Genomic DNA, 110,337 nt, shown 5'->3' on the forward strand with positions numbered 1-110,337 from the left:
CATTCAGCCAATGGCTGGTTGAGTCCAAATGCTTTTATGCAAAAGCATCTACTACTTTTAGAGGGTACAACTGTCTAATTTTCTGGCTAGGATCAAACCTTGTTAGAGCGTGTGCATCAAAAGATTAGAAATGCAGGATACGAAGTTTATCATTCTTGGATAAATGCAAAATAATTTACGCTCATTAGAATTATTGGAATAATTAGTTAATGTACCCCATCAAATCCCCCAAAAAACTCATTGAAACCTCATTGCCATTAGATGCTATTAACGAAGCTGCTGCGCGAGAAAAATCTATTCGTCATGGTCATCCCTCTACTTTGCATTTATGGTGGGCGCGTCGTCCATTAGCGGCAGCCCGTGCGGTGATTTTTGCACAAATGGTCAATGACCCTGGTTATGAGCGGCATTTGGGCAGAGGTGTTAATAAAGATAAAGCACACCTAGAGCGTGAGCGTTTATTTGAGATTCTTCGTAAACTGGTGCAGTGGGAAAACACCAATAACGAAGACGTGTTAGAGCAAGCGCGTGAAGAAATTCGTAAAAGTTGGCGCGAAACCTGTGCTTTAAACAAAGGACATCCTCAAGCAGCAGAGTTGTTTAATCCCGATAAGTTGCCTGCCTTTCATGACCCGTTTGCGGGTGGGGGAGCCTTACCACTCGAAGCACAACGCTTAGGGCTAGAAAGTTACGCCAGCGATTTAAACCCTGTTGCAGTGCTCATTAACAAGGCGATGATTGAGATTCCGCCTAAGTTTGCAGGCCGACCACCGATAGGGCCAGAAATAGCTGTTGACAAAGGCACTAAAAAACAGGCAACTCGTGATGCTTTTGAGGAGTGGAGTGGGGCTAAGGGTTTGGCGGAGGATGTGCGACGTTATGGCGCGTGGATGCGTGAAGAGGCATTTAAGCGTATTGGTCATTTGTATCCGCAAGTCGATTTGCCTAAGGAGCACGGCGGTGGTAAGGCGACCGTGATTGCGTGGTTGTGGGCGCGTACGGTTAAAAGTCCTAACCCTGCGTTTAGTCATGTGGATGTGCCGTTGGTGTCAACCTTTGTGTTGTCGAGTAAAGCGGGTAAAGAGGTGTATGTTGAGCCTATCATAGAAGGTGATAGTTATCGCTTTGAAGTACGAACAGGTAAACCATCACCATCAGCGGCGGCAGGTACTACAGCAGGTAAGCGAGCAGCATTCATTTGTTTATTATCTAAATCACCAATTGACTATAACTATATTAGAGCAGAAGGAAAGGCTGGAAGGATGGGGCAGAAGTTATTAGTAATTGTGGCAGAAGGTGCAAAAGGGCGAGTTTATTTGCCTCCTTGTGAGCCTCATGCTTCTATTTTAGAGCAGGTTCAGCCTGATTGGATTCCCAATTTAAATTTACCTAATAATCCAAGAGATTTTAAAACGCCAAATTATGGCATGAATAAATTTGGCGACCTTTTTACCACTCGTCAATTAGTGGCGTTAACAACTTTTTCAGATTTGGTGCAAGAAGCACGGCTTAAAGCAATTGTGGATGCCAAGAGAGCAGGCATGACCGATGATAAGATAGGAGTTGATGAGGCTGGGTTAGGTGCGACTGCATATGGGGACGCGTTGGCGGTTTACTTAAATATGGCTGTAAGTAAGTTATCAGATAGTAGCAACACTATTGTTACATGGAAGCCCTCTATGGTTCAGGCTATTCACATGTTTACCAAACAGGCTATTCCCATGACTTGGGACTTCGTTGAGCCTAATATTTTTGGGAATGCAATGGGTGATTACTTTGTGACTCTTTCAAATATGATGCGTGTGTTAAAAAACGAAATATCTGTTAGAGTTGGTGCTACTGTTTTACAACAGGATGCTGCAACTCAGAAAATAAGTATTAATAAAGTTGTTTCTACCGACCCACCTTACTATGACAATATCGGTTACGCAGACCTTTCCGACTTTTTTTATGTATGGTTAAGGCGAGCATTACGTCCTGTTTATCCCAATTTGTTTGCGACGATGGCTGTACCCAAAGATGAAGAGCTAGTAGCCACGCCCTATCGTCATGGTAGCAAAGAAAAAGCCGAAAAATTCTTTTTAGACGGCATGACCGAAGCCATGCACCGTTTGGCCGAGCAAGCACATCCTGCTTTTCCAACCACCATTTATTATGCCTTTAAGCAGTCAGATACCACCGATATTGGTACAGGTAACACAGGTTGGGAAACCTTTTTAGAAGCCGTGATTAAAGCAGGGTTTAGCATTAGTGGCACTTGGCCAATGCGTACCGAACTGGCCAACCGCATGATTGGCTCAGGCACAAATGCCTTAGCCTCAAGTATTGTCTTGGTGTGCCGTAAACGTGCCGCTGATGCGCCCACCATTAGTCGCCGTGACTTTTTACGCGAACTCAAAGAAGAACTTGCCGAAGCCGTTGACGTGATGATTGGTGGAGCCGAGGGCATATCCCCCGTTGCTCCTGTGGACTTAGCACAAGCCGTGATTGGGCCTGGCATGGCCATTTTTTCTAAATATACCGCTGTATTAGAGGCTGACGGCAAAGCCATGACCGTGCATAGCGCACTCATGCTTATTAACCGAATGCTCACCGAAGGCGGCGACACCTTTGATGCCGATACCCAATTTTGTTTAGGCTGGTTTGACGAACAAGGCTGGAGTGCTGGCGATTTTGGCAAAGCCGACGTATTAGCACGCGCCAAAGGCACGAGCGTTAAAGGCGTACATGAAGCAGGCGTAGTCGAATCAGGCTCAGGCAAAGTACGCTTATTACGCCCCAGTGAATACCCAAGCGACTGGACACCTGCCAACGATAATCGAGTGCCTATATGGGAAGCCTGTCATCACCTAATTCGTGTATTGTCACAAACAGGTGAAACCAGTGCAGGCGTATTATTAGCCCATTGTCACGAAAAAGTAGAACCGATTCGTCAATTAGCCTATCGCTTATATACCCTTTGCGAACGCAAAAAATGGGCAGATGATGCACGCGCCTATAACGAGTTAATTATTTCGTGGCCTGCCATTGTCGCCGCTTCGCATGAAAGCGAGACTGGCTATTCTGGTTTGCAAGCAGGTTTAGATTTGTAAGAGGAAATTATGCTCAAACGCGTAACCATTAAAAACTTTACCGTTTTTGCCGAAGCAAATTTAGAGTTTGCTGCGGGTATTAATGTGGTGGTAGGCGAAAATGGCACAGGTAAATCGCATCTGTTAAAAGCAATCTATGCAGTTATTGCCGCAGGATGTGAGCCTAAAAGTGCCACAATAACACAGCCTACACAAAGCTACTTACAAAAAGCCTATGCCGATAAATTAGTGAAAGTATTACGACCCGATAATTTGGGTAGATTGGCACGACGCAAGCAAGGCCGAGAACGCTGCGAAATAAATCTAATGTTTGGCCAAACTCAAGACAATACTGCACTTAGTTTATCAACAGCCAGCAAGTCAGAAGTAGTCATAGAAACACTACCTCAGCAATGGCAAAACAAATCGCCTGTATTTTTGCCCACCAAAGAGCTATTAACACTGTGTCCGTGGTTTATTGGTTTGTATGATAACTACCACCTTAAATTTGAAGAAACATGGCGTGATACCTGTTCTTTATTACTTGCCCCACAACTAAAAGGCGCGCGTGAAAAACAAGTTGCAGCCATGCTAAAGCCTTTGGAACAAGCAATGGGCGGCAAGGTGATTGTGGATGAGCAGGGTAATTTTTACTTGCAGGTCAAGGGAGAGGGTAAGCTAGAAATGCCCTTAGTGGCGGAAGGCTTGCGTAAATTTGCCATGCTCGCCCATTTAATTAGTACAGGCACGTTGTTAGAGCAAGGTTATTTGTTTTGGGACGAACCCGAAACAACACTTAATCCAAAACTAATTAAAGTATTAGCGGGCGTGATATTAGAGTTAGCTAACAATGGCATTCAAGTATTTGTTGCTACCCATAGCTTATTTTTGTTGCGCGAATTAGAGATTTTAGCAGCCTCAAAAGACTACGCCAATGTTGATAAGCGGTTTTTTGGTTTGCAACAAACGGATGATGGTGTATTCGTTGAGCAAGGGACAACATTGGAAGATATTGGTGATATTACGGCATTGGAAGAAAGCCTACAGCAATCAGACCGATATTTGGCAATGAGTTGGCACTAAAACGACAAGGAGTCAACTCATGATAATAGATGTCGATGGACTTAAATTTAACTTTGCGACAAATTGGCAAGCGAGCAAATATGACGAATGGAGCTATTACCGTAATCAATTCGTTAAGCAATTTGCTGGCATTAAAGCTGTTGATTTATTGGCAATTTCACCTAAAAAAATTACGTTTCTAATAGAAGTGAAAGACTATACACATCCTAATACCGAAAAGCCGTCTGATTTGCCGCAAGCAGTTGCTGATAAAGTGCTGAATACTTTAGCGGCTCTATTGCCATGTAGTTTGTTGGCTAATGATGCCACTGAGAAAGCATTTGCCAAGCAAGTATTACTCAGTAACCAGTTACATGTTGTCTTGCACATGGAGCAACCACGAGCACATAAGCCAGTGGTTGATGCAGCCGATGTTTTGCAAAAGCTTAAAAAATTACTAAGGGCTGTTGATGCCCATCCTAAGGTTGTTTCAATACAAAACAACTCAATATTACCTTGGAATGTGAGTAAGTAATGAGTCTAAAACCTTGGCGTGAAATAGCTCGCCCCCACAAAGATGTTCTTGAAGGCACTTTTAAACAATCAGAGTTTGCTGCCGACATTACCCAAGTTGCCAACGGTACAGCCACCCCTGAATATCAAGATGCCGAAAAGTTTTTTAATCGAACCTTTATTACCGAAGGGATGCGCTTATTGCTGATTTCGGTGGCACAACGTTTGGCAGGACAAGGTGGCGACCCTGTTATTCAACTACAAACGGCATTTGGTGGGGGTAAAACCCACACCATGCTTGCCGTTTTTCATCTAGCCACTCGCAAAGTGAGTACCGACAAACTATTGGGTGTTGGCCCATTGTTAGATAAAGCAGGTATTTTTGAACTACCACAAGCTCAGGTTGCGGTAATTGACGGTATAAAACTATCGCCAAGTCAGCCACGTAAATATGGCACAGTCCAAGTAAATACCTTATGGGGAGAATTAGCTTGGCAACTGTTAGGGGAAGAAGGCTATGCCATGGTTGCTGCCAGCGATATTGATGGCACTTCACCAGGAAAAGAAGTTTTAACAAAACTGATAGCCAAAGCAGCACCTTGCGTGATTCTTATTGATGAGCTGTTAGCCTATGTACGTCAATTAGAATTAGGACAGAACTACAAAGGCGGAACCTTTGATAGTAATATCACCTTTATTCAAGCACTGACCGAAGCATTAAAAGCAGTCCCGAATGCTATTTTATTGGCCTCTCTACCACAATCAGAGCTAGAGGTTGGCGGTACTATGGGACAACGGGCATTAAACTCTTTAGAAAAGTATTTTGCGCGTGTAGAAACGGTTTGGAAACCAGTTGCCACAGAAGAAGCCTTTGAAATTGTGCGTCGGCGTTTATTTGAATATCCTGGTGATCGGGCAGAGGTAGAAGGCATTAGCCGCCAGTTTTCAGACTTTTATCGAAAACATGCCGATAAGTTTCCTGTAGAAACACAATCAAATGAATACTTTGAACGCATGTGTCATTCTTATCCCATCCATCCAGAGGTCTTTGATCGATTATATGAAGATTGGTCAACATTAGATAAATTTCAACGTACGCGTGGTGTTTTGCAGTATATGGCCATCATCATTCACCGTTTATGGAATTCGGAAAATCGGGATGCCTTAATTATGCCAGGCTCCATTCCTTTAGAAGATGGCAATGTACGAGATAAGAGTATTCATTACCTTTCAAATGGATGGGAACCTATTATTGAAAAAGAAGTGGATGGGCCACGTTCGATTCCATACGACCTAGAAAGCCACAATACGCTTTTTGGTAGTGTTCTAGCAGCACGTCGCACAACAAGAACCCTATTTTTAGGAAGTGCGCCATCAAACAGCAGTCAAATAGTCCGTGGTATTGATGTTGAGCATATTTTGTTAGGAACTATACAGCCATTTCAAGCGATTGGTATATTTGAAGATGTATTAAAAAGATTACGTGATCGTATGCATTACTTATATGCAGATAAGGAGCGTTTTTGGTTAGATACAAAACCAAATTTACGTCGTGAAATGGAAAGCCGTAAAAATAATATTAACGAACGTGATGAATTAATTCCTTTTTTAAAAGAGAAAGTCAAAGGTATATTTGGTTCAAATCATCATTTTGCGGGTATCCATATTTTTACGCCATCCATAGATGTACCTGATGATTATGGTACTGGGCCTCGCTTAGTCGTGCTACCTTTGAATGCAAGCTATAGTCGTACTGAAGCTAATCAAGCATTTGTAGCAGCAATGGATATTTTGCGTCATCGAGGTGAGCAGCCACGACAAAAACAAAACAGGCTGATTTTCTTTGCCGCTGATTTTGACGTAGTGAGTCGATTAAAAGACCAAGGGCGAATTTATTTGGCATGGAAATCTATTGCTGATGACATTACTAGTGGTACCTTAAATCAGGATTTGGCACACCTTAATCAAGCAAAGCGTAATCGAGATGGAGCCGAGCAAACGCTAAAACAATTAGTCAGAGAAGCCTATAAGTGGTTGATTGCGCCTAGTGAGTCTTTTTCAAATGGCAAACCCATATTGAATTGGGAAGTGGTGGCTATTTCAACCACAGCACCTAACGTAATTCAAGAGATAGAAAGTCGTTTAAAAGAAGAAGAGTGGCTTATTTTTGAGTGGTCTCCAATTCATTTACGCAATATTCTCAAACAGTGGTATTTGAAAAATGATATTGACGAAGTGAGCGCACTAAAAGTATGGCAAGACAGTTGTCATTATTTGTATTTACCACGTTTAGTCAATGATCAGGTATTCAGAAATGCCATCAATCATGGTGTAGCCTCTCAAGATTACTTTGCATTTGCATCAGGAAAAGATGGTGATCGTTATTTAGGTTTAAGTTTTGGTCATAATGCTATTTCATCTATAGATACATCCTCGCTGTTAATTGACCGCGAAGCAGCATTATCATATTTAGAGCGCATCAGACCTGTTGCAAAACCTGTAGAGCAGTCTGATGATATAGTGTCGTCTAAACCTGTTGTAACTGAGGGTACGATAACCAAGCCAACTGCGTCAGATAATAATCTTGAGGTTACTAAAAAAACTATTCCTGCTAAAAAACAATTCTATGCTTCAATTTCTGTAGATCCAGTTAAAGCCAAAATGGATTTTGCAATGATCATGGATGAAGTGGTGCAGCAATTTACCTCTAGACTAGGCGTTGATGTGACTATTTCTATTGAGATTCAAGCCAAAAGCTCTATTGGTTTTGATGACGGGTTACAACGTTCAATTAAAGAAAACTGCAAGGTATTGAAATTTAGCTCAGCTGAATTTGAGGAAGATTAAAACGACAGATAGGGTAGCACGTACACGTTATTTGCTCACAATAACGTGTACGCTTAACCTATGACTCATAGTACATTGATTTAAAAAACTTACGAAATTTTAGCAAATCTACCAATGTCTAATTGCTTATACCAGTTTTCATATAGTCGGCAAAACCTAAAACAAATGGCTTTTATGAGGGCTACACGATTTTCATGGTATTGATCACTTGCCAAATAATTGCCTGCGCAATCATCAGCCACAGAATGTTGCCAATGTTGCCAATCGTCTGAATCATCAATAAAACTTGCTGTCCGTAAATTGGCTGCGTTTTGAAAACCGTAGTTATGAAGGTTTTCCTCAATCTCTATGTCATCGCCTAGTTTATCTATAGGGGTGCAATGTTGATCTGCACGATTCAAATCTAAAGGCCAACAGCGTAGATTACCTATGGATTGATGCCATTCTCGTATTAATCCAGGAATGTTATGTCTGCCCGCAATAAAATAGGCAGCATGAATATGATCATAATCCCATGGCCTATTAATATCTTCCATTTGACCAGGCTGTGTTGGGTCAAAGTCAGGAAACCATCTAACTAGGTAGTCACGCTGAGCATAATCTACGATTTTCTTCATATACCAAAGTCTATCTAAAAACAGCCGCCATGCATGACGGCGAAGTTCAGCAGCATCAGCCCTTATTTCACTATTTCCAATCTCTACTTCACGTTCTGTAGGGTCTAAAGGAAGTCCAGAAAGCCACTCACGCATATGTATTGGTAGCTTGTTAAAGCCATCAATGCCAGGCTCGTATGGTGAAAGTCGTTGTGTATAGTTTTCCCAAGTTTTGCAACTGCTAAAGCAATCGCTATTTATGTTATTGATTCCTGGGTAGCCATTTGAGCCACTAGTAATTCTATTTTCAATGAGTTTTTTAAGGTTATCAGGAGTCACCAAAGGTAACATTATTAAGCCGCTCTTTTCGTCCGCAGGTAGTAAGCATTGAAAGCGTTCACTATTAAAAAACTCAGGTAATTGGTTGGGGGGAAGTGTCATTAAAATAGGCCATAATCGTTTTATACAGCGGCCAATGTCTTGAGAAAACCAACTCATGGAAACTAAAAAACCTAAAGTTCGCTTACGTTGTTTGATGGTTAGTTTGTTAAGTGAAGATCCATTAATCTGTAGTCTGAATAGCCAAGTCATTAGCAGAAGTAATAGTTCATTTCCAGCTGACCCAGACGCAAAATCTGCTGCAAGAGCAGGAGGTAGTCTGTAATCTGTATTTGTTGGTTTTACACAATTCATCATTACTAGTTCACTTGCATCTTTCCAAAGAGAGCTAAGATCGCCAGCTACAAATGCTTTCATAGATTCAATGTGATTAGCTTGATGCATGATTCGTCTGAATCTAGCTATATCGGGTAAGACGGGAGGAAGGTTTTGAAACTCGCGATCATCGCTACTTTTGCAGAGATCGTTTTTGATTAAATTCATGCGTGTGATCAGCAATGCCAACCGAGCAGGACTAACCCATTGTTTATTATTAGGCTGTAATTTGCCAATTGCTTGAGGAGCATCACGCCAAGCAGACTTAAGTAAAGAGTACATTAGCTCTTCACCTTCTAGCCTTGTTCCACTTGAGTTTATACGTACAAATAGTGTTTCAATGGGATCAATATGCTCATCATGAGATTCAGGATTATCATGTGATGGCAAAAGCTGCACTGTTATGCCTTTTTCCTCTGGCGAACAAATATTTTTCAAAATGTTAATTATGAAATCAAGTCGAGATTTTAGTTTTGTATTTTTGGCATCGAATATAGATTCTAACTTATCTCGAAGTGGTTCATTATTGGCTAATATTGCAGTGTTTTTTGACCAAAAAGGGAGTTGATTTAACTCCTGACGTAAATTTTTAATAATATCTCCGCCAACTTTGATGGCATTAATCAGAAAAGCTAGAGGTATTGGAGCTTCAGCATCCCAAGGCCAAACATGTGAAAGGGGAATATCGGAGGTTTTTAAACTCTTTAATTCAGGAGATGCAGTCTTATATGCATTTAAAGCACAAGTCATCGATGCATAACTCAAACGCTCTTCTGGAGTTTTAAACTTGTAACCCCATGGATGAGAACGTGTTATTACACGAAAGATAAAATCTCGATCATCGTTTTCAGGTGGTGTTGCTAAGTCAAGCCAAATAGCAGGACCATTGATACGATTTTCTGCAAATGAAGGCTTCCAAATATCATAAAAGCCTAAGGCAATCGCAGTAGCTCGTTGTTGTCCGTCTAATAAATGGAACTCTGGATCCTCGCACGTGCCAAGCTTCATATCGGCTTTGCCATAACGTTCTTCATTATATTTGGAGAGTAAAAATGCTCCAATTGGAAATCCACGCATCAAAGAGTCCCAAAGTTTTTCTGTCTGCGCAGGTTTCCATACTGCACCACGTTGTAATGCGGGAAGTACAGCTCTTACCTTAGTGGTTAAATCATCAACTTGCCAAGCTGCAACATCTTCCAGTGTCAGCATAAAGTTTTTAGTATGGTTTGTTGTCATTTGATAATTCACTTTTTATTGAATCTTAAGTTATAGGTAAAATAAAAATAGTCATGTTCACACTAAAAAATAAGCGTGTTTCTTTAAGGTGTTTATACCTTAAAGAAACACGATTTAATACTCCTCTGGCAACAACACCGTTGTCACCAACCTATCAGCTTCCGTAATAATCCACACTTTACCTGTTTCCAAAGGGTAAACCGACATAATACGATAACCTCGCTCAATCGCTTCTTGATTGCTTAACGCATCTTCGGCAGGCACATTGCCCCAATCGCCTGATTGATGACGAGCCAGTAAGCTAAAGCAAGAGATGTGATGTTTGGCTAACAGGTCAAGGGCATTGGGAGTGGCTACCGTTTGACCGAGTGAAAATAAAGGATTACTGCAAAGTAACATGATAATTCTCCGCGCGGATTAAGGTTAATTAGGGGAAGTGCTTTGCGCTTGTAAACGTTGACCGAGCTTTTTCTTTAAAACGCCATTGGCTGTTTTCGCGTTGATGTTGCTGGGATTGGTTGAATGGTTTGTGGTTGAATCATCGTCATCAGAATTGGGATAAAACTCCTCTAACAATTCAGGAATTTCCTCCTCACTAAATTCAAAGGTGGCATTGTTAAAGCCTGCTTGTGCAGCATGGTCTAAGGCTTGCTGCTGAAAGCCCATCTCTAGTCGTTGTTGATTTAGCGTTTTGGCTTGTTGCAAGGCTTCGGCTAAGGTTGAGTTATCTCTTAAGGTTAAATCGACGTAATAGATGGCTGAGCGATGGCTTTGGGTCGTGCTTTTACCTCTGAGTTTTAACTGCAAAGGTAAACAGGCTAATAAATCGCCTGACACCGCTTGGTAATAGGCGAGTCGTGCGGCTAAAGTGCGAATGCTGTTAAAGCCTGTGGTTCTAAAGATAAACGTGCCAATATCCTCCTCATCATTGACAATCACATGTAATCGACCATAAGGTTTACAGTGACCTGTTCGAGCGAGTTCACAGGCATCGGGGCTAGGGCAGGGTAAGTGTTGAATGCCTTGTGGGGTATATCGCCGACAAGAATCACCATTCCCGACACAGAGCGGTCTGCCTGTTTGTCTATCGAATAAAGTGTATTCCGCTCTCAAGTTTAACTCAGGTGAATTAAATAACATGCGTACAGGGATGGTGCGTAATTTGCCGTTATTAGTTGCATTCTCTTGGCGGAGTTGTTCATCTAAGGGATGTAATAACCAACCGTCACGGTTTTGTACTTGCGTGGTTAAAGTGAATTGGTCATCTTTTTCGGGTAGGCGTTTACCGTTCTTTTCCACAATGCGGCCAATACTAATTCGACCGATAATTGGTGGAGTGATGGCTAAACCTTTAATCATGTTGTTTCTCCAAAATAATAAAAAGCAAATAAAAAGCCCTTGCTGTGAGGCAAGGGCTTTATGCTGTCTGAGGGTAAAATTGAGTGAATGGCTAATCGCTGGCTGTGGAATTTGCCATAGGCTGTTCAGACACTAAAAAACGGCGACTCCCGACTTTAGTTTGCTGATACTGTTGGCACAGTTGTGGATGGTCTTTTGTCAATGCAGCGGTATCTAGGTAAGTGGAATCTTTGGCCTTTTTCCATGAAATAGAACCTTGCGAGAACGTGGCATACGTTGCTTCCCCCAAATTCTGTTGCAGCAGTTGTTTATAAAATTCCTCCTGTTTTTGATAAAAAGCCAGTTGTTGGCGTGTGTTGAGTAAGGAGTCAAACAAGCTTGAGACATGGGCATTGTTGCTAAAGTCAACTCTTTGGCCATCGTCTTGTGGGAATAAGCAGCGTAAGGCAAACCCTGCGGATTCAGAGCCATCAGCACAAGGCGGCATCTGACGTTCCACATATAGCCAAAATAGCCGTTCAAGCTCAATCAATTTGGCAATTAACTCCTCATCACGTTCAATGCGATAAATCTTTAATTGTTGCCCACAAATCAATACACAGACATCGGCGGCTTGTAAACCTGTCACCGCTAATTGATGTTGCACCTGACATTGCACATACTCAGGTACACCATCTTTCCACAGTTTTGCGCCATATTCGCCTGCGGTTTTACATTCCAGTAGTTGCACCTCATCACTACCAACGACCCGATAATCAATATTGGCCAACATCCATGATTTATCGCTATCCGCATGTTGCAGAATGGCATTGACCTTACGCACTTTGCGGCCTGTGACTTTGGTGTAGTGCTGCGCGACAATGGGTTCCAAAACCTGACCCCAATACATTTTGGAGTCTATATCGGGTATGACTGATTGATTATCATCACAGGTATCTTCACTAAACCGACCAGTTTTAATCATCCATAATTCCAACTGCGATTGATACGGATTTAAACCAACAGCCGCGGCTGCATCACTACCGCCAATGCCTTGATGGCGAATGGCTAACCACTCCGCACGACTTAGACCTTTGGTGTTGATTAAACGAATGGCATTTGCGCTGTGGGTGTGTGGGTTAGCTTTAGTGACTGTATTGGACGGAGTGGTAGTCGATACGTGATTCAGAACGGTTGTTAATGACAGTGAATTGGCATTGCCTGAATTCACCAGATGATTGTTACCAAGACTGGCAGGGGGTGATTGTTCTTGATGCAGATATTCCATAAAAACCTCGACATAAAAAAAGCACAGCCTGTATCACAGACTGTGCTTGCGTGAATAAAAGACATAATGTTGCTGATTCAGTTGATAACAGAGAAATGTTTGATGGAGTCAAAAAGCGTGGTTTAGCTAAACATCGCAAAGTTGTTAAATCAATGCGACTGGCACACGTTGTTTACCTTCTGAAAAGAGAGTCGCTTGTGGATTGGCTGAACTGAGTAATGACCACCACCACGGTAAAGCATGAGGATTACTGAGTGGTAAATGTTGGTCGGCATAACCATGATTATCACTGAGATGAATTTCTAAACAGTAAGGACTGCTGAGTAATTCATGCACCAAACTCCATTCCACACGATTAGTTTGTACTGCTAAAATATTCAAATGCGACAAATCTAAGGCGTAATGTACCTTTGATTCGAGCAGTTGCTGATATTCCGCCCATGTACTGATTAACCAATGCTGCTTACCATTTGGGGTAGGGTAGTGACCTTCAATGCCCACAGGTATGCCAAACAATTCCTCAATCGCTTGAGTAAACTGTAAAACCTCAGCCACCGAATACTGGCCACGTTTGCCTGCATGTGCGGTATAAACAGGCGCATTGAGCAAGTGCGATAAATATGCCATCTGTTTAAACCATGCTTGCTCCTGCGGCCAATCAGCTATATCAACGATTTTATGCTGTGCTTCGATATGGACATTGGCATGACAGCGAAACTCAATGTGAGGCAATTCTTCCTTTAATTGCAACGCCAATTCAGGGGTAAATTGCCCTAGATTCTGCGGACAAATTTGTAAGCGTTTGGTGGATAACTGACCGAGTAATGGCTCTCGTGGCGGATAGTCTAAAGCGAGTTGAATTGCTTGCTGATGAGTTAATCGACCATAGGCACCAAGGGACAGGTGAATATCTTGTGTGGATGGCACACACAAGGAGTCAGCCTTATAAATCGTATTCATAATTGCTGCACTCCGTATAATACTCGGTATGTTCTAAACGAAAGCTACCCTCAGTGACGTGAATGGTAACTTTGCCCGAACCGCCATCATTGTTTTCCCAACCGCCATGATGGGCATCGACCCACGTTAAGGCAAAATCGCGTAAAGCGGCATCAATAGAAATGGATTGCTCCTGTAGAAAATAACGGTATTCACCGTCCTGATATTCGCCTGCTAAACAGTGATATGACATTTGCTGTGTTTTTAAGAGGTTTTCAATATCACCTTGTCCTAGCTCAACAGGGAAAATCTCTAATTCAGAAACATCACCTGAATCCCCACCGCCTTCATAATGAATCACTAATTCTGTGATATTTAATGCGGCAAGTGCGGTTAATAGCGGTTGACGATTGGCACGTACCGCTTCAAACGATTTAGGACTATAGCCCATCATGATAAAACTCCTCATTAACGATAGTTAATAAAAAACGGCATAAAAAAAGCACGATGACCAATACAGTCACCGTGCTTTAACAGACATAAAATAAGGCAGTTGAGTAAAATAAAACTGGCTCACAACTCACAAATAAGTTAAGCCGACACTAAACGCAACGCCTCATCCAATGCCCGTTGTTTGATGGTTGCCCCTTGACCAAACCACGCAGAATCTAAACGGTGGTCAACACTGCGCGCTTTACGTTGATGGTCAACAAACTCAGTTACTGAATTTAATAACCCAAAGGCTGTGCCTTTCGCAGACGACAACTCCGACCCTAAGCCTTGACCCTCAAACAAGCTTTTTGCTTTGGCCATTGTACGTTCAAAAGACTGCATACTGGCTTGACCTTTCATTGCCGCATCACCAAAGACTTTGGCATAAAATTTATCGACTTCGGTACTTTTGACTTTACGTTCACTTAAGGTCTTTAAGCGGTACATAAAGTCATCCCATGCCGCCACAGAAACGCCTAATTGCTTCTTCACCGCTTGGGCATCAAAGGTGGTATTGTGTGGCACTTTCACCGCTTGACCTTGGCCATTTAAGGCCACGGCCAACGTGTTATTACATACTACACGGATACTGGTAAATTGTGCGGTTGTGGCTAAGGTTCCATCACAAGCCGTCGCCAATAGTAAATAACCATTAGTGACATCGTTACCGCGTAAAGCCATGGATTGACCTGTTTTCGCCAATGCCCAAATTTTACGACCGCCTTTTAAAACACCAGCGGTTTCTAACTCAAAGCCAGAGACTTCGGTTAAATCGCGATAAAACTCTAAAATCTGACTAGGTTGCACCACTTGATAACGTTGACTGACCACTGACAGGGGAGCATGGGTATCTGAACGATACAACACCTTATTATCGGCAAAGGTGCGGATAGAGGATGTTTGTTCATCACCTGTCATAAAACGTACAGGGGCTTCTAAGATAGACCAATCCATGCCTGCCTGTTTTGCCCAAACGTCTAAGGGCTGATGTTCTTCTAAGTGATTACCCAAACCATGCCAAGGGGTAGCACCGACATAAGCCATGCTTTCAACTAAATGTGCCATGATAAATTCTCCAAAAATAAAAGATAAAAAGAGCGATTAACAGTGAACGTGAATAAAGTGATTGTCAGTGATAAAATTAGATGCAAATGAGACGCATTAACAAATATAGCTAACAATCTGTGAAATGACAGAAAGAAACCTGATAAATTGAATCAGTTAAAAACTAAACACGTAGAAACGACATCAACAAAACAACTAGACATATTGAGGTCAAGGTGAGAGTAGTAGTAAAAATTACTCAGGTTGAATAAACCTTAATCCTCAATGACGCTGCGTAGGATGACTAAACTGATACCCACAACGTAAGCACTTGTAGTTATCTAAAATGTTATCATCAACAAATTCACCGAGTTTAGAACCTGCTGTACCACCTGCAATGCCCCCCATAAAACCGCCTAATAAAGCACCTGCCAAACCGCCAACCACGGAACCCACAGGGCCAGCAACTGCGCCTAATGACGCACCGACTCTTGCGCCACTTAAAGAAGCAGATGCACCACTAGCTGCGCCTGCGACAGTCCCGACAGCACTGCCAGTCTTTTTACCTTGATTTAGGGTATCGACTTGATACGATAAACAATATGGGCAACGAATAGTCATGATAATGAGTCCTGTAAAAGCATAAAGCCCCATACCACGGATGCGGTATGGGGCTTTAATTAAGGTATAGATAAGCTGAGTTTGTTTTACTCAGTGAGATAATATAGGTTTGAAATTTTTTGGGATGAGATATATTAAATTATCAATTTTTGAGTTTAATGAGCTTGAACACACCTATACAACTTAGTTTTTTTAATGACAAGTTGAGTGTTTTTTATATACAAATTAAGTTAACTTATTGATTTTATTGGCTTGAGCTGATCTTATGAATGAACAACTTATATTGATTACGACCATTTCTCTGAAATATAGTTTATTATAGTTGATACTTAGGCTACTTATATAGAAAGTACTTAAATTCTATTAGTGATAGCAATCTTAGAGAAAAAGTGTAGAGTGTAAAGCTAATGTGAAAACACGGCGAGATTCGTGATTGGGATAGGTGTCAGACTTTTTAACAAGTCATATTTGAACACTACTTAAAAAAGATCTAAGAGACTCAGTTTCTAAACACAATCACTAAATGAATGCTTTACTCGAATTTAATAGGTATTGAAGCGTATCTTTGCGACAATTTTAGATATACTGTCTATATTCATAGTTCGTAACTTATTATTTTAGTTGATGATATTTTTGTATTTAGTAACTGAATGTATCATCTAAAAAGTAACATCATGAGGCCATAAAAAATAATAATAAATATTTATTGGGGGCAACTATGGGGGCAATAGTTAAATTTTAATCGTATAAAAATATATGATATACAATTACTTACTTTGGTAATGTGAGTCCCTCCTGGGCACCATATTTACTTTAAAAGAAGTCTTAAAAGCCTCAATAATCAAGACATTGGCGATTTTTTTTGTCCGATATAGTCCGACATTGACTATTGTAATCTAATCATCATTGGGGGTAATAAAGTTGTCCCCATGACTCTAACAAATATTGAAATTAACAAAGTTAACCTAAGTTCGTGATAAGAAAACTAAGGAACGTACTTTTGAAAAGGGTTAGGGTTTAGATGGTCATACACAAAGCTACTCCAAAACCAAACCTACACGCATGGACAATCAGAGTTTTATTGTCTTGTTGATAATCTTTGTCGTGTTTTTGAATCTCTGTAAGAACAGCCCAAGTATACTAGATAGTTTTGGGCTGCATTAAATCCTGATGTGTCAATAACAGTCGTAGGTCAAATTCCAGTTGATGGTAGTTTGGCTCCATGTGTTGACACAACTGATAAAAGGCCTTGTTGTGTTGTTGTTCGCGCAGGTGTGCTAATTCATGGACAACAATCATTTTTAGAAATTCGGGAGGGACTTGCTTAAACAAAGAAGCAATACGTATCTCTTTTTTAGCCTTTAATTTTTGACCTTGTACACGCGATACAGCCGTATGTAGTCCTAAAGCATGATGAACGACATCTAATTTACTGTCATAACTGACTTTATCGATAACGGGCGCATTTTTAAGATATTCTTGTTTGATGGTAGTGACATACTGATACAGCAACTTATCCGTTTGCACCGAGTGTTCCGTGATAGGATAACGTGAGCTTAAATATTCGCCTAGACGCCCTTGATTGATTAAAACATGTACTTGCTCTTGTAATACTAACGAATAACCAGCTAGAAACTTGAGAGGGGTAATGGTCATTATGGTCTCCACTGACTATGAACAAGCGGTTAAAAGGGCTTTTTTAGGCTATAACGTTTTTTATTGTTTGCGCTGATAGTCGTTTATCAATAAAGATGTCTCATCTTATAACGTATATATTTTAGCATTGTGAAGACTATGAGGGATGGGCTGGCACCCTTGTGCTGTTTTTATCGTCAGTTATAACAAAAATCCCCTCAAGAGAGGGGATTTAATAGAGCAGAACGTGATTTAGGCTGCGACAATAATACGTAAAGCGTCGCTAATAATATGAATATCTTGCAGATAGTTTAGCCCTTGACTGAGCTGTTGCGACAGTAACTCAATTTCTTCATCCCGAATACTGGGGTTAATCTTTTGCAGTGCTTTTAAGCGCTCAATTTCAACACCAAGTTTCTGAGTTAACTGGCTTTGGGCTTGAGTTTTTAAGTCGGGAATATGTGCTTTTGCGGTTTTATCGGCTTGTTGATACAGGCTAGCAATCATATCTGCTTGCATTTTAACCACTTGACGGGCGGTTGCCTTATCCAATGGCACAACTTGCCGATTTAAGATTTCATGATTCACCCGCGTGCTTAAATCACGCCCTTCACCGTCTAACAGCACACGGACAGTTAATTGTGGCAAGGTAGCCGTCAGGTCTAAGTGTTTGGGCGCAACTAACTCCACTCTAAACCATGCTTCCATCAATAAGGTACCTGCCTTGATACCTTTGTTACGAATTAAGGCTAAATTCGCGTTGCCAAAGGATTGACGCGTCATCAGGTCTAAAATACCTAACGACATTGGGTGCTCCCATGTCACAAATTGAATATCTTCTCGGCTCAGGGCTAAGTTACGGTCAAAACAGACGGTCATCCCATCTGCATCTAAACTGGGAAACGAGTCAACAGCCATGTGTTCGCCAGTCCGAATAATATGGCTACCATCGCCTTGTTCTTCGTGTTCAACACCAAATGCCGACCACGCGCGCTCCATAAAATCACCCAAAATTAAGTCATCGTCTTGGTCTGCAACAGCCGTAATCAATTCGATGGCTTTATCCATACGGCAGGAATTTAATTCTAACAAGTAGTCGCGGCCTTGTTGCAGTTCTGCTTCCAAGTTACTACGGTCTTGCTTGGCTTCGGCAACTAACGCATTAAACAATTCGTGGTGTTGATTGGCAGATTGTAAGCAATCTTTGAGGCTTTGTTGATGGTATTGGTGTACCGTTTGGGCGGTTGGCGAAATATGGCTAATGGCATTCAAGGCATCATGGTGCCAAACAAATAAACGCTCTTGAGCAGTACCTACCATATAAGGCACATGAATTTTAATGGTTTCAGTTTGACCAATACGGTCTAAACGACCAATGCGTTGTTCTAAAACATCGGGATTAGCGGGTAGGTCAAAAATCACTAAATGGTGAGCAAATTGAAAATTGCGGCCCTCAGAGCCAATTTCAGAACACAATAAAATTTGTGCGCCATAATCAGGCTCGGCAAAATAGGCAGCAGCACGGTCACGTTCGATAAGCGTCATTTCTTCGTGGAATAAGGCGGTACGTATGCCTTCATTTAAGCGTAAACGCAGTTCTAAGGCCATCGCGACAGGTGCAGTACGGCAAATTAATAAGACTTTTTGTTGTTTGAGTTTTTTTAGTAACTGAATCAGCCACGGTACCCGTGGGTCGGTTTGCAGCCACTCGTCATCATCGGCTTGAATTTCTGGCCATAATTGTTGTCTCACAGGGCCAGACATCGGCCAATCCGCAGGCGCAGTAAGGGGGACAGGCAAACATTCGCGGCTAGGAAAGCCTTTGATAGCTTCACGTGTATTACGAAATAACACACGGCCTGTGCCATGACGGTCAAGCAACTCCACAATTGCCTTATCACGGCCTTCGGTGCTGTCTAAGTCGAGATTATTGCCTAAGTAATTGGTTAAGGCTTGGCGTGTATCATCATCAAGTTGACCACGCACTAATTGGCGTGCTGCTTGCGCAATGGGCTGATAACTTTCTTCTTCATCTAAAAAGTGGTCTAGGCTACTAAAGCGTTTAGGGTCGAGTAATTTTAGTCGCGCAAAATGACTGGCAACACCTAATTGTTCGGGGGTAGCCGTCAACAACAAGACGCCTGCTGTTTGTTGGGCGATTTCTTCAACTAATTGATAGGCTTCACTGGGTTTTTCTTCGTCCCATGCTAAATGATGGGCTTCATCTACAACCAGTAAATCCCATGTGGCTTCTAGTGCAGCTTGTTTGAGGTCGGGATGGTCAATCAATAAATCGATACTGGCTAAGACACATTGTTCGGTTAAGAAGGGATTTTGACTTTCGTCACCTTCTTTAATAGCAGCCGTACGCGTTAAGTCAAACAAGGCAAAGTTGATATTAAAACGACGACGCATTTCAACCAACCACTGATACTGCAAGCTATCAGGCACTAAGACTAAAATACGTTGAGCACGACCTGTTAATAGTTGTTGATGAATAATCAAGCCTGCTTCAATGGTTTTACCCAATCCCACTTCGTCGGCTAATAAGACACGCGGTGCCATGCGTTGACCAACTTCGTGAGCAATGTAAAATTGATGTGGAATCAACCCCACACGAGGCCCAACTAAACCTGCAACGGGACTTTGAGCTAATTTTTCACGCGCCCGTAAGGCCGTGACACGTAATTCATACCATTCATTATTGTCGAGTTGGCAAGCCAATAAACGTTCACAGGGACGCGCTAATTGAATGTCGGGTGAGAGTCGGGTTTCTGCAAAGATGGTTGTTTGGCCATCCTCGTCTTGGACTTCGTATTTGAGGACAAATTGGCGCTCTTGCACGCCCGTCACCAACCAAGACTTATGCTGAGTATCTTTAACCGTGTCACCCACATTAAAACGGATACGCGATAAGGGCGCATTTTGGCGTGCATAAACGCGTGTTTCTTCACTTTTGGGGAATAGGATGGTTAAGGTACGGGCATTCACTTCTACAATCATGCCTAAACCAAGTTCAGTTTCTGCGTCTGATAACCAGCGTTGACCAATAGCAGGGGTAGCAATACTCATAACAACTCTTGTAAATGGGCAATTAAAAAGGAGCAGGCCAAGTAAAACGGCAGTTTTCTTGGCGGACGGGATGATAAAATTCTAGACTTTCGGCGTGTAAACACAAACGCGGACTCAATTTTTGTGCAGCCTCTGAGGCATATAGTGTATCACCTAAGATAGGGTGTCCCAGTAATTGCATGTGTACGCGTAATTGATGTGAGCGTCCTGTCACAGGCTTGAGCAGTACGCGTGTCGACTTGGGTTGACGAGCTAACACTTGCCACTGGGTGAGGGCAGATTGACCTATCTCATAATCCACAATATGTCGTGGTGGATGTAAGGGGTCATAACGTAAGGGAGCATCTATCTCGCCGCTTTGTTCGGCCACATGACCAAAAACAAGCGCGATATACTGTTTATGAACCCGACGTTGCTCAAATTGTTTATTGAGTTGTTGCTGTGCAGATAAATGACGCGCAAAGACCAATAAGCCTGAGGTATCTTGGTCTAGGCGATGAATGACACGTATCTCAGGATAATCCACTGCCAAACGTGCCAGTAAACAATCTTGTTTATCTGCACCTTTACCTTGTACGGTTAACAAACCTGCGGGTTTGCCAACAATGAGTAAATCATCATCACAAAACAGAATAGGACAGTCTGGAGCCACGCGCATTTTATTCTTTAGTTGAAAGTAGGCAGTAATTGTAATAATTCAGGCCACGAATACAAGCAGATTTTGCCGCCATAACAAGGATACACGTAATTTTAGGTTAAAAAAGCCAAAGACAAGGATTATCATACGCCTCCTGCTTCTAAAAGGTCGACTAAGGTGCTTCAACTTACAGAGGAACAGCAAGCGATTGTTCAACATCAGCACGGTGCAGCCGTTGTCTATGCGGTGGCTGGTGCAGGTAAATCCACCACGATGGCGCATCGGGTAGCAGCGTTGGTGAATAAGCACGGGGTTCTAGCGCAGCGTATTTTAGTTTGTTCGTTTAGCCGCGAAACAGTGAGTGACATTCGTCGCAAAATAGAAGGTCTTGGGGTACAAGGTGCACAGTGTTTAACCTTTAACGCATTGGGACGCCGTATTATTCAGCAGACGGTACAACTGGGGTATTGGCTCAGTTTTGATGAGCAAGCGATTGAGCAACGTAGCCACCAACTTGCGATGCGTGCTTTAGTGGAATTATCGCGTCGACATGGCAAAAATTTTGCTAATTTGGACATTAATCAAGACGATTTATTAACCTTTATTTCGATATGTAAAGGCAATTTACGTTATGCCAATCTATTACAAGCGCAGCTACCGCCACCCATCCTGAGCCAAGTAGAACAAGCGCATCATCAAAATCCGCATTATTTACAAGCCTATCAAGTCTATGAACAGTTACGTCAGCAGCAGCATTGTTTAACCTTTGATGACCAATTGTTATTGGCATGGGAGGCTTTAGTACGTTTTGACGAGGTACGTGTTTGGGCAAAACAACAATTTGATTATGTCTTAATTGATGAATTTCAGGACGTTAATAAAGTACAAGTAGAAATTGCTGATATTTTGACGGAAGACCATCGTAACTATATGGCGATTGGTGATGATGACCAATGTATTTATGAATGGCGAGGTGCTAATGTCCGTTATATTTTAGATTTTAAGCGTCGTTATCAAGCACAAGAGTACATTATTTCAGATAACTTTCGCTGCTATGCTCAGACAACCTTATTGGCAGGGCAGGTCATCCAACAAAATAAACAGCGTTACCCTAAAAATTTAGTCGCACAAAAAGGGTTTGGCGGGCAGCTTGTCCTAAAAGGTTTTGAGCAAGAATATGCGCTTGCCAATTATATTGTTAATGAATACAAACAGTTATTAGCACAAGGCCTATCACCACAAGAAGTGGTTATCTTAGTGCGTTCTTATGCTCAAACGGCGGTGATTGAGGCCAAACTGATTCAAGAAGGTTTACCCTATCACGTGGTGGGTAGTGCTCGATTTTATGAGCGACCAGAAGTAAAAACGCTACTCAGTTATTTGGGATTGGCTCGTCAAGAGCGCGATTTGAGTCAGCACATAGGCAGTGTCAGCTCGCAATATATCCGTCGTTGTTTAGACACGCTAAAAGCCCCTAATCGCTATTTAAGTCAAGAATGGTTAAATCAATTTGCTAATTATCTAACTCAACAATCGCAATCCGCACTGGCAGTACTCGCCAATCAACAGGTTGCTGCCCCCAACGAAGCTGCACATAAACGCTTACAACAATGGGTAGCGGTCATGCGCTATCTGCAACAGTCGTTGCACAAACCCATCGCAGAAGTGTTGCAAACCTTAATTAGTGAGCTTGGTTATTTAGAGTATCTGAAAAAAGCCGCAGGTATGGTGGAATTGGGGGAAGAGCGTTGCCAGAACGTACGTGCATTAGTCAATTATGCACAAAAACAAGGGACGGTTGTGGAGTTTTTGGCACACTTAGCACAACTTTATAAAGACACTCAACATACCGATGACAGTCAACCGCGTTTACAGATGATGTCTATTCATCGTGCCAAGGGTTTAGAATGGCCAACGGTTTTTGTCCCCTGTTGTGCTGATGAACAACTGCCCATCAATCAAGATAATCTCGAAGAAGAGCGGCGTTTATTATATGTCGCCATGACCCGCAGTCAGAAAAATTTGCATCTACTGTATAGCCCGACGAAAAAAATGAGTCTTTTTTTACGTGAAATACAGGCAGAGCAAGTCTTACAAAATGCCAGCAAGCTGCAACAATCCTTACAGCGTATAGAATCAGCTTTAGAGCCTGACGATGCCATTAATTTGGCTTTAGGCCTAAAAATGTATCCCTTAAAACGCTATTTAGTCCATTGGTGGCAGCCATATCCTGCACTTAAACGTGCCTATCAACAACAAGCTACCCGCGCATTAGCGCGACAAAGTACAGCGATTGCCGAATTATCTGTACTTAAGCAGCAACAGCAATCGCATGAACAACATCACGCCCAACAAGCCGAGCAGCAGCGTTTATTACATAGTTTAAGTCGTCGCTTACAATTATTTAGAACACGGCCAGTCACTGTGATTTTAGATACATCTGCACCTGAACAAGGCTTCGGTCAACAGCGCTTTAGGTTTCAGACCACGACTGAGCAACAGATAGCCGTCTATTTAGCAACGCAGCGAGTAGGCATTGTTGATATTAACGCTTCACGTTTTCCGCTTAATGAAATCCATGAGTGGTCTTGGGTAGCAGGGCACGTGAGTGTAGGGTTTAGATTTTCTTATTTGAGACGTCAATTAAACCTAACCTTAGAACTCGCTGTGAATGCACAGCAACTGGCGCAAAAAGCTCATCCTAAACCGACATTATCGGCCATGAATCACTATTTTGCTTCGCCTGAATTTAATGCAGATATACAGCAACTTATCGCGGTCTTGTCCGTAGAGTAATACTTTTTTCTATGTGGTGGTATGACGCAATCTTGTCTGGCTTCTGTGGGGTGTTTGTATCAAATCGTCGCTTTCATATTTTAATGCACAAGCATTTATCCTCGTTTAACTTTACGCCTTTTTTATAGCGAAATCAGATTGACGACGCATATCATTCGTTCATCAATAAAAAGGGCTCATTTGTCAATAAATGCTGGCTCATTTTCTAGATAATGCTAAACAAATAATTGATTTAACTCAGATAATCCTAGCGTGAATCATTATGGAATTAGCAATTAGATGCCCGTATACCCCAGCAGAATGGCAACAATATTACTATTTGCGTTGGTTAATTTTACGCGCACCGTTAGGGCAAAGTTTAGGCACAGAACAGGACGAACTGGAAGATAGCGCATGGCATTTAGCGGCATTTTATGGAGAAGAAGTGATTGCGATTGGTCGTTTGCAAGCGAATTCAGAAGCAATAGGGCAAATTCGTTATATGGCTGTGAAAGAAAAGTATCAACGGCAGGGTATAGGACATCGTTTATTAACGGCATTAGAGCAAATAGCTCGACAACAAGGCATGTCACAGATGGTGTTAAATGCGCGTGAAACAGCCGTTCCTTTTTATGTGACGGCCAACTATAGCCTACTAGGAGAAGGCCCTCTGTTATTTGGCCAAATTAAACATACGATAATGTCTAAACTATTAGGTTAATTTTATGTCTGTGCATCATTTTTTGAACTTATATGAGCCAGCACCGTGGTTTGTTTGTGCAAGTACCTCAAATCCCAAATATCATTTTTCGTCACTGGGTGGTTTGTATATTGTTTTGACCTTTTTTGGCAATGACCAACATCCGACGAGCCAACAAGTAAATCACGCATTTCTTGCCAATAAATGGCTGTTTGATGATATGAATGCGTGCTGGTTTGGTATCAGTACGCAGCCACAGAGTGAAGAAAGGTTACTCGAACAGCTTCCAGGGGTGCGCTATTTTTTTGACCAAGACCAAAGCGTCAGTAGATTGTACCGTGTCATTTCTAGAGAAGGGTTGTATTGCCCTTGTACATACATTATCGATAAACAATTACGAATAGTCGCTATCATCCCTTTTATTGCAGATGGCATGCAGCATGTGCATCAGGTGATGGCTAAGTTAAATCACCTCAGTCAGCAAGCGTTGCTTGTCCCTGCGCCTGTTTTGATTATACCGAATGTTTTTGAAGACAGTTTTTGTCAGCAGCTTATAGCCTATTATCATAAAAAAGGTGGAGAAGTATCAGGTATCACGCGCGAAGAAAATGGCATGACTGTCGGTCGTTATGACAATAATTTTAAGATACGTAAGGATACGGTCATAGAAGAAGAAAATGTCAAAAAAGCCATTAATATTCGGATAAACAGACGTTTAGTGCCAGAAATTGAGAAAGCCTTTCGTTTTAAGGCAACACGTATCGAGCGTTATTTAGTCGCTTGTTATGATGCCAATGACGGTGGGTTTTTTAGACCGCATCGTGATGATACTACCAAAGGGACAGCACACCGTTGTTTCGCCGTGACCATCAATTTGAATGCGGAGGATTATGAAGGCGGTGATTTGCGTTTTCCCGAGTTTGGACAGCAAACTTATCGTGCGCCCACAGGTGGGGCAGTGGTGTTTTCGTGTTCGTTATTACATGAAGCGACTAGAGTGACTAAGGGGCAGCGTTATGCGGTACTGCCTTTTTTATATAATGAAGAAGCAGCAAAAATACGAGAAGAAAACGCAGCGTTTATTGAGTCATAAAAAGGAGTGTTTAACACTCCTTTAGCCAGTGCTGACTTAGACTGTTTGCCGACGTTTAGGCAATATATCGTTGAGTTTATGATGCATTTTAAGGATTGCTTCTTCGGTCGTGCTCCAGTCGATACAACCATCTGTCACGGATTTACCATACTCTAACTGACTTAAGTCAGCAGGAATATCTTGGCGGCCAAATTTGAGATGACTTTCAATCATCAAACCAACAATCGATTGATTGCCTTCTAAAATTTGATTGCTGACGTTATCCATGACTAACGGTTGTAAAGCAGGGTCTTTATTGGAATTGGCATGACTACAGTCAATCATAATATTGCTGGGGACTTTAGCTTTGCTTAATTCTTTTTCGGCTAGTGTGACAGAAACAGAGTCGTAATTGGGTTTGCCATCGCCACCGCGTAACACTACATGTCCGTAGGCATTACCGTTGGTGTTGATGATAGCCACTTGACCCGCACCATTGATACCTAAAAAGCTGTGTGGGTTACGTACGCTTAATAATGCATTAATGGCGACTTTTAAGCCACCGTCTGTGCCATTTTTGAAGCCAACAGGCGAAGATAAACCACTGGACATTTCGCGGTGTGTTTGTGACTCCGTGGTGCGTGCGCCAATGGCTGACCAAGCAATCAGGTCGTGCATATATTGAGGCGACATCGGGTCGAGGGCTTCGGTGGCGCAAGCTAAACCCATTTCATTCAGGTCTAATAATAAACGACGACCAATATGTAATCCTTTTTGAATATCAAAAGAATCATTCATATCAGGGTCGTTAATTAAGCCTTTCCAGCCTACTGTCGTGCGTGGTTTTTCAAAATAAACACGCATCACCAAATATAAGGAATCTTTGACTTGTTCGGCTAATACTTTAAGGCGTTGAGCATACTCTTTGGCCGCATTGACATCGTGAATAGAACACGGGCCAACAACTAAAAATAAACGATGGTCTTTGCCATCTAAAATATTACGAATAGTTTGACGGCCTTCAATCACGGAAGCGCGTGCAGTGTCAGAAAGAGGCATTTCTGCTTTTAATGCCGCAGGTGTAATTAAAACTTCTGTCGAGCGGACATTTACATCTTCAATTTGCATATCTATAGTCATCATGTTTATCAATTAGAATGCTGGAAAGCTACCGATTGTAGCAAATGTTTTGGCAATGGTATCTATTAAAGCCTATAACAGCCGTTTGTATCTAGAAGATTTTGCCTTGTTTTATGTGTGTGTTCTGAACATATACACCGCAAAGTAGGCTACTAGTCGATGAATAGCCGTTTTTTTTATGACGGAGTCAGTAGGTGCCATACACATATTGATGTTAATATTAACGTTAATGCACGTTTTTGTATTGAATGAAAGCGTCTAAAAAAACGAATTAGCACAAAATTGTAACAAAAAATGATTTTTATTCGTAGTGCCTTCTGTTACAACTAGTGATGTCCGAACGTTTAACTTGGAGAAAATATATGCGTTCAATTATTGTTGCCGCCTTAACAGGTAGTTTAGTGCTATCGGGTTGTACAACTAACCCGTATACAGGGGATAAACAGGCAAGTAAAGCAGCATGGGGCGCAGCCATTGGTGCGATTTCTGGGGCAGCTATTGGTGCCGCAACAGGCGATAACAAAAAAGACCGTCGTGAGCGTGCCTTAAAAGGTGCTGCGATTGGTGGTGTTGTGGGTGGCGGTGTTGGTGCTTATATGGACGTGCAAGAAAAGAAATTGCGCGAAAGATTACAGGGCAGTGGTGTGGGCGTGCAGAAAAATGCAGACGGCTCCATTAATTTAATTATGCCTGGTAATATTACTTTCCCAACAGCACAAAGCAGTATCAAACCTGACTTCTACGAAACCTTAAACAGTGTTGCTCTTGTACTAAAAGAGTATAACAAAACCTCCATTACGGTAGCAGGCTTTACCGATAATGTAGGCAAAGATGACTACAACTTAAAGCTCTCTCAAGACCGTGCTAACGCCGTTGCCGGTTATTTGGCAAGTCAAGGGGTCGCGGGTAGTCGTATCAATGCGGTAGGTTTGGGTAAAGCACAACCTGTTGCTGACAACAGCACAGAGAATGGCCGTGCTCAAAACCGTCGCGTGGAAATTAAAATCAATCCACCTGAATCGGTATAATGATGTAAAAAGGCGAGTCAATCTCGCCTTTTTTTATGGAGTAATCAACGCGTATAAAAAACATTTCTGTAACAATCAGTTCTCTAAAGTTAGACTCGTTTGATTATGTTATAATGCGACGGCTTTAATTGCATCCTAAGTATGTGTGCGTATGGCGATATTTAGCGCCTAAAAGCCCAAAATAGTTTTAGAGACTATCATTAAAGCGTTAATAATTTACCAGCATTTAGATTAAGACAATGTGATATATCATGGCAAATTCTTTACAAAAGCAATTATTGCAAGCAGGGTTGGCTGATGCAAAACGCGCCAAAAAACTGAATCAGCAAAAGCTGGAGGCGGGTAAACAGGAGCAGGTCGCTTTACAAGAGTCCGTAAAAGCAGCGCAGTTAGCAAAAGTAGAACGTGATAAAGAGCTAAACCGCGTAAAGCAAGAAGAATTACAACGCAAAGCGATTACGGCACAAATTAAACAATTGATTGATGTCAATAAAGTAAGTCGTCAAGACGGTGAAACCAGTTATCAATTTACCGACAATAAGAAAATCAAAAAGATATTTGTCACCGATGTGCAGTTTAAGCAAATTGTCAGTGGGGTTTTAGCCGTTGTACGTTTTGCAGATAGCTATGAATTAATTCCCAGTATTGTTGCAGAAAAAATTCGTCAGCGCGATGCTGAGAGTATTGTGGTACTCAATCAGAAAGCAGACAGTGCGTTGAATGATGATGACCCGTATGCGGATTATCAAATTCCAGATGATTTAATGTGGTAATGTAAATGATACACATAGGACAACGCAATCGATTAACCATTATCGACCAAACACGTAGTGAATATTTCTTAGACGGAGGGAGCCGTTATGGCGATATTCCTATCAATAAATCGAGTGTGTTGTCGGCAAAAGTCGGCCAAGAAGTCGAGGTCTTTCTTTATATTGATGATGATGGCTATCTTGCCGCAACCACCACAGAACCGTTTGTAGAAGTTGGTCAGGCCGCTTACTTAAAGGTACTTGCCGTTGAGCCAGAAGGTGCTTGGTTAGATTGGGGATTAGAAGCGCCATTATTTTTGCCACGTAAAGAGCAACAATATCGTCTAGAGACCAATCGTCATTGTTTGATTTATGTTTTATATGATGAAAAGCAGGGGCTCATAGCCTCCACATACTTAAATGATTTTATTAAAGATTTCACCGAAGAGTTTACGCAAGGACAGGAAGTGAGCATTTTAGTCGCACAAGAGACGGAGTTGGGTTATAAAGTGATTGTCAATCATCGTTTTTGGGGTATTTTATATCAAAATGAAATCTTCAAACCCATCAGTAAAGGTGAGACACTCACCGCCTATGTTAAACGCTTACGTACCGACCATCGCTTAGATGTTTCTTTAACACCATTAGGCTTTGCTAAGGTCAACAATATTGTTGATGATATTTTGGCGAAGCTGGCTGCGAATAAAGGCTTTTTGGCGTTATCCGATAAAAGCTCTCCTGAACTCATTTACGATACCTTGGGTGTCAGTAAAAAAGTGTATAAGCAAGCCATTGGTACGTTATTTAAGCAACGACGGATTATTATTGAGGATAATGGTATTCGTTTAGCAGCGAAATAGTATCTATTTCTTTTCGGCTATCATGATATTTTGTATGGCTTGTTGACGCTGCTGGATTTTCGCTAAAACGGGGTAGTTAGTTTTTGCCATCTCGGCAGCCTGTGCTAAATCGACTAAGGCACGTTTGCCATCACCCTGTAAAAATGTATATTCAGCACGCGCACGTAAGACACCTAGGGCGTCTTTTTGCTGTTGATAACACTCCATTAAGCTGCGCCAAATTAACGGGTCTTCACGGCGTTCTTGGCTCAGTGCCTCTAATAAATCAATGGCTAGCGCAGTCTTTTGTGTGCGTTGGGCAGCTTTGGCAGCATAAAAACGTAACACCATACTGCCGTTATTGACTAATAACGCTTGTTGCAAAAATTGCCATGCTAACTCAGGTTTTTGTGCCGCCAAATAGATATCGGCTTGAGTAATTAAATAATGTACTTGATTTGGAGATTCTTTTAGTAAAGGGCGTAAATTTTGCTCGGCTAAGTCTGTTTGCTGGCTATGTAAATAGGCTAATACTAAACGATAACGAATCAGTGAGTCTTGTGGTTGTTGTGTGAGCTTTTCCTGAAGATTATGGATGTCTTGGCTATCGGTACCCATCTGTGCAAATAAACGTGTTCTAAACAGTTGATAATCTAGACTATCGATTTGTCCTTGTTGTGTGTAACTGCGTGCACGTAAACTACTGTCGGCAATCCGTTCTTGAGTGAGTGGGTGTGTTAATAGGAATGCAGGCATAAAGCCCACTTGCCGCGTCTGCTTTTCCATTTTGCTAAAAAAGTCACTCATCGCACGCGCAGAAAATCCAGCCGAGACTAAGGTTTGCATGCCTATACGGTCAGCCTCGCGCTCATGGATTCGGCTGTAACTTAACTGCTGTTGTGCTAAGGCGGCTTGGGTAGAGACACCTAAAGCAACACCCGCTTCGCTGTCAACGCTAGAAAGGGCAATACTCGCCAGTAGTGCTGCCAGATAGATGAGGGCTTGGTCACTGGCACCTTCGACAGAGCGTACATAATGATGTTGGCTAATATGTGCTAATTCATGTGCTAAGACGGAGGCGAGTTCTGCCTCATGGTCAGCATATACAATCAAACCATCATTGACGCCAATAATCCCACCTGCAACCGCAAAGGCATTAATTTTATGGTCAGGAATTAATACAACTTGTAGATTGGGTTGATTGACGCCCGCAGCAAAGGCCAAACGATAACACAGATTTTCTAAATAGCTGGTCAATAACATATCTTCGCGTAATACGGTGGAGCTGCGTAATTGACGTAAAAATTGTCGGCCTAAGGCAAACTCGGTAGCGTTATTCACACTAAACGTAGCTAAGTCGGGCAGGTTGTCAACGTTATGTGTGTGTTCTGCGCCATAACTGGGGGTATGTATCATCCCTAATAGCAACGTTAAGCTCGCATATTGTCGCCACATAAACATCTTACCGTGTTAGAGAGGGAATGCTGTAGAGAGTGAATAATAAGCCATTGGAAACTAAGCCTATTTTAATCATCCAATATCGCGTATCTGTCCTAAACAAAAAGGAATTGGGTCAGCTATTGTTGTCAGCTTCAAATCAATATACCAGTGATATTTTGTGTATTGCTGTTACAATAGCGCTATATTGATACGTGTAATAGCAGTCTGTGAATGAGGACTATTCTATCTGTGACAGATAGGGCTATAGTCACTTTAGATAGAGATTTCGTCATGTTACTTGATGCACGCGGTTTGCGCTGTCCTATGCCACTCTTAAAACTCAAACAAGCACTACATCAAATGGCCGTCAATGAGGTATTAACGGTGATGACCAGTGACCCAGTGTCTGAGCGAGATTTTGTTGTCTTTCTAAAACAAAGCCCGCACCAGTTATTAAAACAAGCACACGTAGAGCAAGACTTTGTTTTTGAAATTAAAAAAGGAGCGTGAGTTAGGTTGCTTGGCGGACGTGATTTAAGACATCTTGTGCGTGACCTGAAACTTTTACCTTGCGCCACTCTTTGATGAGCTTAGCTGAGCGGTCAAATAAGAAGGTGCTGCGCTCAATGCCTAAAACCTGCTTGCCATACATGTTTTTGAGTTTAATGACGTCAAAATGTTGGCAAAGCTGCTCATCACTATCACTTAATAATGCAAAAGGTAAACATTCATTCGCCTTAAATTTTTCGTGTGAGGCTAAACTATCGCGCGATACGCCAAAAATCGTACAGCCTAATTGTACAAAGTCTGGCATTAAATCACGAAAGTCTTGCGCTTCCGTGGTACAACCAGGGGTAGCGTCTTTAGGATAAAAATAAATGACTATGAACTGACCAATCAAGTGGTTTAGCTGAATGGTGGTTTGACCCGTTGCTGCTATGGTGAGATTAGGCAAACTATCTCCGAGTTGTATAGACATCTTTATTTCCTTAAGTAGAGGAGTTAGTTACTTTTGTAAGGTTCTAAGATAGCATCTAGGTTTCGGTCGTCACAAAACATTAAAAAGTTTTCGCGTAAGCTGGCCAAGTGCGTGCGCGCTGGAATATTGACTGTCATGTTTAAGGCAAACATCGGTGAGCCTGTATGTGGTGCAGCATATGTACTGGTTTCTAACGATTCAATATTGATTTGTTGACTGGCAAAAAAATTAGCAATCTCGTGAACAATACCTGGATTGTCTAAGGCAATCACATCGACTTTATACGGTACTGACTCACGCTGTGGTTGGCGTTGTTCGGTACGTTTGGTAATAATTGCTAAGTTGAGCCTACGCTCGAGTTGACTCACTTGCGCTTCAAACTTAGCAATCGCATCCCATGTGCCCGACAACATCATGATGATGGAAAACTCTTGTCCCATCACCACCATGCGGCTGTCGGCAATATTGCATTTCGCTTCAGTTGCAGTACGAGCAATATCATCGACAATACCTGTTTGATCTGCACCTAATGCAGCGAGGACTAAGTGATTATCCATAAGCGTCTCACAATAAATAAAATAGTAAAAATAGACTGAGGCATTTCACCTGCATGAGCGCTAGTTGTAAAGGGCTAAAGCGTTATTCCTGCTCCAAATACGTCACCAATACAAGTTATCTATGCAAGCCCTAAAATGTTTTATGTGTTTACTCTATATTTGTCCATAGAACAATAGGGGCTGTTGACCTTTTGATTATGCTCGCGTAAGAAACGGTTTTTTAGAATATGGCAGCTAAAGTCGTGTAGTTTGGTTATTGCCAACAAAATAGCCTCAGAAAATCGCTTTTTCCGTTTGGATATGTCCCAACAGACGCTAGTCAGTGTATGGCTTTTATGGTGTTATTGGTAATGCGTAGGATCAGGGCATTGGGCGCTTGCAAAGCCTTCCTTACGTAAACGGCAACTGTCACATTTACCACAAGCGCGGCCTTCGGTATCCGCCTGATAGCAGGAAACCGTCAAGCTATAATCGACACCTAACTGAATCCCAGTTTGAATGATATCGGCTTTCGACAAGTGTAATAGCGGTGTCTCAATGCGCAGGCTTTGACCTTCAACCCCTGATTTGGTTGCTAAATCAGCTAAGTGCTGAAAAGCGGCAATATATTCGGGGCGGCAATCGGGATAGCCCGAGTAATCGACAGCGTTGACACCAATGACAATATGTTGTGCGCCTATGACTTCGGCAAAGCCTAAGGCATAAGCTAAAAAGATGGTATTTCTAGCAGGAACATAAGTGACAGGAATCCCTTCACTGGCTTGTTCGGGTACCGCAATAGATAAGTCGGTGAGTGCAGAGCCGCCAATGCCTGCCAAGTCAATGCTAATAATACGATGCTCACAAACCCCTAAAGCCTGAGCAATACGTTGTGCCGCCAAGAGCTCACTATTATGACGTTGACCATAGGCAAAACTGAGGGCATAACAATCATAATGTTGATTGGCAATCGCTAAGCAGGTGGCGGAATCTAAACCACCTGATAATAAAACAACAGCGCGGGGTTTGGTGGATAAATTCATAGTATCAATGGCCTGGTTCATTATTCCATAAATATTTATGTAGCTGCACTTGCAAACGGACGGGCAGTTTATCTTGAATAATCCACTGAGCAAGCTCGGTTGGATTTTGCTGACCGTGACTTGGCGACAGTAAAATATCACTCACGCGGTGTTTGAGTTGGTATTCGTCGATTTTGAAGCGCGCCCAATCGTAATCACGACGGCTACAAATGACAAATTTGATTTGGTCGTGAGGGCTTAAGTGCGGCAAATTCTCATAAAGATTTCGATGTGATTCCCCTGAGTCGGGGGTTTTGAGGTCTACGACTTTACTGACACGAATATCCACCTCACGAACATCTAAGGCGCCACTGGTTTCTAAAGATACCGAATAACCTAAGTCACAGAGAGCCGTGAGTAATAAGAGGCAATTGGGCTGTGCCAAGGGCTCTCCACCTGTCACGCATACATAATGTGCACCATAGTCGGCTACTTGCTGCAAAATTTGCCCGATACTGAATTTTTCGCCGCCTGTAAAAGAATAGGTCGTATCACAGTAAGCACAGCGCAGTGGACAGCCCGTCAAGCGAATAAAAACAGTGGGTAAACCGACAGTACGCGCTTCACCCTGTAAGGAAAAAAATATTTCAGTAATACGAAGTTCTTGACCTAAAACATCAGATGCCACTATGTACCGCTCACGTCATCAGGAGATAGAGAGTAGGGGCTAAAGAGGAGCTTTAGCCCGCATTAAAGGGCAACTATGATAACAGATTATGGCGTCGTCTTGGGCTTTTCTGTGTTTTTCGTTTTATCCTCTTTTACAGAAGGCTTCGTTTTGTCTGCTGTTTTAGTGTTATCGACGATTTTTGCTTTGGCTTTGTCTACAGGAATAGGTACATTTTGTGCGGCTAAGTAACTTTTAGCGGCTTTTGCTTCTTCAGAGTTTGGAAAGTCTTTAACAATTTTGAGCATATATTTGATGGCTTCTTGGGTTTTACCATCGACATCGGCAAAACTGCCGAGCTTTAGCAATGCGGATGCAGCTTTGGGTGCATCTGGGTATTGTTCACTGACAATTTTGAAGCTCTTTTTGGCGTTGGCAACATCGGCAGGGCTAGCAGCTAAATAAAATTCACCTAGCCAATAATAGGCGCTGGCAATATAAGTGCTTTGTGGATAGTTTTTAATAAAATTACGCATTGGTGTAATGGCTTTATTAGGCCCGCCTGTTTTGAAAGTTTGATAGGCCGCAAAATAGGCTTTTTTCTCGTCATCTGGATTAGGCGTTGTACTATCGGCTGTTGGGGGTGTGGTGGTGATAGGCGTTGCATTAGTGATGGCTGCCGTATTGGCCATAATAGTGGTTGACGGCTGTGTTGCGGTAATCAGGGTACTGCCATCAGCATTCACGGGTCTATTTTTAAGCTCTGTAATACGTTGGTCTAAGTCTAAATAACGATTACGTGCATCTTGTTTCATCCGCTCAATGACATTTGCCTGCACTTCAAGTTGACCGCGTAAATCCCGTACTTCCTGTTGCAACTGTTGGACTTGCTGATAAAGCTGCCATTGCATCGACGGCGTACTATCTAAGGGTTGGGCTTGAATAGGTTTGGTGGCTGGAATACTTTGTGTTTGTACAGGAGCTGCACTGAGGGGTTTTTCCTCAACAATAATATCGGCAGCCTGCGCAATCGACAGGGCACTTAATGTGGTAGCAAGAACAAAAAAACGCGACATACAATTCAACCTAAAAACCTGCAATAACAATTACCGAAACATTATCTTTACTTCGGCGGGCATTTGCTAACTCTAACATATCTAAGGCAATTCCATCTAAGTCATGTGTCCGACCAAGTAGTGCCGCCATTTCATGCTCTGTTAACATATCGTATAAACCATCACTACAAAGTAAAAAACGGTCACCTTTGTTTATTTTTAAGTAATCATAATCAATCATCACTTGTGGCTCTAAACCTAAAGCCCGTGTCAATATATTACGAGACACTTTTTCTTGCGCTTCTTCGCGGCTGTAAAAGCCTTGATCAATGAATTCTTGTAATAAGGAGTGGTCATGTGTCAGTGCCGTCATTTGGCCTTCACGCAAGACATATAAGCGAGAGTCACCAACGTGAGCGTGGTGTAAATACCCATTTTCAACTAACACCCCGACAAAGGTCGTACCCATGCCACGACAACGAAGCGATTGTCTGGCCTTTTCGCGAATCACAGAATGCGCTGCTTGTAAGGCTGTTTCAAGGCGTTCATGGGGAGAGACGCCGCGTGTTGTTTGTTTAAGAATGGCACTGACGGTATCGACAGCCGTACGGCTAGCAACTTCGCCTGCACTATGGCCGCCCATACCATCGGCTAAAAGTGCAGCACCAAATGTGGGTAAACACAAAATACAATCTTCATTGCTTGTACGTGTTTTACCTGCATCAGTGCAGCCTGTCATCATTAATGTGGTTGTATTCAAAGTCTGTATAGCTCCCTGTTATGGTCACTGAGCTTGCATGCTCATTTGAACTAACACTGAGGTGCGTCATTATTATCTAGCAATCGCCTTAACTTTGTGCGTATATAAACTTAGAACAATTTATAAGTTATATCATTAAGCCCTTATTTTAACAGTAAAATGGGCATGCAAATTGGCTTAGCTGTCTGTTTTGATGTTATTACAATATGCGTCACGTTAGCGTCAAGCAGCGCATGCTCAAATCAACGGCATGCGCTGCTTGGATTAGCCTGTTTTTTGACCGCAGGATTCAATACAGTTTTTAATTGCACGCGCAAATTCACGTCCTGTTTGGTATCGCTCAGAGACATTTTTTGCCAAGGCTTTATCAATAACACTGGCAATACAAGGTAACTGTGCTTCGAGTTCGGGACGTTTGCTAAACAACGGTGGGTGAGGCTCATTGGTGATTTTGAACATCAATGCCGCCATCGACTCTGCCTTAAATGGGGGTGTGCCTGCGAGCATTTGATAAAACATAACACCTAAACTGTATAAATCAGAACGACCATCGACTTTATGACCCGCTAATTGCTCAGGCGACATATAGGTGGGAGTACCTAATACTGTCCCTGTTTTGGTTTTGCTAGAGTCGGTGATGCGTGCAATACCAAAGTCCGTGATTTTGATATCACTATTTTCAGGATTGAACATAATATTGGCAGGTTTAATATCGCGATGGACAATATTAAACTCATGGGCGTAGTCTAAGGCTAAGGCCGCTTTATGGATAATATTGATGACTTTAGGCACAGGTAATAGCGCATCGGCTTTGGTGTAGCGCGCTAAATCATGGCCTTTTAAGAACTCCATAGCAATGTAGGCCAAGTCATGCTCTTCACCTGCATCATAAATGGTGACAATATTGGGATGGTTGAGGCGACCTGCGGTTTCGGCTTCACGAAAGAAACGTTCTTTGACTTCTTCGAGCTCATCAGCTTCAAACTCTTCTTTAAGTGCCATGGTTTTAATAGCAACCACGCGGTTAATTTTGGGGTCTTTACCCAAATAAACGACACCCATCGCACCTTTACCTAATTCTTTTTCAACTTGATAACGACCCAGCATCGGCTTTTCGTCACTGTGAGGGTCGAGAATCATGGTTGAATTGCTGGCACTGCTACTACTACCACCCAAAATAACGGTTTCTTCGAGTTTTTTAGCGCGAGCCAGTTTTTCTTTAAGGTCACGAAATTCGGGTGCAAAGTCAGCCATGTACTGATAAACCGAAATGGCCTTATTAAATTGTCGTTTACGTTCATAATCCAGCGCAAGGTTATACATGACATCGAGAATAGATTCATCACGCGGACATTGACGAAACTTCTCAAAAGCCATATCTAATTGACCTTGTTGCTGTAATGCTAAACCGAGCATACGATTGGATTCGGCAGATTTTTCGTCTGAGCGGACTTTGGCTTTTTCGGTCACTAAATAACGTTTAGTGGTCAACAAAATATGGCCAACGACAACTAGTGCGGCAGGTAACATCAAGGGTACCCAAATCCCAGAATTAGTCATTAACACAAAATGCGCACTTAACAAGGCAATGACAAAGGTGGTGGATGCCCAAACAGCATGTTTGGCGCTCAGTCTAGGTAATAACAACATCAAATACAGAGCGGCCACCAAAAATAGCCCCCAACGTAAGAGTGGACTCCATTCGGGGACTAAGAAAAAGTTTTGGTTTAGAATGCTGGCTACATTATGTGCCAAGATAAGCACAGGCTCCATGGCAGGAGAAATGGGCGTCACTTGTGGTGAGCCTAAACCATAGGCTGTAGGGCCGATAATGACGATTTTGTCTTTGTATTTACTGACAGGAATTTTGCCACTAACGACATCATAAAAAGAATCAATCGCAAAGGGGCTTAACTCATCAACATCCCCGTAGTAGAAAGTGCGCATTTGCGAAAATTCATCGGTTTTGATGTCTAATTTACCCAGTTTTAAGCTGTCACCTAAATTAAGTTGAATATCTTCGGGCTTCAAGTTGAGACTTTTGGCAGCCAGCATGAGGGATAGCGAAGGGTAGTATGCGCCATCATAACTAATCAACAACGGCTCAGTTCTAATGCCGCCGTCGTTGTCTGGATTAATAGTTAAATGCCCAATAAAGGCGGCTTGTTCACCTAATTGTGCAACGGGCGGAACAGCTTGATTGGTTTCTGGAGGCGTCATACCTAGGCTAGACGCGTCTTTATCGTCTTGAATATTAGTGATTTGATTACGAGTCACATAAGCAGGGAGTTCGCCATCAGGGTGACCTTGCATTGCTCCCAAGACAAATTGCATCGGTAAAACGACATTTTTGGCATTAGCAAAACTATCGGCGAGTTGTTGGTCGGTATTGAGTGCTGATTCTGCCTCGGCTAATTTCATGCCAAGCTCACCAATCGCGGCATTATCGGCCATTGGTGCCAATTGTTGCGCATAAAACTCATTCAGCTCACGCAACGACTTCAGACCAGGGTCAACTTGTGGCTCTGACAAAAAGATGGGTAAACCAATCGCTTTCGCACCGCCTTGATTGAGGCCATTCACCATTTCGGCTAAGTAACTGCGTGGCCACGGCCAACGACCAATATTACTGATGCTTTCGTCATCAATAGCAATCACGGCAATTTTATCGCCTGCCTCGTGATGGCTAGAGCGTACCCCCATGTCGTAGGCATTACGTTCTAGATTTTCAATTAAGGGTGAAGCGGCAATCACTGCCATAAAACTTGTAATGACAAGGCCAATAAACCAGTCACTTTTCCACGATAGAGTTACCTTTGGCATAGCGAATCCTGCTGCTTGGTAAAAGTCTGGCTAAATCAATTAGCCGTTTTTGAGGCTTAACCATCAAGAAAACGTGTGTTACGACCTTGATGTTAGGTTTTGCACAATCATGTTCGTTATTATTTGTATCAGAGAGTGATTGTATACACAATCATGGCTAAAAGGTAGCATCAACACAGGCAAGAAAAAGGCCTCAGATGAGGCCTTCACGATGTTTATAGCTTAGATAGCCTAAGTTTTGAACAATGATGTTATTTAGGTGCATTGGCGGTATAACTGATTTCGACGCGACGGTTTTCTGCCCAAGCTGCTTCATCATGACCATCATTAATCGGTTTTTCTTTACCGTAGCTGACGGTATCGAGTTGGCTGGCTCGTGCGCCATTACTGCTTAAGAAGGCCTGTACGGCGTTTGCCCGACGCTCACCCAGTGCCATATTATATTCACGTGTCCCACGTTCATCGGCATGACCTGCTAATAAGACTTTGGCATTGGGTGTTTGTTTAAGGTATTGGGCATGCGCTTGTAAGGTACGCATATCCTCTTGGCTCAGGTCTACGCTGTCATAATCAAAATGTACGAGACGAATCGTCAGTAAATCGGCCATGCTGACTTCGTTGGCGGTACTGTCATCTGTGCCGCTACTGTTTGTGCCATCATTTGCATTGGCGTCGTTATTAGCACTGTTATTACCGCCTAAACCATTGGCATTTAAGCGGTCTTGCTCGCTAATGCTATTGGTACTGGCAGTAGCATTGGCATTATTACTATCCGTATTACTCGCGGACGTGGTTTCAGTGGTTGGTGTGGTTGTCGTGTTTTTGCCTTTGAGTGAGGCGCAACCTGTCATCCCTAAACCTAAAACTAAAGCAAGGGCTAAAGAAATTTTAGTCGTTGACATCATAAAATCCTCATAAGAAATAGACATAGAGTTGCCACGAGTTTAAGGTGACCATGTTGGCTCACGAACTTGCCCTTCATTGGCAGGAAGCTGTAACTTAAAACGACCATCTAACGACATAATACCCAGTATCCCTTTGTTCCCTTGCCGCGTTGCGTAAACAATCATTTGGCTATTGGGCGCAAAGCTGGGCGATTCATCTAGCGGTGTGTCAGTTAAAGTCGTTAGACCACCTGTTTGTAAATCTTGAATCGCTATTTGATAGTTTTGTCCACTGCGACGATGCACCATTGCAATATACTTTCCATTAGGACTAACACTGCCACGCGCATTAAAAGCGCCATCAAAAGTCAGTCGTTTTACGGTTTGTGTGGCCAAATCTAAGCGATAGAGCTGTGGGCTACCACCGCGGTCTGAGGTAAAGAGTAACGCACGACCGTCAGGAAACCAACGTGCTTCGGTATCAATGGCGTAATGGTTCGTAACCCGTGTTAGCTTTTTGTTGGCAATTTCCAAAATATAAATCTCAGGATTACCTTCGTGTGACAAAGTCATCGCTAATTTTGTTCCATCAGGCGACCAAGCGGGTGCACCGTTTAAGCCCTTAAAGCTAGCAATTAATTGCCGTTGTGGGCTATTAATATCCTGTAAATAAATAGCGGGTTTGCCACTTTCAAAGGAAACATAAGCAATTTGTTTGCCATTGGGAGACCAATGAGGCGATAAAATAGGCTCGCTAGTTTCTAAGATGTTAATAGGTTGGCGACCATCGGCATCGGCGACCTCTAAGCGATAAAAGAGACTGTTATTTTTTTTGTATTGTAAAACATACGCAATACGGCTACTAAAAGACCCATCAATCCCTGTGAGTTGCTTAAAAATACGGTCACTAATAAAGTGAGCAGCTTCACGCCAACGGGTAGGCGGAATGGTCATACTTTCGCCCAATAGACGTTTTTGTTGTAGGCTGCTGCTTAGTTCGTATTGAATAGTGAGTTGGTTATTGGCATCAGGTGTGACTTTGCCTACCACCACGTAATCTAGATTGAGCGCTTGCCACAAGCCAAATTGGATTTCGTTGCTCGTGCTCGGGCGTTCGGGAAAGTTTTTACTGGGGTTAAACAAACCACTGCGTGCTAAGTCTGCACTGATAATACTGTCTAAGCTCTCGGTGGCGGTATCATTACTGAAGGGCACAATAGCAATAGGCGTACTATTGGTACTGGATTTGACAATATCAATGGTTAAATCGGCATGGGCGACAGAGAGGATATGTAGACTCAGCACGACACCGATTATCAAACGGAGATAAGACAGCATATGACTAATCCTTGCTGCTAAAATTAAACGTTAAACTTCGGAACTCATTAAATAGCGCACTTTCTGTAGGAACAGGTAGTGGCGCAGCCTTTTTAATGGCAACTTCTATACTCGCATCAAACGCGTCATTACCACTACGTTTAATAAAAACAATACTACGGACGTCACCATCTGGTAACAAGACGATGCGCACCTGTGCACTGAGTTCATTACTTTTAGGTGGAATCAGCCATTCATTTTTAATGGCTTCATAAATACGTTGTTTATATTTTTTGATTAACTCGTTTTGCTCTCGTTGTTTATCTGCTTGCGCTTTGGCTTGAGCTAAACGCTCGGCTTCTTGTTGCGCTGCTAGCGCGGCTTGCTTACGCAGTCGTGCTTGTTTCTCGGCTGCTATTTTTCCTTCTAAATCAGCCATTTCTTGGTCTAAACTGTTATTTTTGAGCGCGTCTTGCAGTTTTTTACGAGCAGCAGCTTCTTTTTCTGCTTTTTCTTTGGCTAATTTATCCGCTTTAGCTTGAGCGTCTTTTTCAGCTTTTTCTTTGGCGATTTTATCCGCTTTAGCTTGAGCTTCTTTTTCAGCTTTTTCTTTGGCGATTTTATCCGCTTTAGCTTGAGCGTCTTTTTCAGCTTTTTCTTTGGCTAATTTATCCGCTTTGGCTTGAGCGTCTTTTTCTGCTTTTTCTTTGGCTAATTTATCCGCTTTGGCTTGAGCGTCTTTTTCAGCTTTTTCTTTGGCTAATTTATCCGCTTTAGCTTGAGCGTCTTTTTCAGCTTTTTCTTTGGCGATTTTATCCGCTTTAGCTTGAGCTTCTTTTTCAGCTTTTTCTTTGGCGATTTTATCCGCTTTAGCTTGAGCGTCTTTTTCAGCTTTTTCTTTGGCGATTTTATCTGCTTTGGCTTGAGCGTCTTTTTCAGCTTTTTCTTTGGCTAATTTATCTGCTTTAGCTTGAGCTTCTTTTTCAGCTTTTTCTTTGGCTAATTTATCCGCTTTGGCTTGAGCTTCTTTTTCAGCTTTTTCTTTGGCGATTTTATCCGCTTTAGCTTGGGCGTCTTTTTCAGCTTTTTCTTTGGCTAATTTATCTGCTTTAGCTTGAGCGTCTTGAATAGCCGAAGTAGAAACACGGGTTGGTGTAGTGATAGGCTCTTCGAGCGTTTCAGGGGTGGGTTCTGATTCCGAAGCCACAGGTACTTCTGCTGCCAACGCAGAGGCAGGAACTAAGGTTGTTTGTATAGCAGGTGAGGGTGCAGGTAATTCGGGGACAAAATGTTCAGAAAAGCCAACGAGTAACAAGAGAAGGCCACCGTGCAATACGAGAGATTGCACGACGGGGTTTTTCAAATAATCTAAGCATGCGGGTTTAGGCATCATGAAGGCTTAGGGCGTTGTTGGAGGTTCAGTTAAAAGGCCAACACGTAAAATATGGGCTTCTTGGAGTGCGGACATTAATTTGACAACGTCACCATAAGGTACGTTTTTGTCGCCATTGATTAGCACCTGACGCTGAGGCTGGGCTTGTTGGCTAGTCATTAAACGTTCACTTAATGCGGTTAGCGGGAGACGAATAGGGTCGGCGCTGCCTTCTTTTAACCAATAGCTACCATCCGCCTTGATACTGACGATGAACGGCTCTGCACTATCGACAGACAAGGTTTCTGCCGCAACTTCAGGTAGCTCTACTTTAAGACCTTGTGTCAGCATCGGTGCTGTAATCATAAAAATGACAAGCAGAACTAACATGACGTCTATATAAGGCACAACATTCATTTCCGCGAGTAAATGGCGGCGTTGGCGCTGAAAAGGGCTAGTATCCATTAGTGATGACTTTCACGGTGTAATATGCCGCTAAACTCATCGGCAAACATGGCATAACGATTATTCAGTTGCTCGCTATTCGCCATAAAATGGTTATAGGCTAATACCGCAGGAATAGCGGCAAATAGACCAATGGCTGTGGCAATTAAGGCTTCAGCAATGCCTGGAGCTACCGTAGCGAGGGTGGCTTGTTGCACTTTAGCTAACCCTAAAAAAGAGGTCATAATTCCCCACACAGTCCCAAATAAGCCAACATAAGGAGCACTCGATGCGATGCTGGCCAATGCAGGGAGTTTGGCTTCTAAGCGTTCTTGTTCTTGCATTAAGGTTACACGCATCGCACGTGTAACCCCTTGCATTACAGCATCGGCTGTCAGACCTTTTTGTCGTAAACGCATGAATTCTTTGAACCCTGCATAAAAGAGAGCTTCTGCACCTTGCCGCTCACTTTTTTGACCACTTTGTTGGTACAACATATTCAAATCTGCACCAGACCAAAAGAGTTCCTCAAAGTCCTTGAGTTGTTTATTTGCACTACGATGTACCGTACGGTATTTGGCAATTAAGCTCCAAGAATAAATAGAAGCGCCAACCAGCGACAACATGACCAATTTGACAGGGATGCTGGCATGGCTGATGAGACCAAGAATAGATAAATCACTCATAATCGGTTAATAACTGCAAAAGGCGCACGGGTAAGGCGCAGGGTTTGAGTTGATGCCTATCCACACAGGCTATCTCAATTACGGCCTCAGCGAGTAGTAGATTATCACGACAAAGTTGTTGCTTAAATGTCAATGAGGCTTTGCCTTGTTTGACAATCTCTGCACTCACCACCAGATTATCGTCCATTTTAGCAGGTTGTCGATAACGAATATCTGCTTTTCGTACCACAAAGACATAGTCTTCGGTATGAAGGTAATGGCCAAAACCGATGGCACGTAAAAATTCTGTGCGTGCACGTTCCATGAATTTGAGATAGTTGACGTAGTACACAATCCCAGCCGCATCTGTGTCTTCGATGTAAATACGAATGGGCCATTCAAAACGCTTCATACCGTTTGTCCTGTAAGCGTTTTTAAGGATTCAGGCATAGTCAGACCAAAACGTAAATACGCATGAGGGGTTGCAATTCGTCCACGCGCGGTACGCATGACCATACCTTGTTGAATCAAGTAGGGTTCGACGACATCTTCTAGCGTCCCTGAGTCTTCGGCAATGGCAGCAGCTAAGGCTTCGACACCTGCGGGGCCCCCGTTAAATTTTTCCATTAAGGCTAACAAATAACGACGGTCTAAGTTATCAAAACCGTGTTGGTCAACATCGAGCATATTTAAGGCAGCATTCGCGACGCTGCCTGTAATGACGCCATTCCCCTTGACTTCGGCATAATCGCGGACACGACGTAATAAACGGTTGGCGATACGCGGTGTCCCCCGAGCGCGGCGTGCAATTTCGAGCGCGCCTTCATCTTCCATAGGGACATTTAATAAACGCGCCGAGCGACTGACAATATAACTGAGGTCGGCGACATTATAAAATTCTAATCGTTGCACAATGCCAAAACGGTCGCGCAAAGGGGAGGTTAGTAAGCCAGCTCGTGTTGTTGCCGCAACTAAGGTAAAGGGAGGTAGGTCTAATTTAATCGAACGCGCACCAGGCCCTTCACCAATGACAATATCTAACTGATAGTCTTCCATTGCGGGGTATAAAATTTCTTCGATAACAGGTGATAAACGATGAATTTCGTCAATAAATAAAACATCACCTGCTTCTAGATTGGTTAGTAGCGCGGCTAAGTCACCCGCTTTTTCCAGTACAGGCCCGCTGGTAGACTTTAATTCACCTTCCATTTCGCGGGCAATAATATTAGCAAGTGTCGTCTTGCCTAAACCAGGAGGACCAAAAATTAAGGTGTGGTCTAATGCCTCCCCGCGAGTTTTAGCCGCATGAATAAAAATTTCCATTTGTTCACGGACTTTGGGCTGACCAATATAGTCGTCTAAACTGGTGGGACGTATGGCACGGTCAATCACTTCATCTTGACGTTGTGCGTGTGGGGTAATAATGCCGCGATCGTGAGCCATAAACTGAGAATCATATAAGCGAGAGATGATGCTAATGGTAGCATAGGTTTTTATGCTAAATAATTGATAAAAAGTTATTTGATGGTCAGATACGAGAAAGACGACAATTTAGGTCGTAGAATTGGTGGTGCTTGTGATAAAAGAATGGCGCGCCCGGCGGGATTCGAACCCACGACCCCTGCCTTCGGAGGGCAGTACTCTATCCAGCTGAGCTACGGGCGCTTGCAGGGCGGCAATCATAGTATTGTTTATGATGAAAGTCTAGTTTTAACAGGACTTTAGGTATTTTATCACTTGCTAAGTTTGGTTTTTTCTTATGCTTCGTGAGACAATAGTGTATTGATTTTTGGCTTATTGAAAAAAGGTTCACTATGTCTGCATTTGTTTTAGACGGTAAACAGCTTGCCAGCTTAATTGAAGCGGATTTAAGCAAACGGGTTGCTGCTCTTAAAGAGAAAACTCAACAAACACCTATTTTGGCTACCATTTTAGTGGGCGATGACCCCGCATCAGCGACCTATGTCAAAATGAAGGGCAATGCGTGTCGTCGTATTGGTATGGAGTCTATTTCTGTGACTTTGCCTGCACATACGACCACGCAAGAATTACTCGCACAAATAGAGAGTCTCAATCATAATCCAAATGTACATGGTATTTTGTTGCAGCATCCTGTCCCTCATCAGATTGATGAACGGGCATGCTTTGATGCCATTAGTTTAGCTAAGGACGTAGACGGCGTCACCTGTTTGGGATTTGGTCGCATGAGTATGGGGGAGTTTGCTTATGGCTCGGCGACTCCTCAAGGTATTATGACCTTATTACAACATTATCAAATACCCCTTGAAGGCAAACATGCGGTCGTTGTTGGTCGTAGTGCTATTTTAGGGAAACCGATGGCAATGATGTTATTAGCCGCTAACGCCACCGTCACCATCTGTCACTCACGCACACAACAGTTATCAGAATTGATTAAACAAGCAGATATTGTGGTGGGAGCAGTGGGTAAACCGCAATTTATTAAAAGTGAATGGATTAAAGAAGGCGCAGTGGTTGTCGATGCAGGTTATCATCCAGGTGGAGTGGGTGATATCGAGTTAGCAGGCGTCGTTAATAAGGCGAATGCTTATACGCCTGTGCCTGGCGGTGTAGGGCCAATGACTATTGCAACGCTGATGACTCAAACCGTCATGGCAGCCGAAAAACAAGCAGATTGAGATATTGTGTGCCAAGTATGTCTCTTGGCACACAACCACGTGAGGATTAGCTCCAGAAGTAGCCTTTGTAATCTTTAATGATTTTATCGGCGATATAATGCGCGAGTGCGGCAACGGTTAACATAGGATGTTGTACCGCGATACTGGGTAATAAGCTCGCATCGCTGACAAACAAACCGCTTACCTCATAACTTTGTCCATAGGGGTCAATAACGGCTTTCTTACGGTCAGCACCCATACGGCAGCTCCCCTGCGCATTGACAGATACCAGACGCATGGCAAATAAGCCCAATGCACCATAGTCAATACTGTCTACAATTTGGTCAAGTTCTTCGAGGGATGTCGCTTGAATACGCTGATAAGTCGGTAAGTAGACACGTTCTGCACCTGCTGCAAAAAAGATGCGACCAGCCCGTTTTAGGCCGTCTTTGAACAAGGCAAATTCGGGTTTAGTCATATTCCATTCAATACGTTTCGAGCCGCCTCGAATAGGCCCACTCCAATGTACATAACCGTGACCTGTATCGGGTAATAGGATATTAAGTGCAGAAAAATACTTAAATTCTTGCATAAAACGAATATGGTCAACCCCCATAGAGAGTTCATTTTGTGCCATTAACTGTACGGGTGCAGCTAAGCCGGATTCCATGAGCATTTTGCCGTCTTCTTCACCTAAAAACTCATCAATGTGCATGCCTGCAAAGGCACCACGCCAACCATAAACAGGCACAGGGAACTTACCTAACACAACACTGGTAGGATGTAGAGATAAATTACGGCCTAATTGGTCATTTTTATTGGGGAGTTTGCTGCGTTGTAACAAGAGTGGGGTATGAATCGCCCCAGCAGCAGAGACAACAATTTGCGCATTAACTTTAATATTGGCAACTGTTGCTTGGTTATCAGGGTCAATCATACGACCTGATACGCCGACAGCACGGCCATTTTGGATGAGAATTTGCTCAACATAGGTATCGGCATAGATTTTGACACCTGCTGCTACTGCCCATGCCAAATACGTGACTTGCATCGAGGTTTTACGGTCAGAAGGGCAGCCAGCCAAACAGTGACCCGTCAATGCACATTGTTTGACGTTACGTGATTGAGGACGCCATGACCAACCTAAGGCTTCACACCCCCTGATAATTGCGTTAGCACAGTCATTAATTTCATGCGGTTCGTTGAGATGGACGTGCAAACGACGTTCAACTTTTTCATAATAGGGGGCAATTTTATTGGGGGCGAGGCCTTCAACACCGTGATCTTTAGCCCATGATTCCAGCACATAATCAGGTGCGCGTACGGCAATGGTTGCACTAATCACAGAAGAACCACCGACACAATTACCTTGCATCACGATAGTGTCGCCAATAGTATTGGTTTGTGCGCCCACATCTTGATATAAATTTTCTAAAGCCCACGCCATGTCTTCAGTAAATTTATTACTCGGTACATAACGGCCAGCCTCTAAAATAATGACACTTTTGCCTGCTGCCGCTAGCTCATGGGCAATAATCGCGCCACCCGTTCCCGACCCAACGACCACGACGTCCGCATTTAATACAATATCTTGGCTAGTACGAATATCGCTTGCCTGAGTGACAGGTAAACCTTCTTTAGGGAGTTCTCTATAAATCATTTGTTATTGTTTCCTGAGCTGGCAGACCAAGATTAAAGAATCATTTTTTTATCGTCATCGTCGCGCGGTAAAGGCATATTGCCTAAACGACGAATCCCCCATTTAGCGGTTACAGGGCCATCATATTCTAAGGCTTGCCATGTTCTAGGGTCGCGCCAATAGGCCACTCCTAAGAGCGTCTTGAGAGTCACCACTAAGCCGCCTTGAACAGCAAGGCCATTTTGCCATGAGCGAAGTTGATTTAAGGCTTGTTCGTTAGAGAGACTAGAAAAACGTTTGAGTTTATACAGGGTGCTAAACTCAAGGGCTTTACAACCAAGGGATAATAAAAAGCGGGTATCTGCATTCAAACGGCCGACCATATTGTCTAAGTTTTCTAAGACAGGCACTTCCGTAGTTGACGGTAAATCACTAAAGCGTTCTGTGGGTAAAAATACCACCCGTAGCTTGTCAAACAAGCGATATTCAGGCTCACTGAGGTGACGAATATAGGTGGGCACCCCCGAATCAGCGGCTAATGCACGTGCAGGAAATGTAACAGCCGTCGCGGCGCTCGTGCCTAATAATAAACCTGCTTTTAGAAAACGTCGACGCGAAAGGCTTGCCAATTGTTGTTCTAGTTGGACAAGCGCAGGGTCTTGATGTGACATAGTCGTCCCCGACAAAATGCTGCTTTTTCAGCGATATTATGTAATCATGATAACTGCGCATGATAATTTATACAGTGTCTATGTCGGTCTGGGCGAAGGCAAAAAAGCCAATCAGCCAACGTCAACAATAGGACACATTATTTAATAGACGAGCAATCAGCGCAGGGCATCTTAGTCTAGCCTAAACTGACTAAGGATTTAAGTCTGTATCTAGCTGTTTCTCAGCTTTGTCTTATGTTTGGTCATTATTTGCCTGAATGTTAATCGCAAACGGGGCTAAATCGCCACTATTTATTGTAATTTGTGGAAAAGGCATGCTGATATGATGGTCATCAAACGCCTGTTTAATACTTTCTTGTAGCATATCTTTAATATCTAAAAAATTTTCTTTGCGAGTCCACACATGAAAAATCAGGTTAATGGCAGATTCTGCAAAGTTTTGTACCACAACTTGCGGTTTAGGCTCATCTAAAACCAAGGGGTTTTTGTCCGCTAGTGCCAATAAAATACGTCTGACTTTACTGATATCTTCTTTATACGCAATGTTAATGGTAATCGGCACACGGCGAATAGCAAAGCGTGTTAAGTTGAGCACTTCCGATTTAATCAGTTGCTCATTCGGAATGCGTACATAGATGTTATCAGCCGTTCTCAGTTTGATAGATAACAAGTCGATTGACAGCACATCGCCAATGGTTTTGCCGACCTGAATGGTATCGCCAACGACAAATGAACCTTCGCCAATTAAAAATAAGCCACTGATTAAATTCGAGGCAGATGTTTGTGAGGCAAAACCAATAGCGACAGTAAAAACGCCAGCCGCACCCAGTAAGACACTGAGTTTGAAGCCCATTTCGTGCAGTGCAGACATGGCAAATAATAACAATAAAAAATAAAATAATGCCCGTCGCCAAACCAGTAATTGATGTGCGGTGAGGCGTTGACTCATCGTTTTGACAAAGGCTGTCGTCACTAAATGCGAGACAAGATACCCCAGCACGAGAAGAATCCCGCCAATTATAAAGCCTTCCGTTTTGTCACTGACGGGTAAGTTGATGAGACGGTCTAAGAAACTATCAGTGGTGGCCATAATCCTTACTCAAAAAAATGTTCAAACAAGCTACTTAAGTTTTCGATGTTTTCTTGACGTGCAGGATTTAAGAGTTTGACAATTCCTGCATGATTGTGGAGACGCGGGTCGATACGCACTTTGGCGGTGCGTGTGGAGTTGGATTGTTCAACGGCTAAAGTAGGTGTCCATAAGCGACCATCTAAAGCACTATAAATAGGTAAAAGTGGGGCAGGAATGTTAATCCGTTCAATGGGCATGGTTTGGCTACTGTGATTCATAATATGTACAGGCGTCACGGCTCTGAACGCACGAATGGGTAACTGATTTAAGTCGATACGACCAAACACTTTGGTGGCATAACAAATTTCTCCACGAATAGGACTCGCACCAAACCATGTATCTGTAGGCCTGACCACGGGAATATCGAGTAGTTGTTGGTTGGCCGTACTCAACACCAACCAGACAGGCGTACTGACAAATAAGGTTGTTGCTTGATTGGCAGGGATTAACAAAGGACTAATCGGTTTAACGACAACAGAACGGTCAGCCATACGCGGGCTGAGTTTGAGTTCGGATTCTGTTTGATTAAATAAAAAGCGTTGTAGTTGGGCTTGACTGGGCAATATATTGGCTTGTGCTTGTAAGTGCCAAGATTGTTCATCTTCGTGTTGATGAGATTGCCGATGACTTTCGATATGCCATTCTTGCGCTGTGCGACGGACTTGTAGTTCAAAACCAGCCAATTGCCAATAACGGACTTGTTCTGTAGTAAACGAATATGTTCCCCACCAGATATGTTCAGACATAACATCTCACTTGCGCAAATAGTTTCATAAGTCGACAAACACTTCATATCATTAAACAGCGCATTATTCCGTTTTGTACAGTCGTCAGCAACACAGAGGTACAGAATCATTAGCGACTTTGTTCTCAGCTTGGGCGAATGTGTCATAAAAAATAAGCAAATAGGTATAAGGCCCGTTAAGATATGACGAAAAAGCACAAAAATGCCACGTAGCTGCATTGAGTGACTGCTAGGCATCCAGTAGACTGTTTGTTGTCATCTTTATGACACGGTGTTCTGTCATTATAAATCAATTATTCTGCGTACAATGCAGGTATACCTAGACACCGTTTATGCTAGCAATCGACGCCTAAGGGCGTATAGATACAGCGCTTCATGGCATATCATTCATAATACGAGAAATTTATTATGTCCCGTCAGGGTCAATTATCTTATAGTTTTGCAAAACGTCATGGTGTGTTGTTGGTGACTCAAGCCGACCATCAACAGGCTTTACTGCTGCGTGATGATGTTAAGTTAAGTACTTTGATGGAAGTTCGACGCAGTTTAGGGACGCTATTGGCCTATGAAACCCTATCCATAGCGGACTTTAATCAACGCTTAGCGGGGGCATATCAAGGTGATGGTGGGGAGTCTCAACAAGCAGTAGACGGTCTAGAAGACCATCCTGACTTAGAAAGTCTAGCTGAGTCTGTTCCTGAAACTGAAGACTTGATGGAACAAGAAGATGATGCCCCGATTATCCGTTTAATCAATGCTTTATTAAGTGAAGCGATTCGTCTGAGTGCTTCGGATATACATATAGAAGCCTTTGAAAAGCGTCTCTCTGTACGTATGCGTGTTGACGGCGTATTACGCGAAATTGTACAGCCGCGCCGTGAGCTTGCGCCTTTGTTAGTATCACGTATCAAAGTCATGGCAAAACTGGATATTGCCGAAAAACGTGTTCCTCAAGACGGTCGTATTTCATTACGTTTGGCAGGCCGTGAAGTCGATGTGCGTGTATCGACCTTGCCTTCTAATCATGGCGAACGGGTGGTCATGCGTTTGTTAGATAAACAAGCAGGGCGTTTAGATATTGGCCATTTGGGGTTACAAGCAATCGACCATAAACGCTTGCGGGAATTGATTTATAAGCCGCATGGCATCATTTTGGTGACAGGGCCAACAGGTTCGGGTAAAACAACGACCTTATATGCCGCACTAACCGAATTAAACGACGCCTCCCGTAATATTTTAACGGTAGAAGACCCGATTGAGTATCAGCTCGAAGGGATTGGGCAGACACAAGTAAACACTAAAGTAGACATGACTTTTGCTCGCGGTTTACGTGCTATGTTACGTCAAGACCCTGATGTTGTGATGGTGGGGGAAATTCGTGATATGGAAACCGCAGAAATTGCGGTACAAGCCTCCTTAACAGGCCATTTAGTATTATCTACCTTACACACTAACACAGCTGTTGGCGCAGTGACTCGATTACAAGATATGGGTATTGAGCCATTTTTATTGGCGTCCTCTTTGTTAGGTGTCATTGCGCAACGTCTCGTGCGGGTGTTATGTGTGCATTGTCGACAAGCCGTCACCGCAGATGAAGAAGAGTGCCAGCTTTTAGGGGTAACAGCCACCCAGCCGCCGACCATTTATCGTCCGCATGGCTGTGAAAAGTGCAATTTTAGTGGGTATCGTGGCCGTTTAGGTATTTATGAGTTGGTCATTATTGATGATGAAATGCGTCGTCTCATTCATAGTCATCCGGGTGAGCATGAATTAGAAGCCCATGCACGCACTATGAGCACGAGTATCCGAGCCGATGGTGTTCGTAAGGTGTTAGCAGGAATTACCACGTTAGAAGAAGTCGTCAGAGCAACACGCGAAGGTTAACTATGCCTGCATTTGATTATATTGCCGTAGACGCACAAGGTAAAAAACAAAAAGGCGTACTTGAAGCCGATAGCTCACGCCAAGTGCGTCAGCAGTTGCGTGAGAAAGGATGGCTGGCCACATCGGTTGAACCTGCTTCTAATGAGCAAAGTAAACAAGACAAAACTCCCTTTTGGCAGCAAAAAAAGGGCTTAACAGCCTATGAGTTAGCCTTAGTGACACGCCAACTCGCTACCTTGATTCAGGCAGGTATTCCCTTAGAGGAAACCTTAAAAGCGGTTGCTAAACAAAGTGAAAAACCTGCCGTCCAAAGCCTATTATTGGCGGTTAGAGGTAAGGTGTTAGAAGGTTATCCTTTAGCACAAAGTTTGGCAGCTTTTCCTAAAGCCTTTCCTGACTTATATCGAGCCACCGTTGCCGCAGGTGAAAAATCGGGTCATTTAGATTTAGTCTTACAACAATTAGCGGACTACACCGAAAATCGTTTTACCACGCAAAAACAAATTCAAGGCGCAATGATTTATCCCATCATCTTAACGACTTTAGCCTTGGCAATCGTCGTGGGGTTATTGACCTTTGTTGTTCCTGATATTGTCAAAGTATTTAGTAATTCGCATCAGCAATTACCCTTATTAACCCGAGCTTTAATTGCAACCAGTGATTTTGTCAAAACTATTGGTCCTTATTTATTGGTTTTACTGGTTTTTTTAGCATGGATGGCAAGTAAAACACTCAAAACAGATAAAGGTCGTTATGCCTTAGATGGCTTTGTACTGCGTGTGCCTTTAGTTAGACGGATTGTCAAAGGAGCCAATGCCGCTCGTTTTGCTAGTACACTCAGCATATTGAGTCGTAGTGGGGTACCGTTAGTAGAGGGTTTATATATTGCGGCAGCCGTCGCCAATAATTGGTATATTCGAGATGCGATTTTAGATACGGCCTTAAAAGTCACCGAAGGTGGCAGTATGAGCCATACCTTAGAAAAAAGTCGTTATTTCCCCCCGATGATGATTCAAATGTTGCGAAGTGGTGAAGCAGGTGGCGAGCTGGACGAAATGTTAGCCCGCGCTGCACAAATGCAAGATAGAGAGTTGTCGGCATTGATTACGACGATGGTTGGGTTGTTTGAACCCTTGATGTTATTAGTCATGGCAGGTGTTGTGTTAATTATTGTATTAGCGATTATGTTACCTATCGTCAGTATGAATAATTTAGTCCATTAATGAATAGTCAGAAATTTAACCTATAGGAGCTGTTGATATTTTTGTGTCTTTCTTAACCACAATCTAAACGTCAACAGAGCTTAGTGGTCTAACACCAAAAGTTTGAGGTTGTTATGCAAGCAAGTATGAAAGGTTTTACCTTAATTGAAGTCATGGTTGTTGTCGTGATTTTAGGGATTTTGGCGGCCGTGATTGTGCCCAGTGTGGTGGGTAAAGATGAACAAGCACGCCGTACTTTAGCTCAGACTAGTTTATCGAATGTCGCGAATGCTTTAGAGATGTATCGTTTGGATAACCATAAATACCCTACAACACAAGAAGGTCTAGAGGCTTTAGTCAATAAACCCGCTTCTGCCAAAAGTTTTCCACCAGGAGGGTACTTAAAAAGTATTCCTAACGACCCGTGGGATAACCCTATTCAATATGTTGCGCCTGGTAGCGCTGGTAAAGCCTATGATTTGTACTCGTTTGGCTCTGATGGTCAAGAAGGTGGTGAAGAAGATAATGCGGATATTTATTACAAATAAAGCGCAACCTATTAAATGATAATAGATATGACGACATCGCGTGGCTTTACCTTGATAGAAGTACTGTTAGTCGTGCTACTCATTGGTATTGTCAGTGGTATTGTTTTATTGGCTGCCACGCCTAATGACTCTTCGCGGTTGGTTGCTAATGAAACAGAACGGCTTGCCGATATACTGGCACTGGCCATTGATGAGTCAATCAGCGATAACGAACAGATTGGCGTATTAATAGAAGAAACGGGCTATCGTTTTTTAAGTTTTGACGAAAAGACGCGTCAATGGCTACCCTCAACGAATAGCTTATTAGTCGATTATGAATTGCCCAGTAGTCTTAGCATTCATATCAATAAGCAAGATAACACGAAAAAAATGAGCCTTGCTAAAGACAGTAAAAAAGACGTATTGCAACCGCAAATTTTATTATTATCGAGTGGTGAGACCTCGGCTGTTGAGTTGGAACTCAGTGCGGAAGATGGCTCTAAACAAAGCCTTATACTGAATGAGTTAGGCTTTATTCAATTAAGTACCGACTCCAATGAACAGCAAACGCAATAAGGGCTTCACCTTACTTGAAGTATTGGTAGCGTTGGCCGTGTTTTCGGTGGCAGCGATTGCCTTGATGCGGGTTAGCGAATCGCAATTACGTTTAAGTCAGCGTTTGGAAGAAAAAACCTTTGCCCATTGGGTTGCGTTAAATATGGTCAGTGAAATGCAGGCCAATCAAGATTGGCCGAATTTGGGGGAGCAAACCGGTAAAGTCAGTATGGCTGGCCGCGATTGGAAAATTGTCATCAAAACTCAAAGTACCCCTGTCGCACGTGTGCGACGTATAGATGTCAGTGTGGGTATCGCGCCTAAAGATTTTACCGAAGCCTTAGTCCCTATCACGGTGTTAACTGGTTTTATCGAGCAGCCTAATGTCCAAGTGATGGGGTCAGAGCCATGAAGCCGCACCGTGGTTTTACGCTGTTAGAATTATTGGTCGCGATAGCCATATTTGCCATTTTGGGTATAGGTAGTTATCGTTTATTAGCCAGTACCATTCAAACCCGTGATGTAGCCAAAGTCCATGATACGGCTTTACAAGACTTACAGCGTGCGATGACGGTACTGAACCGTGACATTTCCCAAGCGGTGGCTAGACCTGTGCGTAATGAGTTTGGTGATAATGTGGCAGCACTTGTGTTGCAAAATAATAGTTTAGAACTGACACGTATGGGCTATCCTAATCCCTTAGAACAAACTCGCAGTGAATTACAACGTGTACAGTATGGGTTAAATGCAAAAGGTGAGTTGATGCGTGCTACATGGCGACATATAGACCGTGACCGTAGCGAAAAGCCAGTCCCAATTGTGATTCTAAAAAATGTAGAGTCCATTCAATTTAGAGCCTATGCGGCAACAGGTGGACTCGGTGCAGAATGGCCGCCTTTAAGCCAAACTAATAGCCAAGATAATCTCACTGTCATGCCTAGGGGTGTAGAATTGGTATTAAAGGTCAAGCCTTGGGGAGAAATTCGACGTTTTTTTCGTGTGCCTTTGGCTATTGAGGAAAAAAATGCGAATCCCTCTTAAACAACGAGGTGTTGCCTTACTTACGGTATTATTAGTGGTGGCGATGGCAACGATTTTGGCTGTGGCAATGGTAAAAAGTCAGCAGAGTTTTTTAAGGCGTTCAAGTAGTGTGTTTAGTCAAGACCAAGCCTACCTATATACCTTGGGTGCAGAATCATTTGCCAAATCGATTATTCAAGAAGACAAAGATAACGACCAAAATAAAACCAATCCACAAGATGCATTGAACGAAAATTGGGCAAAACGCGTGCCGCCTTTTCCTGTGGAAGGGGGCTATGTATTGGCGCAAATAGACGATTTACAAGCAAAATTTAACCTCAACAACTTGTGGCAAGAAGGGCAACTCAACACGGCTGCGCTAACGATGTATATGCGTTTATTAGCCTCTTTAGACATCTCTCCGGCATTGGCTTCCCCACTCGTAGATTGGTTAGACCCTGATAATTTACCTTATGATGGCGATGGTGCCGAGGAAGATTGGTATTTACGCCTTAAGCCTGCTTACCGTACGGCAAATCATGCTCTGGTGAGTACCTCAGAGTTATTATTGTTGCGGGGTTATACGCCAGAAATTGTTGCCAAACTGCAACCGCATATTACCGCATTGCCCACGTTTACCACGATAAATATCAATACTGCTTCGGCAGAGGTCTTGGTTGCAAGTGCTGATAATTTAACATTAAATATGGCAAAAGAATTGGTGAATACCCGTCCTAAAGAAGGCTTTGGGTCGGTCGAGTTGTTTTTGGCAAATCCTATATTTAGCAATATCAGCGCCGATGAAAAACAAAATATGACTAAAATGTTGGGCGTGCGTACACAATATTTTCGTGTTCTTGCCGAAGCTGAAATAGACTTAAAGCGTCGCGTCCTCAGTGTGACCATTGCGCGTGATGATAGCTCAACCATTCGTACAATTAGCCGTGATTGGAGTCAGCAATGGCAAACAGTCACTCAACAAAAATCTCATATTAAAGACACGCCCTAATGGACAATCTATTTATTCGTATTCCAACCTTAGGTGGCTTGTGGCAGGGCTGGTCTCGCCATGAGCAGACTCTCAAGGCATTGAGCGAAGCAGACTTAGAAGCGCTTATGAGCGCAGGTTTAGCTAATGTCGCGGTGACGGTACTCGTCCCGACATCATTGTGTCTATTCTCTGTTGTCCATATCACGCGCCAACAACTCAAGCAATTACAACCCTCAGATATGGCTTTATTGCTCGAAGACCAGACTTTAAGCCCTGTTGAGCAACTGCACTGTGTTTGTCGTCCATTGAACGATGAACAAGCCGTGATTGTGGGTATTCAACAGCAAACATTGCAAAGTTTGTTGGAGCCATTTACGGCAAGTCAATGCCAACTTGTTGCCGCAATTCCTGATATTTTTATGGTACCAAGCCAAGAACATAGTTGGTCGCTGCTGGTCGATAATTCCGACTGTTGGTTGCGTATCAATCCACATTTGGGCTTGCGGTTGGAGGCAACGGCAGCAATTGTGTTATTAAATAGTGCTTGGCAGGAGTATCCGACGCAGCGTGTGAGTGTATACGGTGATGTCCCAAGTGATGTACAAGCGTGGTTAAGTGCGAAACAAGACTTGACTATTGATGTAGTACCTGCGGTCAACTGGACACAAGAATTTCAACAATTGAATGCGAAACATGCATTTAATTTGCTGACAGGTAAATTTACAGTAAAAACGGCTTCCTCTTTATCGGGTTATTGGCGTTATGCGGCTATTTTTGTAGGGATTGCCTTTGCAACACAATTAGCATACGACAGTGCCCGTTTATGGCATTTCAAAAAAGTGGCACAGCAGACCAAAACACAAAGTATTCAGCTTTATCAAAGTCTTTTTCCGCAAGAACAGCGTATTGTCAATTTGAAACGCCAAATTGAAAGTCATTTGGCAGAGCGTCAACAAATGGGACAAGGTTTTATGCCGATTGCAACACGAGTTGGCGAAGTCTTAAATACGCAACAATGGCAAACACAACGTATAGATTTTGATAGTAACGGTTTATTACTGGAAGTGGATGCCGCGAACTTGACCGAGTTAGATAAATTGCGCCAGCAGTTAAATGCACAAGGCTTAGTGGCGGAAACCTTAAGTGCCAATAGTCAAGGTACAGGCATTCGGGGTCGTTTACGTATTAGTGAGAGTAGTTAATATGCCTGCGATATTAGAAGATTACTTGGCCAAGTTAAGCCCCCGTGACCGTGTAGCCGTGATAGTGCTAGCGATTTTTGTGGTGATTTCTTGTGTTGGTTTAGCTGTCCTAAAATTACATCGCGCTGCCGATAAAGCACAGCAACAAGCAGAGCAAGAAAAAGAGCTCTATACATGGTTACAAGCCAGTATGCCGCTGTTGGCGGGTGGGGCGAGTATAAATGGCGGCTCGGTATTAGATACAGTGAGTGCGAGTGCAGGCGTTACAGGTATTACTATGCAGCGGTTTGAACCTGATGGTGATAGTGTTCGTGTCTGGTTAGAAAATGCGGAGTTTGCCAAGGTGGCGAATTGGTTACACTCCTTAAGTCAACAAGGCATTAACGCTCAAGAAGTACATTTTGAGCAAAATAGCAAAGGCTTATCGGTTCGTTTAGTGTTTGGGCGTTAGTTTTATTTAATCTGACTTTGCTTTTTACCAAAGTCAGATAGAGGCCGTTTCGCTCAGTTAGTTGAAAGTCGCTGTCAGTACTGTGACAAACTCTGCGGAGTTTGGGTGCTCTTTGGCTAAATCTACAATTGACTTACCTTCGGTATTGACGGCATGTAAATCACGACCTTCTGCTAAAAAATAGACTAAGAAACGTTCAAAGTCGTTGGCCCGCATATGCTTATAGGCATTATACAAGACGTGAAAGTCAGCATTTTCTCCCAAGGGTGGTTGACGATTTAAGTAGGATTTTACCCGTTCATCGTTCCATTCTTCGCCAAATTTTGCGGGCTGTGTTAAGGCCATAATTCACTCTCATGTATCAAAAAGTATCAATAAACAGAACTTTCTACTGCACTTAACAGGAGCTAAACAACTTTTTAGGATGCTCTGTGTTGATGGTAGTCGTTTAGTGCGAGACTTTAGGTAGGAAAAAAGGCCACGTCAAGACGTAGCCTTAGATTTTCTTGCAGGCAAGGGCGGAACTATAAGCTAAGACGTTTATCTTCGGGCAGTGTGATGTCCATTTCAATCACTTCAAGTCCGTCTTTTTGTTGTACCTGTACTTGTACAGAAGTATCGGGTACAGAGACATATTTACGAACCACAGCCAAAATCTCTTCGCGTAATTGCGGAAGATAGGGGGCTGCACTACCACCACGTCCTTCGCGTTGATGTGCAACGACCACCATTAAACGCTCTTTAGCGGTTGAGGCAGTATTATTTTTTTTATCACTGCCAAAAATTTTGCGCCAATCCATCATGATTTAGCCCCCTAATAGCCAAGCGAGCAATCCTTTCTTTTCTGGGTTTAAGAAACGATGTGGGCGTTCTTCTCCCAAGAAACGTGCCACGAGGTCGTCATACGCTAAGCCTGCTTCGCTATTTTTGTCACTAATGACAGGGACACCACCATTAGAAGAAGTCAACACGGCCGCAGATTCAGGGACAACCCCTAGTAAAGGAATTGCTAAAATTTCTTTGATATCCTCAACAGACATCATTTCTTGTTTGACCACACGATTAGGATTATAACGTGTTAATACAAGATGCTCTTTAAGACGACCTTTACCTTGTTCAACTTTTTGAGTTTTACTGGCCAATAAGCCTAAAACGCGGTCGGAGTCACGTACAGAGGAAACTTCAGGGTTAGTGACAACTAAGGCTTCATCGGCAAAGTACATCGCTAAATGTGCGCCTTTTTCGATACCTGCAGGGGAGTCACAAATAATATATTCAAACTCTTGCTTTAATTCATTTAAGACGCGTTCTACACCGTCTTGTGTTAAAGCGTCTTTATCACGGGTTTGCGATGCAGCTAAGATATATAAATTTTCGTAGGTTTTATCTTTAATTAATGCCTGTTGTAATTTGGCTTCCCCATGAATGACATTAACGAAGTCAAAAACAACTCGGCGTTCACAACCCATAATCAAATCTAGATTACGTAAACCGACGTCAAAATCAATTACAACGGTTTTATGGCCACGCATAGCAAGACCAGTTGCAAAAGAGGCACTCGTCGTTGTTTTACCAACACCACCTTTACCAGAGGTAACGACAATTATTTTGGCCACGGTAATATCTTCCTCGCGTCAAATTCAAGCTTAAGTCTCAGTCTTATACAAACACGACGTATAAGAATGCGTTGGTAGCAGCAATTCTAACTCTCAGATATAAGGGATTACCTTATAAAACTGATGGCTATCTGCTATTGTGTCATTATAAAGGCTTGACTGAATATGAAGTATCCAGCAAATTTACAGTTGATAATGACACATTATGTACATAAATGTAAAAAAAAAATCAATTTATCTGACAAAAAGGCGCATCTATACTAGAATTTAATGTCACTAAATGCCATTCCTTGAGGGTATTAGCCTTAACACAATAACTAAAAACAAACCTAACACGGCATTCAAGGTTACGGTTCTAACAATTCAATGGCTAGATTGCTGTCATCTGAAAGACGAATCTGGGTCGCTTTACCGCGTAAATTGCTAGGAATTTGGTCTGCAACCATATAAACACCGGCAATTGCAACAAGGTCGGCTTCAAAGCGTCGGCAAAAAATACGTGCATTCGGATTGCCTGTTGCGCCTGCAATAGCGCGTCCGCGTAAGGTACCATAAACGTGAATACAACCATCTGCAATCAACTCTGCGCCAGAACTCACAGGTGCCAATACAATTAAGTCACTATTTTCTGCGTAGACTTGTTGACCAGAACGGACAGGGTCTGTGATGAGTTTGGCTGGTAGATTGGGGGGGGCAGGAGTATTGCTTGGTGTTGTACTTTGGTTGGTTGATGCGGTTCTTGGTCGGCTGACACTTTGGGTATGGTCAGGAGGCATCACAGGTAAGTTGAGGAGTAGCGCTTGCTCCGTCAAAATACCGTCAGATACGCCCAAGACTTGAATACCTGTCTTACGCAAGGTTTTAACGAGCCAGCTCAAATCAATCAGGTCGACAGATTCAATAATGACAGGTAAGCCCTGTTTTAACATCGGATTTTCTAAGGTCAGTTTGGTGAGTTCTTCAACAATCTCTTGTGGATTGGTGGATTGAACTCGTAAACGAGATAAGGTTAATACACGTCCCATCAGACGTAAGGCTTTGGTTTCTTCCATTTGCATAATTCTTAAATACAGTTATAGCTAGATTGCCAACAAGGATAAGCGAGTAATTTTAGACTATTGACCTAGTCATTGGGGTATATGCTAATTCGATTAGCGATTTATATGTCATGCCAATGAGAGACTCAGTTGCAACAAATGCGCCATTTTTTATATAGCAAGGCATGCAAGGAACCCAGTCTGCCAATGGCTTGATTTTACGCTATTCGGCAAGCGCTTGGCAGCCGTTCTTGAAAAATTAAATATCTATTATGGGGGGGTAGCACTTATTGACAGGAGAGTATTTGCGCAATAATAGGGCATCTACTCTCATTGAGTGCAATGGTTGTTAAGGCAGGGGTTGGGTTTTATCGGTATTAAGTTTAGCGTCAATCGGATTTTCTATCTCCTGCTGTTCATCAATTTTCCATTGTTGAATGGCGACTTGGGATTTTATCAATTCGATGGCTTCTACCATAATCGACTCGATAGCATGATCCATTTCAGCATCCGATAGAGTAAAAGTGTCAAAAGCAGCATCTGCAAGGTCTTTCAGTGCGGCATTATCGGTTTGGCTAAGGTCTTGTAACATATTACGCGTTAAATCATTGACGAGGCTACTCAGCAGTTGTTGCACCTCACTTTCAATCATATTGCCAATCAGGGGTAAGCGGCGTTTCATCTGTCGCCATTCACTATTATGGCGAAGGGTGTGTTCAATGGTCTGTGTTAAATAATGAGCAAGTTCTTGTTCGTGTTGTTGATAGGCACGCGTGGTAAATGCGCCAATACGATTGGCTAGCCAACGACTAATAATTGCTTTATGTGGGACTAACACGTTGGCGCGTAAGTCACTCATGACAGGGTTGTTACTACGCAATTCTTTTTGTACACCATCAAGCACATTTAGCACAATACGGTCAGAAATCTCTTCAATGACAATGCCATAATATTTTTGTGCAGTTTTGATGAGACGCGTTCCTACCACAATAATGCCAAGTGTATGTAAACGATAAAATACGGATACTAACCGTAACAGGCGCAAAAACTGCAAACCAGGTAAACACGCTAAAACGTCATACCAATGAATAAAAGGATAAAAAAACCAACGATGATAGGTTTTTCTATAAATAGCCAATAACCAACGTAGACCAAGTTCTACTAATAAAAAAATCGTGAAAATGGAGTCATAAATAGTGATTTTTTTGTGCCAGTGTTGTTGATAATGCTGGTAAAAATCAGGATGCCACTCAGAAAATAACAAACCAAAGCCTGTGTACATGAGCAGGGTGTCTATGAGTAATAATATTAGATTGAGAGTAATTAAACCCAAGACAAAGATATCAATTACTAACAATGGGGCTTCTTGTTTGTGCTTTTTGAGGGCTTGCCAATTAATGAGCATGGCAATCATGACTCCTATAAGGTTAATTCAGAAGATTAAGTTGACATAAAATAAACGAGTCTATGCAGCTTAGGCCTTTATTTGCCATAGTAACGAATATAAGAGAATACAATGAAAAGATTGTCTAGCAATGTTGATGTGATAAAAACGTGTGCGTATGAAAATGGGTAATTTCTCTGTATAAACAAGGAGAAATCACCCAAATTTAAGGTGTTTTATAGCAACGCATTAAGACTGGGATGTGCCAAAATCGCACTCAGCCGCGTCATGGCTTGCGCTTGTTCATCAGGACTGAGTTGAGAGTAGGAAACCAGTTGTACCAATAATTGCTGAACCATATTTTGCTTTTCTTCTGCCGTTTTGGGGTAGCTTTGTTGTTGGAATAACTGCATTTTTTTCGCAGTTCGTGTTTCGTTATCTGTGTAAGGACTGGGTAAATCCAGTAATAACTCTAACACTAAACAGTTTTCTTGAAACAGTTGCGCATGTTCTTGAGGATTATCGCCTTTGAGTTGCGCCATCGATTGCCAGCGTTTGTTGAGTGCGCTGTTAAAAAAGTTAGGCACATTCAGTTGTTGACGCGCGGCCTGATGCTGCTCAATAGAAATGGCTTTTCCTGCCAATACGGCATTTTCGGCACTAAAACATAAATTTAAGGCATCTAAAATGGCTTGCCGTTGACTTGCTTTGGCTTCATAGGCTTGAGAGTCTATTTTTTGTTGCCATTGTTGCTTAATTTGCGTTAATTGTTGCCGTGTATCTTGATAAGTTTCTTTGGGTAACGACAGTGATTGTAGTTCTTGTACTAAGGCATCAAATTGTTGTTGACGCTCCTCAATATGCTCTAAATCAACCAATACGGCTAAATTTTCTAAAAGCTGTTTGCTGCGCTCAATATTGGCTTGTTCTTGCTGCTGACGGGCTTGTTTTTCTTCTTCGCGTTTGGCAAAAACGGCGTCACACTGTTGACGAAATTCTTCCCACAGTTTTTGGTCTTTAGCATGGCCGCAACTACCTAAGCCTTTCCATGTTTGTTGTAATTCTTTGGCTTTTTGGCAGGCATCGCGCACGGAGCTGAGTTCGAGCAAATGGCTGGCTTCTTTAATTAAGGCTTGTTTACGATTGGCCTGTAGCGCATATTCATCTTGTAGTTTTTTTTCAAGACCCTGCATGACGTCGTTAAAACGCGTCAGCAGCTTTTTATGAACTTTGCTGTCGACAGGATGATGTATTTGCCAGTCTTCGCGTGCTTTTTTAATAATAGACAAATGCGTTGGCCAATGAACGACATCGGGCATTTGGGCTAAATATTGTTCAAGCTCTACACATAATGCCTCTCTGTTAATGGCATTTTGCTCTTGAATGGCTTTTTGTTGGTCAAAATACTGTTGGCAAGGCGCATAGGCTTGTTGACTCAGGTCTTTGAATTGTTGCCATAAGGCTTTTTCGGCCTCATTATTAACCATGCCAACGGCTTGCCATTCGGCTTGCAGCGCTTTAATTTCATCTAAACGACTTAAACCCTCTGCCTCTAAGTGTTCTGCTAACTGACGCATCTTGGCGACTAGCTCTTCTTTTTTGGGCAAAATAGCAAATTCTGCCCAATCTTTCAGTTGTTGCAGTTCTTGTGCCCATTGAACCAGTCGTGGTTCGTGTAACTTATGTGTTTTAGCCAGTTGTTGTGCCGATTTTAGGTATTGGCTGGCTTGACGACTATTACCTTCTGCAATGGCTTGACTGATTTGTGTGATTAATTGTTGAAATTCAGGAAAGTCTTTGGCTTCGGGTTTGGGTGGTTTGGCAGTCGCTTTAATTTCTTGCGTAGGGGCAACACGGTGTCGCTTTTCAACTTGGATTAAAATGGCTTGTAAACGCTGAAAAAACGCAGGCAATTGCGTATGCTTATGTAATTGTAGCGTTTTTATGAGCTCTTTTAAGGATTGGCTGCTATCAAAATCATCAGGTTGAGCAATCACACGTTCAACTAAGGCTGATAATTCACTCAGTTGTTTGAGACTTTGTTCAATCAGTTGATTGAGTTGGTTTAATTGCTTAAAAAGCGCATGGACTTCATTTTGTAATACAAGGTCGGGGCTATGAACATCAAGCGTTTGTTGCCACTGTTGTTGCAGTTTTTCTAATGAAGCCCCCATAGAAACACCGTCATTCAGTGTATCGAGTGCTAAACTTTGAGTACGTAAGTCATGGAGTGCTTGTAAGGTCGCGTGTTGAGTCTGTTGTGCGTGTTCAATCGCTGCTTTTTCGTGTTGTTGCTGGGTCACAATTTTTTGTAAACTGAGTACAGCTTGGTCAAAACGCTGTTGTAAGGCATCGGGACAGGCTTGCATTTTGCTGGCTTGTTGCCATTGTTGTTGTAGACTTTGTAGTTTAGCGGCAAAGAGTGGGTTGCTGGTTTGACGATGTAGGCTATCGACGTCTTGACACAGTTTTTCTAAAAGTTGTAAATGCTGTTCAATGGCTTTTTCTTGATTGGCACTATCGTCTATTTTTTTGCGTAAGATGCGATACGCGCCTTTATCACTCTGTTTAATTTTTTCTGCGGTATCTGCAATCACCGCTAAATCATGCAAGCGTTGTGCGGCTTCTAAACGTACTTTGGCAATCGTGTGTTTGATGACGATATCCGCTAATTGTTGCTGGCTTTCGATTTTATTTAAGGCAATTAAACTAATGGATAGTTGCGAAGAATTAAAAACTATATCGACTAAGGATTGACCTTCTGCTCGATGAACATCATCTACGTTAGGGGCAGGTACTTTTGTAGACGTGTCTACCTTAGGTGCTGAGCCAGTGCTAGCAGGAGTCGCTGTTTTTGTTTTATTTTCTTTGTTAAACCATGATTTGAAAATATCAGTAATAGCCATGAGTCAATCTCATTCCTTAAATCATTGATAGTCACACTATCAAAGCGCATGTTGTTTTGAGGGGAAGTATCGAGTATTGCCGAATGGGTGAGCTGCAATCTCTATCTTTGTGGAGCATTATAAAGGAACTAGACACACACGCTCATTCATGTGTGTCGGTTTTTTTGTTAATTTCTGCGTGCCAAGTTGCTAATAATGTATCCTTTTCTTGCCATAACTGATTTATCCATGTTTGAAAGCGTTCACGAAACGCAGTGTCATGTTCATAATCGCCTTGGGTAAATTCTGGCGGAATAGGACGTAATTTGGCCGATACTTTAATGGTTTTGGTTTTGCCTGACCAAAAATCAATAAAACGCGGCGCACCTTCAGGGTAATACACGGTCACGTCTACCAATTCTTTGATGTCGCTGCCTAAGGCTCTCAGCGCAAAGGCCATACCGCCCGATTTAGGTTTGAGTAAATGGCGATAAGGTGATTGCTGTTGTTGGTGTTTATGCGACGTAAAACGAGTCCCTTCCAAAAAGTTTAGGATAGCGTAGGGGTTTTCCTGAATCTTAGCGCAAGATTCGCGGGTTGTTTCGAGGTCTTTGCCTTGTAAATGCGGATGTTTTGCCAATAACTCTTTGGAGTAGCGCTTCATGTATGGAAAATCCATCACATATAAGGCTTGCCCTAAAAAAGGCAAATAGGCCAACTCTTGTTTAGTAAAGAAGCGAATAAACGTGGTTTTGCGATAAAACACATACTGAAGAACGACAATATCCACCCATGTTTGATGGTTGGCAATAATAAAATAATTACCGTCGTAACGAATATCTTCAGGCAATTGAATGTCTAATTCGATGTCGGGTAAGTGTTCAATAAACAGATTGTTGACTTTTGTCCAATGCTCGGCAAACTTAAAAATCAGTGGATGTGTAAAACGATTGTATAGCGGCTTAGGAAGCACTAATTTGAGTGGGTATTGCGACATAATAGCTGCCGAATGGACAACCGTACTCGCAATTAAAATGGCTAAACGAGAGCTGCCAATGATTTTTTTGGGTAAATCGGGTTCCATTATAGCTCCTAAACTGTACTTAGCACGTCAACAATCAATTTGATAGTTTTAGCTTTGGCTCTTGATTATCAAGAGTTCATGTCGCAGATTAAAAGCAAACAATGTTAGGGGGTTGCAGTGTGTACTGCAACCTTGTTGTGAGTGAGGACTATATTTAGCGCAAAATAGTCCATTTATTGAGCAGTAACGAGTTACTCAGCGACAATAATGCCTTTTTGTTGCCAATCTTTGATTTGTTGTTGAGTAAAACCGTATTTACTTAAAATTTCTTGCGTATGAGCGCCAAGCTGACAGCCTGCCATCTCATATCTCGCAGGAGATTCACTTAATACAATCGGGGTGGCGATTTGTTTTTGCTGTTGTCCATAACCATTAGGTACATTGACAACCATTTGTCGTGCTTGCAATTGTGGGTGTTCGCAGGCTTCAGCAAACGATAAAACAGGTTCAACACACGCTTCAATTGGCGCAAAAATAGCCTGCCATTCGGCAAAAGTTTTCGTGATGATGGCTTCGCGTATTGCCGTTTTGACGATAGTAACGGCTTCTTCGTCTTGACGAATGGATAAGGGAATTAAATCGGGGCGGTGAATGCTTTGTGCAAACGCCATAAAAAATTGTGGCTCTAAGCCTGCAATACTTAAATAACGACCATCTGCTGTTTGATAGCAGTCATAAAATGTGCCCCCATTTAAGGTGTCTGTTTCGGGTTTAGGTTGTATATTTGCCATCAACGCGGGGGGAGCGGTGAGCGCTTGTAGACTAAATGCCGCGTCAGTTAAAGAAATATCGACAAATTGCCCTTGGCCTGTGTGTTGACGATGAATCACTGCCGATAAAATACCAATCACCGCATACATACCGCCTGTGACATCAGCGGCTTGAATAGGTAACGGCACAGGACCTGCATTGGCGCGACCTGTATAATCTAAAACACCCGCAATAGCCAAATAGTTTAAGTCATGCCCCGCTCGGTTTTTATAAACACCATCTTGACCATAGCCTGTTACCGCGCAGTAAATAAGTTTTGGGTTAATCGCTTTTAATTGCTCATAACCGATGCCTAAACGTGTCATGACATTAGGGCGAAATTGCTCTACAACGATATCGTAGTCTTTGACCAGTGCTTTAATAATCTCAATGCCTTCAGGGGTTTTAAGGTCAATAGCAATGCTTTGTTTATTACGATTTAAAGCTCCGTGTGCCGCAGATAGACCATTGTTATCAAAAGGCGGCATGACTCTCACCATGTCGGGACGCGTGGGAGCTTCAACTCTGAGTACGTCTGCTCCAAGGTCAGCTAAAATACGAGTACCAAAGGGGGCAGGCAATAAACCCGAAAAGTCCAAGACTTTTAAGCCAGTCAATGCAGTCATAATTACTCCCAAATTATTGTGATGAGAACAAGCAAACGCTTGGTTTTATTTATTGTACGTTTGTCCAAAAAGTTTGCAATGACTTTTTTGTAGAAACAGCGGTAAAGCATGTTTGTGCCGCAGATTAAAAAATATAGGACTTACGCATTTCGCCGAAATTAGCGCGTTTTGTGAGCTAAAAATTGTTGAAAACGATTATTTAGTGAGCAAATAAGCGATAAACTCGTAAGTCCTAAATAGCTAAAGTCTTGTGCGGCTGAGTTTGGTATGCATCGACGGTTGATGAGTTAAAACGGTATTATTGAGGTATTAAAGACATTTAGTGCCGTATGTGAGCCACAGAATAGCATTGCTGAGGTTGGTCGAAACCAACATCAGTCTTATGTAAGGTGGCTGCGACATATCATGAGGTGGCGGGGTAACGATAGTCTGAAAATAAATCCATTTGCTCGCCCGATTTGTATTTTTTGGCTGATTTTCGTTGTTGCCACCATTGTTGAGCGGTGCTTAAGGCCGTTTCGGGGTCATGTGTGTGTTGTAAACCGATTAAAGCTAATGCTAAGGTGCCGACAACAGCCGCTTCGCCATATTGATGATTTTGTTCGCCACGCCACACGGCCAAGAAGCTATCTAAACTAAAATTGTCTTCGGCCATGTGACGCTCTTCAAACATCATAGGCCATTCCAAGTCGTAAAGTTCACCTTGTTTGATGCCTTTGACCAAGCAACGTCCATCTGGATTCCGTTCAAACTCACCCCCTTCACCTTTGATAACCATCGTGTTTTGATAGCCTAACAACTGTGCGGCTAATTGATGCGATTCACGATAAGCAGGGTGAAAAATGGCTTGTAAAGAACAGCGAGCATTTAATGGATTGATTAAACGGGCGAGCGTATGAACAGGAGAGCGTAGACCTAAAATATTTCGTAGTTGAATAATATGGCCTAAGGGAGGACAGTAAGCATCTAGCGATAAATACGCAAAATGATGCCGCTCTAAACGATAAGCCACCTCGTCCCATGTCCGACATAAACTGTGGCCTAAAACAGGTAAGACATCTTCGGTATATAGGCGGTTTAGGGTATGGCCACTCGCGCCATGCATAAACACCCGTAGGCCATTTTCGGCCAAAACCAGTGCTGCTAATAAAAACCAAGGATAATGTTTACGCTTGCCCGCATAAGATGACCAATCTAAATCCACATGAATAGCAGGCGCTTTGAGCCACGTACGTGTGGCTTGTACAAAACCTGCTAATTCTTCGCAGGTTTCTTCCTTGACTCTGAGCAACATTAAAAATGCCCCCAGTTGTGTTTCTAACACTTCTCCACGCAGAATCATACCAAATGCGTCTTCGGCTTCAGCTTGTGTCAATGAACGGCTGCCGTGTTTGCCTTTACCGACAATACGCACATATTGTGCAAAGGGATGCTCACTATCCCGATAAATATTTTTCATTACCATCTCATCATCTTCTCTATGTCGATAAAGCGAATGCCGCTTTAGATGCAATTGGTCGGTTTAGGTAATCCTGCAAGTCGGGCGATGGTCTTGGCAGGGGTGCCATCACCAAACAAACGCATGACATATATACTGCTTCCTTTTTCTGCACCCAGTTGTTGTGCTAAAAATTTTAACAGGACGCGCGTCGTGGGTGAGCGTTGATATTGGGTATAAAACAGCCGTATCGCTGCAATCACTTCCCAATGCGCTTCTTCTAAGGTGAGACCTTGTGTTGCTGCCAGTAGGTTGGCAATGTCAGGTGTCCAATCTTGTAAATGGCATAAATAGCCATCGGCATCTAGCTCAACCCCAACTGATACTACGTTCATGCTGTATTCCCAACTCAACAAATCCAGTATAATCAATGAGATGACATTGACCAATACGCATAAGTCCTGTGAGTTGCTGGTCACTCTCTAAAATATAACAGGATTGCGCAATACGCTCACTGATAAGTGATGCACTATAAATACCTGCATTCAAAAAGAGTAAGGCATCTTCTGCACATAAACTCACCATAAGCTGTTGATATAATTCGCTTTCAACGGGGAGAGTTGTATTAATAATATGTAGCGTAGACATTTATAATCGAACCACCATAGCGTGTTGGCTAATAAAAGTAGCGATTTGTTCGGAGGCGATGAGCTGAACAGGGCGGGTTAAATCGTCCAAGGTTAATTGTCTAGAGGCTAAACTCTGGGCGTCAACAAATATCTCGTCGACCTCGTATAAATCTAAGGCTTGTAATTGCGCACTGATGGCAGTACGTGCAAAAGCATGGCCATGATGTTCACCGACTAATTGCCATACGCCGTCGCCCTGAAATAAGACCCGTGTTAATTGACCAAAAGCAGCCATCACCAATAAAGCGTCTAAGGTCTCTTGGCTTTGTAAATTGGCATAGGGGCTGCGATGCTGAATATATAAAATAGCCACATTATGCCCCAATAAAGCTAATAAGTCGGTCACTTTGCAACATCACATCAGTTAAGGTGCCCAAACCGACCAATTCAAAGGCAGGATGTAAATTATCTCCTAACAAATGATGCCGATGGCTATTATCTACATCACTGAGGCCATGTTTGAGACTGGCCGTGATACAAACAGAGAGCGAAAGTGCGTATTGTTGTTTTAGCGTTTGCCAGCACTCAGCCAAATTCTGTTCGCCTTGTGGGTAGTAATTGAGTCGATTTGCCACGCGCACCCCGTCACTATAAAAAAAGAGGTGTAACGAATGTCCTTGTCGTAAGGCAGTTTCTGCAAAATAATAGGCGTGCCACGCATTAGAATGTGTGTGAGGGGCGGTAATTAACAAGACAAAGGTCATAAACTTAAGTTCAATAGTGATGCGGTGTATGGATAGGCACGGTATGTCATTTATGATTATATTGGCATCATTTGTTTATTAACAGAGCCTTATCAACGATACAATAAATATTAAGATGAGCTGCTATCATCAAAATGAAAAATGCAGACCTTAGCCATTGCACTGGAACAGCAAACTGGAGACGAGATTATCACATGCAACCTTATTTATTGAGCTTAGATCAAGGTACAACCAGTACACGTGCCATTATTTTTAATTTACAAGGACAGCCGCTTGCCCGTGCTCAACGTGAACTCAAACAATATTTTCCTGCCGATGGTTGGGTAGAGCATGATGCTGAAGAGATTGCAGAAGCTTCTTTAGCCGTTTGCCGAGAAGCCCTGCAACAAAGTGGCATTACAGCACAACAAATTGCAGCTATTGGGATTACAAATCAACGCGAAACAACCGTTATTTGGGATAGAAAAACTGGTAAACCCATTCATCGCGCGATTGTATGGCAAGACCGTCGTACAGCAGACAGTTGCCTCAAACTCAAAAATAAAGGCCATGAAGTCCGTGTACAACAAAAAACGGGATTATTACTAGACCCCTATTTTTCGGCCAGTAAAATTGCATGGTTATTGGATAATGTCGCTGGCGCGAGAGCCCGTGCAGAGCGTGGGGAGTTGGCATTTGGTACGATTGATAGCTGGCTCATTTGGCAGCTGACAGGCGGTAAAAAACATGCAACCGATGCCACCAATGCCGCACGCACTCTGATTTTCAATATTCATAATCAGCAATGGGATGAAGAGTTATTGTCTTTATTTCATATTCCCGCCAGTTTATTGCCTGAAGTATTGGACTCTGCTAGTGACTTTGGTCAAACCTTAACTAAGCATTTTGGTGCTCCTATTCAAATTGGTGGCGTAGCAGGCGACCAACAAGCCGCATTGATTGGTCAGGCTTGTTTTAAGGAGGGGATGGTAAAAAGTACCTATGGAACGGGATGTTTTATGGTCATGAATACAGGCGACGAAGCCATCAGCTCAACACATCGCTTATTAACAACGGTGGGTTATCGTTTAAATGGCAAAGTAACTTATGCCTTAGAGGGCAGTATTTTTGTGGCAGGAGCGGCCGTACAGTGGTTGAGAGATGGCATACAACTCATTAAACAAGCAGGCGACACAGAAGCGATTGCTGAAGAAACGATGGATAGTCGCGGGGTATACCTAGTCCCAGCTTTTACAGGCTTAGGTGCTCCTTATTGGGACCCGCATGCGAGAGGTGCGATTTTTGGCTTAACCCGTGATACAGGCATTGGCGAAATTGTGATTGCTGGTTTAGAGGCTGTCTGTTTTCAAACCCGCGACTTGATGGAAGCTATGAAAAAAGATGGCGCAGGTAAGTTACAGACTTTACGTGTTGATGGTGGCATGGCCGTAAATAACTGGTTAATGCAAGCCTTGTCGGATATTGTAGGTTGTCGTGTGGCCAGACCCACGGTCACAGAAACAACCGCATTAGGAGCGGCTTGGTTAGCAGGTTTGTATGTGGGTAAATTTGCATCACTCGATGCGATTACTGAATTATGGCATTGCCAACGAGAATTTAGTCCGAAAATGGCACTAGACAAACGCGAGCAAATGTATACGGGTTGGTTAGATGCCGTACAACGCGTGACCTATAAAACCGTCTAATACTTGGAATGGGCTTGTCTTCTAGAAGACACTACAAAAAGCCCATTTAAGTTTTTGTTACCTTAAGACTATAATATATACATGATATTTTATACACTCCCTAATAGGCATTAACATGATTTTAATCACTGGTGGAGCAGGTTACATAGGCTCTCATGCTGTTGTAGAATTTATGGCGGCAGGCTACGATGTACTTGTTTTAGATAATCTAAGTAATAGCAAAATAGAAGTCATTTCTAGAGTTAAAGAGTTAGCAGGTAGAGATTTCGAGTTTATCCAAGGTGATATTCGAGACTCTGCACTCTTAGACCGTATTTTTTCTCAATATTCTATTGATTCTGTTGTACATTTTGCAGGACTTAAGGCAGTAGGTGAGTCTGTGCAAAAACCACTGATGTACTATGATAATAATGTCAATGGCTCTTTGGTTCTATTTGAGGCAATGGCCAAAGCAGGGGTTTATAGTATTGTCTTTAGCTCCTCAGCGACGGTATATGGAGACCCACACACGGTACCAATCACCGAAGATTTTCCATTGAAAACGACAAATCCATATGGTGCAACAAAACTCGTCATCGAGGGGATATTAAACGATTTGCATCGCTCTAATCCGCTATGGCGTATTGCAATTTTGCGATACTTTAATCCTACGGGTGCGCATAAAAGTGGGCGTATTGGTGAAGACCCCAATGGTATTCCTAATAATTTAATGCCCTATATTGCCCAAGTTGCCACAGGAAGACGGGCTGCATTGCAAGTATTTGGTGATGATTATCCTACCCATGACGGAACGGGCGTTAGAGATTATATTCATGTGGTAGATTTAGTTAAAGGCCATGTTAAAGCACTGAACTATTTAGAAAAAAATCAAGAAATTATCATTGTGAACTTAGGAACTGGCATTGGTTACTCCGTGTTAGACATGTTAAAAGCGATGGAACAGGCAACACAAAAGACCATTAAATATGAAATGGCACCAAGACGTGCGGGCGATGTGGCTGCTTGTTATGCGAATCCTGAATTTGCCTTATCTAAATTAGGATGGCAGGCAGAGTATGACCAACATACGATGTGTGAAGACGTTTGGCGTTGGCAATCACAAAATCCTAATGGATATAGCAACTAAAACATGCAAAGGCGACTATAATAGTCGCCTGTAAATGCAATCGGTATTGACTTAACGCATTAAAAATTCCATCAAGGCTTTTTGGGCATGTAATCTATTTTCAGCTTCATCCCAAACAACCGCACGTGGGTCATCCAACATATCTTCTGAAATTTCTTCACCGCGATGTGCAGGTAGACAATGCATAAAAATAGCATCGGGCGATGCCAAATCCATTAAGCGCGGATTCACTTGATAGGTCGCAAAACGACGTTTCCGAATACTTTGCTCCGCCTCTTGCCCCATACTTGTCCAGACATCTGTAGCAATTAAGTGTGCACCCGCAACGGCATCTTCTGCTGTTTTGACTAAGGTTGCACAATGTTTATACTGAGTTAACACTTCTGGGTCAGGTTCAAAGCCATAGGGGCAAGCGATACGTAGTTGAAAGTCCAACTGATGTGCCGCATGTATATAAGAATTACACATATTATTGCCATCACCGACCCAAGCAAATGTTTTGCCTTTCAAATCACCTCTATGTTCAATAAAGGTTTGTAAGTCTGCTAAAATTTGGCAGGGATGATGGTCATCTGTTAAGCCATTGATAACAGGCACTCGCGAGTGAGCGGCAAAACGCTCAATAATATCGTGTGCAAAGGTACGAATCATCACAATATCGACCATACGTGAAATGACACGTGCAGAGTCTTCTACAGGCTCACCACGACCGAGTTGTGTATCACGTGGGGATAAGAAAATAGCAGAACCACCAAATTGTGCCATTCCTGCCTCAAACGAAACACGGGTACGGGTAGATGATTTCTCAAAAATCATGCCTAAAACTTTGCCCTTAAATGGCTCGTAAACAACCCCTTCAGCACGCATTTTTTTTAGTTCAATTGCGCGGTGTAACACCTCTAATAACTCAGCAGGTGACAAATCCAATAATGTTAAAAAATGGCGAACAGCCATTGTAAAATCCTCAAAATAAAAACCGCCACCTAGTCATTCAAATAAGTGGTATATGATTGTTTTCTAAAACTTGCTTGAGTTGTATCTGTAATATGTTACCTATACAAAGCATCAACAGTCTTGTGTGTTGGCCTAAGCCTAGCACGGCTTCACCAACACAACATAACAAATTTTTGCTTACGCTAAATAACGACGTACTAATCGACAAACGCGTAAGATAATTTCATCTGCTTCTGATTGCGTGAGTGTCAAGGTTGGTAGTAGGCGAATAACACTATCGGCAGTGACATTAAGTAATAACTTTTCTTCATCTCGAGCCAAACCAACCAGCTCGGCACAGGGTCTAGGCAAACGAATACCAATCATCATGCCATGACCGTTAACTTGCACATCCAAATCAGCCAATTTATCCCTAAAGGAAGCGATTAAATATTGTCCAACTGTAGCTGCATTGTCGATGGGCCCTTGTTCTAATAGTTCAACCACAGTGAGTGCCGCGCGACAGGCGAGGGGAGTGCCTCCATAAGTCGAGCCATGATTCCCTGGTTTGAATAAATCACGCGCTTTACCTTGTACCAGACATGCACCAATTGGAAAACCATTACCTAAACCTTTTGCTGTTGTCACGACATCTGGCTTAATTTGGGTATGTTGATAGGCAAAATATTTACCTGTACGGCCATTACCTGTTTGAATTTCATCAAGCATTAGTAATAAGTCATGCTGGTCGCAAATACGTCTTAATGCCTCTAAATAGGCAAATCCTTGCTTCGAGACACGAATACCGCCTTCGCCTTGAATAGGCTCAACTAAAATTGCAACAATATTAGGATTCTCAGCAATCGCTTGTTCTATGGCGGATATATCGTCAAAAGGTACACGCACAAAACCTTGAACTAAAGGTTCAAAACCTATTTGCACTTTTTTATTACCCGTGGCCGATAGCGTAGCCATTGTGCGGCCATGAAAAGAGTTCTCCATGACAATAATGGTGGGTTCGGCAATGTTTTTTTGATGACCAAATACACGCGCTAATTTAATAGCTGCTTCGTTAGCTTCTGCACCAGAATTACTGAAAAAGCAAAACTCCATTCCCGAAACACGTCGTAATGCCTGTCCTAACGCCTCTTGCAATGGAACTTGGTATAAATTAGAGGTATGGACGAGGGTCTCAGCTTGTTCAGCAATCGCTTTGGCAACTACAGGATGAGCATGGCCTAAACCACACACTGCAATTCCTGTCAGAGCGTCTAAATAAGCCTGACCATCAGCATCATATAACCAGCAACCTTGTCCTTTCACAAAAGCAATCGGTTGACGGGCATAAGTGGGCATTAACGCGCTAGTCATGGCAAAACCTAAGTAAATCAATAAAAGAAAGGGGATGACGATGTGTTATCGTCGTCTTACATATTAACGGCATTAGGTATTATCCGTAAATCGCGTTACAATATAAAATCAGTCATTTTTTGATAAAGGTTATTGTTATGGATATTGAAGCGCTCATTAAAAAGCAAATTGCTGAAAATTCAGTCATTCTTTATATGAAAGGTACACCACAATTTCCACAATGTGGCTTTTCGGCACGTACTGTTGAGGCTTTAATGCAAATTGGTGAGCCGTTTGCATATGTCAATATTTTAGAAAATCCAGATATTCGCTCCACATTACCCAAAATTGCGAACTGGCCAACGTTTCCACAATTGTGGGTCAATGGAGAGCTGATTGGCGGTTGTGATATTGTCTTAGAAATGACACAAAAAGGTGAGCTTGCACCCATAGTCAAAGCAGCGGCTCAGAAGACAGAATAAATAGCAAACAGGGTTGATAGGCACTATCGACCCTACTTAAAAAGCAGCCTATACCGCATGCCCTTTAGAAATTTGCTTTTGTTGAAATTTCAACAGCTCTACTCACACTCTCTCAAAATAACCTCAATATACGCTTTATTGAAATCAGACGCATTAGCAAAAACTTGTAGTTGATTACCTAAAAATTCTGTCGACATGAGGCGCTCAATGATGCGAAAATAGAATTTTTCGGTACTATCTATAGTCAGCGAAGTATAGTTTGGTGTAGAAGCGGCAATACTGAATTTTAACATGAGCTGATCATCTATGGTGTTCATATCTGTATAAAAGCCAGACTCAAAAATACCTACAATAGAAGATGAGCCTAAATTAGTACTATCAATTGCTTTAAGTGGGAAATTATTAAAATTACTGCGTGTTAATGCTAAGTTTTCTTCTTCACTTTTGTTTAACAAGCCAGCAGCAATTAAATCCGACGTATTATCTAAACTGTCTGCGCCATCAATCACGTCTCCTGTCCCTTGGCTTCCCGCCGCCATACTTGCGGTGAGTTCAGGCAAATTATTGGGGTTAGTGGGAAGTTTAACTGCTAGTTTTGGACTTTTTGCGTCTTCTTCTGCTTTTTTGAAGACATACATTGCTTGTAAAAATTGATTATAACTGGCAAAAGATTCTAACTTTGGTCGTGCCAAGCTCCCAGCAATACCCGCTCCTGCAGTTGTAGAGACCAATGAACCTGCAGCACGACTAGCGTCTACATTAACCACTTCTTCTGTTTCTAAATTTTCAATTTCAACAGGTGTCGATGACGGGCTAGGTGCTTGGCCTTGTCTTGCCTCATAACTTTGGCCTTCATTCACATCTACGCTACCAATATCGGTACTTAATTTAATTTGTCCCTGACTGACAGTCACTTTTAATACGTCGTTATTCAGCGTCGTAGAATAGTCAGTTCCGCGAATACCGATGGTTGCAACAGGTGTATTAAATTGATAGTTATTTTTATTGACTTTACCAATCACTCCGCTAATTGCACGTACACCACCTTGTAAAAACTTAAAGAACACCGCCCCTTGCTCTGGTGTGTCTTTACTAAAGCTATATTTCTCAATCACAAAAACAGAGTTTGGACGTAAAGAAATAAAGCCTCCATCGGTCATACGGATTTGAATACGGCCTTTAGCTGTCGTTTCGATTTTATCGCCAGCCTTGACAAGATCGCCTTTATAAAGCGGACGTTGTTTGCTATCTGTCCCCGTGGCCGTGACTTCACCCGCAATGAAGTTGACACGACCTGCGGTTTCGCCATAAGCAGTACCCACAAAAAGCACACCTAGGGTCGCTGTGATGATATGTTTATAATGAAAGGCTTGCCAAAATGACATTTAATCTATGCCCCTTTATTTTTGTTTTGCCAGACCTCAAGGGTCTTATGTTATAGCAATTTCGTTTTAATGGCAGAGGAGTCGACCAAGTTGTGCTACAACTATGTATACACCTAACAATCTTGGGAAACTGTTAGCAGCATATTTATTTTATGTCTTTATCATACAATAAGCGATAGGACAATATGAAGCCGAATTTCTTGCTATTTATCTCAAATTGGATGTTGTCCACAGTGTGTCGTAGTGTCACTATTCAATTATGAAGGCATAAATGATAATGATTATCATATTTTTTGTGGCTACGACAAAAAAATGCTATTCTTAACAAGAGTTTTTCTGACAGTTCATGGCAAATAGTCCTTCTAAGTTCTTCATTTTATGATTGATATGCGTTATTTCCTATTTCTTCTTTGTGTATTAACAGGCAGCAGCCATGCTAGCAATGTGAGTGAGCTTAATGTGTTCTTGAATAAACATTTTGAGCAAGCCCCTCAAAGCAATACCTTATGGTTAAAACCTAATCTAAAACAACGTGTTGAAGGGATACTAGGGCACCCTTATCAGGGCTTAAGAGTAAAGTATTGGCAACTAGGGACTAAAAGTGCTTGGATATTGGATGAGATTGGTAAAGAGCAACCTATTACCACAGGAATTATCATCGAAAAAGGCAAAATTAGTACCGTCGAAGTACTAGTTTATCGTGAAAGTCGGGGTGGGGAAGTGCAACAAAACTTTTTTACGCGCCAATTTGTTGGCGCAACACTACTCACCAACAATAAATTAAGCCAACGTGTAGATGGTATTACGGGGGCAACGATGTCTGTCGCGGCTATGCAAAAAATGGCGAAAATAGCGTTATTATTTGATTCCGAAAAAGAAACGGTGATTCCCTAATGGCTAAAAAATTGCATTGGCGCTTTTGGCTACTACGATGGCATCGTCGGATTGGTATAGTGTTAGGCTTTTTTTTACTCTGGATGTTAGCCACAGGTGCGCTTATTAATCATAGTGACGATTTAGGGCTAGCGAAAAAAAACTTGCAATCTTCACTTTGGCATGAGTGGTATGGTTTAACACCGCCAAAAACACTGAAAATTGGCCAACAGTCGGTATCTTTTCGGGAAAAAAGTGTATGGTTAGGTCAAGATAATATCGGTGCTTGTGCAGAGTTTATTGGTTGGCTGACGCATAAAGACTATGGCGTACTCGCTTGTACAGACCATGTTTGGTTAATGTTAACAAACGGTGATATTGTTGACCAACTTGACCGTTCGCGCGGTCTCAACATAGACATCAGTGCAATCGGGCAATATCAAGAACACCTATTTATCCGTGATACGCAGCAACAAACTTGGCAATTGAACGTAGACGATTTGAGCCTTAGTCCCAGTATAAATTCGCATCAGCTCATTGCATGGCAAGCTCAATTCATCCTCAATAGTAGTCTTAGTCAAGAACAGTTATTATTAGATTTACATTCGGGACGATTGGGCGGAAAGTGGGGAGTATGGTTGGTTGATATTTTATCCATCGGTGTCTGCGTTTTAGTGCTGAGTGGTTGGTTTTTGTCACGAAAACGCCATCGTCATGGTCTTTAATTAAGCGAAAGATGCAAATAAAGTGTGACAAAACAAAAATGTGTGCTTTTGCTATCTTGAAATCTTACGCAGAAAACCTCATCTTTGCTGCACTTAACTGATAGACGCAATTTTGTTGCGTATATTTTATTATCAGTCATTTGCATCGTCTTATTCTTGTATCAATCAGTGACATAATACTCACTCAAAGGAGTCCATCATGGCCGTATTAGTTGGCAAACCTGCCCCAGACTTTACTGTACCTGCTGTGTTAGCAACGGGTGAAATCGTTGATAACTTCAACTTAGCTGAAGCCTTAAAGGGTAAATACGGTTTAGTATTTTTCTACCCATTAGACTTTACCTTTGTATGTCCGTCTGAATTGATTGCGTTAGACCATCGTATTCCTGACTTCAAAGCGCGTAATGTAGAAGTCATTGGTGTCTCTATCGACTCGCACTTTACCCACAACGCATGGCGTAATACACCAGTTAACGCAGGTGGTATTGGTCCAGTGCAATACACCTTAGCAGCGGATATCAAGCACGATATCGCCAAAGCCTATGATGTAGAAGCAGAGGGTGGTGTTGCTTACCGTGGTGCTTTCTTAATTGATAAAAACGGCATTGTGCGTTCACAAATCATTAACGATTTACCGTTAGGCCGTAATATGGAAGAATTGCTGCGTTTAGTGGACGCTTTACAGTTTACCGAAGAACACGGTGAAGTGTGTCCCGCTAACTGGAAAAAAGGCGATAAGGGTATGACAGCAACGCCTGATGGTGTTGCCTCCTATTTAGCCGAAAATGCCGATAAACTCTAATTGTTAGTGGCCTAGCACATGCTAGGCCTTTCTCTTATTTACAAGGAGCTCGCTCATGGCCATTACCTTGCCAGCATTACCCTACGCAAATGACGCACTTGCACCACATATCACCCCAGAAACCATCGAGTTTCATCACGGTAAGCACCACAATGCGTATGTTGTTAACTTAAACAACTTAATCAAAGACACGGATTTAGCGGATAAAGACTTAGAAGCGATTATCCAAGCCGTTGCTGGAGATGCTAGCAAAGCTGGCGTATTTAATAATGCTGCACAAGTTTGGAATCACACCTTTTACTGGAACTCCATGAAGCAAAACGGTGGTGGTAAACCAACTGGCGCGATTGCTGCTAAAATTGATGCAGACTTTGGTAGCTACGAAAAGTTTGTTGAATTGTTTACAGCTGCAGCAACCACACAATTTGGTTCTGGTTGGGCATGGTTAGTCGTTGGTGCTGACGGCAAATTAGCCATCACAAAAACTGGCAATGCGGATACTCCTATCGTTCATGGTCAAAAACCCTTATTAACGATTGACGTATGGGAACATGCTTATTACATCGATTTCCGTAATTTACGTCCAAAATACATTGCGACTTTCTTAGAAAGTTTAGTCAATTGGGATTTTGCAAACGCAAATTTAGGCGCTTAACTGACCCAAATTAGCGTTTTTTAGCGCCACCCAATGTAAAAAAGCCCCTAGATAGGGGCTTTTTTATAGCAGTTTATTTGAGATTATCTAGATATTTCTCTGCATCTAGTGCAGCCATACAACCAGAACCTGCGGAAGTAATAGCCTGACGATAAATATGGTCAGCAACATCACCCGCAGCAAACACACCAGTCACAGACGTGGCGGTTGCATTACCTTCGGTACCACTTTTAACCGTTAAATAGCCATTTTTCATCTCTAATTGACCCGCAAAAATATCGGTATTTGGCTTGTGGCCAATAGCAATAAATATCCCTGCAACATCAACTGTTTGGCTAGTATCGCTATTTGTACTTTTCAAGCGTACGCCTGTGACACCAGAGTCATCGCCTAAGACTTCTTCGACAGCATGATTCCAAATGATGGAGATTTTGCCTTCTTTTTCTTTAGCAAATAAATGGTCTTGTAAGATTTTTTCAGATTTTAACTTGTCACGGCGGTGTACTAAGGTGACATGAGAAGCAATATTAGACAGGTAGAGTGCTTCTTCAACGGCTGTATTACCGCCACCGACAACCATCACTTTTTGACCTTTATAGAAAAAACCATCACAGGTTGCACAGGCACTCACACCACGTCCACTAAAGGCCTGTTCAGATTCTAGACCTAAATATTGTGCAGATGCGCCTGTCGCAATAATAACGGCATCCGCAGTATAGGTGTCGCTATCCCCGACTAACACAAAGGGACGCTGGTTAAAGTCTACCTTATTGATGTGGTCAAAAATCACTTCCGTACCAAAACGCTCGGCGTGTTCCTGCATACGCACCATTAAGTCAGGGCCTGTTAAATCATGGGCATCACCAGGCCAATTATCAACTTCTGTGGTCGTGGTTAATTGTCCACCCGCCTGCATACCTGTAATGACCACAGGTTTCAAATTAGCACGCGCAGCATAGACAGCCGCGGTATAGCCCGCAGGGCCAGAGCCTAGAATCAATAAACGAATATGACGAGACATAAAGAAATCCTTAAAAATAGGAGATTGAAAACTGTTGTCGTTTAGGGGCTACGTTATCGGTCAATATTTTAGACGATATTAGCATGCCTCTGAAATCATCCTAGTCAACAATAATACGGCGTTGTATCACTAAAAAAAGATATCGAACACAAACGATGTACTACACTGATAAGTGTACTTGGGGATGATTTGATAAAAAGCAAGTTCAAATTCACTACGGTCTCCTAAGGAACTCATCATGCGTATTGGTATCCCAAAAGAACGTAAACTACTCGAAAGTCGTATTGCACTGACTCCAAGCGCCGTTGCGACTTTAGTGCTACAAGGGCATCAGGTTTTTGTTGAGCAGGGTGCAGGACAGGGTAGTGGTTATCACGATAGTGATTATTTAGCAATTGGCGCACAGATTGCGCCAAATTTAGCGGCTGTGTATGTAAATGAATTAGTGGTCAAAGTAAAAGAGCCTACAGTGGAAGAGTTAACGCTGTTACGTCCACGGCAAATTTTATTCTGTTATTTACATTTGGCAGCATATCCTCAGGTCTTATCGGCATTATTGGCGAAAAAAGTCACAGGGCTGGCCTTTGAGACCTTAACCGTTAATCAGCGACTGCCTTTATTAGCACCCATGAGTGCAATTGCAGGACGTTTGGCCGTGCAACTAGGTAGCCAATATTTGCAAAAGCAATACGGTGGGGCAGGCGTACTGTTGAGTGGCTCAGGCTATGCGCAAGATGCTGGCCGAGTAATGATATTGGGAGCAGGGGTGGCAGGTTCACAAGCGGCACTATTAGCCCATGCACTGGGCGCCGAGGTGTATGTCTTTGACCGTTATGCACCTGCTCTGTCGGCTTTAAGTGCTCAACAAGCTGCCATTCACACTTATTTATATGATGCAGAACATATTACTCAACTATTAGCCCATGTTGACTTAGTGATTGGTGCGGTATTAATTACAGGCGCACAAGCCCCCACCTTACTGACGCAAGCACAACAACAATGTCTTGCCAAAGGACGAGTGATTATAGATATTGCAATTGACCAAGGTGGCTGTGTCGAGGGTATTCATGCGACAGACTGGCAGCAACCTATTTATTGGCGCGAAGGCATAGGCTATATCGCCGTGACTAATATGCCTGCAGCAGTACCACGTTCATCAACACAAGCCTTATCAGCCGCCATTTTACCTTATGTCTTACAAGTCGCTCACCAAGAGCTTGCAGAAAACCCTATATTACAGACAGCAATTAATGTGGAAAATGGTATAATCAAACACGATGCCTTACGAAACATGACCCTTTAAGGGACAGCACTTGAGGCTTGACGCAAAAGCATGACGCTAATCACAAGGCGTGTTGCTTGTTTAGTCGGCGAACATGGCATAATAGTCATCAAAATCTACTTGTTGTTAAAATCACTTATAGTTTATAACTGCAAACCCAATATCAGGGATATTTCTTATTTGCAAACAGGCAATACACAGAAACCCTGTACTCGATTTACTCTGCACGGATCTTTGGTTGTGACAGCCTCTTTAGAAAATACCTCTTCTGCATCAACAACATCTTCTATCCCTAAAGGTCTTCGTGAAGTACAAAGCCTGAGTTGGTTGGGGCTGGGCTTATATTTATTTCTTGCTTTGCTGACCTATTCACCCTTAGACCCAGGTTGGTCTCGTCTAAGTAGCGATACCATGGCGGTCTCTAACTCAGCAGGCGTAGCGGGGGCATGGTTAGCTGATTTGTTCTTCAGTTTTTTAGGCAAGGCTGCTTTTTTACTGCCATTATTTTGTGTTCTAGACGTGTTAGCCATTTGGCGACCCGACTTGATGCGCTTTAAGTTTGGTTTTCGTTGGCTGGCAAAATGTCTCTTATTGATTGCAACAGCGGGCTTGTGTTCGTTACACAGTGTCGATGTCGACCCCAATATTATCAATGCTGCAGGCGGTATTATTGGTTTAGAGGTGGGTCAATCTTTATTGGCGAGTTTTGGTTTATTGGGTACGAGTGGGCTATTACTCGCGGTTATCGTGATGAATGGTACCTTAGTGACGGGTTTAGCATGGAATAGGGTTCTTGAGGCATTGGGCTATTTACCGTATGCGGCGGTCTTAAAATTACAAGCCAGCTTCCGCCAGAAGAAAAAAGAATATGTGGCGCACCAGCAACAAGTACGCGATTTACAACAAGCGGCTAAACAACACGAAGAGAAGTTTGAACTCAATATTACCAACCACAAAGTACAAGCACAACTCAGTGAGGCTACAGCCAAAACACGTGTTGAACCTGCCTTAGCTTTAGATACCTTACCCACGCTGACAGAAGAAAAATCGCCATTGCTCGCACCTCACCCTGTGACTGAGACGCCTCAATTAATGGCAGAGCTTAATGAAGTGCTTGCTGATTTTACAGTAAATACCCCTGTGGTTGCGGCTGCTCCTGTAGAAGTGGTAGAGACGTTGCCTGTACCCAAGGTAGAAACGCCTGTATCTGCACCTAGCCAAGATTTAGAATTAGCACAACATGAGCTGGCTGCTGAGTTTGGCGCATTTTTAGGACAGCAAGAAATATCGGAAAAGACTGTTGATAAAACGGCGAATGAATGGATGCCTGAAGTAGATACCTTACCTGTCTTAAAACAACCAGAGCCTGTTGCTCTTCCCATACGTCCGATAGTTCCCGAAGAGCCTGAACACTTTTTAGATGAAGCAGCCGAAAAATGGTTGGACATCCAAGCAACAGCGACACCCGTTAGCACAGTACCAGAAGCTATTAGTCAAATTGATGAGCCAGTGATTGATACTACGCTTGATAACAGCAACAACCCAATAACCCTCACCACCAAAACCGACATCGTAGAAACTGCATTAGAAAATAATGAGACCGATGACCTGCCGTGGGATATTGAGGCTCAAACTCAGTTAACCGAACCACCCGTCATTGCGGTTGCTCACCTGCCAGATGACGACGAAGAGTTAAGTGACTTAGAACAAGACATATTGGCGCATGAAGATGCCTTGCATCCGTCAAACACAGAAACTGAAATTACCGCTATTGTCCCTTCCTTAGTATCTACGTCAGACGTACAGTCGGATATTAAGCTAGAAGAAACGTTGATAGACACTATAGATGTGACTGTGATGACAACTGTGGTATCAGAAGCAGAGGATTTTGAGGATGAATACGAATTGGACGATGTGAGGTCTGATGCTCCTGCACAGCGTGAGGTAGTTGAACCCACGATGATAGTCTCTGCACCACCGATTGCCACGCTACCATTACCTGCGGTGCTGCGTCCCACGCTACCCTCTTTAGAGCTATTAGAGCGACCCGATGCTAACCGTAAAGCAGGTTTTACCCCCGAACAGTTAGAACGTTTGTCGCGCTTGCTCGAAATTAAATTACGTGAGTTTAATATTGATGCCAAAGTGGTTGATGCCTATCCAGGCCCTGTGATTACACGCTTTGAGGTTGACCCTGCACCTGGTGTCAAAGTCTCCAAAATCTCGAATATTGCCAAAGACTTGGCTCGTTCTATGGCCATGATAGCCGTACGTATCGTCGAAGTTATTCCAGGTAAAACGGTGATTGGCATTGAAGTGCCTAACGAAAATCGACAAATGGTACGCTTTCAAGAAATTCTAGCAGCGCCCGTCTATCAAGAGCGCGAATCGCCATTGACGATGGCTCTGGGTAAAGATATCAGTGGTAAAGCCGAAGTCGCCGACCTAGCGCGTATGCCACACTTATTGGTTGCAGGGACAACAGGCTCTGGTAAATCAGTGGGTGTGAATGCCATGATTTTGAGTATTCTATTTAAGGCAACACCTGACGATGTACGGTTAATTTTAATTGACCCTAAAATGTTAGAACTGTCTATTTATGACAAAATCCCACATTTACTCACGCCTGTTGTAACCGATATGAAAGACGCCGCCAACGCCTTACGCTGGTGTGTGGCCGAAATGGAACGTCGTTACAAACTGATGGCTGCTGTAGGTGTACGTAATTTGGCAGGTTTTAATACCAAACTCAAAGAGGCAGAAGCACGCGGCGAAAATATCTTAGACCCCTTGTGGAAAAAAGAAGATTCTGGCTTGCAAGATAGCCCACCGCGTTTAGAAAAAATGCCCTTTATTGTGGTGGTGATTGATGAATTTGCCGATATGATGATGATTGTCGGTAAAAAAGTCGAGGAGCTGATTGCGCGTATTGCTCAAAAAGCGCGTGCGGCGGGTATTCACTTGATTTTAGCCACACAACGCCCTTCGGTAGATGTGATTACAGGCCTCATTAAAGCCAATGTGCCATCGCGTATTGCCTTCCAAGTATCCAGTAAAATTGATTCTCGCACCATTTTAGACCAAGGCGGTGCAGAGCAGCTTTTGGGTAATGGCGATATGTTATTTCAACCTGTGGGTACCAATATTCCATCGCGTATTCATGGTGCATTTGTCAGTGATGACGAAGTACATCGGGTTTGTGACCACTGGCGGAGTTGTGGCGAACCCAATTATATTGAAGAAATTTTGCAAGAATACTCTGATGATGGGACGCCTGCTAAAGGGGTTGCAGGAGGTATGGGTGATGAAGAAGCTGATGCCGAACAAGATGTGTTATATGATGATGCCGTTGCCTTTGTCTTAGAAACCCGTCGAGCCTCTATTTCTTTTGTCCAACGTAAGTTTAAGATTGGTTATAATCGTGCTGCTCGCTTAATAGAGGCAATGGAAATGGCTGGATTGGTCAGCTCTATGCAAAGTAATGGCCAACGAGAAGTCCTAGTCCCTAATAATGACTAATCGTTGCAATAAGATAACAAGCATCACTGAATGCCCACATATCGTCGCGATATAGTGACGAGAACAGGACAAAACCCATGTATTTGTCACGGAAGGGCTGATTAAAATGACCCTGTGCTATTCATAAGGTCTTTGAGAAAACATTATGCGTTATATGGTGCTGTTAGCGGCAGTCCTGAGCCAAGTTGGCCATACAGAGGAACTTGCCACCAAAAATCTAAATCAATTACTTGGCCAAATCGTGACCATGCGTGCTCACTTTGACCAACATACTTTAGATGCCAAAAATAAACCACTGCAACAATTAGCAGGGGAGATGCAAGTCAAGCGGCCAGGCTATTTTCGTTGGGAAACACAACAGCCCTTTAATCAGCTGATTGTTGCCAATGGCCAAACTGTGTGGATATATGACCCCGATTTACAGCAAGCTACCAAACAAAAATTAGATAAACAGGTTGGCAATACGCCCGCTTTATTGTTATCAGGCGATAGTAAAAAAATTGCCGCCTCGTTTAATGTCAGCCAAGAAAAAACAACGAATAAACAACAACGTGTCTTTATCTTACAACCCAAAGATAAAGAGGCTGTCTTTGATACCTTGCGCGTGAGTTTTATAGGCAAACAGCTCAATAGTATGCAGTTAAAAGATGCTTTAGGACAAAGAACCGATATTTTCTTTAGTCAAGTCGCCGTTAATGGCAAAATAAGTGACAGTGTGTTTCAGTTTACCCCCCCCAAAGATGTGGATGTGATTGACGAATAAGCAATTGAATTTGCTACCGTTTACCAACTTTTTTGTATTGTCAGTTTTGAGAAGAATATGTTAGACCCTAAATTATTAAGAAGCCAATTAGATGTTGTTGCTCAACGCTTAGCTTGTCGTCAGGTTGTATTAGATCAAGCCAAATTACACGCCTTCGAAGAACAACGCAAAGCACTACAGACGGAAACAGAAACCCTACAAGCAGAACGTAATGCAGGGGCAAAAAAAATTGGAGTTGCCAAAAAAAATGGGGAAGATGTTGCTCCTATCATGGCACGTATGCAAGAAGTTAATCAGCGATTAGAAACGGTCAAAGTAGAACTGGAACATCTACAACATGATATTAACGTGTTCAGCATGGCGATTCCCAACTTACCGCATGAGTCCGTACCTGAAGGTAAAGGCGAAGAAGATAATGTAGAAGTGCGACGCTGGGGGACGATTCCCCAATTTGATTTTGAGCCTAAAGACCATGCTGATGTAGGAGAGGCCTTAGGGTTATTAGACTTTGCTACCGCCACCAAAATTACAGGTTCACGTTTCTCGGTATTAAAAGGTCAGTTAGCTCGTTTACAACGCGCTTTAACCCAGTTTATGCTGGATGTACATAGCACTGAACATGGCTATCAAGAAGTGTATGTGCCTTATTTAGTCAACAGTGACAGCCTCAAAGGGACAGGTCAATTGCCAAAATTTGAGGAAGATTTATTCAAACTACAAGGCGAAAAAACCTATTACTTAATACCTACCGCAGAAGTTCCTGTTACCAATTTAGTGCGTGATGAAATTATCCCTGCTGAGCAATTACCGCTAAAATATGTCGCACACACCCCTTGTTTTAGAAGCGAAGCAGGGTCTTATGGCAAAGACACACGCGGTCTCATCCGTCAGCATCAATTTGAAAAGGTGGAATTGGTACAGTTAGTCCGTCCAGAAGACTCCTATCACGCCTTAGAAGAACTGACGGCTCATGCTGAAAAGATGCTACAACTGTTGGGGCTACCTTATCGCGTCATGTTATTGTGTGGTGGTGATATGGGCTTTTCTTCGGCAAAAACCTATGATTTAGAAGTATGGTTGCCCGCACAACATAAATACCGCGAAATTTCTTCATGCTCTAACTTTGAAGCCTTTCAAGCGCGTCGTATGCAAGCACGTTATCGAGATAAAGACAACAAGCCCGAACTCCTACATACCCTAAATGGTTCAGGTTTGGCAGTAGGGCGTACCTTAGTCGCTATTTTAGAGAATTATCAACAAGCAGATGGCTCGATACGTATCCCAGAGGTTTTGCAACCGTATATGGCTGGGCTTGAGGTCATTAATAAGGCTTAAGTTTACTGGGAGATATGCGGTCGCACAGCGATTGACTGTGTACGACCGCTTTTTATGGATTCACTTTTTAGAGTTATATGTATGGACTATTTGCCGATTTTTCTAAAAATCAGTCAGCAACCGTGTTTGGTGGTGGGCGGTGGTCAAGTTGCTAAACGAAAAGTGACTCTATTATTGAAAGCGCATGCCAAAGTGACCGTGCTTGCCCCTGAGATTTTAAGTGAACTAAAAACACAAGTATTAGCCGCAGGGGGACAAATTCTGGAGTGTGCATATCACGCACATTATCTTGCGCAACAACGCTTAGTGATAGCCGCCACGGACGATGAGTCACTCAATCAACAGGTATTTAATGACTGTGAGTTAGCCAATATTCCTGTGAATGTCGTAGACGCGCCTGCCTTATGTCGTTTCATTTTTCCCTCGATTATTGACCGCTCACCTGTTGTTATCGCCATTTCTAGCAGTGGTCAATCGCCTGTATTAGCACGCCTATTACGCACCCGTTTAGAAAGCATAATTCCCGCCGCTTATGGACAATTGGCTGCCTTTGTGGGCAAGTTTAGACTGGAAGTGCAACGACAATTACCCGACACGCCAAATCGTCGTGCATTCTGGGAAAAAGAGCTACAAGGCCGTTTTGCCGAGTTAGTTTATAATGGCCGTTATGACGCAGCCGAACAACATTTAGCGCAGGCCTTAGCCACGCATCAGCAACATGCAGGTGAAGTCTATTTAGTAGGTGCAGGGCCAGGCGACCCTGATTTATTGACGTTTAAGGCCTTACGTTTAATGCAACAGGCCGACGTTGTGGTCTATGACCGTTTGGTCTCTCAACCTATCCTAGACTTATGCCGCCGTGACGCAGACATGATTTATGTGGGCAAGGCAAGGGCGAGTCATGCAGTCCCTCAAGAAGACATTAATCAATTGTTAGTACGTTTAGCACAAGAAGGCAAACGAGTCTGTCGTCTTAAAGGCGGAGACCCGTTTATTTTTGGTCGTGGCGGGGAAGAAATAGAAGAATTAGCGGCGGCTGGCATTGCTTTTCAAGTCGTGCCTGGTATTACGGCTGCCAGTGGGTGTTCTGCCTATGCAGGTATTCCACTGACACACCGAGACTACGCGCAATCAGTCCGTTTTGTCACAGGACACCTAAAAGATGGAACACCCAATTTGCCGTGGTCTGAATTAGTGCATGAACGACAAACCTTAGTGCTATATATGGGGCTAGTTGGTTTAGCTGAGATTGCAAACCAATTGATTGCGAATGGTATGCGGCCTGATATGCCTGTTGCTTTAGTCTCGCATGGCACACGTCCCAATCAGCAGATTGTGACAGGTGAAATCGCTACAATCGCAGAAAAAGTACAAGCAAGTGGTATTAAAGCACCCACCTTAACCATTATTGGCGATGTGGTAAAACTACAAGATAAACTGGCTTGGTTTGGTCAAAAATAAGTTAGTTTATCTATTAAACTGGAATATAAAACAGTAATCATCAGTATTGCTGATACATATTATGATTTAATTGCATGAGCTTATCGTCTATTCGTCTCAAGAAAAGCTAAAAATAGCGGCCATTTTTTGTTAAAATAGTCCCGTTAGCTATCATGGCAAGGTATTTCTGGCCTGTTCACCTTCAATCTATCTTCAAAAACAGCAATGAGTAGAATACCTCTCTACTGACGCACTTCTATATTGATATTGCTGATTGCAACGTAAGTTTTAATTAAGAGGAACGTTTATGTCCGCTTTCTTCCAAGAAACTGTATTAAGTGTCCATCATTGGAATGACACCTTATTTAGCTTCACCACCACACGCAACCCCACATTACGCTTTAAGACAGGGCAGTTTGTGATGATTGGCTTGGAAGTCAATGGCCGTCCTTTAATGCGTGCTTATAGCGTGGTCAGTGCACACTATGAAGACCACCTCGAATTTTACAGTATTAAAGTACCCGACGGCCCTTTAACCTCTCGTTTACAACATTTACAAGTAGGTGACACGCTTTTAGTCAGTAAAAAACCGACAGGCTCCTTGATTTTAGATAACCTTAAACCAGGTAAAAATCTTTATTTATTATCGACAGGCACAGGTTTAGCGCCATTTATGAGCGTGGTGCGTGACCCCGAGTTTTATGATGCCTTTGAAAAAATCGTCTTAACTCACGGGGTACGTTGGAAGAGTGAACTGGGGTATTTTGAGCATATCACCGATGAATTACCTGACCACGAGCATTTTGGCGAATTGGTCAAAAATCAACTCATTTATTATCCAACCGTGACACGTGAGGAGTTTGCGACGCAAGGTCGTCTCACGGACTTGTTGGAAAGTGGCAAACTATGTGACGATATTGGCTTACCCCAATTGAACCCCGAAACTGACCGCGTAATGATTTGCGGCAGCCCAAGTATGTTAAAAGATTTAGTGGAAATCTTAGAAAAGCGTGGATTTGTTGAAGGAACTAGCCATGCACCAGGTGACTACGTGATTGAGCGTGCATTCGTCGAAAAATAAACATGGAAACAGCCCGTATAAACGTATACGGGCTTGTTTAGTTGCTTGGTCTTTCATTACCAAGACAGTAATTATAAAAACTCTATCACATGGAATGCAGACAGATAGGTGGTAGCCGTTACCAACCACATATTGAACGTCACACCGCCTTTCTTGGATTCGTTAATCACACCTTGTACCGAACGTCTAGAAATTCCCATTTTACGTGCAATTTCCCATACAGACCAACCACGCTGCTCGAACTGAATAATCTGTTCCTTAAATACTTTACGCGGTTTGGTTGACTCTCGGTTAGAAAGATTCTGTGGAATTACAACAGGCAATATAGGTAAGTTCACACTGGATTCTGAGCGCATGATAAATACTCTTTATGTAGTCATTACCGATAATCATCTTTGCCTTAAAACCATGTTGAGGTAGCCAAGATGAGATGATTTTTTGAGTCTAGGTAGTGAGTCTTAAAGAAAACTTAAATATCTTTTTTGGCAAAATTGAAAGCGCAATATTCAAGCACATTTCATAAGAAATGCGATTCTCTTCACATACCTAATTATCATACGCAGAAAACTTGTGATTGGATGCACAAATAAATTAAAAAATTAAAAAATATTTTTATTTTTCAGAAATAGGTGTATTGAGTGTAAATAACATGATAATCAGAGATGTATATGATGTTAGCCAAATAAGGGCGTAAAGGGGAATTATCAGACGTTGGCACATACAGCCCTGATTTAGTGGCATTACAGACAGAAGTACGGCAACTGAAGAAACAATTAGCTGCAGCCGAAATGGAGCGTGAAATCTTAAAAAAGGCGGCGGCATATTTTGCGAGGGACACCCTGCCAAATACGCGTTCATGAGGAACTATCACAAGACTTACCCTTTGTCGGTGATGGCGCGATTATTGGGTGTCAGTGTCACGGGTTACTTTGATTGGCTGCATCGTAAGCGCTCAAAGCGGCAACTCTTTAGCAGGAATACGCGTCATGTGTTGCATCTTACGCGGCTTTAAGGCTTTGGTTAAACCAGTAGTTGGGTTATTTTGGCTATCCCTTCTCTCATTGCCTGACGAATTACACGACCAATAAAACTAATAGCACGTCTTGCCATTTCTCCCGAACCTCAATCATCAATACGCCTAGCAACGGCCAATACATCAGGGCTTCTTAATTGGTCAATCGGCGTTTTGCCAATAAAAGGAATAATATCTTTTTCTAATAAGCTCACATCACGCTACAAGGTATGATGTTTAACAACAAGTTGTTGATCGGCTATTCATTTACGCGCTCATACCTCAAAACTATTTATATTCTCAGCAATTGCTTTAGCTTCTTTTTTAGCTTTATTAGGGGCTATACCTTATTCTATTTGCTGTCTTGCATCATCACGCTTACGTCTTGCCTCTGCTTAAGATACTTGAGGATATTTGCCATTAAACTTCGTTGCTTTCCCTCAAAACGATAAACATAAGTCCATGACATACGGCCATTTCTAAAAATATGCAGTTATAAGCCATGAGTATCACTATGTTTGCTTGGCTCGCTTTCTTGCTCACTGGGAGATTTTAATTTTTTGATTTTGGCATCAATTAACATTGTTAGTTTGCCATAGTCTGCTTTGGTCTGTCTCGGACAATAAAAAAGCCCAAAGTATTGCTACTATTGGGCTTTGTGGCCTATGGCGATCTACCGTGTTCTTGTGTTTAGTCCCCTCGACAGGAATCGAACCTGTAATTGCCCCTTAGGAGGGGGCCGTTATATCCATTTAACTACGAGGAGAGTAGGTGCTAATTCTAACGCCTGATAAAAACTTTGTAAAAAGAATTACTTAACCTTCATACCTGCCGTTGCACCACTATCAGGAGATAATAAGAATATTTCTTTACCACCTGCACCTGCGGCCAACACCATACCCTCAGAAACACCAAACTTCATTTGACGGGGTGCTAAGTTAGCGACCATCACGGTCAATTTGCCAATTAAATCTTCGGGTTTATATGCTGATTTAATACCTGCAAACACGGTGCGTTGCTCATTACCTAAGTCTAGGGTGAGCTTTAATAACTTAGCTGCTTCAGGAATATGCTCAGCATTGACAATCTTGGCAATCCGCAAATCGACCTTAGCAAAATCATCAATGCTAATGGTGGGTGCAATCGCTTCAATGGTGCTGGCTTTTTCGGTTTTTGGTGCAGCTTTAGCCACAGTAGTAGGCGCGGTTGCAGCTAAGTCTTCTTTTGAGGCTTCAACCATCGCTTGTACTTTGTCTTTTTCGACACGGGTCATTAAGGGGGTAAAGGCATTAATTTTATGACGCAACAACAATTGCTCACGTGCTTGCCATGCTAAAGAGTCAATATTCAAAAATTGCTGACTAGCTGCGGCGGTGACAGGCAAAATAGGCGACAAATAAGTCATTAATTGACGGAATAGGTTTAAGCCTACACTACAAACCGCTTGGACTTGCTCTTTATTAGCAGGGTCTTTGGCTAATGCCCACGGCTTTTTTTCGTCAATATATTGGTTAGCTTTGTCGGCTAAAGCCATTATCTCACGGACGGCTTTGCCAAAGTCGCGGCTGTCATAATGCTCGGCAATGGTTGTGCCTGCATTCACAAATTCAGCCAATAATTCAGGCTCGGCACAGGTTGCTGATAAGAAACCATCAAATTGTTTGTTAATAAAGCCCGCACAACGACTGGCAATGTTAACCACTTTACCCACTAAATCACTGTTTACCTTAAACATAAAGTCTTCAAGGTTAAGGTCAATGTCTTCAACACTAGCCGATAATTTAGAGGCAAAGTAATAACGCAAATATTCAGGATTCAAGTTGTCTAAATAGCTACGCGCTTTGATAAATGTACCGCGTGATTTAGACATTTTTTGGCCATTTACCGTTAAAAAACCATGTGCAAAGATGCCTGTGGGTTTGCGGAAACCCGCACCATCTAACATGGCAGGCCAAAATAGCGCGTGGAAGTAAACAATATCTTTACCAATAAAATGATAAACTTCGGTTTTGCTGTCGGCATCTAATGCCCAATAATCATCAAAGTTTAGGCCGCGTTTTTCACACAAATTCTTAAAACTGGCCATGTAGCCAATCGGTGCGTCTAACCACACATAAAAATACTTATTAGGTGCATCAGGAATTTCAAAGCCAAAATAGGGGGCATCTCTCGAAATATCCCAATCGGCTAAACCACTGTCAAACCATTCACCTAATTTATTAGCCACTTCGGGTTGCAAGCGACCAGAACGCGTCCATTCTTTGAGCATGGCTTCAAAGTCTGGCAATTTAAAGAAGTAATGTTCTGATTCTTTTTCAATAGGTGTTGCACCAGAAATGGTGGAGTAAGGATTTTTTAACTCGGTGGCCGCATAGGTTGCGCCACATTTTTCGCAAGAGTCACCGTATTGGTCTTTCTCGCCACATTTAGGACAGTCCCCTTTAATAAAGCGGTCTGCCAAAAATAATTGTTTTTCGGGGTCAAATAATTGGCGAATAGGGCGCGTGGCGATATGGCCAGCATCACGATTTTTTAGATAAATAAAACGGGACAATTCGCGGTTTTCATCAGCATGCGTGGAGTGATAGTTATCAAAGGCAATATGAAAGCTGGCAAAGTCGGCTTCATGTTCTGCTTTGACGTTGGCAATTTGTTGTTCTGGTGGAATGCCATTTTGCTCTGCTTTGAGCATAATTGCGGTGCCATGCGCATCATCGGCACAGACATATAGGCAATCGTGCCCACGGGATTTTTGAAAACGCACCCAAATATCGGTTTGGATATATTCAACTAAATGGCCTAAATGGATAGAGCCATTGGCGTAGGGCAACGCACTGGTGACTAAGATACGGCGTGTCATATTCGGTTCAATCATCAGATTAAAGAAAGGCGCTACTATAACCGATAATGAAAATGCGTTAGCATTATGCGCCAAAATTTTCTTTGTATTAGCCCCTTTATTAGCCATAATTGGACTTGATGTAGGGGGCTACCGCAGTTTTTAGAGTCATGTTATGTCCATATCCCGTGCGCATGTAGAAGCGGTTTTAGCCAAGATTACAGACCCTTATACCCATCGTGATTACGCTCACTATATTTATCAATTAACGATTGAGCAGGATAATATCGAATTGATGTTAGCCTTGCCTTATCCTTTTGCTAGCATCGGCCAGGCCTTAGAACAGCAAATAGAGCAGGCCTTACGTGTGACAGGTGCAAAATCGGTACGTTGTCGTTTGGCACTGGATGTCCCCAGAGCTAAGCCACAAGCAGGTGTAGAGGGCGTTGCCCCCATTAAAAATGTCATTGTCGTCGCATCAGGTAAAGGTGGTGTCGGTAAATCGACAACGGCTGTTAATTTGGCACTGGCTTTAGCGCAGGAAGGTGCATCAGTTGGGATATTGGATGCCGATATTTATGGCCCTAGCCAGCCAACGATGTTGGGTTTGAGCGGTCAAACGCCAAAAATTCAAGATAATGCCTTTGTGCCTTTACAAGCACACGGCCTACAAGTGATGTCGATTGGCTTTTTAACAGGGGATGACAATACGCCCGTTGTTTGGCGAGGGCCAAAAGCGACTGGCGCACTGATTCAGTTATTTGGTCAAACTGCATGGCATGATTTGGATTATTTAATTGTTGATATGCCACCGGGCACAGGTGATATTCAATTAACCTTGGCACAACGTATTCCTGTGGTGGGTTCAGTCATTGTCACTACGCCACAAGATATTGCTTTATTAGATGCTAAAAAAGGCATTGAGATGTTCCGTAAAGTAAATATCAATGTGTTAGGTGTGGTGGAGAATATGTCTTTACATATTTGCTCTAATTGTGGCCATGCCGATGCAATATTTGGTGCAGGGGGGGGCGAGCGGATTGCGAAGGATTATCAAACGGAGTTGCTCGGGCAATTGCCATTAGATAAATCTATTCGTGAGCAAACAGATAGCGGTAAACCGACAGTACTAGCAGAGCCTAAAGCCAAACTTGCTGCGTTATATACCGAAATTGCCCGTAAAGTTGCTGCAAAATTAGCGATTGAAGACGCGGTACCTCGTAACCGTATTATGACTTTTTTTGGGAAATAAAACTCTTTATGGTTTCGATCCTTCGACAGGCTCAGGGCTGGCCAAGCTCAACCAACAAGCACGCACCTTGAGCGTAGTCGAAAGGTAATTATGAGTGATAAACGGTCGGGGTGAGGGCAAAAGTCAAATGCCCATATTCCTAAATTTTTTTGGAAAATAAAGATGAGTATTAAAGCAGATAAGTGGATTCGTCGTATGGCCGAACAATACGACATGATTAGTCCGTTTGAGGCTAATCAGGTGCGTAGTGTCAATGGTGAAAAAATCATTTCTTATGGCGTATCGAGTTACGGTTATGATGTGCGTTGTGCGCGTGAATTTAAGGTCTTTACCAATGTCTATTCAGCCACCGTTGACCCCAAAAACTTTGACGAAAAAAGTTTTGTGGATATTGTTGATGATGTTTGTATTATTCCGCCAAACTCTTTTGCTTTAGCACGTACGGTGGAATATTTCAAAATCCCACGCAATGTATTAACGGTTTGTTTGGGAAAGTCAACCTATGCGCGTTGTGGCATTATTGTCAACGTAACGCCTTTAGAGCCAGAGTGGGAAGGTCATGTGACCTTAGAGTTTTCTAATACCACGAATTTACCTGCCAAAATTTACGCTAATGAAGGCGTGGCACAAATGCTCTTTTTTGAGTCTGATGAAGTTTGTGAAACATCGTATAAAGACCGTGGTGGTAAATATCAGGGACAACAAGGTGTGACACTGCCTAAAGCCTAACCACCGATAATCCCTAACTAAAAGCGATGACATAAATCATCGCTTTTTTTATGGGGTTTTATATTATTTTTATATATAAAAGTGTTTTTTTAATCTTATAAGTTCTAAATGTTTTACGTTCTAATTATGACAAGTCAACAGGATTTTTGAGTCAGTCTTAAGTTTATGCTGTCTTAGACGTAGGTTTTTTGCTTAAAAAATGTGTGATTTGTCAGTAAATGTTAATGATTTCATGAAACTGTCATATTTAAGTCACGGTTTTGTCATCTAAGTTTCAAATACTTACGTCCAAGTTAATTCACGCCACCGACGTTGTACCCAAGTGGCTTTTTTAGTGTCAACTGATTCTCTAGCAATTTATGTATGTCAGTTGAATGATAAGTTTTTAATCGTAAATAAAGGTCTGAGGAGACTCATCCCATGAAACGTAATCTCATTGCTTTAGCCGTATTATCTGCAACAGTTGCGCCATTAACCGCACAAGCTAACCCCAAAGTATATGGTCAAATCAATTTATCTGCTGAGGCCTATGAACAAGATAGAGATGGTTCTGTGAATGACCAAGAATTTACCCGTATGCAAAGCAATGCCTCTCGCTTTGGTGTAAAAGGTGAAGCAGAATTAACAGGTACATTAAGTGCTGTTTATGGTATTGAATGGGAAGTGACAGCAGATGGTGATGATATTAGTCGTTTATCTGCGAGCACAACCACTGCCGTTGATACAAACGGTGATGGTAAAGCAGACAGTACCGATGGTAAAGCCACATCAACATCAACCATTTCCAACGGTAATCGCTTAGATTTAACGCAACGTAATCGTTTTATCGGTATCAAGCATCAAGACTTTGGTACAATCAAAATGGGTAAATATGATACCTATTTAAAGTTGGCTCAAGGCAAAGTGGATTTGTTTAATGATTTTGCGGCGGATATGCAGTTTACTATTGCTGGTGAAAATCGTATCAACAATGTGATTGGTTATGAATCGCCAAAAATCATGAATACTCAGTTCAATATCATGGCTCAGACTCAAGATACGGCAAGTAAAGCGACAAATGGTAATTCGCTATCAATTGTGCATCATAATGAAGAATCAGGTCTATATTTAGCGTTAGCAGCAGATATGGGTATTAACGGCAGCTCTGCCGTATTTAGTAGTCGTGAAAACGATACGATGCGTCTAGTTGGCTCTTATAAAATAGCTGATTTAACTTTAAATGCGTTATATAGCACTAGCAGTGCGGTTGTTGAAACAAAGCGTGCAGATGGAAAAATGTATGATGATGCAGAAACTGCATATTTGTTGGGTGCTGCATATAAGTTAAATGATATTGTTTTCAAGGCACAGTACAGTGCTGCCGAAGCAGATGATACAGACGGTTTAGCGGCTACGGCTAATGTTGAAAAGACACAAGCCACTATTGGTGCTGACTATAACTTCAGTTCTAAAACTCGCGCTTTTGTATGGTATACCATGCAAGAAGAAACTAAAAAAGTGGCAATAAATAACATTGAAACCAACATTTTAGCGATTGGTATGGAAACTAAGTTTTAATTTAGAGACACCAAAGATTAAAGGCTAAGGAAAGCCTCCATAAGGACATGTTTTTAAGTAACCCGCGCACAGCGGGTTTTTTATTTTATTGAGACAAAACCGATGTCCTGTTAGAATCCGCGTCATTCTTCAAGGCTTGGTATTTTATGGTCGTGTGTGTGCATAAAAAGCAGAAGTTTTGCATCGTGTCAAAACAAATTTTCTGTCATTTGCCGCTTGCATTCACACAAAATGACCGTTTAACGCCCAGTCCAACCTTCCTAATTGCATAATCAGTCTAGGTTTTTCATGACTAAGTATATTTTTGTCACAGGCGGTGTGGTTTCTTCACTTGGTAAAGGTATTTCTGCTGCATCAATGGCTGCATTATTGGAAGCCCGTGGTTTACGCGTCACCATGACCAAAATGGACCCTTATATCAATGTTGACCCCGGCACCATGAGTCCTTATCAGCATGGTGAAGTCTTTGTCACCGAAGACGGTGCAGAAACGGACCTCGACTTAGGCTATTACGAGCGTTTTTTACGCCGTGCAAAAATGACACAAAACAATAATTTTACCAGTGGTCGTATTTACTCTGACGTTATCCAAAAAGAACGTCGTGGTGATTATTTAGGCGCGACGGTGCAAGTGATTCCCCATATCACCGATATGATTAAACACCGTATTCGTGAAGGGGCAAAAGGGTTTGATATTGCCATTATCGAAATTGGCGGTACAGCAGGCGACATCGAAGCCATGCCCTTTATGGAAGCGGTGCGCCAAATGCGTGTTGAGTTGGGCTTTCAAGGTTCCTTGTTAATGCACTTAACCTTAGTGCCTTATATTGCCTCCGCAGGTGAAACCAAAACCAAACCTACACAACATTCGGTCAAAGAATTACGTTCGATTGGTTTACAACCTGATATTTTAGTATGTCGCTCTGACCATACGATTTCTGAAGAATCACGCTCAAAAATTGCGAACTCAACCAATGTTGAATTACGCGCAGTGATTTTGGCCGAAGATGCACAAACCATTTACCAAATTCCCCGTAAATTCCATGAGCAAGGCTTAGACGAATTTATTTTAGAACGTTTTGGTTGGAAGTGTTTACCTGCCGATTTAAGTGACTGGGATGCGGTGGTCGATGGCTTATTGCATCCAACTCAAGAGGTCACGATTGCGATGGTGGGTAAATATGTAGAGTTGCCCGATGCGTATAAATCGTTAAACGAAGCCTTATTACATGCGGGTATTCATCATCATACCAAAGTCAAAATTGATTATGTTGATGCGGAATCTTTAGAAGAAATCGGTGTGCAACGTTTACAAGAGGCAGATGCGATTTTAGTACCAGGTGGTTTTGGTGATAGAGGCACCGAAGGCAAAATTCTTGCTGTGCAATATGCCCGTGAAAACAAAGTGCCCTACTTGGGTATTTGTTTGGGGATGCAAGTCGCTGTGATTGAATATGCGCGTCATGTCGCAGGCTTAAAAGGCGCCTATTCAACGGAGTTTAAGAAGCAACCGCATTTTCAACATCCTGTCATTGGTTTGATTACCGAGTGGGTAAATGAAAACGGCGAAGTTGAAACGCGCAGTGTGGACTCTAACTTGGGCGGTACGATGCGTTTAGGCGCACAGCAATGCCATTTGCAAGTAGACACTAAGGCACGCACAATTTATGGCGCAGATACGATTGTAGAACGTCATCGTCATCGTTATGAAGTGAACAATCAATATGTTGAGCGTTTAACACAAGCAGGATTGATTGTGTCTGGCCGTAGTGCCGATAACAGCTTAGTCGAAATGGTTGAAATTGCAGACCATCCGTGGTTTGTGGCTTGTCAATTCCATCCTGAGTTTACGAGTTCGCCACGCGGTGGTCATCCGTTATTCAGTAGTTTTATTGCGGCGGCTATGCAAGCTAAAAAATAATAATCTTAGCCTTAAGCAATCTATACTTAGGGCTAAATCCTTCTTCAAAAGGACATCATTCAGCACGGAGACAACCATGACGCAAAAAATAATTCAGCTTAATACGATTCAAATGGGCAATGAGTTACCGTTTGTTTTGTTTGGTGGCATGAATGTTTTAGAATCGCGCGATTTAGCTTTACGTATCTGCGAACACTATGTGACCGTGACACAAAAATTAGGCATCCCTTATGTGTTTAAGGCCTCGTTTGATAAAGCCAATCGTTCATCCGTGACATCGTACCGAGGGCCGGGTTTAGACGAAGGTTTAAAGATTTTTCAAGAAATCAAGCAGACTTTTAATGTCCCTATTATCACCGATGTACATGAACCTTACCAAGCGCAGCCTGTTGCTGAAGTCTGCGACATTATTCAATTACCTGCATTTTTATCTCGTCAAACTGATTTAGTGGTGGCGATGGCTAAAACAGGCGCAATTATCAATATCAAAAAAGCCCAGTTTTTAGCCCCACAAGAAATGAAACATATCCTCCAAAAATGCAATGAAGCAGGTAACGACCAACTCATATTGTGTGAGCGTGGCAGTAGCTTTGGTTACAATAATTTAGTGGTCGATATGCTGGGCTTTGGCACCATGAAAAAAATGGGTTATCCCGTTTTTTTTGACGTGACGCATTCTTTGCAAATGCCCGGTGGTTTACCCAATGCGGCAGGCGGTCGTCGCGCACAAGTCACTGAATTAGCACGTGCAGGCATGGCGGTTGGTTTAGCAGGCTTATTTTTAGAAGCCCATCCTGACCCAGAACAGGCCAAGTGTGATGGGCCTTGTGCCTTACGTTTATCGCAATTAGAAGGTTTTTTAAGTCAAGTTAAAGCGATTGATGACTTAGTCAAAAATTTCCCTGAATTAGATACCCATTAATACCTGTTGATTTGATAAGACGCTCAGTCTTATGAGTCATTAACCTTAAGGAGTTTGGATAATGAGCCAAATTATTGATATTCGCGCCCGTGAAATTTTAGATTCTCGTGGCAATCCTACCATTGAAGCCGATGTGATTTTAGAGTCAGGTGTGATGGGACGTGGTTGCGCGCCAAGTGGTGCATCGACTGGCTCTCGTGAAGCCTTAGAGTTACGTGATAAAGACGGTAAACGTTATTTGGGCAAAGGTGTATTAAATGCCGTTGCTAACGTCAACAGCCGTATTAGTGAGTTATTAGTGGGACGCTCGGTATTTGACCAAAGCGAAATCGACCGCGCCATGATTGCTTTAGATGGCACAGAAAACAAAAGTAACTTGGGCGCAAACGCCATGTTAGCCGTTTCTTTAGCCTGTGCCCGTGCTGCCGCCGCAGAGAAAAAAGTCCCCTTATATGAATACATTGCCAGCTTAAATAATCAAACCATCTTTACGATGCCAGTCCCGATGATGAACATCATCAACGGTGGCGAACATGCGGATAATACCGTTGATATTCAAGAGTTTATGATTGAGCCTGTTGGTTTTACCTCGTTTGCTGAAGCGTTACGTTGTGGTGCAGAAGTGTTTCATGCCTTAAAAAGCGTATTAAAAGCCCAAGGCTTAAATACCGCAGTGGGTGATGAAGGTGGTTTTGCCCCTAACTTACGCACCAACGAAGAAGCCTTGCAGATGATTATGCAAGCCATCGACAAAGCAGGCTATAAAGCAGGTGATAACGTCATGTTGGCTTTAGACTGTGCTTCGAGTGAATTTTACAAAGATGGTCGTTACCACTTAGAAGGTGAAGGTAAATCGTTTGATTCCGAAGGTTTTGCTGAATACTTATCGGGTTTAACCCGCCAATATCCCATTATCTCCATCGAAGATGGTTTGGATGAATCTGATTGGGCAGGTTGGAAAGTGTTAACCGACAAAATTGGTGAAAAAGTGCAGTTGGTGGGTGACGATTTATTTGTGACTAATCCAAGTATTTTACAACGTGGTATTAACGAAGGTGTTGCCAACTCCATTTTAATCAAATATAACCAAATTGGTACCTTAACCGAAACTTTAGAAGCCATTTACTTGGCTAAAAGTAATGGTTATACCACCGTTATTTCTCACCGTTCTGGTGAAACCGAAGATTCAACCATTGCTGATTTAGCCGTTGCGACCGCAGCAGGCCAAATCAAAACGGGTTCATTGTGCCGTTCTGACCGTGTGTCTAAGTACAACCAATTATTACGTATTGAGCAAGAGTTAGATGGTTTAGCGGCTTATCGCGGTAGAGCGGAGTTTCGCGGTTTACGTTAATCTAAGTTAAGATTTAGCGTCAAGAAGCCGTTTTAATTAACTGAATTAGAACGGCTTTTTAGTTTTTAGTGTTAATACTGATTCAGTCATAAGGCTATGGCATGTTAAATTCATTATTTGGTCGACTGCTTATTTTGATGTCGGCACTCATTTTTTGTACTCTACAAAGCCTATTATGGATTGGTGATGGTGGACTGTTAGATTATCAGGATTTACTGAGACAAATAGAGCAACAAAAAGATGAAAATGCACGTTTAACTGAGCGCAATCAAATCTTACAAGCAGAAATCAATGACCTAAAAAATGGTACAGAATCCATTGAAGAGCATGCACGTTTAGATTTAGGTATGGTTAAACAAGGTGAAACATTTTTTCGGGTTGTTAAAGCAACGGTGGTTGCACCAACACCGACAGAGCAAACACCTTGAACTATTGGCTAATCATGCCTGCGGCAGGCACAGGTAAGCGTTTTGGCGCAGATAAACCCAAGCAGTACTTAGCGCTAGGTCAGAAAACGGTCATGCAATGTACGGTAGACCGCTTAACCCAGTTATCACAAATCCAACAAGTGATTATCCCTATTCATCCACAAGATAACTTTGTTCATCAGTTAGCGTTTCAACAGCCTGAAAAAATACGATTTGTTATGGGAGGTGCGGAGCGTTCTGACTCTGTATTAGCAGGATTAAGAGCCATTCAAACACAAGCACACGCGCAAGATTGGGTCTTGGTACATGATGTCGCACGACCTTGTGTGCGGTTAAGTGATATCCAACGTTTATTTGAGCAGTTAGCGCATGATGAAGTGGGGGGAATTTTAGCCAATCAAGTGCGTGATACCATTAAGCAAGGCACAGCAGAACAAAAAATTTCGCATACTGTCCCACGTCAGCAACTATGGCAGGCACTGACACCGCAAATGTTTCGGTTCGAGTTATTATTCAAGGCCTTGATGCAAGCGCAACAACAAGGCTTACAAGTTACAGATGAAGCCTCCGCGATTGAATTATTAGGGTATCAGCCACGCTTGATAGCAGGTGCTTATGACAATCTTAAAATTACCTATTTTGAAGACTTAGCCTTGGCAGAATATTTATTAGATAGGCAGAAAATATGAAATATCCTCGTATTGGGCATGGTATAGATGTGCATCGTTTTGGGGAAGGTGGCAGTATCACCTTAGCAGGTGTAAATATCGCTCATAGTCAGGGTTTAGTGGCACACTCGGACGGAGATGTTGCTCTACATGCGTTATGTGATGCGTTATTGGGGGCGTTAGCCTTGGGAGATATTGGTAAACATTTTCCTGATACCGACATGGCCTATAAAAATGCCGATAGCCGTGTGTTATTACGCCGAGTATTTGCTTTAGTACAGGAAAAAGGTTATCAACTGGGGAATTGTGATTTAACGATTTTGGCTGAAAAGCCTAAGTTGGCACCACATATAGCCCTAATGCAGCAGCGTATCGCTGAGGACTTAGCAAGTACGTCGGACTCTGTGAGTATTAAAGCAACAACCACCGAAAAATTAGGTTTTGTTGGACGACAAGAGGGCATAGAAGCCCACGCAGTGGTATTGTTAGTCCCTATATCAGGCTCATAGCATCTTTGTTCATTTCTCCTTTCTAATTGAGTATAAAATGCATATTTTACTGAGTAATGATGATGGCGTTTTTGCACCAGGCTTGGCTGCCTTGGCAGAGAGTTTAAGCCGTATTGCAAAAGTCACCGTCATGGCACCAGAAACTGAACGCAGTGGTTATTCCAGCGCCTTAACCTTAGACCGTCCTTTGCGTCCAATACAATTAGATAATGGTTTTTGGTCGGTGAATGGTACTCCTGCGGATTGTGTGTATTTAGCCCTCAATGGTTTTTTTGACGATGAGCCAGATTTTGTTGTCACAGGCATTAATTCAGGTGCAAATTTGGGTGATGATGTCATTTATTCAGGTACGGTAGGTGCTGCCTTAGAAGGTCGGTTTTTAGGTAAACCTGCTTTGGCCGTGTCGTTAGCAGGGGCTAAGGTTAAACATCATACAGAGCCTTCAGCGTTTGCTGTCGCTGCAGACCTTGTCAAAGCATTAATTGAACATTGGCATGAGCTCAACTTACCTGCACACAATATTATCAACATGAATGTGCCAGATTTACCCATAGAGGCAATTAAAGGCTTTAAATTGACCCAGTTAGGTAAACGCCAGCGTGGTTTATCGGTGCAAAAAAGCCATGACCCTAGAGGACGAGCCGTATATTGGATTGGTTTAATGGGCGAGCCTGAGCCTGCGCATAAAGATACTGATTTTGCCGTGATTGAGCAGGGCTACGTCAGTTTGACACCATTACAAACCGACCTTACCAGCCATGAAGCCTTACCACCTTTAGCGGACTGGTTAGTAAAAAAGCAGGGTTAGAAAACAATATTTTACATGAAATTAACGCTGTTATTACTTGATTTTAATTGAGAATTAGCTTTTAGTAAGCTGCGTTTTGTGCTTATTCAACTGGGGTCTATTGTAGGCTTCGACTATCGTTTAGAGAGTGTAAACAGTGTATGTCAGTTTTGCTTCTTATGCCAAAAAATTCATGGTTAGCGCCCACCTTAGTTGCGTTATTAATGACAGGATGTGCCTCTGTATCTAAAAAAGAAGCAACACCACCTGCACCCAATACAAACGCTGTTAAAACCGAAAAGCCCAAATTGACACAGGCTGCACCGCCAACGTATCGGGTTAAAGCAGGCGATACCCTGTATTCTATTTCGGTGAGATTTGATAAAGATTATCGAGAATTAGCTAAAATCAATAATCTCGATGAAAAATTCACTATCTATGTTGACCAGCAACTACGCTTAGATACCGCTGATGCAGATACGCCTGCACCTGCTACCGTCCCTGCAACTAAGCCTATCCCAAGTAATAAGCCGATTGTCGCCACCCCCATTAAAGACCCTACACCTAGTACAACGGTCGCCAAAAAGCCAGCGGAAACAGTCGTTAAAAATACGCCGTCTGTCGGCACAAACGTGCAAGCAATCAGTAAAAGTGGTTCACTGACTTGGAGTTGGCCAATAACTGGTCAGCTACTTAAGCGGTTTAGTAGTGAAGGTGTTGGCAGTAAAGGCATCGACATTGCTGGTAAACGCGGTGATATTGTTAAAGCATCCGCTGATGGTGTAGTTGTTTATGCTGGTGAAGGCTTAGTCGGATACGGTAAATTGATTATCCTTCGCCATAATGATGAATACATCACAGCCTATGCCCACAATGACCGACTTATTGCTAGTGAAGGGCAAAGAGTTAAACTGGGGCAAACGATTGCTGAAGTAGGTTCTACGGGTACAGATAGAGATAAATTACATTTTGAGATTCGTTATAAGGGTAAACCCATTGATCCATTAACCATTTTGCCAAATTAAGATTGCGATACTGCTCACCCTTTGCTTATTTTAGCAATAAAGGGGCTATAGCTAATTCAGATAAATATAAAGACTAACAGAAAGAAATTTCAGTTAATAATGTATTTATCCTCTGACTAAAGCGCTATCAGTTCTACCCAATATGGGGAGGCAGTATCATGACAACACAAAAATCAACAGCAATAAAAAATAAAAAAACACCTGTCACACACGCTACCGATGCCACACAGCTTTATCTGCATGACATCGGTATTTCACCTCTGCTATCAGCAGAAGAAGAAGTGCATTTTGCCCGACTGGCAAAGGAAGGTGTCGAAAGTGCTAGACGTAGAATGATTGAAAGCAATCTGCGCTTAGTGGTCAAAATCGCCCGTCGCTATGCTAATCGTGGCCTATCATTTTTAGATTTAATTGAAGAAGGGAATTTGGGTCTGATTCATGCGGTTGAAAAATTCGACCCTGAGCGAGGATTCCGATTTTCAACCTATGCCACTTGGTGGATTAGACAAACGATTGAGCGGGCGCTGATGAGTCAAACCCGCACCGTTAGATTACCCGTTCATATTGTCAAAGAGCTAAATTTATATTTACGAGCCGCTCGTGAATTGAGTCAAAAACTCGACCACGAACCCAGTGCCGAAGAAATAGCAACATTATTAGATAAGCCGATTTCAACAGTCGAACAAATGCTCGGCTTAACAGAAAAAGTTACCTCGATTGATAGTAGTTTTGCCTCCGATAATGATAAAAGTCTCCTAGATACTTTATCTGACCCACATACGCCTGACCCAGCAGATGCTATACAAAACAATGAATTAAGTCATAGTCTTGAACATTGGTTAGAGCAATTGCCTGAGCGTCAGCGTGAAGTACTCATGCGTCGTTTTGGTTTGGCTGGTTTTGAAGCTGCCACACTGGAAACGGTGGGAGAGCAAATCGGATTGACACGCGAACGTGTACGTCAAATACAGGTAGATGCCTTACGTCGTCTGCGCGAAATTTTAATGCGTGAGGGATTGTCGGCTGAGACTTTGTTTGAAAATACCTTGCATTAGTCATTTGAGCTATGAACACCTAATCACCCATAGCTAGACGTAAAAAGGATGCTCTTGCAGCCGCGTCTAGTTGTTGGTTGACGAGGGAAAATGGCTCTTTACAAGGCAACTGAAGCATCAAGCCATGAATTTGTGTTGCTATCATGAGGGCACGCAGCTTACATTCTTCGTAACTTAAAGCGGGGTTTAGCCCATAAATTAATTTTGTTAACTCTTTTTGCTCACGAATTTGTAAAGTTTGTATAAGTTCGGCAGCCACAGTTAATCTACCCGCTAATGCCCAAATTTCCACAAAAACACTGTACATTTCAGGGCGCTTTATCTCGATTAATAACATATCCATAATCGCCATAAAGCGTTCAAGAGGACTATGGTGTGGCATGGATTGTAAAATATAGGCAATGCGTTGTTGGTAATCATCTAAGATATAAATCAGCAGAGCTTCTAAGAGTAACTCTTTGTTTTTATAGTAATGTTGCACTGTGCTTAAATGGATGTTTAGCCGATTAGCAACCCCTCGCATGCTTAATCCCGCATAGCCTTGTTCAATAAAAATTTGTTGTGCGGCTAGCAAAATTTCTTGTGCTCGTAATAAACCTTTATCTGTGGTATTGGAGATTTTGTCATCTAGAGTCGGGATAGAATGGAGCATAATGATAAAAATCGTTTTCTATAGTCAATAAACCCTATTGTGCCATCTTTGTCCGCATTGACAAATAGGTCGACTGACCGATAGTATTATTTATAGGTCAAATGACCTATAAAGTCTAATCTAGTTAAAGACAACAGCCCTTATTTAATCCGATAAGCTGCCTAAACCCTGTGATATTTTGATGCGGTGAGAGTAAATATGATTAATCAACGTTCGCCTTGGATGGATGCCGATTTAGAGTTGTATCGTTCAACGGTACGTCGTTTTGTACAAACTGAAATTGCGACACATGCAGAAAAATGGCGTAAACAGCAGCATGTCGACCGTGATTTATGGCGTAAAGCAGGCGAGTTAGGGATTTTACTCGCCGATATCAGTGACGAACATGGTGGAAGTGGCGGTACGTATGCACACATGGCTATTTTGTTTGAAGAGTTAGCCTATGCAGGTGATAGTGCCTTTGGGGTACATGTCCATGCAATTGCTGCTCACTATATTTTGAATCAAGGTACAGAAGAGCAAAAACGTAAATACTTACCCTTATTAGCGTCTGGCGAAATGGTCGGCGCAATTGCCATGTCCGAACCCAATGCAGGCTCAGATTTACAAGGTATACGTACGACCGCTGTACGCGATGGGGATGATTACATTATTAATGGCTCTAAGATTTTCATTTCTAATGGCTATTTAGCCGATTTAATAGTTGTGGTGACCAAAACCGATAGCAAAGCAGGGTCTAAAGGTGTTTCTTTATTTTTATTAGAAACCAAAGGAGCAGCAGGTTTTGAAGTCGGTCGAATTTTAGAAAAGCTCGGTCAAAAAGGCCAAGATACGTGTGAATTATTTTTTAATAATGTCCGTATCCCCGCAGCCAACTTATTAGGGGGTGTCGAAGGCAAAGGTTTTGCACATTTAATGAGTGAGTTACCGTATGAACGCATTATGTTAGGCGTCTCTGCGGTCGCGCGCGTGGAACGCGCTTTGGCCTTGACCATTGATTATACTAAAGAGCGAAAAGCCTTTGGTAAGCCTGTTTTTGAAATGCAAAATACGCGCTTCAAATTAGCAGAAATGAAAACTGAAGCGGTCATTGCCCGCACGTTTATTGACGATTGCATTCAACGTGTGATTGACGGCACGATGGATACGACGATTGCCTCAATGGCGAAACTATGGTGCAGTGAATTAGAGTGTAAAGTCATGGATGAGTGTGTGCAGTTGTTTGGGGGTTATGGTTATATGTTGGAGTATCCTATTACACAAATGTATGCTGATGCACGTGTTCAACGTATCTATGGTGGTACGAGTGAAATTATGAAAGAAATCATTGCTCGCTCTTTGTAGTCGACTGTTGATATTGAACATATTCAACAGGCTTTATCTCATAAATCAATGGCTGTTAGAATTGACAGTCATTGATAAGGATGCTTTATGACTTAGAGATATCATGTGTTGAATAAGCAAATAAATACGAATTTTCTAAAGGAATACCCCTAACATAAAAGCGCAGTAAAGCCGCTAATTGATAAGAAACCCTCCTTAAAAAGTTATTTATATGACCCTGTATTAGGCGCTTTGGGGGTTGAAATGTCCCCAAATCACAAGTTTTTGACCTCAAATAACCTGTTATCGGACGCTCGGTATGTTAATGTCAAGCGACAACGAATAAAAGGTTTGACTATATGACACATGCTTTACAACACATTGAAAAAGCGCTAGTACATGAAATTGCCCCTGCTTATGTTGCATCTGCTCCCAAAGCCTGTCCTCAAGCGATTCGCCAATGGCGCCCAACAGGACAAGTATGGCCTATGCTGCGGGAACTTCAGGGACGCGTCATTGGTTTGCGTAAATGTCGTATGGAAGTAGATGGTGCAACCATGGTTTGGCTAGAAGGTGGCAATCCGCATGGTGAAGCCGTGGTTTTATTACACGGATTTGCCTCTAGTAAAGAGAACTGGTTGTTATTATTACCTTTTTTAGCTAAGCGTTATCGCTTATATGTACCCGACTTACCTGCATGGGGCGAAAGCCATTTTCGCCATGAAAAAGTATATGGTCTAGATCAACAAGCAGACCGTATTGCGCAATGGGCAAGACAGATATTGCCACATAAAGCGCATTTTGTTGGGAGTTCGATGGGTGGCGGTATCGCTGGATTGGTGGCAGCACGTCATCCTGATATTACAGCGACACTGACCTTAATGAATGCGGCGGGGGTCAAAGGTAATCAAGGCTCGACTGCTTTTGAACGCGGCTTATTATTAGGAAGAAATACCTTAGTGCCTAATAATTATGCCGAAGTAGTAAGATTATTTAGCACTGTGCTAGAACGTAACCGTACGGCTTTATCATTGGTATTGGCGTCAGCCATGGGGCAAGAAATGGTGTCACGTCGCCATGTCAATCGTCATTTGTTTCATCACATGATAGCGCATTCCTTGCATGATGAGCGACAAGGTGTATCTGCAGTCCAAGTACCCACATTAATTTTATGGGGTGAAGCAGACCAAGTACTGCACCATTCTTGCGTAGAAACATTTCAACAACTTATTCCTCATGCCCGCGTCCGTAAATTAGCCGATGTTGGTCATTTACCGATGGTAGACGTTCCTGCAACTACGGCGAAACACCTCAATCGTTTTTGGTTTGAGAGTCGTTTGGTTAAATAACATAAAATACGATACTTCCAGCAAAAGCAGAGCATTTTTGTCAAAATGCAGCAATTTTTATCTCTCTCCCGTAAGGAGAGAGATATTACTGTAGTCCACTGAGTCGTATAAACTTTTTGTCCTTTGGGTTACTTAACATCGATTAGTGCGTCGCATAACAGTGTAATGGTTTAATAGAACAGGACACTTTGATAGGTAGTATTTATACTGCAAGTAGAGGTGTTTATGAAAGCAACGAAGTCAATGAAAAAGCCGA

100 protein-coding genes and 2 tRNA genes are annotated in these 110,337 nt (G+C 42.5%); 48 read left to right on the forward strand and 54 right to left on the reverse strand.

What is annotated here, in order from left to right:
* The first annotated feature begins 209 nt into the window (after positions 1 to 209).
* The 4 genes from C8N29_RS12210 to C8N29_RS12225 are packed head-to-tail and all read left to right on the forward strand — an operon-like array spanning position 210 to position 7,493.
* A complete protein-coding gene (locus C8N29_RS12210) occupies positions 210 to 3,092 on the forward strand; it encodes a DUF1156 domain-containing protein (protein WP_107866348.1) in 2,883 nt (960 codons plus the stop codon).
* Between the two features lie 9 nt (positions 3,093 to 3,101).
* Complete coding sequence (locus tag C8N29_RS12215) at positions 3,102 to 4,154, forward strand: AAA family ATPase (protein ID WP_107866349.1); 1,053 nt, start codon at positions 3,102 to 3,104, stop codon at positions 4,152 to 4,154.
* 19 nt (positions 4,155 to 4,173) lie between these two features.
* Complete coding sequence (locus tag C8N29_RS12220; RefSeq protein WP_107866350.1) at positions 4,174 to 4,668, forward strand: cysteine--tRNA ligase; 495 nt, start codon at positions 4,174 to 4,176, stop codon at positions 4,666 to 4,668.
* A complete protein-coding gene (locus tag C8N29_RS12225; RefSeq protein WP_107866351.1) occupies positions 4,668 to 7,493 on the forward strand; it encodes an ATP-binding protein in 2,826 nt (941 codons plus the stop codon). Before C8N29_RS12220 ends, C8N29_RS12225 begins: the two co-directional genes overlap by 1 nt.
* A gap of 89 nt (positions 7,494 to 7,582) precedes the next feature.
* On the opposite strand, the gene C8N29_RS12230 is transcribed toward C8N29_RS12225, so the two are convergent.
* The 11 genes from C8N29_RS12230 to C8N29_RS12280 form a co-directional block, all read right to left on the reverse strand.
* Complete coding sequence (locus tag C8N29_RS12230; protein ID WP_146164464.1) at positions 7,583 to 10,039, reverse strand: DUF262 domain-containing protein; 2,457 nt, start codon at positions 10,037 to 10,039, stop codon at positions 7,583 to 7,585.
* 114 nt (positions 10,040 to 10,153) lie between these two features.
* Positions 10,154 to 10,438, reverse strand: coding sequence for a hypothetical protein (locus C8N29_RS12235; RefSeq protein WP_107866352.1), 285 nt, complete (start codon positions 10,436 to 10,438; stop codon positions 10,154 to 10,156).
* 24 nt (positions 10,439 to 10,462) lie between these two features.
* Entirely contained in the window at positions 10,463 to 11,398 is a 936-nt protein-coding gene (locus tag C8N29_RS12240; protein WP_107866353.1) for a recombination directionality factor, read from the reverse strand.
* Between the two features lie 91 nt (positions 11,399 to 11,489).
* Positions 11,490 to 12,665 carry a YqaJ viral recombinase family nuclease gene (locus C8N29_RS12245; protein WP_107866354.1) on the reverse strand — a complete coding sequence of 392 codons (1,176 nt, stop codon included), beginning with the start codon at positions 12,663 to 12,665 and terminating at the stop codon, positions 11,490 to 11,492.
* A gap of 144 nt (positions 12,666 to 12,809) precedes the next feature.
* Positions 12,810 to 13,625 carry a hypothetical protein gene (locus C8N29_RS12250; protein WP_107866355.1) on the reverse strand — a complete coding sequence of 272 codons (816 nt, stop codon included), beginning with the start codon at positions 13,623 to 13,625 and terminating at the stop codon, positions 12,810 to 12,812.
* Positions 13,609 to 14,058 (reverse strand): DUF6878 family protein, encoded by a 450-nt coding sequence (locus C8N29_RS12255; protein ID WP_107866356.1) that lies wholly within the window; start codon positions 14,056 to 14,058, stop codon positions 13,609 to 13,611. Before C8N29_RS12255 ends, C8N29_RS12250 begins: the two co-directional genes overlap by 17 nt.
* A 137-nt stretch (positions 14,059 to 14,195) precedes the next feature.
* Positions 14,196 to 15,161 carry a DUF932 domain-containing protein gene (locus C8N29_RS12260; RefSeq protein ID WP_107866357.1) on the reverse strand — a complete coding sequence of 322 codons (966 nt, stop codon included), beginning with the start codon at positions 15,159 to 15,161 and terminating at the stop codon, positions 14,196 to 14,198.
* 261 nt (positions 15,162 to 15,422) lie between these two features.
* Positions 15,423 to 15,761, reverse strand: a complete 339-nt coding sequence (locus tag C8N29_RS12265; RefSeq protein WP_107866358.1) for a hypothetical protein — start codon at positions 15,759 to 15,761, stop codon at positions 15,423 to 15,425.
* 1,140 nt (positions 15,762 to 16,901) lie between these two features.
* Entirely contained in the window at positions 16,902 to 17,417 is a 516-nt protein-coding gene (locus C8N29_RS12270) for a M48 metallopeptidase family protein (protein ID WP_239987161.1), read from the reverse strand.
* A gap of 231 nt (positions 17,418 to 17,648) precedes the next feature.
* Positions 17,649 to 20,468, reverse strand: a complete 2,820-nt coding sequence (rapA, locus tag C8N29_RS12275; RefSeq protein WP_107866359.1) for an RNA polymerase-associated protein RapA — start codon at positions 20,466 to 20,468, stop codon at positions 17,649 to 17,651.
* Positions 20,469 to 20,490: 22 nt separating this feature from the next.
* Entirely contained in the window at positions 20,491 to 21,126 is a 636-nt protein-coding gene (locus C8N29_RS12280; RefSeq protein WP_107866360.1) for an RluA family pseudouridine synthase, read from the reverse strand.
* A 156-nt stretch (positions 21,127 to 21,282) separates the two neighbouring features.
* Between C8N29_RS12280 and C8N29_RS12285 the strand changes: the two genes are divergently transcribed.
* The 3 genes from C8N29_RS12285 (at position 21,283) to C8N29_RS12295 (ending at position 25,673) form a co-directional block, all read left to right on the forward strand.
* Positions 21,283 to 23,901 (forward strand): ATP-dependent helicase, encoded by a 2,619-nt coding sequence (locus tag C8N29_RS12285; protein WP_107866361.1) that lies wholly within the window; start codon positions 21,283 to 21,285, stop codon positions 23,899 to 23,901.
* A 262-nt stretch (positions 23,902 to 24,163) separates the two neighbouring features.
* Positions 24,164 to 24,601 carry a GNAT family N-acetyltransferase gene (locus C8N29_RS12290; protein ID WP_107866362.1) on the forward strand — a complete coding sequence of 146 codons (438 nt, stop codon included), beginning with the start codon at positions 24,164 to 24,166 and terminating at the stop codon, positions 24,599 to 24,601.
* A 4-nt stretch (positions 24,602 to 24,605) separates the two neighbouring features.
* Positions 24,606 to 25,673, forward strand: a complete 1,068-nt coding sequence (locus C8N29_RS12295) for a 2OG-Fe(II) oxygenase (RefSeq protein WP_107866363.1) — start codon at positions 24,606 to 24,608, stop codon at positions 25,671 to 25,673.
* Between the two features lie 36 nt (positions 25,674 to 25,709).
* Here C8N29_RS12295 and C8N29_RS12300 read toward each other — a convergent pair whose 3' ends face one another.
* On the reverse strand, positions 25,710 to 26,780 hold the full coding sequence (locus tag C8N29_RS12300; protein WP_146164465.1) for a 3-deoxy-7-phosphoheptulonate synthase: 1,071 nt from the start codon (positions 26,778 to 26,780) through the stop codon (positions 25,710 to 25,712).
* Positions 26,781 to 27,154: 374 nt separating this feature from the next.
* On the opposite strand from C8N29_RS12300, the gene C8N29_RS12305 reads away from it, so the two are divergent.
* The 3 genes from C8N29_RS12305 to C8N29_RS12315 all read left to right on the forward strand — a co-directional run bounded on the left by C8N29_RS12305 (position 27,155) and on the right by C8N29_RS12315 (position 29,432).
* Positions 27,155 to 27,820 carry a YiaD family glycine zipper/OmpA-like lipoprotein gene (locus C8N29_RS12305; protein WP_107866365.1) on the forward strand — a complete coding sequence of 222 codons (666 nt, stop codon included), beginning with the start codon at positions 27,155 to 27,157 and terminating at the stop codon, positions 27,818 to 27,820.
* A gap of 251 nt (positions 27,821 to 28,071) precedes the next feature.
* Positions 28,072 to 28,593, forward strand: coding sequence for a DUF2058 domain-containing protein (locus tag C8N29_RS12310; RefSeq protein ID WP_107866366.1), 522 nt, complete (start codon positions 28,072 to 28,074; stop codon positions 28,591 to 28,593).
* A 5-nt stretch (positions 28,594 to 28,598) separates the two neighbouring features.
* Entirely contained in the window at positions 28,599 to 29,432 is an 834-nt protein-coding gene (locus C8N29_RS12315; RefSeq protein WP_107866367.1) for a CvfB family protein, read from the forward strand.
* A gap of 3 nt (positions 29,433 to 29,435) precedes the next feature.
* Here the strand turns inward: C8N29_RS12315 and C8N29_RS12320 are convergent, their stop codons facing one another.
* Positions 29,436 to 30,866, reverse strand: a complete 1,431-nt coding sequence (locus C8N29_RS12320; RefSeq protein WP_170106977.1) for a M48 family metalloprotease — start codon at positions 30,864 to 30,866, stop codon at positions 29,436 to 29,438.
* Between the two features lie 276 nt (positions 30,867 to 31,142).
* Between C8N29_RS12320 and C8N29_RS12325 the strand changes: the two genes are divergently transcribed.
* Positions 31,143 to 31,361: a sulfurtransferase TusA family protein gene (locus C8N29_RS12325; RefSeq protein ID WP_107866369.1), complete on the forward strand. Its 219-nt coding sequence runs from the start codon at positions 31,143 to 31,145 to the stop codon at positions 31,359 to 31,361.
* A gap of 1 nt (position 31,362) precedes the next feature.
* Here C8N29_RS12325 and C8N29_RS12330 read toward each other — a convergent pair whose 3' ends face one another.
* The 15 genes from C8N29_RS12330 to C8N29_RS12400 form a co-directional block, all read right to left on the reverse strand.
* On the reverse strand, positions 31,363 to 31,830 hold the full coding sequence (locus C8N29_RS12330; RefSeq protein ID WP_107866370.1) for a peroxiredoxin: 468 nt from the start codon (positions 31,828 to 31,830) through the stop codon (positions 31,363 to 31,365).
* A 23-nt stretch (positions 31,831 to 31,853) separates the two neighbouring features.
* Positions 31,854 to 32,387 (reverse strand): glycine cleavage system transcriptional repressor, encoded by a 534-nt coding sequence (locus tag C8N29_RS12335; RefSeq protein WP_107866371.1) that lies wholly within the window; start codon positions 32,385 to 32,387, stop codon positions 31,854 to 31,856.
* 341 nt (positions 32,388 to 32,728) lie between these two features.
* Complete coding sequence (gene queC / locus C8N29_RS12340) at positions 32,729 to 33,409, reverse strand: 7-cyano-7-deazaguanine synthase QueC (RefSeq protein ID WP_107866441.1); 681 nt, start codon at positions 33,407 to 33,409, stop codon at positions 32,729 to 32,731.
* Positions 33,410 to 33,413: 4 nt separating this feature from the next.
* Positions 33,414 to 34,076: a 7-carboxy-7-deazaguanine synthase QueE gene (gene queE / locus C8N29_RS12345; protein ID WP_107866372.1), complete on the reverse strand. Its 663-nt coding sequence runs from the start codon at positions 34,074 to 34,076 to the stop codon at positions 33,414 to 33,416.
* Positions 34,077 to 34,162: 86 nt separating this feature from the next.
* A complete protein-coding gene (ybgF, locus tag C8N29_RS12350) occupies positions 34,163 to 35,131 on the reverse strand; it encodes a tol-pal system protein YbgF (protein ID WP_107866373.1) in 969 nt (322 codons plus the stop codon).
* A gap of 10 nt (positions 35,132 to 35,141) precedes the next feature.
* Positions 35,142 to 35,870 carry a Stp1/IreP family PP2C-type Ser/Thr phosphatase gene (locus tag C8N29_RS12355; RefSeq protein WP_146164466.1) on the reverse strand — a complete coding sequence of 243 codons (729 nt, stop codon included), beginning with the start codon at positions 35,868 to 35,870 and terminating at the stop codon, positions 35,142 to 35,144.
* Between the two features lie 264 nt (positions 35,871 to 36,134).
* On the reverse strand, positions 36,135 to 38,693 hold the full coding sequence (locus C8N29_RS12360; protein WP_107866375.1) for a serine/threonine-protein kinase: 2,559 nt from the start codon (positions 38,691 to 38,693) through the stop codon (positions 36,135 to 36,137).
* A gap of 251 nt (positions 38,694 to 38,944) precedes the next feature.
* Positions 38,945 to 39,595: a peptidoglycan-associated lipoprotein Pal gene (gene pal, locus C8N29_RS12365; protein ID WP_107866442.1), complete on the reverse strand. Its 651-nt coding sequence runs from the start codon at positions 39,593 to 39,595 to the stop codon at positions 38,945 to 38,947.
* A 42-nt stretch (positions 39,596 to 39,637) separates the two neighbouring features.
* Complete coding sequence (gene tolB, locus C8N29_RS12370) at positions 39,638 to 40,915, reverse strand: Tol-Pal system beta propeller repeat protein TolB (protein ID WP_107866376.1); 1,278 nt, start codon at positions 40,913 to 40,915, stop codon at positions 39,638 to 39,640.
* A gap of 4 nt (positions 40,916 to 40,919) precedes the next feature.
* Positions 40,920 to 42,209 carry a cell envelope integrity protein TolA gene (gene tolA / locus C8N29_RS12375; RefSeq protein ID WP_170106978.1) on the reverse strand — a complete coding sequence of 430 codons (1,290 nt, stop codon included), beginning with the start codon at positions 42,207 to 42,209 and terminating at the stop codon, positions 40,920 to 40,922.
* Positions 42,210 to 42,293: 84 nt separating this feature from the next.
* On the reverse strand, positions 42,294 to 42,731 hold the full coding sequence (gene tolR / locus C8N29_RS12380) for a protein TolR (RefSeq protein ID WP_107866378.1): 438 nt from the start codon (positions 42,729 to 42,731) through the stop codon (positions 42,294 to 42,296).
* Positions 42,731 to 43,396 (reverse strand): protein TolQ, encoded by a 666-nt coding sequence (tolQ, locus tag C8N29_RS12385; RefSeq protein ID WP_107866379.1) that lies wholly within the window; start codon positions 43,394 to 43,396, stop codon positions 42,731 to 42,733. The genes tolR and tolQ overlap by 1 nt, the downstream gene beginning before the upstream one ends.
* On the reverse strand, positions 43,389 to 43,787 hold the full coding sequence (ybgC, locus tag C8N29_RS12390; protein ID WP_107866380.1) for a tol-pal system-associated acyl-CoA thioesterase: 399 nt from the start codon (positions 43,785 to 43,787) through the stop codon (positions 43,389 to 43,391). Before ybgC ends, tolQ begins: the two co-directional genes overlap by 8 nt.
* Entirely contained in the window at positions 43,784 to 44,818 is a 1,035-nt protein-coding gene (ruvB, locus tag C8N29_RS12395) for a Holliday junction branch migration DNA helicase RuvB (protein ID WP_107866381.1), read from the reverse strand. The genes ybgC and ruvB overlap by 4 nt, the downstream gene beginning before the upstream one ends.
* 145 nt (positions 44,819 to 44,963) lie before the next feature.
* Positions 44,964 to 45,040 (reverse strand) — tRNA-Arg (locus tag C8N29_RS12400).
* Positions 45,041 to 45,189: 149 nt separating this feature from the next.
* On the opposite strand from C8N29_RS12400, the gene folD reads away from it, so the two are divergent.
* Positions 45,190 to 46,032, forward strand: coding sequence for a bifunctional methylenetetrahydrofolate dehydrogenase/methenyltetrahydrofolate cyclohydrolase FolD (gene folD / locus C8N29_RS12405; RefSeq protein ID WP_107866382.1), 843 nt, complete (start codon positions 45,190 to 45,192; stop codon positions 46,030 to 46,032).
* Positions 46,033 to 46,078: 46 nt separating this feature from the next.
* Here the strand turns inward: folD and C8N29_RS12410 are convergent, their stop codons facing one another.
* The 4 genes from C8N29_RS12410 to C8N29_RS12425 all read right to left on the reverse strand — a co-directional run bounded on the left by C8N29_RS12410 (position 46,079) and on the right by C8N29_RS12425 (position 50,199).
* The gene (locus tag C8N29_RS12410) at positions 46,079 to 47,671 is read right to left on the reverse strand and encodes a GMC family oxidoreductase (protein WP_107866383.1); all 1,593 of its coding nucleotides are present in this window, start codon (positions 47,669 to 47,671) and stop codon (positions 46,079 to 46,081) included.
* A gap of 32 nt (positions 47,672 to 47,703) precedes the next feature.
* A complete protein-coding gene (locus C8N29_RS12415) occupies positions 47,704 to 48,321 on the reverse strand; it encodes a transcriptional initiation protein Tat (RefSeq protein WP_107866384.1) in 618 nt (205 codons plus the stop codon).
* A 232-nt stretch (positions 48,322 to 48,553) separates the two neighbouring features.
* Positions 48,554 to 49,411 carry a mechanosensitive ion channel family protein gene (locus tag C8N29_RS12420; protein WP_107866385.1) on the reverse strand — a complete coding sequence of 286 codons (858 nt, stop codon included), beginning with the start codon at positions 49,409 to 49,411 and terminating at the stop codon, positions 48,554 to 48,556.
* Positions 49,412 to 49,416: 5 nt separating this feature from the next.
* Positions 49,417 to 50,199 carry a hypothetical protein gene (locus tag C8N29_RS12425; protein ID WP_107866386.1) on the reverse strand — a complete coding sequence of 261 codons (783 nt, stop codon included), beginning with the start codon at positions 50,197 to 50,199 and terminating at the stop codon, positions 49,417 to 49,419.
* Positions 50,200 to 50,606: 407 nt separating this feature from the next.
* Here C8N29_RS12425 and gspE point away from each other — a divergent pair, with 407 nt between their 5' ends.
* The 9 genes from gspE (at position 50,607) to gspM (ending at position 58,030) form a co-directional block, all read left to right on the forward strand.
* Positions 50,607 to 52,082 (forward strand): type II secretion system ATPase GspE, encoded by a 1,476-nt coding sequence (gene gspE / locus C8N29_RS12430; RefSeq protein WP_107866387.1) that lies wholly within the window; start codon positions 50,607 to 50,609, stop codon positions 52,080 to 52,082.
* Positions 52,083 to 52,084: 2 nt separating this feature from the next.
* Positions 52,085 to 53,305, forward strand: a complete 1,221-nt coding sequence (gene gspF, locus C8N29_RS12435) for a type II secretion system inner membrane protein GspF (RefSeq protein WP_107866388.1) — start codon at positions 52,085 to 52,087, stop codon at positions 53,303 to 53,305.
* Between the two features lie 113 nt (positions 53,306 to 53,418).
* A complete protein-coding gene (gene gspG / locus C8N29_RS12440; protein WP_107866389.1) occupies positions 53,419 to 53,832 on the forward strand; it encodes a type II secretion system major pseudopilin GspG in 414 nt (137 codons plus the stop codon).
* 27 nt (positions 53,833 to 53,859) lie between these two features.
* The gene (gene gspH, locus C8N29_RS12445) at positions 53,860 to 54,387 is read left to right on the forward strand and encodes a type II secretion system minor pseudopilin GspH (RefSeq protein WP_170106979.1); all 528 of its coding nucleotides are present in this window, start codon (positions 53,860 to 53,862) and stop codon (positions 54,385 to 54,387) included.
* Positions 54,368 to 54,778, forward strand: coding sequence for a type II secretion system minor pseudopilin GspI (gene gspI / locus C8N29_RS12450; protein WP_107866391.1), 411 nt, complete (start codon positions 54,368 to 54,370; stop codon positions 54,776 to 54,778). Before gspH ends, gspI begins: the two co-directional genes overlap by 20 nt.
* Entirely contained in the window at positions 54,775 to 55,407 is a 633-nt protein-coding gene (gene gspJ / locus C8N29_RS12455; RefSeq protein ID WP_107866392.1) for a type II secretion system minor pseudopilin GspJ, read from the forward strand. Before gspI ends, gspJ begins: the two co-directional genes overlap by 4 nt.
* The gene (gene gspK / locus C8N29_RS12460) at positions 55,391 to 56,395 is read left to right on the forward strand and encodes a type II secretion system minor pseudopilin GspK (protein ID WP_107866393.1); all 1,005 of its coding nucleotides are present in this window, start codon (positions 55,391 to 55,393) and stop codon (positions 56,393 to 56,395) included. Before gspJ ends, gspK begins: the two co-directional genes overlap by 17 nt.
* Positions 56,395 to 57,579, forward strand: a complete 1,185-nt coding sequence (gene gspL, locus C8N29_RS12465; protein WP_107866394.1) for a type II secretion system protein GspL — start codon at positions 56,395 to 56,397, stop codon at positions 57,577 to 57,579. The genes gspK and gspL overlap by 1 nt, the downstream gene beginning before the upstream one ends.
* A 1-nt stretch (position 57,580) precedes the next feature.
* Positions 57,581 to 58,030, forward strand: coding sequence for a type II secretion system protein GspM (gene gspM / locus C8N29_RS12470; RefSeq protein ID WP_107866395.1), 450 nt, complete (start codon positions 57,581 to 57,583; stop codon positions 58,028 to 58,030).
* Positions 58,031 to 58,087: 57 nt separating this feature from the next.
* Here the strand turns inward: gspM and C8N29_RS12475 are convergent, their stop codons facing one another.
* From C8N29_RS12475 to tusD, 13 genes are all read right to left on the reverse strand, one after another.
* Positions 58,088 to 58,375, reverse strand: a complete 288-nt coding sequence (locus C8N29_RS12475) for a PA4642 family protein (protein WP_107866396.1) — start codon at positions 58,373 to 58,375, stop codon at positions 58,088 to 58,090.
* 179 nt (positions 58,376 to 58,554) lie between these two features.
* On the reverse strand, positions 58,555 to 58,833 hold the full coding sequence (gene minE, locus C8N29_RS12480; RefSeq protein ID WP_239987165.1) for a cell division topological specificity factor MinE: 279 nt from the start codon (positions 58,831 to 58,833) through the stop codon (positions 58,555 to 58,557).
* A gap of 3 nt (positions 58,834 to 58,836) precedes the next feature.
* Positions 58,837 to 59,646 carry a septum site-determining protein MinD gene (gene minD / locus C8N29_RS12485; RefSeq protein ID WP_107866397.1) on the reverse strand — a complete coding sequence of 270 codons (810 nt, stop codon included), beginning with the start codon at positions 59,644 to 59,646 and terminating at the stop codon, positions 58,837 to 58,839.
* A 347-nt stretch (positions 59,647 to 59,993) separates the two neighbouring features.
* Positions 59,994 to 60,698 (reverse strand): septum site-determining protein MinC, encoded by a 705-nt coding sequence (gene minC / locus C8N29_RS12490; RefSeq protein ID WP_170106980.1) that lies wholly within the window; start codon positions 60,696 to 60,698, stop codon positions 59,994 to 59,996.
* Positions 60,699 to 61,032: 334 nt separating this feature from the next.
* Positions 61,033 to 62,088 carry an ion transporter gene (locus C8N29_RS12495; protein ID WP_146164467.1) on the reverse strand — a complete coding sequence of 352 codons (1,056 nt, stop codon included), beginning with the start codon at positions 62,086 to 62,088 and terminating at the stop codon, positions 61,033 to 61,035.
* A gap of 215 nt (positions 62,089 to 62,303) precedes the next feature.
* Positions 62,304 to 64,973, reverse strand: a complete 2,670-nt coding sequence (locus C8N29_RS12500; RefSeq protein WP_107866400.1) for a DUF349 domain-containing protein — start codon at positions 64,971 to 64,973, stop codon at positions 62,304 to 62,306.
* 142 nt (positions 64,974 to 65,115) lie between these two features.
* Positions 65,116 to 66,036, reverse strand: coding sequence for an acyltransferase (locus C8N29_RS12505; RefSeq protein ID WP_107866401.1), 921 nt, complete (start codon positions 66,034 to 66,036; stop codon positions 65,116 to 65,118).
* A 191-nt stretch (positions 66,037 to 66,227) separates the two neighbouring features.
* Positions 66,228 to 67,415 (reverse strand): CaiB/BaiF CoA transferase family protein, encoded by a 1,188-nt coding sequence (locus tag C8N29_RS12510; protein ID WP_420836668.1) that lies wholly within the window; start codon positions 67,413 to 67,415, stop codon positions 66,228 to 66,230.
* 400 nt (positions 67,416 to 67,815) lie between these two features.
* Positions 67,816 to 68,871, reverse strand: coding sequence for a glycosyl transferase family protein (locus C8N29_RS12515; RefSeq protein ID WP_420836666.1), 1,056 nt, complete (start codon positions 68,869 to 68,871; stop codon positions 67,816 to 67,818).
* 44 nt (positions 68,872 to 68,915) lie between these two features.
* Positions 68,916 to 69,245, reverse strand: coding sequence for a TusE/DsrC/DsvC family sulfur relay protein (locus C8N29_RS12520; protein ID WP_107866404.1), 330 nt, complete (start codon positions 69,243 to 69,245; stop codon positions 68,916 to 68,918).
* Positions 69,220 to 69,498: a DsrH/TusB family sulfur metabolism protein gene (locus C8N29_RS12525; RefSeq protein ID WP_107866405.1), complete on the reverse strand. Its 279-nt coding sequence runs from the start codon at positions 69,496 to 69,498 to the stop codon at positions 69,220 to 69,222. Before C8N29_RS12525 ends, C8N29_RS12520 begins: the two co-directional genes overlap by 26 nt.
* Positions 69,499 to 69,885 carry a DsrE family protein gene (locus tag C8N29_RS12530; RefSeq protein ID WP_107866406.1) on the reverse strand — a complete coding sequence of 129 codons (387 nt, stop codon included), beginning with the start codon at positions 69,883 to 69,885 and terminating at the stop codon, positions 69,499 to 69,501.
* Positions 69,854 to 70,243 carry a sulfurtransferase complex subunit TusD gene (gene tusD / locus C8N29_RS12535; RefSeq protein WP_107866407.1) on the reverse strand — a complete coding sequence of 130 codons (390 nt, stop codon included), beginning with the start codon at positions 70,241 to 70,243 and terminating at the stop codon, positions 69,854 to 69,856. The genes C8N29_RS12530 and tusD overlap by 32 nt, the downstream gene beginning before the upstream one ends.
* A gap of 194 nt (positions 70,244 to 70,437) precedes the next feature.
* Between tusD and glpK the strand changes: the two genes are divergently transcribed.
* A complete protein-coding gene (glpK, locus tag C8N29_RS12540) occupies positions 70,438 to 71,928 on the forward strand; it encodes a glycerol kinase GlpK (RefSeq protein WP_107866408.1) in 1,491 nt (496 codons plus the stop codon).
* A 109-nt stretch (positions 71,929 to 72,037) separates the two neighbouring features.
* Positions 72,038 to 73,054: a UDP-glucose 4-epimerase GalE gene (galE, locus tag C8N29_RS12545; RefSeq protein WP_476726622.1), complete on the forward strand. Its 1,017-nt coding sequence runs from the start codon at positions 72,038 to 72,040 to the stop codon at positions 73,052 to 73,054.
* A 51-nt stretch (positions 73,055 to 73,105) separates the two neighbouring features.
* Here galE and argF read toward each other — a convergent pair whose 3' ends face one another.
* Together argF and C8N29_RS12555 are read right to left on the reverse strand one after the other, a co-directional pair.
* Positions 73,106 to 74,008 carry an ornithine carbamoyltransferase gene (gene argF, locus C8N29_RS12550; protein WP_107866410.1) on the reverse strand — a complete coding sequence of 301 codons (903 nt, stop codon included), beginning with the start codon at positions 74,006 to 74,008 and terminating at the stop codon, positions 73,106 to 73,108.
* 177 nt (positions 74,009 to 74,185) lie between these two features.
* On the reverse strand, positions 74,186 to 75,358 hold the full coding sequence (locus tag C8N29_RS12555) for an aspartate aminotransferase family protein (RefSeq protein WP_107866444.1): 1,173 nt from the start codon (positions 75,356 to 75,358) through the stop codon (positions 74,186 to 74,188).
* A 137-nt stretch (positions 75,359 to 75,495) separates the two neighbouring features.
* On the opposite strand from C8N29_RS12555, the gene grxD reads away from it, so the two are divergent.
* On the forward strand, positions 75,496 to 75,819 hold the full coding sequence (grxD, locus tag C8N29_RS12560) for a Grx4 family monothiol glutaredoxin (RefSeq protein ID WP_107866411.1): 324 nt from the start codon (positions 75,496 to 75,498) through the stop codon (positions 75,817 to 75,819).
* 98 nt (positions 75,820 to 75,917) lie between these two features.
* On the opposite strand, the gene C8N29_RS12565 is transcribed toward grxD, so the two are convergent.
* Entirely contained in the window at positions 75,918 to 77,204 is a 1,287-nt protein-coding gene (locus C8N29_RS12565) for a FecR family protein (RefSeq protein ID WP_107866412.1), read from the reverse strand.
* A gap of 387 nt (positions 77,205 to 77,591) precedes the next feature.
* Between C8N29_RS12565 and C8N29_RS12570 the strand changes: the two genes are divergently transcribed.
* From C8N29_RS12570 to C8N29_RS12585, 4 genes are all read left to right on the forward strand, one after another.
* Positions 77,592 to 78,098 (forward strand): FMN-binding protein, encoded by a 507-nt coding sequence (locus C8N29_RS12570; RefSeq protein WP_170106981.1) that lies wholly within the window; start codon positions 77,592 to 77,594, stop codon positions 78,096 to 78,098.
* Entirely contained in the window at positions 78,098 to 78,802 is a 705-nt protein-coding gene (locus C8N29_RS12575; RefSeq protein WP_107866414.1) for a PepSY-associated TM helix domain-containing protein, read from the forward strand. Before C8N29_RS12570 ends, C8N29_RS12575 begins: the two co-directional genes overlap by 1 nt.
* 199 nt (positions 78,803 to 79,001) lie before the next feature.
* Positions 79,002 to 79,604 carry a peroxiredoxin gene (locus C8N29_RS12580; protein ID WP_107866415.1) on the forward strand — a complete coding sequence of 201 codons (603 nt, stop codon included), beginning with the start codon at positions 79,002 to 79,004 and terminating at the stop codon, positions 79,602 to 79,604.
* 55 nt (positions 79,605 to 79,659) lie between these two features.
* Positions 79,660 to 80,259, forward strand: a complete 600-nt coding sequence (locus C8N29_RS12585; protein WP_107866416.1) for a superoxide dismutase — start codon at positions 79,660 to 79,662, stop codon at positions 80,257 to 80,259.
* Between the two features lie 73 nt (positions 80,260 to 80,332).
* Here C8N29_RS12585 and trxB read toward each other — a convergent pair whose 3' ends face one another.
* The gene (gene trxB / locus C8N29_RS12590; RefSeq protein ID WP_107866417.1) at positions 80,333 to 81,280 is read right to left on the reverse strand and encodes a thioredoxin-disulfide reductase; all 948 of its coding nucleotides are present in this window, start codon (positions 81,278 to 81,280) and stop codon (positions 80,333 to 80,335) included.
* A 238-nt stretch (positions 81,281 to 81,518) separates the two neighbouring features.
* Between trxB and C8N29_RS12595 the strand changes: the two genes are divergently transcribed.
* From C8N29_RS12595 to C8N29_RS12620, 6 genes are all read left to right on the forward strand, one after another.
* Positions 81,519 to 82,583, forward strand: a complete 1,065-nt coding sequence (locus C8N29_RS12595; protein ID WP_107866418.1) for an alanine dehydrogenase — start codon at positions 81,519 to 81,521, stop codon at positions 82,581 to 82,583.
* Between the two features lie 267 nt (positions 82,584 to 82,850).
* Positions 82,851 to 86,081, forward strand: coding sequence for a DNA translocase FtsK (locus tag C8N29_RS12600; RefSeq protein WP_420836669.1), 3,231 nt, complete (start codon positions 82,851 to 82,853; stop codon positions 86,079 to 86,081).
* 145 nt (positions 86,082 to 86,226) lie between these two features.
* Positions 86,227 to 86,844, forward strand: coding sequence for an outer membrane lipoprotein periplasmic chaperone LolA (gene lolA / locus C8N29_RS12605; RefSeq protein ID WP_107866420.1), 618 nt, complete (start codon positions 86,227 to 86,229; stop codon positions 86,842 to 86,844).
* A gap of 57 nt (positions 86,845 to 86,901) precedes the next feature.
* A complete protein-coding gene (serS, locus tag C8N29_RS12610) occupies positions 86,902 to 88,179 on the forward strand; it encodes a serine--tRNA ligase (protein WP_107866421.1) in 1,278 nt (425 codons plus the stop codon).
* Positions 88,180 to 88,260: 81 nt separating this feature from the next.
* A complete protein-coding gene (gene cysG / locus C8N29_RS12615) occupies positions 88,261 to 89,640 on the forward strand; it encodes a siroheme synthase CysG (protein ID WP_107866422.1) in 1,380 nt (459 codons plus the stop codon).
* A 286-nt stretch (positions 89,641 to 89,926) separates the two neighbouring features.
* A complete protein-coding gene (locus tag C8N29_RS12620) occupies positions 89,927 to 90,700 on the forward strand; it encodes a ferredoxin--NADP reductase (protein WP_107866423.1) in 774 nt (257 codons plus the stop codon).
* Positions 90,701 to 90,771: 71 nt separating this feature from the next.
* Here the strand turns inward: C8N29_RS12620 and C8N29_RS12625 are convergent, their stop codons facing one another.
* The 4 genes from C8N29_RS12625 to metG form a co-directional block, all read right to left on the reverse strand.
* On the reverse strand, positions 90,772 to 91,056 hold the full coding sequence (locus C8N29_RS12625) for a helix-turn-helix domain-containing protein (protein WP_107866424.1): 285 nt from the start codon (positions 91,054 to 91,056) through the stop codon (positions 90,772 to 90,774).
* Positions 91,057 to 91,822: 766 nt separating this feature from the next.
* The gene (locus C8N29_RS17430; RefSeq protein WP_420836667.1) at positions 91,823 to 91,927 is read right to left on the reverse strand and encodes a phage integrase central domain-containing protein; all 105 of its coding nucleotides are present in this window, start codon (positions 91,925 to 91,927) and stop codon (positions 91,823 to 91,825) included.
* Between the two features lie 479 nt (positions 91,928 to 92,406).
* Positions 92,407 to 92,478: transfer RNA gene (locus C8N29_RS12630), tRNA-Arg, on the reverse strand.
* 45 nt (positions 92,479 to 92,523) lie between these two features.
* Positions 92,524 to 94,572: a methionine--tRNA ligase gene (gene metG, locus C8N29_RS12635; RefSeq protein ID WP_107866445.1), complete on the reverse strand. Its 2,049-nt coding sequence runs from the start codon at positions 94,570 to 94,572 to the stop codon at positions 92,524 to 92,526.
* 154 nt (positions 94,573 to 94,726) lie between these two features.
* On the opposite strand from metG, the gene apbC reads away from it, so the two are divergent.
* The 12 genes from apbC (at position 94,727) to rpoS (ending at position 106,757) form a co-directional block, all read left to right on the forward strand.
* Entirely contained in the window at positions 94,727 to 95,803 is a 1,077-nt protein-coding gene (gene apbC, locus C8N29_RS12640) for an iron-sulfur cluster carrier protein ApbC (protein WP_107866425.1), read from the forward strand.
* A 162-nt stretch (positions 95,804 to 95,965) separates the two neighbouring features.
* Positions 95,966 to 96,532 (forward strand): dCTP deaminase, encoded by a 567-nt coding sequence (dcd, locus tag C8N29_RS12645; protein ID WP_107866426.1) that lies wholly within the window; start codon positions 95,966 to 95,968, stop codon positions 96,530 to 96,532.
* A gap of 420 nt (positions 96,533 to 96,952) precedes the next feature.
* A complete protein-coding gene (locus C8N29_RS12650; RefSeq protein WP_107866427.1) occupies positions 96,953 to 98,089 on the forward strand; it encodes a porin in 1,137 nt (378 codons plus the stop codon).
* Between the two features lie 288 nt (positions 98,090 to 98,377).
* Entirely contained in the window at positions 98,378 to 100,009 is a 1,632-nt protein-coding gene (locus C8N29_RS12655) for a CTP synthase (RefSeq protein WP_107866428.1), read from the forward strand.
* Positions 100,010 to 100,085: 76 nt separating this feature from the next.
* Positions 100,086 to 100,931, forward strand: a complete 846-nt coding sequence (gene kdsA / locus C8N29_RS12660; RefSeq protein WP_107866429.1) for a 3-deoxy-8-phosphooctulonate synthase — start codon at positions 100,086 to 100,088, stop codon at positions 100,929 to 100,931.
* A gap of 61 nt (positions 100,932 to 100,992) precedes the next feature.
* On the forward strand, positions 100,993 to 102,285 hold the full coding sequence (gene eno / locus C8N29_RS12665) for a phosphopyruvate hydratase (RefSeq protein WP_107866430.1): 1,293 nt from the start codon (positions 100,993 to 100,995) through the stop codon (positions 102,283 to 102,285).
* 101 nt (positions 102,286 to 102,386) lie between these two features.
* Entirely contained in the window at positions 102,387 to 102,713 is a 327-nt protein-coding gene (gene ftsB / locus C8N29_RS12670) for a cell division protein FtsB (protein ID WP_107866431.1), read from the forward strand.
* Positions 102,710 to 103,402 (forward strand): 2-C-methyl-D-erythritol 4-phosphate cytidylyltransferase, encoded by a 693-nt coding sequence (gene ispD / locus C8N29_RS12675; protein WP_204509352.1) that lies wholly within the window; start codon positions 102,710 to 102,712, stop codon positions 103,400 to 103,402. The genes ftsB and ispD overlap by 4 nt, the downstream gene beginning before the upstream one ends.
* Positions 103,399 to 103,890, forward strand: a complete 492-nt coding sequence (gene ispF, locus C8N29_RS12680; protein ID WP_107866433.1) for a 2-C-methyl-D-erythritol 2,4-cyclodiphosphate synthase — start codon at positions 103,399 to 103,401, stop codon at positions 103,888 to 103,890. Before ispD ends, ispF begins: the two co-directional genes overlap by 4 nt.
* Positions 103,891 to 103,927: 37 nt before the next feature.
* Positions 103,928 to 104,698 (forward strand): 5'/3'-nucleotidase SurE, encoded by a 771-nt coding sequence (gene surE / locus C8N29_RS12685; protein WP_107866434.1) that lies wholly within the window; start codon positions 103,928 to 103,930, stop codon positions 104,696 to 104,698.
* Positions 104,699 to 104,856: 158 nt separating this feature from the next.
* Positions 104,857 to 105,702 carry a peptidoglycan DD-metalloendopeptidase family protein gene (locus C8N29_RS12690; protein WP_239987168.1) on the forward strand — a complete coding sequence of 282 codons (846 nt, stop codon included), beginning with the start codon at positions 104,857 to 104,859 and terminating at the stop codon, positions 105,700 to 105,702.
* A gap of 158 nt (positions 105,703 to 105,860) precedes the next feature.
* Complete coding sequence (gene rpoS, locus C8N29_RS12695) at positions 105,861 to 106,757, forward strand: RNA polymerase sigma factor RpoS (RefSeq protein WP_107866436.1); 897 nt, start codon at positions 105,861 to 105,863, stop codon at positions 106,755 to 106,757.
* A gap of 19 nt (positions 106,758 to 106,776) precedes the next feature.
* Here rpoS and C8N29_RS12700 read toward each other — a convergent pair whose 3' ends face one another.
* Complete coding sequence (locus tag C8N29_RS12700) at positions 106,777 to 107,409, reverse strand: TetR/AcrR family transcriptional regulator (protein ID WP_107866437.1); 633 nt, start codon at positions 107,407 to 107,409, stop codon at positions 106,777 to 106,779.
* A 198-nt stretch (positions 107,410 to 107,607) separates the two neighbouring features.
* Between C8N29_RS12700 and C8N29_RS12705 the strand changes: the two genes are divergently transcribed.
* Together C8N29_RS12705 and C8N29_RS12710 are read left to right on the forward strand one after the other, a co-directional pair.
* Positions 107,608 to 108,753: an acyl-CoA dehydrogenase family protein gene (locus tag C8N29_RS12705; protein WP_204509353.1), complete on the forward strand. Its 1,146-nt coding sequence runs from the start codon at positions 107,608 to 107,610 to the stop codon at positions 108,751 to 108,753.
* Between the two features lie 338 nt (positions 108,754 to 109,091).
* Positions 109,092 to 110,081 (forward strand): alpha/beta fold hydrolase, encoded by a 990-nt coding sequence (locus C8N29_RS12710; protein WP_107866438.1) that lies wholly within the window; start codon positions 109,092 to 109,094, stop codon positions 110,079 to 110,081.
* Positions 110,082 to 110,337: the final 256 nt, after the last annotated feature.

The sequence above is a fragment of the Agitococcus lubricus genome, from assembly GCF_003051055.1.
GTDB classification, from domain to species: Bacteria; Pseudomonadota; Gammaproteobacteria; order Pseudomonadales; family Moraxellaceae; genus Agitococcus; species Agitococcus lubricus.

Excerpts from the sequence above, each read along its gene's own strand:
- C8N29_RS12650 (WP_107866427.1), top strand. The coding sequence starts at position 96,953 with ATGAAACGTAATCTCATTGCTTTAGCCGTATTATCTGCAACAGTTGCG.
- C8N29_RS12495 (WP_146164467.1), bottom strand. The coding sequence starts at position 62,088 with ATGCTCATTAATTGGCAAGCCCTCAAAAAGCACAAACAAGAAGCCCCA.
- surE (WP_107866434.1), top strand. The coding sequence starts at position 103,928 with ATGCATATTTTACTGAGTAATGATGATGGCGTTTTTGCACCAGGCTTG.
- C8N29_RS12575 (WP_107866414.1), top strand. The coding sequence starts at position 78,098 with ATGGCTAAAAAATTGCATTGGCGCTTTTGGCTACTACGATGGCATCGT.
- C8N29_RS12255 (WP_107866356.1), bottom strand. The coding sequence starts at position 14,058 with ATGATGGGCTATAGTCCTAAATCGTTTGAAGCGGTACGTGCCAATCGT.
- C8N29_RS12705 (WP_204509353.1), top strand. The coding sequence starts at position 107,608 with ATGATTAATCAACGTTCGCCTTGGATGGATGCCGATTTAGAGTTGTAT.
- C8N29_RS12225 (WP_107866351.1), top strand. The coding sequence starts at position 4,668 with ATGAGTCTAAAACCTTGGCGTGAAATAGCTCGCCCCCACAAAGATGTT.
- tusD (WP_107866407.1), bottom strand. The coding sequence starts at position 70,243 with ATGACCTTTGTCTTGTTAATTACCGCCCCTCACACACATTCTAATGCG.
- C8N29_RS12245 (WP_107866354.1), bottom strand. The coding sequence starts at position 12,665 with ATGGAATATCTGCATCAAGAACAATCACCCCCTGCCAGTCTTGGTAAC.
- glpK (WP_107866408.1), top strand. The coding sequence starts at position 70,438 with ATGCAACCTTATTTATTGAGCTTAGATCAAGGTACAACCAGTACACGT.
- C8N29_RS12235 (WP_107866352.1), bottom strand. The coding sequence starts at position 10,438 with ATGTTACTTTGCAGTAATCCTTTATTTTCACTCGGTCAAACGGTAGCC.
- C8N29_RS12410 (WP_107866383.1), bottom strand. The coding sequence starts at position 47,671 with ATGATTTATAGAGAACTCCCTAAAGAAGGTTTACCTGTCACTCAGGCA.
- C8N29_RS12690 (WP_239987168.1), top strand. The coding sequence starts at position 104,857 with ATGCCAAAAAATTCATGGTTAGCGCCCACCTTAGTTGCGTTATTAATG.
- C8N29_RS12520 (WP_107866404.1), bottom strand. The coding sequence starts at position 69,245 with ATGAACGTAGTATCAGTTGGGGTTGAGCTAGATGCCGATGGCTATTTA.
- ybgF (WP_107866373.1), bottom strand. The coding sequence starts at position 35,131 with ATGTCGCGTTTTTTTGTTCTTGCTACCACATTAAGTGCCCTGTCGATT.
- C8N29_RS12515 (WP_420836666.1), bottom strand. The coding sequence starts at position 68,871 with ATGAAAAATATTTATCGGGATAGTGAGCATCCCTTTGCACAATATGTG.
- C8N29_RS12475 (WP_107866396.1), bottom strand. The coding sequence starts at position 58,375 with ATGGCCTTAACACAGCCCGCAAAATTTGGCGAAGAATGGAACGATGAA.
- C8N29_RS12700 (WP_107866437.1), bottom strand. The coding sequence starts at position 107,409 with ATGCTCCATTCTATCCCGACTCTAGATGACAAAATCTCCAATACCACA.
- C8N29_RS12325 (WP_107866369.1), top strand. The coding sequence starts at position 31,143 with ATGTTACTTGATGCACGCGGTTTGCGCTGTCCTATGCCACTCTTAAAA.
- C8N29_RS12220 (WP_107866350.1), top strand. The coding sequence starts at position 4,174 with ATGATAATAGATGTCGATGGACTTAAATTTAACTTTGCGACAAATTGG.
- C8N29_RS12570 (WP_170106981.1), top strand. The coding sequence starts at position 77,592 with ATGCGTTATTTCCTATTTCTTCTTTGTGTATTAACAGGCAGCAGCCAT.
- ftsB (WP_107866431.1), top strand. The coding sequence starts at position 102,387 with ATGTTAAATTCATTATTTGGTCGACTGCTTATTTTGATGTCGGCACTC.
- C8N29_RS12415 (WP_107866384.1), bottom strand. The coding sequence starts at position 48,321 with ATGTCACATCAAGACCCTGCGCTTGTCCAACTAGAACAACAATTGGCA.
- argF (WP_107866410.1), bottom strand. The coding sequence starts at position 74,008 with ATGGCTGTTCGCCATTTTTTAACATTATTGGATTTGTCACCTGCTGAG.
- C8N29_RS12585 (WP_107866416.1), top strand. The coding sequence starts at position 79,660 with ATGGCCATTACCTTGCCAGCATTACCCTACGCAAATGACGCACTTGCA.
- C8N29_RS12250 (WP_107866355.1), bottom strand. The coding sequence starts at position 13,625 with ATGAATACGATTTATAAGGCTGACTCCTTGTGTGTGCCATCCACACAA.
- C8N29_RS12710 (WP_107866438.1), top strand. The coding sequence starts at position 109,092 with ATGACACATGCTTTACAACACATTGAAAAAGCGCTAGTACATGAAATT.
- C8N29_RS12595 (WP_107866418.1), top strand. The coding sequence starts at position 81,519 with ATGCGTATTGGTATCCCAAAAGAACGTAAACTACTCGAAAGTCGTATT.
- C8N29_RS12330 (WP_107866370.1), bottom strand. The coding sequence starts at position 31,830 with ATGTCTATACAACTCGGAGATAGTTTGCCTAATCTCACCATAGCAGCA.
- tolR (WP_107866378.1), bottom strand. The coding sequence starts at position 42,731 with ATGGATACTAGCCCTTTTCAGCGCCAACGCCGCCATTTACTCGCGGAA.
- dcd (WP_107866426.1), top strand. The coding sequence starts at position 95,966 with ATGAGTATTAAAGCAGATAAGTGGATTCGTCGTATGGCCGAACAATAC.
- grxD (WP_107866411.1), top strand. The coding sequence starts at position 75,496 with ATGGATATTGAAGCGCTCATTAAAAAGCAAATTGCTGAAAATTCAGTC.
- C8N29_RS12210 (WP_107866348.1), top strand. The coding sequence starts at position 210 with ATGTACCCCATCAAATCCCCCAAAAAACTCATTGAAACCTCATTGCCA.
- C8N29_RS12300 (WP_146164465.1), bottom strand. The coding sequence starts at position 26,780 with ATGCAAATTGAAGATGTAAATGTCCGCTCGACAGAAGTTTTAATTACA.
- tolB (WP_107866376.1), bottom strand. The coding sequence starts at position 40,915 with ATGCTGTCTTATCTCCGTTTGATAATCGGTGTCGTGCTGAGTCTACAT.
- gspG (WP_107866389.1), top strand. The coding sequence starts at position 53,419 with ATGCAAGCAAGTATGAAAGGTTTTACCTTAATTGAAGTCATGGTTGTT.
- gspK (WP_107866393.1), top strand. The coding sequence starts at position 55,391 with ATGCGAATCCCTCTTAAACAACGAGGTGTTGCCTTACTTACGGTATTA.
- C8N29_RS12240 (WP_107866353.1), bottom strand. The coding sequence starts at position 11,398 with ATGATTAAAGGTTTAGCCATCACTCCACCAATTATCGGTCGAATTAGT.
- minC (WP_170106980.1), bottom strand. The coding sequence starts at position 60,698 with ATGGAAGAAACCAAAGCCTTACGTCTGATGGGACGTGTATTAACCTTA.
- C8N29_RS12500 (WP_107866400.1), bottom strand. The coding sequence starts at position 64,973 with ATGGCTATTACTGATATTTTCAAATCATGGTTTAACAAAGAAAATAAA.
- C8N29_RS12260 (WP_107866357.1), bottom strand. The coding sequence starts at position 15,161 with ATGGCACATTTAGTTGAAAGCATGGCTTATGTCGGTGCTACCCCTTGG.
- gspI (WP_107866391.1), top strand. The coding sequence starts at position 54,368 with ATGAACAGCAAACGCAATAAGGGCTTCACCTTACTTGAAGTATTGGTA.
- C8N29_RS12295 (WP_107866363.1), top strand. The coding sequence starts at position 24,606 with ATGTCTGTGCATCATTTTTTGAACTTATATGAGCCAGCACCGTGGTTT.
- cysG (WP_107866422.1), top strand. The coding sequence starts at position 88,261 with ATGGACTATTTGCCGATTTTTCTAAAAATCAGTCAGCAACCGTGTTTG.
- rpoS (WP_107866436.1), top strand. The coding sequence starts at position 105,861 with ATGACAACACAAAAATCAACAGCAATAAAAAATAAAAAAACACCTGTC.
- C8N29_RS12505 (WP_107866401.1), bottom strand. The coding sequence starts at position 66,036 with ATGGAACCCGATTTACCCAAAAAAATCATTGGCAGCTCTCGTTTAGCC.
- C8N29_RS12360 (WP_107866375.1), bottom strand. The coding sequence starts at position 38,693 with ATGCCAAAGGTAACTCTATCGTGGAAAAGTGACTGGTTTATTGGCCTT.
- C8N29_RS12555 (WP_107866444.1), bottom strand. The coding sequence starts at position 75,358 with ATGACTAGCGCGTTAATGCCCACTTATGCCCGTCAACCGATTGCTTTT.
- gspJ (WP_107866392.1), top strand. The coding sequence starts at position 54,775 with ATGAAGCCGCACCGTGGTTTTACGCTGTTAGAATTATTGGTCGCGATA.
- C8N29_RS12320 (WP_170106977.1), bottom strand. The coding sequence starts at position 30,866 with ATGTGGCGACAATATGCGAGCTTAACGTTGCTATTAGGGATGATACAT.
- C8N29_RS12270 (WP_239987161.1), bottom strand. The coding sequence starts at position 17,417 with ATGACCATTACCCCTCTCAAGTTTCTAGCTGGTTATTCGTTAGTATTA.
- C8N29_RS12215 (WP_107866349.1), top strand. The coding sequence starts at position 3,102 with ATGCTCAAACGCGTAACCATTAAAAACTTTACCGTTTTTGCCGAAGCA.
- C8N29_RS12565 (WP_107866412.1), bottom strand. The coding sequence starts at position 77,204 with ATGTCATTTTGGCAAGCCTTTCATTATAAACATATCATCACAGCGACC.
- C8N29_RS12655 (WP_107866428.1), top strand. The coding sequence starts at position 98,378 with ATGACTAAGTATATTTTTGTCACAGGCGGTGTGGTTTCTTCACTTGGT.
- gspM (WP_107866395.1), top strand. The coding sequence starts at position 57,581 with ATGCCTGCGATATTAGAAGATTACTTGGCCAAGTTAAGCCCCCGTGAC.
- rapA (WP_107866359.1), bottom strand. The coding sequence starts at position 20,468 with ATGAGTATTGCTACCCCTGCTATTGGTCAACGCTGGTTATCAGACGCA.
- queC (WP_107866441.1), bottom strand. The coding sequence starts at position 33,409 with ATGAATTTATCCACCAAACCCCGCGCTGTTGTTTTATTATCAGGTGGT.
- folD (WP_107866382.1), top strand. The coding sequence starts at position 45,190 with ATGTCTGCATTTGTTTTAGACGGTAAACAGCTTGCCAGCTTAATTGAA.
- trxB (WP_107866417.1), bottom strand. The coding sequence starts at position 81,280 with ATGTCTCGTCATATTCGTTTATTGATTCTAGGCTCTGGCCCTGCGGGC.
- gspE (WP_107866387.1), top strand. The coding sequence starts at position 50,607 with ATGTCCCGTCAGGGTCAATTATCTTATAGTTTTGCAAAACGTCATGGT.
- C8N29_RS12230 (WP_146164464.1), bottom strand. The coding sequence starts at position 10,039 with ATGACAACAAACCATACTAAAAACTTTATGCTGACACTGGAAGATGTT.
- ruvB (WP_107866381.1), bottom strand. The coding sequence starts at position 44,818 with ATGGCTCACGATCGCGGCATTATTACCCCACACGCACAACGTCAAGAT.
- serS (WP_107866421.1), top strand. The coding sequence starts at position 86,902 with ATGTTAGACCCTAAATTATTAAGAAGCCAATTAGATGTTGTTGCTCAA.
- C8N29_RS12310 (WP_107866366.1), top strand. The coding sequence starts at position 28,072 with ATGGCAAATTCTTTACAAAAGCAATTATTGCAAGCAGGGTTGGCTGAT.
- minE (WP_239987165.1), bottom strand. The coding sequence starts at position 58,833 with ATGATGGATTGGCGCAAAATTTTTGGCAGTGATAAAAAAAATAATACT.
- C8N29_RS12280 (WP_107866360.1), bottom strand. The coding sequence starts at position 21,126 with ATGCGCGTGGCTCCAGACTGTCCTATTCTGTTTTGTGATGATGATTTA.
- C8N29_RS12335 (WP_107866371.1), bottom strand. The coding sequence starts at position 32,387 with ATGGATAATCACTTAGTCCTCGCTGCATTAGGTGCAGATCAAACAGGT.
- C8N29_RS12420 (WP_107866385.1), bottom strand. The coding sequence starts at position 49,411 with ATGGCCACCACTGATAGTTTCTTAGACCGTCTCATCAACTTACCCGTC.
- lolA (WP_107866420.1), top strand. The coding sequence starts at position 86,227 with ATGCGTTATATGGTGCTGTTAGCGGCAGTCCTGAGCCAAGTTGGCCAT.
- gspH (WP_170106979.1), top strand. The coding sequence starts at position 53,860 with ATGACGACATCGCGTGGCTTTACCTTGATAGAAGTACTGTTAGTCGTG.
- C8N29_RS12425 (WP_107866386.1), bottom strand. The coding sequence starts at position 50,199 with ATGTCTGAACATATCTGGTGGGGAACATATTCGTTTACTACAGAACAA.
- apbC (WP_107866425.1), top strand. The coding sequence starts at position 94,727 with ATGTCCATATCCCGTGCGCATGTAGAAGCGGTTTTAGCCAAGATTACA.
- C8N29_RS12305 (WP_107866365.1), top strand. The coding sequence starts at position 27,155 with ATGCGTTCAATTATTGTTGCCGCCTTAACAGGTAGTTTAGTGCTATCG.
- kdsA (WP_107866429.1), top strand. The coding sequence starts at position 100,086 with ATGACGCAAAAAATAATTCAGCTTAATACGATTCAAATGGGCAATGAG.
- gspL (WP_107866394.1), top strand. The coding sequence starts at position 56,395 with ATGGACAATCTATTTATTCGTATTCCAACCTTAGGTGGCTTGTGGCAG.
- C8N29_RS12625 (WP_107866424.1), bottom strand. The coding sequence starts at position 91,056 with ATGCGCTCAGAATCCAGTGTGAACTTACCTATATTGCCTGTTGTAATT.
- C8N29_RS12315 (WP_107866367.1), top strand. The coding sequence starts at position 28,599 with ATGATACACATAGGACAACGCAATCGATTAACCATTATCGACCAAACA.
- ybgC (WP_107866380.1), bottom strand. The coding sequence starts at position 43,787 with ATGAAGCGTTTTGAATGGCCCATTCGTATTTACATCGAAGACACAGAT.
- C8N29_RS12525 (WP_107866405.1), bottom strand. The coding sequence starts at position 69,498 with ATGTCTACGCTACATATTATTAATACAACTCTCCCCGTTGAAAGCGAA.
- tolQ (WP_107866379.1), bottom strand. The coding sequence starts at position 43,396 with ATGAGTGATTTATCTATTCTTGGTCTCATCAGCCATGCCAGCATCCCT.
- C8N29_RS12265 (WP_107866358.1), bottom strand. The coding sequence starts at position 15,761 with ATGACTATTCGTTGCCCATATTGTTTATCGTATCAAGTCGATACCCTA.
- ispF (WP_107866433.1), top strand. The coding sequence starts at position 103,399 with ATGAAATATCCTCGTATTGGGCATGGTATAGATGTGCATCGTTTTGGG.
- eno (WP_107866430.1), top strand. The coding sequence starts at position 100,993 with ATGAGCCAAATTATTGATATTCGCGCCCGTGAAATTTTAGATTCTCGT.
- gspF (WP_107866388.1), top strand. The coding sequence starts at position 52,085 with ATGCCTGCATTTGATTATATTGCCGTAGACGCACAAGGTAAAAAACAA.
- metG (WP_107866445.1), bottom strand. The coding sequence starts at position 94,572 with ATGACACGCCGTATCTTAGTCACCAGTGCGTTGCCCTACGCCAATGGC.
- C8N29_RS12580 (WP_107866415.1), top strand. The coding sequence starts at position 79,002 with ATGGCCGTATTAGTTGGCAAACCTGCCCCAGACTTTACTGTACCTGCT.
- C8N29_RS12290 (WP_107866362.1), top strand. The coding sequence starts at position 24,164 with ATGGAATTAGCAATTAGATGCCCGTATACCCCAGCAGAATGGCAACAA.
- pal (WP_107866442.1), bottom strand. The coding sequence starts at position 39,595 with ATGTCAACGACTAAAATTTCTTTAGCCCTTGCTTTAGTTTTAGGTTTA.
- C8N29_RS12620 (WP_107866423.1), top strand. The coding sequence starts at position 89,927 with ATGTCCGCTTTCTTCCAAGAAACTGTATTAAGTGTCCATCATTGGAAT.